Consider the following 89,436-nt stretch of genomic DNA (forward strand, 5'->3'; position numbering starts at 1 on the left):
GCCGCCCGAACCGTCGCCGTGATCTGCTCCACCGCCGCCGCCGTCTCCTCCAGGTTCGCCGCCTGCGTCTCCGTCCGACGGGACAGATCCTCGGCCGAGGACAGGATGTCGTCGCTGGCCGAACGGACCCCGTCCCCGCCGGACCGGATGGCGGAGATCGCCTCGCGCAGGTGGACGAGCCCGGAGTTGAGGCTGCGCTTGGTGGGCTGGTAGGCCGGGGGCACATCCGCCTCGACCCGCGCGGTCAGGTCGCCCGCGGCGAAGCGGGAGAGCACCGCGTCGAAGACCCCCGCCGCGGCCTCGCCATCCCGTCGGGTGCGCTCGGCAAGGTCCTCCGCGCGCGCGCGCGCATCCTCGGCGGCTTGGCGCAGCTCGTTCGAGGCCTCCGCGCTCCGCGCCAGCTCCGCGCGGCGGGCCGCGAGCTCCGCGCCGGCCGCCTCGGTCGAGCGGATGAACCAGGCGAGCACCGCGGCCTCGAACACGACGACGACGGCGTGGAGCGCCGTCCGTTCGAGGGCGACGCCCAGGCCTGCCGCCGGATAGACCAGGGCGGGGAGGAGGATCGACAGCGACAGGTGATGGACGGCCGTGACGGCGCAGGCCAGCAGGAGGGCCGGGATGCTCCCCATGGTGGCGACGATGGCCAGCATGGCGAAGAAGACCATGTGCGCGTCGATCTGCCAGGGATGGCCGGCGAGGGCGGCCGTCAGCGCGATGCAGTGGCCGATCAGGGCCATGGCCAGGAGCAGCGACCGTTCGCGGGGCTCCAGCCGGCGCGCGGCGAGCGCCAGGCCGAGAAAGAGCGCCGCCGCCGCCGCCACCCCGCCGAACGGCCCGCCCGTCAGCAGGGCCGCCGCCGGCGCGACGGGCGCGGCCCAGGTCGCGACCGCGGTCGCCATCGCTGTCCTGCCGGAGCCGTCCGCCGGCTCCCCAGGGTTCGCGGTCGTCGGTTCGTTCGTCATTGTCCACCTCCGCAGATCGCGGCGATCGCTGCCGGGTCCAGGATCATCCATGCGCCGGCGGCCTGGAGCGCCTCGGGCGTCGTGCCGGTCGCGAGCACGGCCCAGGACGTCGAGGCCGGACCGATCAGCCGTCCGCCGGCGGCTGCGACCCGCGCCGCCGCGCCGCCGCCCAGCGGGGATGCGACGACCAGCATCGGGCCGCTTGCGGTCCGGTGCGGCGCGAGTCCCAGGGGGACGAGGGCGAGGCAGGTTGCGGCGGCGATGGCGAGTCCTCCCGACAGGATTGCGATTCTCATGCCGCCAGTCTAGCCGCCGGGAGTTAAGGCCGGATGAACGCCCGCGAAGTTCCTTCATCCGTCGTCGATCGCGGGAGACCGGGGCGCCGTCGCGGAGGGCGCGCGCGAGTCGGGGCCGATGGCCGGGCGACCGGCGTCAGGCGGCGGCCGAGCCCGGCTCGGGATCGAGCCAGCGCGACACCAGCTCGTCGATGGGCAGGGGCTGGTCGAGGTGGTAACCCTGCGCCAGGTCCGAGCCCAGCTCCCGCAGGAGGTCGAGGTCGCGGGCCGATTCGATGCCCTCGCAGACCACGCGCAGGTCGAGGCCGTGCGCCATGCGGATCATGCCGTCCACGACCGCCATCCCGCCGGCCGAGCGGTGGACCCGCGCCACGAAGGAGCGGTCGATCTTGAGCGTGTCGAAGCGGAACTGCTCCAGGTAGCCGACGGAGGAGTAGCCGGTGCCGAAGTCGTCCAGCGCGATGGAGAACCCCGCCTCGCGCAGCTCCTCGACGCGCTGCGCGGCGAGGCGGGGATCGTCCACGACGACGGCCTCCGTGAGCTCGATCTCGATGCGGGCGGGCGGGATGCCGCGCGCCCGAAGCTCGTCCACGAGACTGGGGATGAAGTCCGGGGCCATCAGCTGGAGGGTCGAGACGTTCAGGCTCACCCGCAGGGCCGGGTGCGCGGCGAGATCGTCGCAGACGAGATGGAAGAGCCTGCGGCCAAGCTCCACGATCAGGCCCGCCTGCTCGGCCACGGCGATGAAGCGGCCCGGCGGCACGGAGCCGAGCCGGGGCGAGGTCCAGCGGGCCAGCGCCTCGGCGCGCTCCAGCCGGCCGGTCCGACCGACGATGGGCTGGTAGGCGATCGACAGCTCCCCCGGGTTCCGCAGCGCCTCGCGGAGGCCCTGCTCGATGGCGAGGGCGTCGCGCGCCGCCTGCCCGATGATGGCGCTGAAGGCCACGGGGGTCGCGCGGCCGCGCTGGCGCTTGGCCTCGTCCATGGCGAGGTCGGCCTGCCGCAGGAGGTCCGGGCCTTGCAGGGCGTCGTCGGCCTGCACGGCATAGCCCATCGCCACGGCGACCTGCATCCGGTGGCCCAGCACCTCGATGGCCGGCTCCAGGGCGAGGAGCGCCCTTTCGGCCAGGGCCTGCGCCTGGGCCCCCGCGTCCGGGCCGCGCAGCACGAAGGCGAACTCGTCCCCGGCGGTGCGGGCCAGGATGCGATCGGGTCCGGCGAGGTCGGCCAGCCGTTCGGCCAGGACGAGGAGGACGCGGTCGCCGGCCTCGTGGCCGATGCTGTCGTTGATGCGCTTGAAGTCGTTGACGTCGAGGAAGAGGACCGCCCGTTCGCCCGCGCGGGCCGAGGGGTCCAGCAGCTCGCCGAAGGCGGCGCGGTTGGGCAGGCCGGTCAGCGCGTCGGTCCGGGCGGCGAGCGAGGCCCGCCGTTCGGCCAGGACGAGGCCCTGCGCGTTGCGCCGGGTGAGGCGAGTTCCGATCAGGGCCAGGGCCGTCGCCGCCAGGGCGACCAGCGCCAGGAGCGGCAGCATCCGCCAGAGCAGGCGGGTGCCGGGGCGGGGCGCGCTCCAGGTCAGGTAGGCGGCCGGCGTGCCGTGGAGACCGGGCAGCGCCACGGCGGGCCGGTCCGTGGGACGGTCCGCCACGAGCGCCACCCCGGTCAGCAGGAGGCTGTGCGCGAGATCGGCCATGAGCGCCGGGCCCACGCGCAGGCCGAGCATGAGCTGGCCCGAGCGGCGGTCCGCCTCGGGGAAGAGGTGGGCGTGCTCGACCGGCTCGAAGCGGGAGGTGCCCATCGCGAACAGCTCCCCCCCGCGCCAGGCGAAGAACTCCGCCGTCTCGGCGGCGTCGCGCGCCAGCCGCCCCTCGGCCCCGGCGAGGAGGGCGGCGGGCAGGAGGCCCGGCCGCGCCGCCGTGCCGCCGCCGGTGGTCCAGCCCAGGTCCCGCGGGAGGGCGCCGCCCCAGACCACGGCGAGCTGGAACGTCCGGCCCATCATGGCGGCCGACCCGATGTAGTCGAAGATCCAGGTCCGGTCGGCGCCCCGCACGGCGGCATCGGCCTCGTCCCACTTGGTGTAGTCGATGGTCAGCAGCCGGACCCGGCCCAGGAGGTCGTCGCGCGCGACCTGGACCTGCACCTGCGACTGGTCGAGCGCCTGCCGGTTCAGCGCGCTGGCCATCCAGACGACCGACACGACGGTCGTCGCCAGGAACAGCAGCGTCGTCCCGAGGATGACGGCGGAGATGCGGTCGGGGAGCCGGTGCAGGGCGGTCATGCCGGGCCGCCCCGTCGGCGGGCGAGGGGGCGATGGACGCGCGACGAGGCCCCCGTCCCCGGGAACGGGGACCGGCGGAGCCGGGCGCGGCGATGGCAGCCCTGGATCGCGGTCGGCGGCATCCTGCGAAATCCCCTTGCGTTGCGGCGGCCGGACATCGGCCGTCGCGTCCACCATCCCGCAAAATAGCTAAGGAATGGTAAGGATGATGGCGCGAATCGGTCGATATGATGAAAGGCCTCCGCATGGGGCGGGCGGGCCCGCGGTGCCCGTCGCCGTCGGACCCGGGGCGCGCCCGCGACGGAGCGGGTTCCGGCGCGTCGCGATCCGCCCCGGCGGGCGCGAGGGGGCTCAGGCAAGGGCCGCCGCGTGGCGCAGGAGGCCGGCGGCGAGGAGGAGCATGGTCGCGCCCACCGCGAGGTCGAGCAGGCGCCACGCGAGGGGGCGGGCGAAGAGCGGGGCGAGGAGGCGCGCGCCGAAGCCCAGCGCGGCGAACCAGGCGGCGCTGGCGAGGCCCGCCCCGGCGACGAAGGACCCCTGCGCGCCGGCCGGCTGCGCCGCGCCGACCGAGCCCACGAGGAGCACGGTGTCGAGATAGACATGGGGGTTGAGGAAGGTGAAGGCCGCCACCTGCGCCAGCGCGGCCCCGAGGGGGAGCGCCGTTCCGGCGCGGTCGGCGCGGAGCGCGTCGGGGCGCAGGGCGCGGCGGAGGGCGGCGAGCCCATACCAGCCGAGGAAGGCGGCCCCGCCGACGGCGAGGAGCGGCACGAGCCCCGGCCGGCGGCCGAGCGCCGCGCCCAGGCCCGCGACCCCCGCCGCGATGAGCGCGAGGTCGGCCAAGGCGCAGAAGGCGACGATCGGGGCGACGTGCTCGCGCCGGAGGCCCTGGCGCAGGACGAAGGCGTTCTGCGAGCCGATGGCGACGATGAGCCCGGCGGACAGGGCGAAGCCGGTGAGGAAGGCGGGCGGTGGCGTCATGGGCGCTGTCCTGACGCATCCGGGCGGTGTAGGCCAGTTCAGGATGCTAATGAGGATGAAGGCGGGCTAATCCATGCTCGACTATCCGTCGCTCGCGGCGCTGGCCGCCGTGGTGCGGGAGGGCGGCTTCGACAAGGCCGCCGTCGTGCTGGGGGTGACGCCCTCGGCGGTGTCGCAGCGGGTCCGGGCGCTGGAGGAGCGGGTCGGGGCCACGCTGGTCGTGCGGAGCCAGCCGCCGGTGCCGACCGAGGCGGGCGCGCGGCTCTGCGCCCATGTGGAGCGGGTGCGGCTTCTGGAGGGGGAACTGGCGGCCGGGCTGCCGGGGCTGGAGGGCGGCGGGCCGGCGACGCTGCGGGTGGCGGTGAACGCCGATTCGCTGGGGAGCTGGTTCCTGCCCGCCGTCGCCCGGTTCGCGGAGGCGACGGGGGCCCTGCTGGACCTCGTGCTCGATGGCGAGGACCACACGGCGGAGCGGCTGCGGTCGGGCGAGGTGCTGGCGGCGGTGACGGCGGACCCCGCGCCGGTGCCGGGCTGCCGCACCCGGCCGCTGGGCGCGCTGCGCTACGTGGCGGTGGCGAGCCCGGAATTCGCGCGGCGGCATTTCGCGGCGGGGGTCGATCCGGCGGCCCTGGCGCGGGCGCCGGTGCTGCGGTTCGATCGCCGGGACGGGTTGCAGGCGCGCTGGCTGCGCGAGGCCCTTGGCGGGGCGGCGACCGGGCCGACGCATTGGGTGCCCTCGACCCAGGGGTTCCTCGACGCGAGCCTCGCGGGGCTCGGATGGGCGATGAACCCGCTGGCGCTGGCGGCGCCGCACCTCAAGGCGGGGCGGCTGGTGGAGCTTGTGCCGGGGCGGCCGCTCGACGTGGAACTGCACTGGCAGCACGCGCGGCTGGGAGCGCGGCTCCTGGATGCGCTGACGCGCGAGGTGGGGGCGGAGGCGCGGCGGCGGCTGGAGCCGTCGGGGGGATCGGGCCGGGGAGGTTGAGGATGGGCCCCGCGGTCGGGCTTGCCGGCGGTTTGGCCGACTCGTGGCCCGGACGGAGGGCCTGCCGGGAAGGGGACAGGGAAGCACCCGGGCGAGGCCCGCCCGGGCGTTGTCGTTCGCGGCCTTGCGTGGGGCGGATCAGCCCTCGCTGCCGAAGCAGACGGCGTTCAGCTTGAAGGCCGCTTCCGTCCGGTTCGAGGCGTGCAGCTTCTTCATGATGCTGCGGATGTGGACCTTGACCGTGCTCTCGCAGAGGTTGAGCTCGTAGGCGATGGTCTTGTTGGACTTGCCCCGGCGCAGCGCCTCGCAGACGGCGAGCTGACGTTCGGTGAACTGGCCGAACTGCTCGGCCTGGGGTTGCTTGGGGGCGCTGACGAAGGCGCTCCTCAGGGCGTGGAGGCTGGTCATGGGCAGGAAGACGCCGTTGGCCAGCGACAGGCGGGTGGCCTCGACGATGGTCTCCAGGCCCACGGAGGAGGGGATGTAGCCGCGGGCGCCATGGTCGAAGGCGGCGATCATCTCGCGCACGTCCTCGGAGTCGCCGACGACCATGACGGGGGTCGAGCCCGCCTCGCGGACGAGGCGCTGCAACCCGTCGGCGATGCCGGGGTCGCCGACGGCGCTCCCGCCGATGCGGTAGAGGATGATCTTGGCCGGCGGCACGTCGCCGGACTGGAGCCAGGCCTCGACGGAGCCGTAGCCGGTCGCGACCACGCCCGCGGAGGACGAGGAGATCGTCCGCACCAGGCATTCCCGGTCGAGCGTCCGGGGGTCGATGACGGCGACGGCGATGGCCTCCTCGACGGCCGCCGGGGGCGGGGCCGGCCGGGCGACAACCACGCTGGCCTTCGCGCCGTCGCTGCGGGCCAGTCCGCCGAACAACTTGGCGTTCATGTTACTCACTTCACGGTTCCTTGCGCTTGAGGAGCGAGCATTCCTGCGGCGCCCCGATGGCCTGGACGATGGGGCAGGTCCCCATGATCGAAACTTCCCCCCGACGAGCCCTGGACGACCCGGATCGCCACCGCCGCTTCCGAACCCTTGCCCCAGCAGGGTCGCGGCAATCGCCGCGCACTTCGTTCGATCTACAACAATCGAGCCACCGGTCGCACCAAGGATGAACACGGCACTTGACTTGAATGATCGGCATTCCACGTCACGCGGAATGCTCCATCGGACTTTGCGTCGAAAGGACGGCTCCTTATCCAATCCTGGTCGCCTGTTTGAAATGTGCACCTGACGCCTCCGTGAAGTCAAGCATCAAACAAATTGCTGACACAATTAGGACATCTTATCTACTTTAGGTTGTGTGGGATAGCTGGCGGACCCCCGCGCCGTGCAGCGGGAGGATGAGGGCGGGTCGCGGCGGGGCGGAGGTGCCCCATCGGCGCCATTTCCCGCGCCGGCAGGGCGGATTTCCGGGCGGGCGACGGAACCGGAAATGCAATGGACAAGGGCGCCGTGCCTGGCGAGGATCGGCGCGTCGTTCCGGTCTTCGTTCCGGGCGCCGCCGGACCCCGCGACCTCAAGGAGATGGAATTGACCAAGCCGGATCTGGTCGTGGTCGGATTCAGCGGCAATGCCCTCGACGCGCTTTCAGCGATCGAGGCGTCGTTCCGCGTCGTGGCCTTCCTCGACGACAACGCCGGACTGCACGGGCGCGACTTCGAGGGGGTGCCGGTCCTTCCGGTCGCGGCGCTCGGGCGCTTTCCCGAGGCGCGGGTCCTTTGCCTGATCGGGTCCGAGAGGTCCTACCGGCACCGCGCCGCGATCATCGGGCGGCTGGGGCTGCCGGAGGCCCGCTTCGCCACGGTCGTGCACCCAAGGGCCGAGGTGTCGCGGCTGGCGCGGATCGGGGCCGGGTCGGTCCTCCTCGCGGGGGCGCAGGTCGTGTCGAACGGCGTCGTCGGCCGGCACGTGATCGTCCTGCCGCAGAGCGTGGTCCATCACGATTCGGAAGTGGGGGATTTCACGCTGGTCGGGACCGGGGTCATCGTCGCCGGCCATGTCCGGGTCGGGCCGGGCTGCTACCTGGGCAGCGGCAGCCGCCTGAAGAACGGCGTGACGGTCGGGGAGGGGGCGCTGGTCGGCATGGGGGCGAACGTGCTGCGGGACGTGCCCCCGGGCGCGACCGTCGTCGGGAACCCGGCGCGCGTCCTGCGCTAGGTCACGCCGGTCGGCCGAGGCGGGGCAGGCCCGCCGGACGGACGCGCAGGCCCGGATGGCGCACCGCGAACAGGAGCACCGCCGTCGCGAACAGCGTCCAGGGGAAGGCCCCGGCGTCGAGGAACAGGCTCTCGGTCAGGTTCATCACCAGGAACACCCCGGCGAGGACGTTGAGCCAGAGCCACTGGTCCTGGGGCCGGGCGAGGTGGAGCCGGACGCCCTGCCGCAGCGCCACCGCCAGCAGGACGGCGAGGAGGACGAGACCGAGCAGGCCGAAGCTCAGCAGCGTCTCGCGGTAGCCGTTGTGGGAATGGGGGGCCTGCCAGCCGACCAGGGACCAGATGTTCCAGGCGGCGACGTTCCCCTCGGTCCAGAAGCCCTGGTAGCCGAAGCCGAGGAGGAGGTGGCGGCCGATCTCCTCGTCCACGAGGTCCCAGAGGGGCACCCGGCCGGTCAGCGTGGCGTCCTTGCCCAGCGCCTCGAGCATGGGGAGCAGGAAGCTGCCAAGGAAGATGAGGATCAGCCCGACGACCTGCGCGAAGAGGAGCACCACGACGAAGCGGCCGAGGCCGCGCCGCCGGGCCATGGCCTTGTAGAAGGACTCGATCCCCAGGCCGAAGGCGACGGACAGGAGCCCCGTGGCCGAGCCCGACAGCAGGAGGCACAGGAGGCTGGCCGCGAGGAGGGGGGCGCCGAGGCGGGCCACGCGCCCTTCCGCGTCGCGCATGAGGGCGATGGCGACGATGCTGCACAGGCCCGCCGCCCAGCCGAGGACGTTCTTGTGGAGGTAGATGCCCCGCAGCTCCGATTCGCCGGGCATGAAGGCCAGCCCGGGCATGGCCCCGGCGAGCAGGAGGCTGAGGACCATGGAGGAGCCCAGCACCGCCGCCGCCAGCAGCAGGAACTGGCGGGGCGAGAAGCGGAGCGCGATCAGCAAGGGCACCGCCATGCCGAGCGCCAGACCCAGGCCCGACTTGAGCGTGGCCGAGGGCGCGACCGACCAGATCACCGACACGAAGGGCAGCAGGAGGAGCCCGACGACGTGGAGGGCGCGCGACAGCGCCCGCGCGAGATCGCGCAGGTGGCGCGCGAGGAGGGCGAGGGCGAGGGCCGAGGCCGAGAGGGAGACGAGACGCAGCAGCGAGCGGGCGTGGTCGTCGATGCTGCCATCGGACGAGGAGAGCAGGAGCGGGAACAGCGCGCCGGACTGGAGGAGGAGGGCGAGGCCGGCCCCCCACCATTCCAGGCGGTCCGGCGCGGCCGAGCGGCCCGCGTCGCGCGTCCGCGCCGGACCGCCGCGCGAGGGGGCGCGGGGCAGGGGACGGCCGGCACCAAGGGTCCCGGGAAGGGAAGCGTCGCTCGGCACGATGGGCCTTCGTCTGGGGGTCCGGGGGCCGGAGTCGCGCGACCATGGCCCGGCCCGGCGCCGGGCGGAACCGCTCCGTCCGGGGCGGCCCTACGCCGTTCGGAGGAGGGAGGCCCCCCGAATGGCGGGTGGCTTCCCCCTTCGGCCCCGGCCCGGCCCCGGCCCGGCGCGAATGGGGCATTGAGCCGGGACGGGTTTTCGCGTGGATATTCCGCGACGGGTCGGGCGCGTTCCGCCGCGACCCTGGGCGACAGGGAGCGGAGCCGGCATTGCAGCGCAGTCGCGTCACGTGGCCCTGGGCCTGGATCCTGCGGAGGGGCCGCGCCGTTGCCGGTTCCCTGGCCCTGGCGGCGATGCTCCTGGCCGTCGGGACGGCCGCGCGGGCCGCCGCGACGATCCAGCCGGGCGACGTGCTGCGTGTGTCGGTCCTGGAGGACGCCCAGCTCGGGCGGGAGGCGCCGGTGGGCGTGGACGGGACCATCATGCTCCCCCGGATCGGCGAGGTCGCGGTGGCGGGCGAGGGCCTGACCGAGGTGCGCGTCAAGGTGGAGGACGCGCTGAAGGCGCAGGGGATCATCCGCGCGCCCACCGTCCTCGTGGAGTTCGCGACCTACCGGCCCCTCTATGTCGGCGGCGCGGTGGCCCGGCCGGGCGCCATCCCCTTCGAGCCGGGCCTGACCGTCCGCCATGCCATCATCCTGGCGGGCGGGCTCGACATCGGGGCGGGGGCGCTGCCGGTGACGGCGGCGGATCTCGACGACCTGCGGGCGCGGATGCGGTTCGGCTCCTACCAGTTGCTGCAGGTGGACGGCCAGATCGCCCGGCTGCGGGCGGAGCTGGGCCCGGGAACGGAGGCCGATCCCGTGGAGCCCGGCCTCGTGCCGCCTGCCGAGGCCGAGACGCTGCTGTCTCTGGACATGGACCTGCTGTCGTCTCGCCTCGCGGAGCGGGAGGCGAACCGGGCGCACCTGCGGACGGCGCTGGAGCTGGTGGCCTCGGAGATCGACATCCTGGAGCGGCAGGCCGACCTCCAGGAGGACGAGCGGCGCATCCAGCAGGAGGAGCTGGAAACCGCGCGGTCGCTGGTCGAGCGCGGGGTCATGCCGCGGTCCCAGCTCCAGGAGCTCCAGCGCGAGGCGTCCCAGCTTTCGCGCGACCTGCTGGAGAACCAGGCCTTCGCGGCGCGCGCGCGGCAGGCCCGCGCCGACACCGAGCACGAGCTCGCCGCCGCCGAGATGGAGCGGACGATCACCCTGCGCGAGGAGCTGCGCGCCGCCCTGCTGGAGCGGGCGCGGATCACCTCGGAGATCGGGGCGATGCGCGACCGGCTCCTGGTGCTGGGCGTGACGCTGGACGGGGAGGCCCGGCGCGAGCGCGCGACCCCCGAGGCCGTGATCCACCGCGTCGGGCCCGAGGGATCGGAGGAGATCCGGGCCGACATGGAGACGGCGATCCTGCCGGGCGACGTGCTCGATGTCGGCCTGACCCGAACCCCCGAAGGCTGACGCGGCCCCGCCGCCCCCGTTCGCCGCCCCCATCGCAGGAAGTGCCATGCCGTCCCCCCTCGTCAGCGTCGTCGTCAACAACTTCAACTACGCCGCCTTCGTCGGGACGGCGATCGACAGCGCGCTGGCGCAGCAAGGCGATGGATTCGGGGTGGAGGTGGTCGTCGTGGACGACGGCTCGACCGACGGATCGGGCGCGGTGCTGGACCGCTACGAGGGGCGCGCGACGGTCGTGCGGCAGCGCAACGCCGGGCAGGCGGGCGCGATCAACGCCGGGGTCCGCGCCAGCCGGGGCGAGATCCTGTGCTTCCTCGACGCCGACGACTGGTGGGCGCCGTCCAAGGTGGCGGCGGTGGTGGCGGCGTTCCGGGCCGATCCGGGCGCGGCCCTGGCCTATCACCGGCTCCAGCCCGTGGGCCCGGACGGCCGGCCCGCGCTGCGGCCGATCCCGCGCACGCTCTGCCGGGGGGACCTGCGCCGCCGGATGGAGCGGTCGGCGGGGTGGTGGCCCTTCCCGATGACCTCGGCGGTTGCGGTGCGCCGCTCGGCCTGGGAGGAGGCGGGGCCGATCCCCGAGGCGTTCCGCATCTCGGCGGATGCCTGGCTGGTGGGGATCCATCCCTTCCTGGGCCGGGTCGCGGCGCTGCCCGACAGCCTGGGCTTCTACCGGCTCCACGCGAACAACTGGTACCGGGCGGCGGACGACGCCCCCATGCTGCGCCGGCGGATGGCGCATTGGGAGGCGACCGTGGCCGCCACCAACGGGTTCCTGGCCGGCCGCGGCCTGCCGTCCCGGCTGTCGCTGGGGGACCACTTCCCCCACAAGGTCGCTCGGGCGCGGCTGGAGGGCGCGGGGATCGGCCGGCGGTTGCGGCTCGGGCTGGACGGGCTGCGCTTCGGGGGGGAGCCGTCGCTGCCGCGCCGCGTCCGCGACACCGCGCGGATCGTCGCGGAACTGGGGGCCGGGGAACCGCCCCCGGCCCGCGCCGCGCGGGAGGGCCGGCCATGAAGGTCCTGCTGCTGGTCTCGGAGCTGGAGGACTATGCCATCACCTACGCGAACGGGCTGGCGCGGCACGCCGAGGTGGTGCTCTGCGTGCCTCGGCGGCAGTATGCCCGGCTGGCGCGATGGGTCGATCCCCGGGTGGACCTGCGGCTCCTGGACTGGCCCCGGCACAGCAGCCCGGGGAACCTGCGCTTCCTGGCGTCGGTCGTCCGGCTGGTCCGGCGCGAGGGGCCGGACGTGATCCACCTCCTCAGCAACAACATCCTGTGGCTGAACCTCGCGTTGCCGTTCTGGCGGGGCATCCCGATCGTGACGACGGTGCACGACGTGGAGGTCCATCCGGGCGACCGCGACACCAAGGCCCTGCCGGCCTGGGCCACCACCCTGGCGGTGCGGCAGTCGGACGCGCTGGTGGTGCACGGCGAGGGGCTGCGCCGCAAGGCGGCGGAGCGATTCGGGCGGCCGCTGGGCGAGATCCACGTGCTGTCGCATCCGGCGATCACCCGCTACGCCGACCTCGCGCGGGCCGAGGGGCTGGCGCCGGCGCTGCGGGGCGAGGGCTTCACCCTCCTGCTGTTCGGGCGCATCTTCGCCTACAAGGGGCTGGACCTGCTGCTGCGCGCCGAGGCGGCGCTGGGCGACCGGCTTCCGGGGCTCCGCATCGTGATCGCCGGCCGGGGCGACGATCCCTGGGAGCTGCGGGGGCTGATGGGCGACCCCGGCCGCTACGACATCCGCAGCCGCTTCATCGAGGACCGCGAGGTGGCCGAGCTGTTCCTCGGGGCCGACGCCATCGCGCTGCCCTACGCCGAGGCGTCGCAGAGCGGCGTTCTGAACGTCGCGGCGGCCTTCGGGCTGCCGGCCATCGCGACCGACGTGGGCGAGCTGGGCGCGACGGTCGAGGGGCAGGGGATGGGGCTGGTGGTGCCGCCCGGCGACGCGGCGGCGATGGCGGCGACGATCCTGCGGATGGCCGGGGACGCCGGCGCCCGCGAGGAGATGGCGCGACGGGCCCGGGCCTGGGCCGAGGGGCCGAACGCGCCCGAGGCGGTGGGCGGGCGGGCGCTGGCGCTCTACCGCGACCTCCTGCGGCGGCGGCGCGCCGGCTACGCCGAAAGGATGCACCCCTCGCCGGGTGGCTGAGTTGCCGGCCCGGTCAAGCCGGGGCAGTCAGGACCTGACGCGGTGGGCACGGATGCCGGGCCCAGCGTCGCAAGAGGAAGGACAGACCGGCCATGACAGGTCCCCTGCCGCGCCAAGCCGAACCCTTTGCCGGCCCCGAGGTGCGCGGTGGCTGATCCGGCGGTCTGCCATTACGGCCCCGGCGGCCGCGAGAACGGCGGCGGCATCGGCCGCATGATCGGCTACGTGCAGGACGCGGCGGCGCGGAGGGGGGTGCGCCACGCGGTCGTGGACACGCGCGGGCCGCGCTGGAGCTGGGCGGGATCGCCGCTCCGCCTGCTCGCGGCCATGGGGTCGCTGGCCTGGGGGCGGGCGACGGCGCCGGACCGCATCCACCACATCCACATCGCCGGCCGGGGCAGCACCGGGCGCAAGCTGCTGCTGGCCGGGATGGCGCGGCGCCTGGGCTGCCGCCATGTCCTGCACCTGCACGACTACGACTACGCCGCCGACGTGCTGCGCCGGCCGGCCTGGATGCAGCGCCGGATCGCGGCGATGTTCGCGGGGGCCGATCGGGTGATCGCGCTGGGCCGCAAGGACCGGGACTTCGTGGCGGGGCGGCTGGGCGTCCCGGCCGACCGGATCGCCATCCTCCACAACAGCGTGCCCGATCCCGGCCTCCGCCCGGCCCCCCGCCCCGGCGCCGAGCCGACGATCCTGTTCCTGGGCCGGCTGAGCGAGCGCAAGGGCGTGCCGGAGCTGCTCCGGGCGCTGGCCGAGCCGGAGCTGGCCCGGCTGCCCTGGCGGGCCGTCCTCGCCGGGGACGGCCCGGTCGAGGCCTACCGGGCCGAGGCGGCGCGGCTCGGGCTGGGCGACCGCGTCCGGATGCCGGGCTGGCTGGGCGAGGCCGAGGTCCGGGCGCTGTGCCGGTCGGCCGACATCCTGGTGCTGCCATCGCACGCCGAGGGGATGGCCATGGCGGTGCTGGAAGGGCTGGCCCATGGGCTGGCCGTCGTCACGACGCGCGTGGGCGCCCACGAGGAGGTCATCGAGGACGGCCGCAGCGGCCTCTTCGTGCCGGTGGGCGACGTGCCCGCCCTGGCGGCGGCGCTGTCGGATCTGGTGCGCGACCCCGGGCTGCGGGACCGCCTGTCCCGGGGCGGGCGCGCGCTCTTCCATGACCGGTTCGGGATCGACGGCTACCTCGGCCGGCTCGACGAGCTTTATCGCGGGGCCTGCGGCCCGCAACTCCAAGCCCTGGGTGCGAGATGACCGCCAACTCCCCGTTCATGAGTCCGCGCCGCCCGATCCCCTTCAGCCCCCGACCCGAGGGCGAGTCCGAGTCCCTGCCAGACCCGCGCCCGCCGGCGGCCCCGGCCGAGGCCCTCCGTCCGGCCCGCTCCGACGAGCCTGGGTTCCGCCGCGACCCGCGCGGCGAGCGGGCGGACGAGGGGCCGCCGCGTCCGCGGGCCACGGGCGAGGAGTTCGACCTGCGGGGCTTCGCCCGGCTCCTGCGCCGCCGGGCGGGGTTCATCGCCCTGGCCTCGGGCCTGGTGATCGCGGCGCTGCTGCCGCTGATCCTGGCGATCGAGAAGACCTATTCCGCCCAGATCCGGCTGCTGATCGACCGGCCGCAGGCGGTCGCGCTCGCCACCCCGGCGGCGGGGCCGCTGCCGCCGCTCGACCTCGCCACCGAGATCGAGCGCCTCCAGGCGCAGTCCAACGTCCAGCAGGTGATCGACGACCTCGGGCTGGCGGAGCTGGAGGAGTTCAACCCGCCGCCGCCGAGCGCCAACCCGCTCAGCCTCCTGCTGCAGGCGGCCGCCCGGCTGGTCGCCGGCGAGGACGCGGTGGACCTGTCGTCGCAGGTGAAGTGGGACCCGGTGATCCGCAACTTCTACAAGGCCCTGGCGATCCATCGCAGTGGCACCACCAACGTCGTGGAGATCGCCTTCAGTTCGCGCGATCCAATCCTGGCCGCCCAGGTGCCGAACCGGCTGGTCGAGAGCTACCTCGACCAGCGCCGCGCGCAGGCCGCCGCCGAGGCGGCGCGGGCGCGCGAGTGGCTGACCGGCCGCATCGAGGCGCAGCGCGCGCGCGTGCAGGACATCGAGCTGCGCGCCAACGAGTTCCGGTCCCTCAACAGCCTCGACCTGGAGGAACCCCGGACGGAGTCCACCTCGCAGGTGGCCGCCCTGAACGCGCAATTGTCCGAGATCGCCCGGACACGGGCGCAATACGCCTCGGCCCTCGACGAGCTGCGGGCCGGCAACACCACCTCCGCCGCCATCGGCGCCATCGCCTCGCCGCTCATGTCCGAGCTGCGGCGCGACCTCCAGGTCCAGCAGCGCGAGCTGGCGCGGCTTCGCCAGACCTACGGGGAGAACCACGCCGAGGTGGCGAGCCGCCGCGCCGCCGTCGCCGAGACCGAGCGGGCCATCGCCAGCGAGGCCTCGCGGCTCGCGGATGCGCTGACGATCCGCATCGAGTCGCTGGACCGCGAGCGGGCCGAGACGGAGGCGGCCATCGACGGGGTGCGCCACGCGGCGCTCCTCACCGGCGCGAAGGAGGTCGACTACCAGGTCATGGCCGCCGAGCTGGGCCGCGAGCGGAGCACGCTGGCCGCGCTGGAGGAGCAGTTCCGGCGCGTCGATGGCGAAGCGATCCTGCCGGTGGCCGAGGCCGAGATCCTGTCGCCAGCGACGCCGCCCCGGTTCCCGGACGGGCGGGGCCGGAAGTTCTACCTCGCCGTGGCCATCCTGGGGGCTCTCTGCCTCGCCACGACGGCGGCCTGCGTCCGCGAGATGCTCGACCGCTCCGCCCGCAGCCAGCAGCAGTTCTGGGGCCTGCCCGGCGTGGTCACCGCCGGCCTGATCCCGGCGCTGGACGGCCGGGGCGCCCCGACCCTTCCCGACCGGCTCCGGCAGAGCCCTAACGGCGCGGTCGCGGACGCGATGCGCTGGCTGGCCCTGTCGATCCAGCGGGCCGGGGGGGGGCGGATGCCCGACAGCCTTCTCGTGACCTCCGCGCTGCCGGGGGAGGGGGCCTCGACGACGGCGGCGGGGCTGGCCCTCGCCCTGGCCGAGGCGGGGCATGGCGTCCTCCTCGTGGACGTCGATCCGCAGGGGGGCTCGGCCCACGAGCAGTTCGGCGGCCCGGCCTCGCCCGGCTTCGCCGAGCTCTGTGCCGGGCAGGTGGGGCTGGACCGGGTGATCCGGACCCATGCCGAGACGGGCGTCGAGTATGTCGCGGCGGGGACCGAGCGGCGGGGGTCGCTGCTCGAATCGGACGGGCTCCAGGCCCTGATGGACCACGCGCGGGCCCGGGGGCGCATCCTGATCGTGGAGGGCGCGCCGGTGCTGGCCTCGGCCGAGGCGGCCTTCCTGGCGAGCCAGGTCGAGCAGTGCCTGCTGGTCGCCCGCTGGGGCCGGACGCCGCTGAGGGTGGCCGAGCTGGCCATCGACCGACTGATCGAGCACGGGGGCGAGCCGGTCGCGGTCGCCCTGGCGCAGGTCGATCCGCAGGCCCATGCCCGCTACAGCTTCGCCGATTCGGACCTGTTCAGCCCGGCGCTGCGCCGCTACCGCGAGAGCGCGGCCTGAGCCCACCCGTCCCGGCCGGAACCCTTGGCCGATCGCGCCACCGCGCGATCGGCCGTTCCGTTTCCGGCCGGAGCCTGACCCGTCCAGAGGAGCAGGCTTCATCCCTTAGGCGTATGGGCCGCCCCCCGTCCTGACCCAATGAGGCGGTTCTCACCGAGGCGGGAGCGGACCACCCTCGGACCAAGGCTCCGGGCGGGGCCAGCAGGTCGCGTCCCCGGGGCGCGTCAACCGGAGACGGGGAGTGAGCGTGCCGATTAACGATTGTGACATCGCGGCGGGGGCCGCCATCACCCATCCGGACCTGGTCAACCTCTACGGTTGCCGGATCGGCGCCGGAACCAGGATCGGCCCCTTCGTGGAGATCCAGCGCGGCAGCGTCGTGGGCGCGCGCTGCAAGGTGTCGTCCCATTCCTTCCTCTGCGACGGCGTGACCCTGGAGGACGAGGTGTTCCTCGGCCACGGCGTGATGTTCACCAACGACCGCCTGCCCCGCAGCGCCAATCCGGATGGCTCGCCCAAGGGCGATGGCGACTGGACCTGCGAACCGACGCTGGTGCGCGCCGGCGCCTCCATCGGCTCGAACGCGACGATCGTCTGCGGCCTGACCGTGGGGCGGCACGCCCTGGTCGGCGCGGGGGCGGTCGTCACCCGCGACGTGCCCGACTTCGCCATCGTCACCGGCGTCCCGGCGCGCGTCGTGGGCGACGTCCGCGACCGAGAGGCCGCTCCCGCCGCGCCGAACCCTGTCCATCAACCCGAAGAAGCGAGGGCGACATGATCCGCATCGGAGTCGTCGGATACGGCTACTGGGGCCCCAACATCGCGCGGGCCGCCTCGGAGCTCGAGAACGCGCAGGTCGGGGCCATCGCCGACCTTTCGGCGCCGGCGCTGGACCGGGCGGGGCGGCGGCACCCGTCCGCAAGCCTCGTCCAGGACTGGCGCGACCTCGTGGCTGACACCGCCATCGACGCGGTGATCGTCGCGACGCCGGTCGAGACGCATTTCGACATCGCCATGGCGGCGCTGAAGGCCGGCAAGCACGTGCTGGTCGAGAAGCCCATGGCCGAAACCCCGGCCAAGGCCGCCGCCCTGGTGGACGAGGCCGCGCGGCGCCAGAAGATCCTGATGGTGGATCACACCTTCGTCTACACGCCCGCCATCCAGGCGATCCGGGGCATGATCGACGCGGGCGACATCGGCGACATCTATTACTACGATTCGACCCGCATCAACCTCGGGCTCTTCCAGCGCGACGTGAACGTGATCTGGGACCTCGCGGTCCACGACTTCGCGATCATGGACCACCTGCTCGACTCCAAGGCGGCGGCGATCTCGGCCACGGCGGCGGCCTTCCTGCCCAACAGCCCCGAGAACATGGCCCACCTGACCGTGTATCACGAGAACGGGGCGCTTTCTCACCTCAACGTCAACTGGATGTCGCCGGTCAAGATCCGCCAGACGCTGATCGGCGGCAGCCGCCGCATGGTCATCTACGACGACATGCAGACCAGCGAGAAGGTCAAGGTCTACGACCGCGGCGCCAGCATGGAGGACGCCTACGAGCGGCGGGTCAACTACCGCTTGGGCGACATGTGGGCGCCGGCGCTCTCCTCCAAGGAGGCGCTGCTGACCGAGATGCAGGAATTCGTCCGCTGCATCGAGACCGGGGCCCGCCCCCTCACCGACGGCGAGGGCGGGCTGCGCGTCGTCAAGCTGCTGGACGCCGCGAGCCGGTCCACCCGCCTGCGCGGCCAGCCCATCGAACTCTTCGCCCTCAGGGAAGCGTCATGATCCCCTTTCTCGACCTGCAAGCGCAATACCGAAGCCTCCAGCCCGAGATCGAGGAGGCGGTCCTCCAAGTCCTCCGCAGCGGCAGCTACGTGCTGGGTCCGGCGGTGGATCGCTTCGAGGAGGCCTTCGCGGCCTATTGCGGCACCCGGCACGCGGTGGCGCTGAACACCGGCACCTCTGCGCTGCATCTCGCGCTGCTGGCGGGCGGCGTCGGCCCCGGCGACGAGGTCATCACCGTGCCGATGACCTTCGTCGCGACCTCGGCCGCGGTCGTCTACACCGGCGCGACGCCCATCTTCGTCGATGTCGACCCAGTCACCTGGTGCATGGACCCCACGAAGGTCGAGGCGGCGATCACGCCCCGGACCAAGGCGATCCTGCCCGTCCACCTGCACGGGCGGCTCGCCGACATGGAGGCGCTGTCGGCCATCGCCGAGCGGCACGGCCTCCTCCTCATCGAGGACGCGGCGCAGGCGCATGGCGCGACGCGGGGCGGCAGGCGCGCCGGCGCCATCGGCCGGATGGGCTGCTTCAGCTTCTACCCCGGCAAGAACCTCGGCGCCTGCGGCGAGGGCGGAGCGCTGACCACCGACGACGACGATCTGGCCGCGATGGTGCGGTCGCTGCGCGACTGGGGGCAGGCGGGCCGCTACAACCACGTCCGCCACGGCTTCAACTACCGCATGGACGGGGTGCAGGGCGCGGTGCTGGACGTGAAGCTGCGTCACCTGGACGCCTGGACCGAAGGGCGGCGTCGGGTCGCCAACGCCTACCACGCGGGCCTGTCGCCCGACCTGCCGCGCGCGGCGGGTCCGTTCGGCGAGGATCACGTGGGCCATGTCTACGCCGTGCTGACGCCCGACCGCGACGCCCTGCGCGCCCGGCTGACCCAGGCCGGCGTGCCGACCAACTTGCATTATCCGGTGCCGGTGCATCTCCAGCCGGCCTATGCGGGCCTCGGTTACGGCCCCGGCGACTTCCCGGTCTCCGAGCGGATCGCCCGCGAGACGCTGTCCCTGCCCATCTACTCCGAGATGACCGACGCCGACGTGCGGACCGTCATCGAGGCCGTCAACCACGCGACCGCCGACCGCGCCGTCGTCGCCGCCTGATAGGATAAGCGCATGACCAACGTTCCCAGCATCCTGGCCGGGACCCGCGTCCTCGTGACCGGCGGGGCCGGCTTCATCGGCTCGCATATCGTGGACCTCCTCGTGGAGGAGGGCTGCCGCGAGATCGTCGTCATCGACAACATGGTCCGGGGCCGCCCGGCGAACCTGGACGGGGTCATGGGCTCGGGCCGGGTGGAGCTCGTGCAGGGCGACATCCGCGACAAGGCGCTGATGCGCGAGCTCGTGCGGGGCTGCGACACCGTCTTCCATCAGGCCGCGCTCCGCATCACCCATTGCGCCGAGGTGCCCGAGGAGGCCATGGAGGTGATGGTGGACGCCACCTTCAGCCTCCTGCGGCAATGCGTGGAGGAGGAGGTCCGCAAGGTCGTCATGGCCTCCTCGGCCTCGATCTACGGCATGGCCACGAGCTTCCCGACCGAGGAGACGCACCACCCCTACGGCAACCGCACCCTCTATGGCGCGGCCAAATCCTTCGGCGAGGGGCTGCTCCGGTCCTTCAACGACCAGTGGGGCCTGCCCTACGTGGCGCTGCGCTACTTCAACGTCTACGGGCCACGCATGGACATCCACGGCCGCTACACCGAGGTGATGGTCCGCTGGATGGAGCGCATCGCCGCCGGCGAGCCGCCGCTGGTGTTCGGCGACGGGTCGCAGACGATGGACCTGATCCATGTCCGCGACGTGGCCCGCTCCAACATCCTGGCGGCCAGCGCCCCGGCCAGCGACTCCGTGTACAACGTCGGCAGCGAGACGGAGACCTCGCTCCTGGAACTGGCCGGGATCTTCGCCGCTGCCATGGGCCGGCCGGACCTCAAGCCCGTCCACATGGCCGAGCGCAAGGTCAACCCGGTGCCGCGCCGGCTCGCCTCGACCCGCCTCGCGCGCGAGGAGCTGGGGTTCGAGGCGCAGGTCCGGCCCGAGGAGGGCATCCGCGACCTGATCGCCTGGTGGCAGACGGAGAAGGCGGCCCCCGTCCTCGCGGAGGTGGCGTCGTGATCCCGATCGCGCAACCGCTCCTCGGCCCCGAGGAGGCCGCCGCCGCCAGCCAGACCGTGTTGTCGGGATGGCTCTCGCAAGGCCCGCAGGTCGCCGACTTCGAGGCGGAGTTTGCCGCGCTGGTCGGCGTGGAGCACGCCTGCGCCGTGTCGAACTGCACCACGGCGCTGCACCTGGCGCTGCTGGCGGTCGGGGTCGGCCCCGGCTCCGAGGTCATCACCGTCAGTCATTCCTTCATCGCCTCGGCCAACGCCATCCGGCAATGCGGGGGGGTGCCGGTCTTCATCGACATCGAGGCGGACGGCTACAACATCGACCCCTCGGCCATCGCCGCGGCGATCACGCCGCGCAGCCGCGCGATCCTTTGCGTCCACCAGATCGGGATGCCCTGCGACCTCGCCGCGATCCGTGCCGTGGCGCAGGCCCATGGCCTGCCGGTGATCGAGGACGCCGCCTGCGCCATCGGCTCGGAGATCCTGATCGACGGCGGCTGGTCCAGGATCGGCCGGGCGCACGGCGACATCGTGTGCTTCTCGTTCCACCCCCGCAAGGTCATCACGACGGGCGAGGGCGGGATGCTGACCACCCGGAACCCGGAGCACGACGCCAAGTTCCGGCTCTGGCGCCAGCACGGGATGTCGGTCTCGGACGTGAAGCGGCACCAGAGCCAGTCGGTCATCTTCGAGACCTACCCGGTCCAGGGCTACAACTATCGGATGACCGACATCCAGGCCGCCGTCGGGCGCGAGCAGCTCAAGCGGCTGGGTGGCATCGTCGCCCGTCGCCGCGCGCTGGCGGACCAGTACACGGCGATGCTGGCAGGCGTGGACGGCATCGAGCCGCCGCGCGAGCCCGCCTGGGCGCGGTCGAACTGGCAGAGCTACTGCATCCGGCTCGACCCGGCGATCGGCCAGGTCGCCGTGATGCAGAAGATGCTGGAGCATGGGATCGCCACCCGGCGTGGGATCATGTGCATGCACCTCGAGGAGGCCCATGTCGACGTGCCCCGGCCGTTCCCGCTGACCCGGTCCGAGCACGCCCGCGACCATTGCATCCTCCTGCCGCTGTTCCCGCAGATGACGGGCGCCATGCAGTCGGAGGTGGTGGAGCGCCTGATCGAGGCGGTCGAGGCCGCCCGGCCCGTCCGATCCCCGCCGAAGCTCGCGGTGGTGAGCTGACCCGGGCCTGAGCGGGATTGCCGGCGGGTCCCTGTCGGACCGCCGGACCGTCGAGCGGCGGATACGCCGTCCGGTCGTCGCCTCCTCGCAGGGAGAAGGCGGCGCACCAAGCCCCTCGGCCGATCGGATGCCGCGAAGCCGGCCGAGGCTGGGACAGGTCCGGGTCGATCGGCGTTCGACCGACGCGGCCGGGACCGTACGGGCGAGATTCTTCGGGCCGAGCCGCCAGGACGGGGCTCCGGTGTCCTCGCCCGTCCCCGCCCGGGGCCCTATGGGTGGGTTCATCCTTAAGGCGTATTCGGGGGAGAACCTCCCCATTCGGATGAGGAGGAGGACCCGGCGCGAGGAAGCCTCACCTTCCGGCGGTGCCACCTCCCAAGGATGAGCCGAAGAGATAGCGCCGGCCCCGGGGGAGACCGATCTACTTTGAATCAGACCAGTGAAACTCGAGGTGCTGTCATTCCCATGCGGAACATAACCGAATCGGCGCCGGTCCCGGCCGCCGCTCCCCATGTCAGCACCGCTCCCGTCACCGGCTCCACCATCGGCGCCGGCGACCTGCCCTGGATGAACCTTCTGGGGGTGCGCCTGTCGGCGGTCAACCTGGGCAGCGCCGTCGATGCGCTGATCTCCGCCGTCCGGCACCGCCGCAAGGGCTATGTCTGCATCCGCGATGCCCACGGGCTGGTGCGGTGCCAGAGCGACCACCGCCTGCGCGAGATCCACAACCGCGCCTTCATGGTCACGCCCGACGGGATGCCGCTGGTCTGGGCGCTCAAGGCCGCCGGCCACAAGCAGGCCGACCGGGTCTACGGACCCGACCTCATGCTCGCCCTGATGAGGGACGGGCAGGGCGCCGGCCTGCGGCACTTCCTCTACGGGACGACTCCCGGCACGCTCGCCCGGCTCGAATCCCGGCTGCGCGCCCGGTTCCCCGAGGCGCGGATCGTCGGGAGCTACTCCCCGCCCTTCCGCCAGCTCACCGCCGGGGAGCGGGCCGATGTGGCCCGGCGCCTGAACGCCAGCGGCGCGGACGTGATCTGGGTGGGCCTCAGCACGCCCAAGCAGGAGGTCTGGATGGCCGAGATGCGCGGGGCGCTCGACGCCCCGCTTCTGATCGGCGTGGGCGCGGCCTTCGACTTCCATGCAGGGGTGACCCGGCAGGCGCCGCGCGCGATCCAGCGCAGCGGCCTCGAATGGGTCTTCCGCCTGGCCTGCGAGCCGCGCCGGCTCTGGAAGCGCTACGCGGTGACGGTGCCGGCCTTCCTGGGGCTGGTGCTGGCCCAGGGGACGGGCCTGCGCCGCTTCCCCCTCGGCCCGGAGGCCCCGGCGACCGGGACCGCCTCGGCGCATTCGGACGGTCGGCGTCATGACGGGAGGCGGGGATGACCTCGTTCGACAGCGAGAGCATGGAACTGACCTCCGCGACGGCGCTGGCGCTGCGCCGGAGGCCGGGCCGCCTCGGCGAGCGGCTCCGGGCGAGCCCCGCGCCCGCAGCGGCCGCGCTCGCCGCCGCCGACCTGTCGGTGTTCGCGGCGACGGTCCTGGGCCTCGCCGCCCTCGGCTGGCCCGGCCTCGACACGGTCCTGGCCCTGCGCTTCGCGCTCCTGACCGGGGCCTTCGCCATCGCCCAGTTCGTCGGCGCGGGACTCTATCCCGGCTACGGCCTCTATGAGTACGAGCAGGCGCGCCGCCGGGCGGCGGTCGTCCTGCGGACCCTGGCGGTCGCCCTCGGCATCGCCGCTGTGGCAACCCCCGAATGGCGGCCCATCGCAGCGACGGTGCCTGTCATCCTCCTCGCCTCCCTCCTGCAGGTGGCCGGGCAGGGCGCGGTGGCACGGGCGCTGCATCGCCATGGGTTCTGGGGGCAGCGGGTGGCGGTCGTCGCCCCCGAGGGCGTCGCGCCTGCCGTCGTGGCCTCGCTGCGCGCCAACTGGCGGCACGGACTCATCCCCGCGCTGCCGGCCGAGATGCGCGCCCGGCCTCCCGCGATGGCCGTCGTCGCCGGGCCGATGCCCGAGGCGCGGACGGTGCAGGCGCTCCTGCGCGCGCACGACACCGTGCTGCTCCTGGCCGACACGCCGGACTTGCGGATCTCGGGGCTCCAGCCGGCGCGGCTGGGCGGGCGCGTCGGACTCGTCCTCGGCGCCCGCGCGGAGGGGCCCGGCCTCGTCCGGCGGCTGGCCGACCTGCTGATCGCCATTCCCATGCTGGTCCTGGCCGCGCCGATCATCGCGATGGCCGCCCTCGCCATCCGCCTCATCGACCCCGGCCCGGTCCTCTATCGGCAGGAGCGCGAGGGCCACGACGGCCGGGTCGTCCGCGTCCTCAAGCTGCGGACCATGTATCGCGACGCCGAGCGACGCCTGGAGGCGCTCCTCGCCACCGACCCGGCCCGGCAGGCCGAGTGGGAGGCCCACTACAAGCTCAGGGACGACCCGCGCATCCTGCCCAAGGTCGGCCGGTTCCTTCGCTCCTCGAGCCTCGACGAGCTGCCCCAGCTCTTCAACGTCCTGGGCGGCAGCATGAGCCTCGTCGGCCCGCGGCCCTTCCCGATCTATCACCTCGCCGCCATGGACCCGGAGTTCCGGGCCAAGCGGCGGACCGTGGTGCCGGGCCTCACCGGGCTCTGGCAGGTCTCGGACCGGAGCGAGGCCGACATCGCGCGCCAGCAGCAGCTCGACGAGTTCTACATCGACAACCAGTCCTTCTGGTTCGACGGGCACATCCTGCTGCGGACGGTCCACGCCGTCTTCGGGCGCGGCGGCGCGTACTGAATATCCTGAATTCAAATCGATCTTTCACGAAGGGATGGCTGTGATGGCTGGCGGAAAGAGGATACTGGTGACGGGCGGGGCCGGGTTCCTGGGGTCCTTCCTCTGCGAGGCCCTTCTCGAACGCGGGCACGACGTGCTCTGCCTCGACAACTACTCGACCGGCTCGCCCGGCAACATCGAGCATCTGCGCGACAACCTGCGGTTTGGCGTGCTGCGCCACGACGTGACCACGCCCATGCACCACGAGGTGGACGAGATCTTCAACCTGGCCTGCCCCGCGTCGCCGGTCCACTACCAGGCCGACCCGATCCAGACGCTCCGCACAAACGTGGAGGGGGCGATGAACGTCCTGCGCCTCGCGCGGCGGGTGCGGGCCAAGGTCTTCCAGGCCTCCACGAGCGAGGTCTACGGCGACCCCCTCGTCCATCCCCAGCCCGAGGGCTACTGGGGCCACGTCAACCCCATCGGCCCCCGCTCCTGCTACGACGAGGGGAAGCGCTGCGCCGAGACGCTGTTCTTCGACTTCCATCGCCAGCACGGCGTGAACATCCGAGTCGTCCGCATCTTCAACACCTACGGTCCCCGGATGCACCCGAACGACGGCCGCGTCGTGTCGAACCTCATCGTTCAGGCGCTCCGGGGCGAGCCGCTGACCCTCTACGGCGACGGCAGCCAGACCCGCTCCTTCTGCTACGTGGACGACCTCATCGACGGCTTCCTTCGCATGATGGCGGGCCCGGACTCGCTGCCCGGCCCCGTCAACCTCGGCAACCCCGGCGAGTTCACCGTGCGCGAGCTGGCCGAGATCATCCTCGACCTGACCGGATCGCGCTCGGCGCTGGAGCATCGGCCCCTGCCCGCCGACGATCCCCGCCAGCGCAAGCCCGACATCGCGCAGGCCCGCGCCCAGCTCGGCTGGGAGCCCAAGGTCTCGCTGCGCCATGGCCTCGAAAGGACCATCGCCCACTTCGAGCGGCGCCTCGCGGCCGAGCGGCGGAGCGCCCCGGCCCGGCGCCGAACCCCGGCGCCCGCTCCCGCGCGGGAGGAGGGCTTCGCCGGTCTGGGCGGCCTCGAGGCCACGGCATGACCACGACGACGGCCAAGCCGAAGCTGGTCTTCTTCCAGTGGGACCACGCCGGCAACGCCAAGGCGTCGCGGTTCCTGGTCCTGCACATGCAGGACCACGTGGACTGCCTGCGCGAGCATTTCGACGTCGTGGTGGTCAATCAGGACTGCGACTTCGCCGAGGTCTGCGACCGCCACGAGCCCGACCTCGTCCTTTTCGAGAGCGGCTACCGCAGCCATGGCTCGCGCCGGATCGAGATCGCCAATGCCCGCGCCAACCCCGGCCTTCCACGCCTGGGGTTGCACAACGGCGATCCTTGGTGCGACCGGCGGGCAGGTTTCCTGTCCGACATGGACCGCTGGGGCGTGGAGACCTTCTTCAGCATCGGCACCCGCATGGGCGACTACACGCCCGCCATCGCCGACCGGCTCTTCGTCTGGCCCAACTTCGTCAACCCCGCCACCTTCCACGACTACGGCCTGCCCAAGACGGTGCCCGTGATGCTGACGGGACAGGCGGGCAGCCTCTACCCCTGGCGACAGGCGGTCTATCCGCAGATCACCGCCCACTTCGCCTGCCTCGTCACGCCGACCTTCCGCTACGAGAGCCGCTCGGCCCACCGGATGCTGTCGGGCGAGGGCTACGCCCGCGCGCTCAACGCCTCCATGGTCGCGCCGACCTGCGGCACGATGGGCAACGAGTTCGTCCGCAAGCACCTGGAGATCCCCGGCAGCCGCTGCTGCCTCGTCACCCAGCGGACCGCCGCTCTCGAGGCCGCCGGCTTCCTCGACGGCGAGAATTGCGTCTTCGCCGAGGCCGGGGACGTCGTGGACCGGATCGACGACCTCCTGGCCTCGCCCGATCGACTGCGGGCCATCACCGACGCCGGTCACGCGCTGGTCCACGCCCGGCACACGATCCGGCACCGCCCGCAGATCCGGCAATGGTTCGACCTGCAACAGTCGCTTCGCCTGGGCGAGAGCATCGTGCAGCGCGACCCCTTCGCCGACTTGGCGGTGACGGAAGGTCGGGGCGGTCTCGCCTGGTCCGGCGGGCCCGCCCAGGACCGCCTCCTCGTCGCCGAAGGGCGTGCGCTGCTCGCCTCGGGCCGGACGGAGGTCGCGCGCCAGCGGTTCGACGCGGCCCTGGCGCTGGTCGGCTACCTGCCCGAGGCGCGGCTCGACCTCGCCCGCTGCGACCTGACCCAGGGCGACGCGGCGGCGGCCCGCGCCCGGCTTGCCACGCTGATCGCCACCACGACCTCGGAGTATGGCGCGGCCGATCCCGACCCGGTCGAGCTCGCGTGGTTCCTGGTCGCGCTGCTCGCCTCGGGCGACGTGCCGCAGGCCGGGCGCACGCTCCTGCGCTATCCGGCCCTGTCCCATCCCTGGCTCGATCATCTGGTCCGGGCGATAGGACGGCTCGACCCGACCTTCCGCGCGTCCGCGCCGGTCCCTCATCGCCGGCCCAGCCTGCACGAGGCCCCTACCATGTCCCCGGACGAGGCCCTAGCTTGGCTGGCCGGGATGCTCACGGCCTGCGGGCAGCCGGACCTCGCCCGTCGCCTGTCGGCCCCGGCCAACGCGGCGGCCAAGGCCCCCGCGCGCGCCTCGTCGCCGGTCCGGGCGGCCGGCGCCCTGCGCGACGGGCTCTACGCCGCCATGGACGACGCGCTGCCGCGTCTGGGCCTCGGCCACCTCAAGCCCGGCGTCCCGCCGCTGCCCGAGTTCGGCTATGGCCGGCTGCTGGCGAAGCAGGTCCTTCGGGCCGTCCTGCCGACACGCGCCCGCGAGAGGCTCTCGCGGCTGCGCGCCTGGGTCAGGGACCGGGGCGATGCCACCCCGAACCTCGTGCCGGTCCGACCGACGGACAAACGATGAGCTCCCTCCGCCTCGCCATCGTCTTCTCGGTGCTCGACAAGTATCTCGGGCAGGTCCTCGCCATCGTCACCACGGCGATCATGGCCCGCCTGCTGACGCCCGCCGAGACCGGGCTGTACCTCGTCGCTCAGGCCTTCCTTCTCCTGGCCGAGAACTTCCGCGAGTTCGGGGTCTGCGCCTACATCGTGCAGGTGCCGGAGTTGAACCGCACCGTGCTGCGAACCTCCTTCACGATCACCGCCCTGACCTCCTGGGCCATCGGCGCGGTCATCTATCTGAGCGGCAACGCGGTGGCCGCCTTCTACGGCAACCCCGACCTGCCGCACCTGCTCCATATCGCGGCGCTGGGCTTCGTGGTCGCGCCCTTCGGCAGCCCCGCCGTGGCGCTCCTGCGCCGCGACCTCGACTTCCGCGCCATCGCGGCCATCAACGTGATCTCGGCCACGGCGATCGCGGTCGTGACCGTCGCTCTGGGGTTCATTGGCTATGGCGCGGCGAGCTACTTCTGGGCCTACGCGGCAGGGTCGATCCTGCTCGCCGGGCTGGCGATCCGGCGGCGGCCCGACCTGGGCATCTTCCAGCCCTCGCTCCACGGCGCGCGGACGATCCTGTCCTTTGGCCTGACCTCCTCGGTAGTGACGGTGACGAATCTCGCCTACGACATGCTGCCCAAGCTGGCGCTCGGCAAGATCCTGGGCTTCGACGCGGTGGGCCTGTTCACCCGCGCCGTGACGATCTGCCAGCTTCCCGACCGGCTTCTGCTCTCCGGCCTGACGCCGGTGATCCTGCCGGCCATGGCCGACCACCGGCGCAACGGCGGCGACCTCCGGGCCATCTACGTGCGAGGTTACAGCTTCATGTCGGCGGTGCAGTGGCCGGCGCTGCTGATGCTGGCGCTGCTGGCCGATCCGGTCGTGCAGGTGCTCCTGGGCTCGCAATGGGGCCAAGTGCCGCCGCTGGTGCGCCTCCTCGCGCTCGCGGCGATGACGCTGGCCCCAGCCTTCATGACCTATCCGCTGCTGGTCGCGACCGGGCACATCCGCTACGCGCTCTACGCGACCTTCCTCAGCCTGCCGCCGGCGGCGGCGATCCTGGTGCTGGCGGCCCATCACGGGCTGACGGCGGTGGCGGCCAGCGCCTTCGTCACCGCGCCGCTACAGATGCTGATCGCCCTCCTGTTCATCCGGCGGGCCATCGGGATGCCTTGGAAGGAACTGGGCCGCGCCTCGATGACCAGCCTCGCCATCACGGCGGCGACCGTGGCGATCCCGCTCGCGGTCGTCGGGACCTCGCCGACCGGCCTCGACCTCGACTGGGGGCGGACCGTGCTGGCCGTCCTTGGCGGCGCGCTGGGCTGGGGGATCGCGCTGCGACTGGCCCGGCACCCGCTCTTGGCCGAGGTGGTCGGGATCGGCCACCGAGCGCTGCGCCGCGTCCGGCCCGCCACGCCGGCCCCCGTGGGCGGCCTCGGCTGAGGCCGCCAGGGCGCGCGGGCGCTCAGGTCCGCGCGTAGACATCCTCGTAGCGGATGATGTCGTCCTCGCCGACATAGGCGCCGGTCTGCACCTCGATCAGGACCATCGGCACCTTGCCCGGGTTCTCCATGCGGTGGACGGCGCCGAGCGGGATGTAGACCGACTCGTTCTCGGTCACGAGCCGCACCTCGTCGCCCACCGTCACCCGCGCCGTCCCCGCCACCACGATCCAGTGCTCGGAGCGGTGGACGTGCGATTGCAGGCTCAGCGCCGCGCCGGGATGAACCAGGATGCGCTTGACCTGGAAGCGGGGGCCGACCACCAGGCTCTCGAACCAGCCCCAGGGGCGATGGTCCTTGGGGAACTGCCCGGCCTGCGGCACGCCCTTGGCCTTCAGCACCTCCACCGCCTTCCGCACGTCCTGCGCCCGGCTCATGTCGGCCACCAGAACGGCGTCGTTCATCGCCACCGCCATGATGTTCCGCAGCCCGATCCCCACGATCTCGAGCTGCTGGGAGTCCGACCGCAGCAGCGTGTCCCGGCAGTCGATCGCCGTGGCGCCCCCGGTCAGCACCACGCCGGCGTCGTCGGGCAGGCTCTCGCGCCAGACGGCGTCCCATCCGCCCAGGTCGGACCAGGCCGAGCCATAGGGCACCACCGACAGGTTCGCCGCCTTCTCCATCACCGCGTAATCGACCGAGATCTCGCGCGTCCGCGCCCAGGGCCCGGGGGCGAGCCGCAGGAACCCGAGGTCGGGCCGCGCCTCGCGCACGGCGGCCTCGACCGGCTCCAAAAGGTCGGGTGCGTGGGCGCGAAAGGCTGCCAGGATGTCCTTCGCCGCGAACAGGAAGATGCCGGCGTTCCACAGGAACGTGCCCTTGGCCAGCATCCGCGCCGCCGCCTCGGCCTCCGGCTTCTCGACGAAGCGGCGAAGGGGCAGGGGCTCCTGCGCCTCCTCCGGCAGGCCCGGCACCTCCAGGTAGCCATAGGCGGTCTCGGCGTGCGTCGGCCGGATGCCGAAGGTCACGAGCCGCCCCTCGGCCACGGCCGAAAGCCCCCGCGCGACGGCCTCGTGGAAGGCGGCGGCGTCGGGAATCACGTGGTCGGAGGGCGCGACGAGGAGGATCGCCTCGGGATCCCGCGCCGCCAGGTGCAACGCGGCGGCCAGGATCGCGGGCGCGGTGTTCCGCCCCTCGGGCTCGATCAGCACCGCGCCGGGATCGACCTCGACGGCACCCATCTGCTCGGCGACGATGAAGCGGAAATCGTTGCCCGTGACCACCACCGGCGCGTCGAAGTCCAGCGCCCACTCCGGCCCAGCCGCGCTCCCCGAAAGACGGCGGACCGAGGCCTGGAACAGCGACTCCTCGCCCAGGAGCGGGGCGAACTGCTTGGGGTAGCTCTTGCGCGACAGCGGCCAGAGCCGGGTGCCGGACCCCCCGGCAAGAAGGACGGGCGTGATGCGGGTCATGGCAGGGGACTCCTCGGTTGGGCGCTGGAAAGGGGGGCGGGACCGGCGGGCCAGGTCGCGCGTCGCGGGATCGGGGCTCGCCGGGCCATCGGGGCTCCCTTGACGGGATGGGTCGGCCGAGCCTAGGCCGGGATGGCCGGACCCGGGCATTGCCCCATGCGGCGGAGCCCGCCGCCCGGCCCTCACCTTTCGGTGGGGCCGGCCCTCGTCCCGATGCGCCTTCCGCTGCTCAGCCGCCGGCCTCGATCGCCCCAAGGTCCACCGCCTCGCCCCGGACGCGGGGGACGCCCGTCAGGTCGGTCGCGGGCAGGCCCAGGCGGGCCGTCCCGGCGTCGATGGCGGGCGAGCCCGGCCCGGGCGCGAAGTCGCCCCACTCCGGCGCGACCAGACCGGGGTTCAGGCCCAGGAGGTTGCCGTCGCCCGGATCGGGCTCGGGGTTGCCGCCGTCCGTCCGGGTCACCGCGCCCCCCGGCGCCAGCGCCAGCCCGAGGTTGTGGGACCACGTCACGTCGCGGTTCTCGTAGCCGTCGTAGGAGACGTTATCGAGAGCGGTGTTGTCCGGGTTGATCGAGGCGTCGGCCACGGCGATGTTGTTGACCCACACGTTGTCGCTCGACTGGGCGTTCGACAGCTCCCCCCGCCAGGTGCCGGGGTTGAGGTCGTCGGTGTTGTTGCGCCAGGAGGTGTTGTTCCGCACCGTCACGTGGTCGCTCCAGGTGACCTGGATGCCCTTGCCGCCGTTGCCGTGGACAAGGTTGTTCTCGACCAGCGTGGGATGGGGATAGGGCTCCACCCCCTCGGTCTGCGTGTGGCGGAAGTCGTCGATGATGATGCCGTTGCCGTCGGTGTGCGGGTCGGTGATCGCCGGGCCCTCGACGTTGTCGTGGGAATGGTTGCCCCGGATCACGTTTCGAAAGCCCTCCGACCCCTCGTCCCCCGCGACGGCCCGCGCCCAGTAGATGGAGATGCCGCTGCCCTGGAAGCCGTTCGTCGCGGTGTTGCCAAAAGACTCGTTGCCCTCGAACCAAAGGAACTCCCCCTTCCAGGCGGAGATGCCGCTGCCGCCGCTGTCGTGGACGCGGCTGTTGAGCACCTTGACGTGGTGCGCGTCCTCGATGTCGATGGCGTGCCCCTCGCCGCCCACCACGTCGAGCCCGTCGATCACGACGAAGCTGGCCCGCACCAGCAGCGTCGAATAGGCCCCAGGCGGCGGCCGCAGCAGCGCCCCATGCCGGTTCGCCGCGCGCAGGACGACATAGCCGTCCGTCGCGTCGGCGGCGCCGCCGCCCGTCTCCCAGCGGACGGCCTCCGCGTAGGTCCCGTCCGCGAGAGTCACGCAGTCGCCCGGCCGAAGCGGGGCGGCGACCGCGTGTCCGATCGTCGCCCAGGGCGCGTCGGCGCCACCCGCCGCCGCGTCCGAGCCCGTCGGCGCCACGTGGAACTCCCGCAGGCAGGCATGGGACGTGCCCGTGACCCAGGCCAGCCCGGTCGGGCCCGGCCCCGCGTCGGCCCACAAGCCGGCCACGACCCCGACCCCGACCCCGGCAACCCCCATGACCCCGCCCAGCGCCAGGACCGACACGTGCTGCCGCATGGCTTCCTCCCGTTCCGCCTCCCGCCGCGATCCCGGCGGCTCCCCTCTGCCGTTGTGCCACCGGACGATGCGCGAACCAACGGCGTTCGTGCATGACGCGAGGACGCCGCCGCGTTCGCGGAAGCCGGCCGGGCTTGCCGGAGCGGCAGCGAAGCGCGCGGGGGCTGGCAACCGTCGCGAACGCCCTAGGTCTGGACACGTCGGCGACGGGCAAAAGGTGGGAGCTGCGGAGTGCGGGCACGACGGTCCTGGAACGATGACGCGGCCCTGTCCGGCCCTTCGGCCCACCCCGCGGACCGAGGCAGGGGATCGGTCCATGGCGTCGCAGCCCCGGGGACCCGGGCATGAGCGGCTGGGAGGGCGCCTATTGCGGCCCCGCGCCGTCCCCGGCCGAGCTGCTCGGCCGCTGGAACCTCGACCCCGTCGCGCTGGGGGCGATCCTGCTCGTGGCGCTCTGGGCGGGCCGCAACCGGCCCGGTGCGGCGGCCGTCGCCGTGCTGGCGCTGGCCTTGGTCTCGCCGCTCTGCGCTCTGTCCTCGGCGCTGTTCTCGGCCCGCGTCCTCCACCACGTCCTCCTGGTCGCCGTGGCCGCGCCGCTCCTGGCGCTCGCGCGGCCGGCGCGGACCCCCACCGGCGCGGGCCTGCCCTTCCTCCTTGCCACCGCCGCGCTCTGGCTCTGGCACGCGCCGGGGCCCTACGACGCGGCGCTGGCCCACAAGGGCCTTTACGGGATCATGCAGATCAGCCTCCTCGGCACGGCCGTCCTGTTCTGGCGCGCGGCCTTTTCCAGGCCAGGGGGCTCCGGCGCCCTTTGGGTGCTCCTCGCTTACATGGCGATGGGCCTCCTCGGCGCGCTCCTCACCTTCGCGCCCGCGCCGCTCTACGCCGCCCACGCCGTCGCGCCGCTCCTTTGGGGGCTGGAGCCGCTGGCCGACCAGCAGCTCGGCGGCCTTTTGATGTGGGTGCCGGCGGGCCTGCCCTTCGCGGCCTGGGGCGCGCTCCTCGCCCGCCGCGCCTGGGCCGCCTCGACGGAGGAACCCGCATGACCTGGGCCGAGGCGGTCGTGCCGCATCTGAAGGTGCTCCATATCGGCTTCCTCTCGCTCTGGGTGGCGGGCCTCGTGGCCTTGCCCCGGATGCTCGCGCGCCACGACCCGGCCATCGGGCAGGCCGACTTCGCCCGCATCCGCCATGCCACCCATTACGGCTACGTCTGGGCCGTCACGCCGGCCGCCGTCCTCGCCATCGCCTCGGGCACCGCGCTCATCTTCCTGCGCGAGGTCTTCACCGCCTGGATGCTCGCCAAACTGGTCCTCGTGGCCGGCCTCGTCGCGCTCCACGCCTGGGTCGGGCACACCCTCGTTCAGGTGGCCGAGACCGAGGGCCGGCACGAGCCGCCGGGGCCGCTCCTGCCGCTTCTCGTCCTCCTCGCCGCCGTGCTGGGCATCCTCGTCCTGGTCCTCGCCAAGCCCGAGCTGGCCGAGGTTCCGCTGCCCCGGTGGCTGCTGGAGCCCGTCGGGGGTCAGCTCCCCTTCGACGTGCCCAGGCGATAGTCGAAGACGAGCTTCCCCCCATGCCAGCCCGTCGCAGACACCACCAGCACCGCGAAGCCCGACATCAGGAGGCCCCAGGGCAGGACCGCCGCCTCGTAGCCCGTCAGCCGCCAGCCCCAGTTGAGCCCGAGCAGCGACAGCAGCATCACCGCGATGGCGAAATGCGTCCAGGCGGCGGCGCGGATGCGGATACCCGGCACCATCAGCAGCTCCATGGTCCCGGTGGCCCCGGCCCCCAGCCCGAACAGGAACGCCGTCCCCGAGGCCCAGAGCCCGGCCCAGGCCCAGCGCTCCTGCCCCGACCACCAATAGAGCGCGTCCGCCCCGAAAGCGCAGAAGGTCAGCGCCACCGGGAAGGCCACCGTCATGGCGTGGAGCGGGTGCCCCCAGATCGCCACCCGCGACTCCGTTTCCTCGAAGCCGGGCGCGTCGTCGATCGGGTCGTCGAACTCCCGCGCTTCCTCCCGGCCTTGCACCATTTCCTGAGCCATCCGCGCCTCCGCCTGCTCCTGCCGCTCGGCTACCTAGGGCTGCTGCCCGGCTGCGTCGAACGGCTGTCGGCGCTGCACCCCGCCGGACCGGCGGCCTCGGCCATCGCGACGCTCTGGCAGGTCCTCCTCGGAGGCGCGGCGGCGATCTTCCTTCTCGTCATGGCGCTGGTCCTCGCGGCCCTCCGCCGCCGGCCCCCGGCGGGGACCGACGACACGGGGGCCGAGCGGGTCTGGCTCTGGGGCCTGGGCCTCGCCTTCCCGGCCGTCACCCTCGTCGCCCTCACCACCTACGGCCTCGTCGTGGGCGAGCGCCTCCTGCCGCGCGACGCCCCCGACCTCGTGACCGTGCGGGCCGAGGCGCGGCAATGGGCCTGGACCTTCGCCTACGCCGACGCGCCGGGCCGCACGACCGAGGGTGTGCTCCACATCCCCGCCGGCCGGCCGGTGGACGTGGAGATCACCAGCGCCGACGTGCTCCACAGCTTCTGGGTGCCCCGCCTCGCCGGCAAGCTCGACGCCATCCCCGGCCACGTCAACGTGCTGCGCCTGGAAGCCTTCGCGCCCGGCCGCTACGACGGCGTCTCGGCCGAGTTCAACGGCACGGGCTACCGCGACCACGCCTTCGCCGTCGAGGCGCACGACCCCGCCGCTTGGGCCGCCTTCCTCGCCGGAGAGACCCCATGACCCCCCCCTCCGAGACGCCGCCCGAGACGTCGCCCAAGCGCCCGACCGCGCTCCGCCTCCACCGCGCGCTGGAGCCGATCTACGCCTCGGACCCCCGCTTCCGGGGCTGGTTCACGACCAACAACAACAACGACATCGGCCTCCTCTTCCTCATCGCGGCGGCGGGGTTCTTCGTGGTGGGCGGCGTCCTCGCCATGCTGATCCGGGCGCAGCTCGCCAGCCCGCGCTCGGTCTTCATGGGGCCCGACGTCTACAACCAGGTCTTCACGATGCACGGCACCGTGATGATGTTCCTGTTCGCCATCCCCTTCTTCGAGGCGATGACCGTGCTCCTCCTGCCGGGGATGCTCGGCTCGCGCGACATGGCCTTCCCGCGCCTGAGCGCCTACGGCCTCTGGTGCTACCTGATCGGCGCGACCACGGTGGTCGCCTCGCTGATCCCGGGGCTCGCGCCCGACAGCGGCTGGTTCATGTATCCGCCGCTCACCTCCACCGAATACTCCCCCGGCATCAACACCGACATCTGGCTTCTCGGCATCACCTTCATCGAGGTGTCCGCCATCTCGGCGGCGGTCGAGGTGGTCGTGACCGTGCTGCGCTACCGCGCGGCGGGCATGTCGCTGTCCCGGATGCCGATCTTCGCGTGGTACATCTTGGTCGTCGCGGTGATGATCCTCACCGCCTTCCCGCCGATGATCCTGGGCTCCGTCCTTCTGGAAACGGAGCGCCTGCTCGACTGGCCCTTCTTCCAGGCGGATCGCGGCGGCGACGCGCTCCTTTGGCAGCACCTGTTCTGGCTGTTCGGCCACCCGGAGGTCTACATCATCTTCCTGCCCGCCGCTGGGATGATCTCCACGATCCTCCCCGTCATGGCCCGCACCACGCTCCTGGGCCACGGCTGGGTCGTCGGCGCGGCGGTGTCGCTCGCGGTCCTCAGCTTCGGGCTCTGGGTCCACCACATGTTCACGACCGGCATCCCGCACATGGGGCTCGCCTTCTTCTCGGCGGCCTCGACGCTGGTGGCGGTGCCGACGGCGGTGCAGATCTTCGCCTGGATCGGCACGCTCTGGCGCGGGCGGCCCCGTCTCGATCTGCCGATGCTCTGGCTCCTGGGCTTCTTCGCCACCTTCGTGATCGGCGGGCTGACCGGCGTGATGCTGGCGGTGGTGCCCTTCGACTGGCAGGCGCACGACACCCACTTCGTCGTCGCGCACCTCCATTACGTGCTGATCGGCGGCTACGTCTTCCCGATGATCGCCGCCGTCTACTACTTCCTGCCGATCTTCACCGGCCGCACGCGCTTCTTCAAGCTGGGCGAGGTCGCGTTCTGGCTGGTGGTCCCGGGCTTCCACGTCACCTTCCTCGCCGTCCACTGGGCGGGGCTGCTGGGCCAGCGCCGCCGGACCTGGACCTACGACGCGGGGCAGGGGTGGGAGATCATCAACCTTGTGGCCTCGGTCGGCTCCTTCGTCATGGCGATCGGCTTCGCGCTGGTGATCCTCGACGTGGCGGTGAACGCCGCCGTCTCCAGCCGGGGCCGCCGCAACCCCTGGGGGGCGGGGACGCTGGAATGGGCGACGTCGATGCCGTCCCCGTCCTACAACATCGCCTCGATCCCGGTGGTGCGCGGCCGCTACCCGCTCCGCGACGACCCCGACCTCGCCCACCGCATCGCGCGCGGCGAAGGCCTCCTCGCCTGGCCCGCCCGCAACCGGCGCGAGACGCTGGTGGTCGGCACCGCGCGGGGCGAGCCCCTCCAGGTCGCCGTCCTCCCCGGCAACACCGCGCTCCCTTTCGTCATGGCCCTGGCCACGAGCGTCGTCTTTCTCGCCCCGCTGATCGACGCCTACCGGTCGGCCGGGGTGGCGCTTCTGGCTGTCCTGGCGCTGGCGCTCCGCTGGGCCTGGACCCTCGGCTCCAAGGTGGACGAAGGCCCGCTCGACGCCGGCCACGGCCTCGCGCTCCCCTCGGCCGCCGAGGTGCCCGACCCGCCGGGATGGTGGGGCTCGGTGTTCCTGCTGCTCGCGGACGTCACGCAGTTCGGCTCGCTGCTGTTCGGCTACGCCTTCCTCTGGACGGTCGCGCCCAACTGGCCACCGCCCTCCTACCTCGCGCCCGGCCTCTGGGGACCGGCCCTCGCCCTGACCGGCGCGGCGGCACTGGCCGCCGGACCCCGCCTCGCCGCCCGCGCCATCGGCCGGACCCGCGCGCCCTGGCCCGGCCTCGTCCTCGCGCTGGGCGGCGCGGCGGCGTTGGCCGGCGGCGCGGCGACGGTCTGGGCCGCCCGCGACCCCACCGCCCACGCCTACGACGCGACGCTCTGGCTCCTCGCCGGCCACATCCTGCTCCACGCGGCGCTGGCCGCGATCATGCTCCTCTACCTCGGCGCGCGGGTGGCAAGGGGCTACGCCTCGCCCGCCCGCATCGGCGAGGCGCGCATCGTCCAGCTCTGGTCCGACTTCGCCGCGGCGACAGGCCTCGTGGCGCTGGCCGCCGCCTGGCTGCCGGGGGCCTTCGCATGAGCGACATCCTGCGCCTGTCCGTGCCGCTGGCGGCCTGGCTCGCGGGGTTCAGCGTGGTCTACGGCCTCCAGGGCCTGTCCTGCTCGCGCCACTGGCCCGAAGGGCTGGCCGCCCGCCCCGTCCTCCTCTCGGCCTGGGTCCTCGCGGTGGCCCTCCAGGCGGCGCTGCTCTGGATGCTTCTCCGCAACCCCTCGCCCTCGCCCTTCGCGCGGGCCGTCAGCCTCGCCCTGGCCCTGACCGCCCTGCTGGCGGCGCTCTGGACGCTCATGCCGGTGGCGGTCACCTCGGTCTGCCTTTGACCTCTCCACCGTCCCGGTGGCCCCTGGGCCAGCGCGGGCGCACGCGGTATCAAGCGCCCGTGCCCGCCGACGCAGGAACGACGATGACCCGAACCACGATGGCCCGCCGGTCCTGGGGCGCCACGGCCCTCCTGGCCGTCGGCCTCCTCGTCGTCGTGGCCCTGGTCGTGGAACGGGCGGCGACCCGCTTCCACCTGCGCGAAGGCCACGCCCGCGCCGAGGCGACGCTCAACCTCGCCGCGAGCGGCCTGGGCGGCTGGCTCCGGCGATTCGAGGTGGTCCCGCAGCTCCTCGCCGACGACGAGGCGCTCCAGCGGCTGGTGCTGGAGCCCGACGCCATCGACTTCCCGCACCGGCTGGCCGAGGCCAACCGCTGGCTGGAGGAGCGCAACGCGATCCTGGGCTCCTCCGAGCTCTACGTCATCGGCCTCGACGGCACGACCCTGGCCGCGAGCAACGCCCACCGTCCCGACAGCTTCGTCGGCCAGAACTTCGCCTATCGCCCCTACTTCACCGAGGCCCGCGCCGGGCGGATCGGGCGGTTCTTCGGCCTCGGCACCACCTCGGGCGTCCGGGGCTACTACTTCGCCGGGCCGATCCGCGACGCGGCGGGCCGCGTGGCCGGGGTCATCGCCGTGAAGGTCGGCCTCGACGGCCTGGAGGCGGAATGGAGCGCCGGCGTCGAGAGCGTGCTCGTCTCCGACCCCGAGGGCATCGCCTTCCTCTCCAGCGAGCCCGGCTGGCGCTACGCCACCTTCGGTCCCCTCGGCCCCGACCGGCTCGCCCGCAGCCAGGCCTCTCGCCGCTACGCCGATGTCGCCCCGCGCGAGGCGCCGGCGCGGCGCGCCCGGGTCGGCGGCATCGACCTGCTCGCCGTCGCGAGCCCCGGCGGGCGCGAGGCCGAATACGTCGAGGTCCGCCGCCCCATGCCCTCGGCCGGCTGGACGCTCCATGTCCTGCTCGACACCGCGCCGCTGCGCGACCAGGCGCGGCTCGCCGCCGCCCTGGCCGCCACGCTGCTAGGCGCGCTGGGCCTGGGCCTCCTCGCGCTGCGCCAGCGTCTCCAGCGCGGGCGCGAGAGGCTGGCCTCCAAGGAGGCGGCCAAGGCCGAGCTGGAGCGCCGCGTCGCCCGGCGCACCGCCGAGCTCCAGGCCGCCAACCGCCTCATCGCCGCCGAGGTGGCCGAGCGCCGCGCCGCCGAATCCGAGCTGCGCCGGACCCAGGCCGACCTCGTGCAGGCGGGCAAGCTTGCGGCGCTGGGGCGGATCTCGGCCGCGCTCAGCCACGAGATGAACCAGCCGCTCGCGGCGGTGCGGAACTACGCCGACAACGCCATGCTCCTTCTCGACCGGGGCGACCCCGCGCGGGTCCGCGACAACCTGGGCCAGATCCTCAAGCTGGTGGACCGCATGGCCGCCATCGCCCGTCACCTGCGCGAGGTGGCGCGCAAGCCGGAAAGCCCCCTTCAGGACGTGGACCTCCCCGAGGCCGTGGCCGAGGCGCTGGCCGTCGCCGGGCCGCGCCTCGCCGCCGTCGGAGCCGAGGTCTCGACCGACCTGCCCGCCAGCGTCGGGCCGGTCCGCGCCGGGCCCGTGCGGCTCCAGCAGGTGCTCGTCAACCTGCTCGCCAACGCCGCCGACGCGGTGGAGGGGCGGCCCCTGCGGCGCATCCGCGTCGCGGCCCGCCCCGAGGGCGGGCGGGTGCTGCTGGAGGTGTCCGACACCGGCCCCGGCGTCGCACCCGCCATCGCCGACCGCATCTTCGACCCCTTCTTCACCACCAAGGGCGTGGGGGCGGGGCTGGGCCTCGGCCTCTCCATCTCCTACAACATCGTCAAGGACTTCGGGGGCGACCTTTCGGTGCGGCCCGAGCCCGGGGGCGGCGCGACCTTCGCCGTCGCGCTGGACCCTGCGCCAGCGAGGATCGCGCCCAGAGGGATCGCGGCCGAATGACCCAGCCACCCACAGTCCTCCTCGTGGACGACGACGAGAGCATGCGCCACTCCACCGCCCAGGCGCTGGAGCTGGCCGACCTTGCCTGCCTCGCCCTGCCCTCGGCCGAGGAGGCGCTGGCCCGCGCCCGCCCGGGCCTCAACGGCGCGGTCGTCACCGACATCCGGATGCCGGGGATGGACGGCATGACGCTCCTCGCCCGCCTGCGCGAGATCGACCCCGAGCTGCCGGTGATCCTCGTCACCGGCCACGCCGAGGTGCAGCTCGCCGTCGATGCGATGCGGCGCGGCGCCTACGACTTCATCGAGAAGCCCTTCGCGACTCAGGCGCTCGTGGCCGTGCTCCGCCGCGCCCTCGACCACCGCGCGCTGGTGCTGGAGAACCGCCGCCTGCGCGCCGTCGCGGGCCAGCAGGACGACCTAGAGGTGCGCCTGCCCGGCCGCAGCGCGGCGGCGATCGACCTGCGCCGCCGCCTGCGCGCCCTCGGCCCCAGCGAGGCGGACGTCCTCGTGATCGGTCCCACCGGCGCGGGCAAGGAGGTCGCGGCCCGCGCCCTCCACGACCTGTCCCCGCGCGCCAGCCGCCCCTTCGTGGCGATCAACTGCGCCGCGCTCCCCGCCCAGATGGTCGAAAGCGAGCTCTTCGGCCACGAGGCCGGGGCCTTCCCCGGCGCGATGCGCCCCCGCTTCGGCCGCTTCGAGCACGCGCGCGGCGGCACCATCCTCCTCGACGAGGTGGGCTCCATGCCGGCCGAACTGCAACCCCGCCTCCTGCGGGTGCTCCAGGACCGCGCCGTGGTGCGGCTCGGCTCCAACGAGCCCATCCCTCTCGATGTCCGCTTCCTTGCCACGTCCAAGGTGGACCTCGCCGGCCTCGTCGCCCGGGGCGGGTTCCGCGAGGACCTTTACTGGCGGCTCGCCGTGACGCAGCTCCGCCTCCCGCCCCTGGAGGAGCGGCGCGAGGACATCCCCCTCCTGTTCCTCCAGCTGGTGCGCGAGGCCGCCGCCCGCCACGGCCGCCCGGACGCCGCGCCGCCGCCCGAGCTGCTGGCCGACCTCGCCGCCCGGCCCTGGCCCGGCAACGTCCGCGAGCTCCGCAACGCCGCCGAGCGCTGGGTGCTGGGCCTGGACTGGATGGCGGCCGAAGACAGCGGCGCGACCGCCGGGCGGCTGGCCGACCGCGTGGGCGCCTTCGAGCGCAGCATCCTCGCCGCCGCCATCGCCGCGAACGGCGGCCGCCTGAAGCCCGTCTACGAGAGCCTCGGCATCAGCCGGAAGACGCTCTACGAGAAGATGCAGAAGCACGGGCTCGACCGCCACCTCGTGGCCGACGGGGACGGCCCCGAGGACTGACGCCCCGCGATGGGTGGATTTCCACCCGTCCGCCCGGCGCCTTTGTCACCCTTTCCACCCACCCGGCGCGCGCGGGGTCAAGAAACGGCAGCCTCCGCCCTTGCCGGCCTTTGCGCGCCGCTCCGGCTTCCGCTCTTGTCGAGCGACCGCGCCGGCCTCGAGGAGGAGGCTGTCGCCGGCCCCATGCCATCCAAGGGAGGAGAACCCATGGCACCGCTTTCCCGCATCGGCAGCCTCGCGGCCGCCGCGACCCTGCTCGCCAGCACCGCGCTGGCCCAGGGCTACCCCGAACGGCAGATCACCATGGTCGTGCCCTTCGCCGCCGGCGGGCCCACCGACACCGTCGGCCGCCTCGTGGCCGAGCGGATGTCCGAGCAGCTCGGCCAGCAGATCCTCATCGAGAACGTCGGCGGCGCGGGCGGCACGCTCGGCGCGGCGCAGGTCGCCGGGGCCGAGCCCGACGGCTACACGATCCTGCTGCACCACATCGGCATGGCGACCTCCGAGACGCTCTACCGCGAGCTGCCCTACGAGACGACGACCGCCTTCGCGCCCATCGGCCTCGTGACCGAGGTGCCGATGACCATCGTGGCCCGCGCCGACTTCGAGCCCGCCGACATCGCGTCCTTCGTCGCCTACGTGAAGGAGAACGCCGACACGATCACCATGGCCAACGCCGGGATCGGATCGGCCTCGCACCTTTGCGGGATGCTGTTCATGCAGGCCACCGAATCGCCCATCGTCACCGTGCCCTACCGCGGCGCGGGCCCGGCCATGACCGAGCTGGTGGGCGGGCAGATCGACATCATGTGCGATCAGACCACCAACACGACCGAGCAGATCAAGGGCGGCACCGTCAAGGCCTACGCCGTCACCGCGCCCGAGCGGCTGGAGATCCTCCCTGACCTGCCGACCACCGCCGAATCGGGGCTGCCCGGGGTCGAGGTGACGGTCTGGCACGGCCTCTACGCCCCCGCCGGCACCCCGCCCGAGGCCGTGGAGCGCCTGTCCGCCGCGCTCCAGTCCGCGCTGGCCGACCCCGGCATCGCCGAGCAGCTCGCCGAGCTCGGCACCGCGCCCTCGCCGGCCGAGGATGCGACCCCGGCCGCGCTGGAGGCCCGGCTCACCGAGGAGCTGGCGCGCTGGAAGCCGATCATCGAGGAGGCCGGCGTCTACGCCGACTGACCACCTGCCGGATGATCCTCCCGGCCCGGAGCGAAGGCTCCGGGCCTCGGGCCATCGGTTTCGGGCAGGCCGGCCTTGCCTCGCCGTGCCCCCTCCCGTCCACCTCCAACCGTGGATTGCCCCATGCGCGACCGTTCCTTCGATCCCACCGACATCGCCGCCGGCGTCGTCTTCATCGTCCTGGGCCTCGCCTTCGGGCTGTCCTCCCTTGGGCTCGAGATCGGCACCGCCCTCCGCATGGGGCCGGGCTACGCGCCCCTCGTGCTCGCGATGGTGCTGACGCTGCTGGGCGTCCTGATCCTGCTTTCCGGGCTCAGGTCGCGGAGGGGCGAGCCCATCGGCCGCCTCGCCTGGCGGGGGATGGCGGTGATCCTGCCCGCCCCGGTCCTCTTCGGGCTGACCGTGCGGGGCCTGGGCTTCGTGCCGGCGATCTTCCTCGCCAGCCTCCTCGCCAGCATGGCCTCCCCGCGCATGAAGCCCTGGCAGGCCCTCGCCCTCGCCCTCGCGGTCACGGTCTTCTCGACCCTCGTCTTCTCCTACGCCCTGGGCCTGCCGTTCCGGCGCTTCGGCCCCTGGCTCCCGATCTGAGGCGCATCCCATGGACCTCCTTTCCAACCTGGCCCTGGGCTTCTCCGTCGCCGCGAGCCTGGAAAACCTGCTGTTCTGCCTAATCGGCGTGATCCTCGGCACGCTGATCGGCGTGCTGCCCGGCATCGGGGCCACGGCCACCATCGCCATGCTCCTGCCCATCACCTTCCAGCTCGAGCCCGTGTCCTCGCTCATCATGCTGGCGGGGATCTACTACGGCGCGCAGTATGGCGGCTCGACCACGGCCATCCTCATCAACATGCCGGGGGAATCCTCCTCGGCGGTGACCGCGCTCGACGGCTATCAGATGGCGCGGCGCGGCAAGGCCGGCACCGCGCTCGCCGTGGCCGCCCTGGGCTCGTTCTTCGCGGGCACGGTGGCCACGCTCCTCGTGGCGCTCTTCGCGCCGCCGCTGACGGCCGTCGCGCTCCAGTTCGGGGCGGCCGAATACTTCTCGCTCATGGTGCTGGGCCTCGTCTGCGCGGTGGCGCTGGCGCACGGCTCCTTCCTCAAGGCGCTGGCCATGGTCGTCCTCGGCCTGCTCCTGGGCCTCGCCGGGACCGACATCTACACCGGCGCGCCCCGCTTCACCCTGGGCCTGCCGCAGCTCGCGGACGGCTTCAACTTCGTGGCTCTCGCCGTCGGCGTCTTCGGCATCTCCGAGATCCTCCGCAACCTGGAGCACGGGCAGGGCGACCGCGAGGTGCTGGGCCAGAACCTCGGCGGGCTCTTCCCGTCCCGCGCCGACCTCCGCCGCATGGTCGCGCCGATGATCCGGGGCACGGCGCTGGGCTCGGCGCTGGGCATCCTGCCGGGCGGCGGCGCGGTGCTGGCCGCCTTCGGCTCCTACACCATCGAGAAGCGCCTCTCGAAGACCCCCGAGGAGTTCGGCAAGGGCGCGATCGAGGGCGTCGCCGGCCCCGAATCCGCCAACAACGCCGGCGCGCAGACCTCGTTCATCCCGCTCCTGACGCTCGGCATCCCGGCGAACCCGGTGATGGCGCTGATGGTCGGGGCCATGATCATCCAGGGCATCGTCCCCGGCCCCAACGTCGCGACCGAGCAGCCCGACCTCTTCTGGGGCATCATCGCCTCCATGTGGATCGGCAACCTCATGCTGATCGTGCTGAACCTGCCGCTCATCGGCATCTGGGTCCGGCTCCTCAAGGTGCCCTACCACGTCCTCTTCCCGATCATCATCGCCTTCAGCTCGATCGGGGTCTATTCGGTCAAGGGCAACGTCTTCGACCTCTACGCCGTCGCCGCCTTCGGCCTCCTCGGCTACGTCTTCCTCAAGCTCCGCTGCGAGCCCGCGCCGCTGCTCCTGGGCTTCGTCCTCGGCCCGCTGCTGGAGGAGAACCTGCGCCGCGCCATGATCCTCGGCCGGGGCGACCCGACGGTGTTCCTGACGCGCCCCATCTCGGCCGGGCTCCTGGTCCTGACGCTGGCCGTGATCGCGGTCATGCTCCTGCCGCAGGTCCGACGAAAGCGCGAGGAGGTCTTCGTCGAGGAGGACTGACGCCGCGGCCCGCCGGCGCGCGGCGTCTTGCGACCCTCCCGCCCACGACCTACGGAGCGCGGCGCGGCCCGCGCGCCGCCCCCCGATTCCAACCGAGGAACAGCATGGAAATCTTCACCTCCGAAGGGCTCTGGGCCCTTCTCCAGGTCATCATGATCGACCTGGTGCTCGCGGGCGACAACGCCATCGTCATCGGCCTCGCCGCCGCCGGCCTCCCGGCCGAGCAGAGGAACCGCGCCATCCTGGTGGGCATCGCCGCCGCCACCGTGCTCCGGATCGGCTTCGCCCTCATCACCACCCAGCTCCTCGCCGTCACCGGCCTCCTCCTCGCCGGGGGCGTGCTGCTCCTCTGGGTCTGCTGGAAGATGTGGCGCGAGCTGCGCGCCGGCCACGACGCCGAGGAGATGGCCGCCGAGGAGGCGCTGGAGGGCCGCGACCTGAACGCCGACGGCACCATCGCCGGGGGCGTCCCGCGCAAGACCTTCGCCCAGGCCGCCACCCAGATCATCATCGCCGACGTGTCCATGTCGCTCGACAACGTGCTGGCCGTGGCCGGCGCGGCGCACGGGCACCCCTCGGTGCTCATCATCGGGCTCGTGCTCTCCATCGCGCTGATGGGCCTCGCCTCCACCTTCATCGCGCGCCTGATCCACCGCTTCCGCTGGATCGCCTACGTGGGCCTCCTCGTGATCCTCTACGTGTCCCTGGAGATGATCTACGAGGGCTACCACGAGATCCGCTACGGCCGCGAGGCGACCCACGCCGAGGAGGTGCTCGACTCGACCGACACCGAGTTGCGCGAGGAGATCGGCGCGGAGGCGCCCGCCGCGGAGACCCCCGCCGGGGAGCCCGCCGGCCAGTGACCGCCAGCCAGTGACCGCCGGGACGGCGGGGCAGGGCGCCGCCCCCGCCTCGCCGTCCACCCCCCCTCTCAGCCCCGCCCGTCCAGCCAGTCCCGCACGATCGCCCGGTGCCGCGCGCCGTCGTAGCTCGGGAAATGCCCGCCGTGCACCACCCGCACCGGCAGCTCCAGCAGCCGCCGCATGGACGCGAGATAGTCCCGCGCGTCCGCGTGGTAGGTGTCCTCGATCAGCGGCCCGTCATAGACGATGTCGCCCGAGAACAGCACCCCCGTCGCCGCCTCCCAGAGCGCGATGCCGCCCGGCGAATGGCCCGGCGTGTGGATCACCTCCAGCCGCCGGTCGCCCAGGTCGATCACCTCCCCGTCGTGCAGCAGCCGCGTCGCCGGCGCCCCTTTCACCCCATATTGCGCCGAGGCGTAGGGCAGGGGCGGCAACCGCTCGAAGATATCGTCGGCCACGTAGGGGTCGGCCAGCGTCGCCGCCCGAGTCGGATCAGCCAGGATCTCCGCCTCGGCCGGATGGACGGCCCGCTCCTCGAACTCGTGGTGCCCGCCGATGTGGTCGAAATGCGTGTGGCTCGCCACCGCGAGGAGCGGCTTCTCCGTCACCAGCGGCACCCAGCGCCGCAAGGGCACCACCCCCATGCCGCTGTCCACCAGCAGGTCGCGGTCGGCCCCCCGGACGTGCCAGATGTTGCAGCGGTAGAACTCCCGGATCCAGGGCTCCGAGATCAGCGTCACCCCGTCGCCCTTCCGCTCCAGGGCATACCAGTCCTCGGGCCGGGCTCGGATCATGGCGTCTCCTCAGGAAAGACCGACAGATCGGCGGGGTCCGCCGCGAGCCGCAGCGCCGCCCCCGGCTCCCAGCCAGGCGGCAGGTGCGCCACCAATCGCAGCTCCGGCGCGCGCTCGGGCACCAGCCGGGCGCGGACATGGGCGCCCAGGAAGGTCGCCTCCTCCACCCGCGCGGGGCCAAGGTCCCAGTCCCCCGCCCCATCCTTCAGCGACTCGGGCCGCAGGCAGACCACCACCCGAGCCGCGTCCCCCGGCAGGGCCAGCGGCACCGGGCCGAGGGGCGTCTCCAGGCCCCCGGGGCCGCGGCGTCCGGGAATGCGGTTCGTCTCCCCCATGAAGCCCGCCGCGAACAGGCTCCGGGGCCGCCGATACACCCGGTCCGGCGGCCCCTCGTCCTCGATCCGGCCCGCGTTCATCACCACCACCCGGTCGGCGATGGCCATGGCCTCCTCCTGGTCGTGGGTGACGTGGACGAAGGTCGTCCCCACCCGCCGCTGGAGCGCTTTCAGCTCCTCCTGCATGGCCCGCCGCAGCTTGAGGTCGAGCGCCCCCAGCGGCTCGTCGAGCAGCAGCACGTCCGGCTCCACCGCCAGCGCGCGGGCCAGAGCCACCCGCTGCCGCTGCCCGCCCGACAGCTCGTGCGGCCGCTTGCCCCCCGCGCCCGCCAGCCCCACGAGCGCCAGCTTCTCCTCGGCCACCCGATGCCGCGCCACCCGGCCCATCCCCGCCATGCGGGGGCCGAAGCCCACGTTGTCCCGCAGCGTCATGTGCGGGAACAGCGCATAGTCCTGAAACACCGTCGCCGTGGGCCGCCGCGCCGGCGGCACGGCGGTCACGTCCCGCCCGCCGATCCGCACGCGCCCCTCCTCGGGCCGCAGGAACCCGCCCAGGATCGACAGCAGCGTGGTCTTGCCGCAGCCCGACGGCCCCAGCAGCGTCACGTAGTCCCCCGCCGCGATCTCCAGCCCGATCCCGCCCAGCGCCCGGTGCTCGCCGAACCGATGCCCCACCCCCTCCAGCGTCACCGGCGCGGTCATGCCCGCCGCCTCGCCCGCAGGACCAGCTCGGCCACGGCCACCACCGCGACCGACACGAGGAAGACGAGGCTTCCCACGGCATTGAGTCGCGGCGACAGGCCCGACCGCAGCAGGCTCCAGATCTCCACTGGCAGGGTCACGTCGAAGCGGGTCAGGAGGAAGGACATGATGAACTCGTCCCACGAAAGGGTCATGGACAGGAAGAACGCCGCCGCCAGCGCCGGGGCCAGCATCGGCAGGGTCACGAGGAGGATCACCTTCGCCTCCGTCGCGCCCAGGTCGCGCGCCGCGCGCTCGGCGCTCCGCTGCTGGTCGCCCATCGCGGCATACAGGATCGCGAAGCACAGCGGCAGGTTGACGACCACGTGCCCGATCCCGGCGGTCGCCAGCGACAGCCCCACCCCCAGCCGGTTCAGCACGATCAGCAGTCCCAGCCCCACGATCAGCGTGCTGACCGCCATCGGCATCACCAGCACCGCCCGCGCCACCGCCGCCCCCGGCAGCACGTGGCGGGCGAGCCCATAGGCCGCCAGGAACCCCAGCGCGCAGGCCAGCGCCGAGGACCCCACCGCCACCAGCGCCGAGTTCCCCAGCGCCGCCATCAGGTCGCGATCGCCCAGCACGTCCGCATACCAGCGCAAGGAGAACCCCTCGAACGGCGGCACCGGCAGCCGCCCGTCCTGGAACGAGAACAGCACCAGCGCCCCCACCGGCAGCAGCAGGAACCCGTAGGCCAACGCCAGATAGACCCAGGCGAGTCCCCGCGTCATATCCGGTCCAGCCTCAGCCAGCGCGCCGACAGCAGGTAGGCCACCGTCACCAGCCCCATCAGCGCAATCGACAGCGCCGAGGCGAGGGGGAAGTCCGCCCTTCGCCCGAGCTGCACCATGATGACCTGCGGCAGCGTCAATTCGTTGTTGCCCCCCAGCACCTGCGGAGTCACGTAGTCCCCCAGGCACAGAACGAAGGTCAGGAAGGCCCCCGTCACGATCCCCGGCAGCGTCAAGGGCAGGATCACGTGCCGGAACGTCCCCCACCCGCTCGCCCCCAGGTCCTGCGCCGCCCGCGCGTAGTTGGGCGGCAACTGCCGGAGGTTGGCGTAGATCGTCAGCGTCAGCAGCATCGTGAAGAAGTGGACGAACCCCGTCACCGTCGCGAACCTCGTGTTGGCCAGCGTCACCGGCGCGTCGGTCAGCCCCAGCCCCATCAGCGCCCGGTTGACGATCCCCTCCCGCGACAGCACCAGCAGCCACGAATAGGACCGCACGACATACGAGGTCCAGAACGGCAGCACCGCCAGCAGCAGCGCCACCCTCTGCCACCGCTCCGGCACCCGGAAGGCCAGGATCGCCGCCAGTGGATAGCCAGCAGCACCGACAGCACCGTGACGATCCCCGTGATCTCCAAGGACACCACCACGGCGCGCGCCAGATGCGGCTCGGCCAGTTGCGCGTAGTTCCCCCAGTCCAGCCCCCAGACCACCTCGCGCCCCTCCAGCCGCGCGAGGCTCATCGCCGCCATCACCGCGAAGGGCACGAGGAAGAACGCCCCCGTCCACAGCAGCGCCGGAGCGACGTAGCCCCAGCCCCGCGCCTCGCCGGTCATCGCTGGAGCATCTCCAGCCACAGGTCCTGCATCTGCGCGTCCAGCTCCGCGTCCGGCGCCGGATAAAGCTGCGCGCGCGCCAGATACTCCGGCTGCTCGTCCCAGCGCAGCGTGGCCTTCTGCTCCGCCGTCAGGTGATCCCCCGCCAGCCGGTTCGCCGGCATCCCCCAGTAGCAGGACGAGGTGGCGAGCCGCGCCTGCCCCTCGGGGCTGACGATGTATTTCACGAACTCCAGCGCCAGATCCGGGTTGGCGCTGTCGGCCAGCACGGCGATGCTCTGCGCCCAACGCACCGCGCCCTTCTCGGGGATGGTCCAGGTCAGCTCCGGCTGCTCGGCCGCCAGCCCCGCCGTCAGCCACTCGCCGCCGCCGATCACGATGTCGGCCTCGCCGGTCGCCAGCGCCGTCTGGCTCGCCACCACCTCGCCGACCGACGAGGCGTGGTCCTTCATGCGGAACAGCTCCTCGCGCAGCGCCGGAAGGTCGTCCGCCGTCAGCTCGGCCGTCCGCAGCCCCAGGTTCACCGCCGCGAGGCCCATCACCGGCAGGTAGTAGTCATAGACCGCGATCCGCCCCGCATACTTGTCCGACAGGATCGTGGACAGGTCGCTCATGTCGGCCGCATCAACGGTTTCCGAGTTGAACGACACGGTGTTGTAGCCGAACTTCTCCGTCACCGCGTAGGTCTTGCCGTCCCGCGTGGTGCTCTCGGCCATCACCACCTCGGGAAAGAAGTCCGCCGTGGGCAGCTCCCCCGCCGGCAGCTCGGCCAGCAGCCCCGCGTCCAGCACGCGCGGCACGTCGATCGCGTCGATCACCAGCACGTCCCAGTCGCCCGGTTGCGACTGCTCCAGCGTCGCCAGCGCCGCGCCCGTCCCCTCGTATTCGCGCAGGTTCACCGTGACGCCATGCGCCGCCTCGAAGGGCTCGATCAGCGCCGGGTCGGTGTGGTCGCACCACACCAGCGCGTTCAGCTCCTGCGCGAAGGCCGACCCCGGCAGGGCGGCGAGGAGGGCGGTCGAAAGGCCGGCGCGGTCGATCAGTCTCATCGTCGTGGCTCCCGGTTGACGCCCGCCTCTGCGCGCGGGCTTTGCGTTTGACACGAAGTCTGGAGTCGGCTCAGATTTCAAGTCAACGACAAACTTCCCGCCGGAGAGCCTGCCCTGACCGGACTGCGCGAGCGCCAGAAGGCCGACCGCCACCGCCGCATCCTGGCGGCGGCGCTGGCGCTGTTCCGCCGCGACGGCTTCGGCTCCGTCCGCATCGAGGACCTGGCCGAGGAGGCCGAGGTCTCGGTCGGCACCGTCTACAACTACTACGGCACCAAGGGCGACCTCCTCATGGCCACCGTCGCCCTGGAGGTCGAGGAGGTGCTGGCGGCGGGCGAATCCATCGTCGCCGCCCCGCCCGAGGGGGCCGAGCCCGCGCTCCTCCGACTCATCTGGCAATACTACGACCACTCGCTCGAATATCTCAGCAAGGCGATGTGGCGCGACGCCATGGCCATCTCCATCCAGGAGCCGCACACCCCCCACGGCCGCCGCTACGCCGCGCTCGACGCCCGGCTCGCCGATCAGGTGGCCCGCCTCGTGGCCCGGCTGCTGGACCGGGGCAGCGCGGCCCCGGACCTCGACGCGGTTGCGCTCGGCCAGCTCCTCTTCAACAACCTCAACGCGATGTTCATCGAATTCGTGAAGGACGACGCCATGACCCTCGACCACCTCAAGGCCCGCGTGGCCGCCCAGACCAAGGCCCTGGCCCGCCTGCTGGAGTCCCGCCCGTGACCCGCCTCAACCAGCCCTTGGGCGGCAACGAGATGCCCCGATTCGGCGGCCCGGCGACGATGATGCGCCTGCCGTCGCAGCCCGACGCCCGTGGTCTCGATGCCTGCTTCGTGGGCATCCCGATGGACATCGGGGCATCCAACCGACCGGGCACCCGCCTCGGCCCCCGCGCCATCCGCGATGAATCCCGGATGATTCGCCCCTTCAACATGGCGACCGGCGCCGCCCCCTTCGAGCATCTCCAGGTCGCCGACATCGGCGACGTCGCCATCAACACCTTCGACCTCAAGAAGTCATGCGACATCATCACCGAGACCTATCGGGAGATCCTCTCCCACGGCGCCGTCCCCCTGACGCTCGGCGGCGACCACACGCTGACATGGCCCGTCCTGCGCGCCATCCGCGACCGCCACGGCCCCGTGGCCCTCGTCCACGTGGACGCCCACGCCGACATCAACGACACCATGTTCGGCGAGAAGGAGGCCCATGGCACCCCCTTCCGCCGCGCCTGGGAGGACGGCTGCCTGCTGAACGACAAGGTGGTCCAGATCGGCCTGCGCGGCTCGGGCTACGCCCCCGACGACTTCGCCTGGGCGCACGCCCAGGGCTGGAGCGTCGTCACCGCCGAGGAGATCCACGGCAAGCCACTCCACGGCCTCATGGCCCAGGTCCGCGACCTGATCGGCGACGCGCCGGTGTATCTGACCTACGACATCGACAGCCTGTCCCCCGGCCTCGCCAACGGCACCGGCACGCAGGAGATCGGCGGCCTCATGGACTGGCAGGCGCTCCAGATCGTGCGCGGCATGGCGGGCCTGAACCTCGTCGGCTGCGACCTCGTGGAGGTCTCGCCGCCCTTCGACACCACCGGCACGACCGCCTTGACGGCCGCGAACCTCCTCTTCGAGATGCTCTGCGTGCTGCCCGGCGTGCCGCAGGACCCGCCGAAGCCGCTGCACCGCTTCACGCTTCCTTAAGCGCAACGCTCGTTGCTATCGGGAAGCATTAACGATTCCGGCCTATAACGGGCCTCAACGCGACACAGGCACCCCCGCCCGGACCAACGGGCGGGCCAACGACAGGGGACCAGACGAATGACGATGAAACGACGCAGCTTCCTTCTTTCCGGCGTGGCCGGCGCGGCGGCCCTCGCCGCGCCGTCGCTGCTGCGCGCGCAGGGCACGTCCCTCAAGGTCGGCACCTACGGCGGCTACTTCCAGGACAGCTTCAACCAGCACATCTTCCCCGACTTCACCGCCGAGACCGGCATCGCTGTCGAATCCATCGGCGAGCCCACGGGCGAGGCTTGGCTCGTGCAACTGGAACAGGCCGCCCGCGCCAACCAGGCCCCCGCCGACGTGTCGATGATGTCCCAGGTCGCCCGCCTCAAGGGCGAGGCGTCGAGCCTCTGGGCGCCTCTCGACGAAACCAAGCTCACGAACCTCGGCAACCTGCCCGAGCACTTCGTCCACCGCACCGCCGACAGCCGCCTCTACGGCACCGGCGCGGTGAGCTGGTATATCACGCTCGTCACCAACACCGAGGCCTACCCCGAGGCCCCGACCACCTGGGGCGCGCTCTGGGACCCTGCCAACGCCGACCGCATCGGCCTGCTGGCGCTCGCCTCCAACTCCTTCCTGCTGGAGATCACGGCGGCGACCCATTTCGGCGGCACCGACATCCTCGGCACCGAGGAGGGGGTGATGCAGGTCCTCCAGAAGCTCGCCGAGGCCAAGCCGAACGTCCGCCTCTGGTATCGCGACGAGGGCCAGTTCCAGCAGGCGCTGGAATCGGGCGAAATCCCGATGGGCCAGTACTACCACGACGTGACCGGCCTCGCCGCCGCGAACGGCCAGCCCGTCCGCTCGACCTTCCCGGCCGAAGGCGCGGTGCTCGACTCCGGCTCCTGGGTGGTGTCGCGCGCCTCGCAGATGCTCGACCAGTCGCAGGTCTTCATCGACTACATGGCCCGGCCCGAGATCCAGGCCAAGCTGTCGCGCAACGTCGGCACCGCCCCCACCGTGGGCCGCGACCTGCTCGACCTCACGGACGCGGAGTTCGCCGCCGTGGCCTCGGACGCCGCGCCGATCCTGCCGCGCTACGACCTCTACACCGACCGGGCCGACTGGGTGAACCAGATGTGGTCCGAGATGATCACCGGCTGAGCGAAGGACGGGACCCCGTGCAAGCGAACATGACCAGCAACGACCTGTCCCTGCACGGGGTCACGAAGCGTTTCGGCGCGACGGCCGCCGTGGACGACGTGACGCTCCAGATCCCCGGCGGCAGGTTCATCTGCCTCCTGGGCCCCTCCGGCTGCGGCAAGACCACGCTCCTGCGGCTCCTCGCCGGGCTGGAGGCGCCCACGGCGGGCCGCATCCTCGTGGGCGGCGCCGACCAGACCCACGTCCCCACCCATCGCCGCGACTTCGGCATGGTGTTTCAGTCGCTCGCGCTCTTTCCCCACCTCTCGGTGGGCGAGAACGTGGCCTATCCGCTCCGCATCCGGGGCGCGACCCGCGCCCAGCGCCGCGCCCGCGCCGAGGAGCTTCTCGACCTCGTCCGCCTTCCCGGCCTCACCGACCGCCGCATCCACCAGTTGTCCGGCGGCCAGCGCCAGCGCGTCGCCATCGCCCGCGGCCTCGCCATCGACCCCAAGCTGTTCCTGCTCGACGAGCCGCTCTCCGCCCTCGACGCCAACCTCCGCGAGCATATGCAGATCGAGCTGCGGCAGATCCAGTCGCGGCTGGGCGTGACCACGCTGGTCGTGACCCACGACCAGAAGGAGGCGCTGACCATGGCCGACATCGTCATCGTCATGGACAGGGGCCGCGTCCAGCAGATGGGCGCGCCGATGGAGGTCTACCGCGATCCCGCCAACGCCTTCGTCGCGGGCTTCATCGGCACCTCGAACCTGCTCCCCGCGCGCCTCCTCGACGCCGCGACGCTGGAGGTCTCGGGCCACCGCCTCGCGCTCGACCCCGCCGACCGCGTCAAGGCCCCGCCCGGCCCCGTCACCCTTTCCGTCCGCCCCGAGGACGTGCGGCTGGACCCCGAGGGCCTTCCCGCCCGGGTCACCTTCGTCCGCGACCTCGGCGAAAGCGTGCAGATCGTCCTCGACCATCAGGGGCACGAAATCATCGCCCTCTTCTCCCCGCGCGAACGTCCCCAGGTGAACCTCGGCGACGCCGTGGGCCTCGCCTTCGCCCCCGGCGGGCGCGTGGTGCTCCCGTGAGCGGCGCGGTGGCCCAGGCGCGTGACGACGCGCCGACGCCCGGCTGGCTTGGGGTCGTTCCCGGCGCGGCGCTCCTGCTGCTGTTCCTGATCCCGTTCGGGATCATGCTGGCCGTCAGCGTCGCGGGGCGCGAGCCCGGCGGCTTCTACCAATGGGGCTTCGACCTCGCAGGCTACCGCCGCGTGATGTCGGCCTTCGTGGGCGGCATCCTCCTCACCTCGGTCGCCATCGCGGCGGGGGCGGCGCTGATCGCCGTGGCGCTGGCGCTGCCCTTCACGGTCCTCCTCGCCGGCCTCTCCCGGCGGGCACAGACGGCCATCCTCGTGGCGCTGCTGTCGGTCCTGTCGCTGTCCGAGGTCATCGTCGGCTTCTCGGTCTCCACGCTCCTGTCCCGCACGGCAGGCGTGGGCAACCTCCTCGCGTGGCTCGGCCTCACCGCCGAGCCCCAATCCTACACCCCCAGCCTCTTCGCGCTGATGACCGGCCTCACCTACCTGTCCTTCCCCTACGCCGTGCTGGTGCTCTACCCGCCCGTCGCCCGTCTCGACCCCGAGCTCGGGCAGGCCTCGCGCACCATGGGCGCCTCGCCGCTCCGCACCTTCGCCGGCGTGACCGTGCCGCTCCTGCGGGCGCCGATCCTGGGGGCGCTGATCCTCGTCTTCGTCTTCGCGCTGGGCTCCTACCTGCTGCCGCAGGTCCTGGGCCGGCCCGAGCACTGGACCCTCTCGGTCCACATCACCGACCAGGCGATCTACCAGTCGAACCTGCCGCTCGCGGCGGCCATGGCGGCGGTGCTGCTGCTGGCGACGCTGGCCCTCGTCGGGCTGGCGCTGCTGGTCGCCCGCGACAAGGGAGCCCCGGCATGACCGCGCGCCTGGGCCGCCTCTACGTCGCCGTCATCCTCCTGCTCCTGGCGCTGCCGCTCCTCGTCGTCGCCGGCATCTCGCTCAACGGCGGCCAGACGCTCCGCTTCCCGCCGCAGGACCCGTCGCTGCGCTGGTATGCCGAGCTGTTCCGCGCCGCCGACTGGACGGGGCCGCTCCGCAACTCGCTGGTCATCGCCACCGTCGCCGCCCTCATCGCGGTCGCGGTGGCGCTGCCGCTCGCGCTGCACGTCTGGGGCCGGGGCGGCTGGCTCTCCCGCGCGCTCTACACGCTGGGCGTCGCGCCTTTCATGCTGCCGCCGGTCATCACCGCGCTGGGCTTCCTGGTCTTCTGGGTGGCGCTCGGGATGTATGGCCGCATGGGCGCGACGATCCTCTCGCACGGCATCTTCCTGGTGACGCTGCCCCTGGTGACGATCTCCTTGGGCCTCCGCGCCATCGACCCCGCGCTCCTTGAGGCCGCGCGGACCATGGGCGCCACGCGCGGTCAGGTGCTGCGGACAGTCGTGCTGCCGCTGGCGCTCCCTTACGTCGTCTCGGGCTACGCCTTCGCCTTCGTGCTCTCGCTCAACGAATACATCATCGCGTACATGGTGGCAGGGTTCACGGTCGAGACCCTGCCCATCAAGATCTTCAACAGCCTGCGCTACGGCTACACGCCGATCATGGGCGTGGTCGCGGTGCTCTTCGTGGCGCTGGCGGCGGCGGTCTACGGGGCCATCGGCGTCTTCGGCAACCTCCCCCGCCTCCTGGGCGCGGACCGCGTGGGGGACCGCTGATGCGCCTCGCGCTCTGGCAGGGCGAGGGTGTGGCCGGCGACCCCGCCGCGACGCTGGCCGAGATCGACCGCGCCGCCACCCTCGCCGCCCGTGACGGCGCGGATCTCCTCCTGTTCCCCGAAGGCTTCCTGACCGGCTACCACCTCCCCACCCTCCGCCCCGACGACCTCCCCTGGGTCGAGGACGCGCTGGCGCAGGTCGGCCGGATCGTCGCCCGCGCTGGCCTGAGCGTCGTCCTCGGCACCCACGTCCCCGAGGGCCGGACCCTCCGCAACGCCGCCATCGCCTTCGACGCCACCGGCACCGAGCTCGGCCGCTACGGCAAGCGCGCCCTCTTCGGCCAGTGGGAGAGGGCGACCTTCGCCCCCGGCCGCGCGCCGTTCCTCTTCGACTGCGCCGGCCTCCGCGTCGCCATCGCCATCTGCTACGACGTGGAGTTCCCCGAGCTCATCCGCCCCAGCGCCCAGGCCGGCGCCGACCTTGTGGTGGTCCCCACCGCCCTCATGGCCCCGCACGACCGCATCGCCCGGCAGGTCGTCCCCGTCCGCGCCATGGAAAGCCAGGTCTTCCTCGCCTATTGCAACCGCACCGGCCACGAGCACGGCCTCGACTACGTGGGCCTTTCCCGCATCTGCGGCCCACGCGGCGAGACGCTGGCCGAGGCCGGAGCCGGCCCCCAGCTCCTCCGCGCCGACCTGTCGCGGGAAGTCCTCCGTCGGGAGCGGGCGGAGAACAGCTATCTCGACGACCTGGCCCGGCTCTCGGCGCCGGACGGATGAGCCCGTCCCGCCCGGCTCAGGGATCGAGGCCCGGCGACGAGGCAGGCTTGGGCCGCACAGCCGTCCTTCCTCAGGCGTCGAGCCGCTCGATGCTCCTCCGAACGGTGGCAAGCGCGCCGCCGCGATGTCGAGGAACTCGATGGCGACATGACGGTCGAGGGCCGGCACCTCCCGCGTTCCGGACTCGCCGCAGCGTGCCAGCATCGCCGCTCGACCGAGGTGGACGCCGCCGTCCGCGCCCGCGCCGGCCGGATCGCGCGGGGCGAGCACGACCCCGAGGCACGGCTGGCGCGCTGGTTCGGCAAGGACCGGCCGAGGAGGCCGCGCGGTCCCAGGCGGCCAGCTGGCTGCGGCAGGCGGACCCGGCGGGCGGACCCGGCGGGCGACGCCGTGGCCTATCGCGCCTTCGCCGGGGAGGACGACCTTGACGCCGACCGATGGTGCGGATCGCCGCGCCGGTCCTGGTGCCGACGGGGGCGCAGGACCCGAACTCCACGCCCGAGATGGAGCGCGCCATGGCCGTCGCCGCGCCCCGGACGCGGCTTTGCGTGATCGAGGGGCACCGGCACATGGTCAACCCGACCGAGCCCGGCACGGTGACGGAGGCGACGGAGGGCTGGCTCGCGATGCCGGCGACGGCCGCAGAGGAGGCCCGGGTGCGATGATCGACGAGCGACGCCTGCTCCGGGACGCCTTCGGCACCTTCATGACCGGCGTGACGGTGGTGACGACGCTGGACGGCGACGGGCGGCCGCTGGGCTTCACGGCCGACTCGTTCTCGTCGGTCGCGCTCGACCCGCCGCTGCTGCTGGTGTCCATCGCCCGGACATCGAGTCACCACGACAGCTTCGCCTCCGCGCGGGCCGGGCCGGAGGGGGCGACGGCGGCGCTGCGGTCGCTCCTCGCCAAGACGGGCGTCGAGACCGAGCCGGGGCTGGTCTACGCCGTCTCCGAGGACACGGCGCGGGGATTGCAGAACCTCGCCTTCCTCTGCCCGGCGCGGCGCGGCCTTCGTCGATCTTTCGCCCGGCGGCCTGTCGGAGGTCGGCGATCCCGCGATCCGGGCCATGCTGGAGCGACTGGCCGAGGAAAGCCGCATCGGCGGCTACGGCATCTACTTCGGAAACCAGGACGCGGGTGCGGTGCGCCGCGTCGCCAAGGGATAGGAGCCATCGAATCGTCGCTGTTCACCCACATGGAGCGCGTGTCTCCCGACGAACCGCAGGAGCGGCTGTCTGACAACATGATCGAGTTCTGCGAGATGGCCGACCGGGGCGGGATGCACGCCATCTGGACGGGTGGGCATCACGGCAGGACCTTCACCATCGCACCTGAACCTCGTGGACCTCGCGCGGCGGACCAGGAACGTGCGCCTGGGCACCGGCACGGGGGTCGCGCCTTTCTGGCATCCGATCCGGCCCGCGGGCGAGGCGGCGATGACCGACATCATCACCGGCGGGCGGCTGGACCTGGGCATCGCGCGCGGCGCCTACGGCTTCGAGTACGAGCGGCTGAGCCCCGGCCTCGACGCCTGGACAGCGGGCCAGAAGATGCGTGAGCTGATCCCGGTGGCGAAGGCGCTCTGGGCGGGCGACCACGCTCATGAGGGCGAGCATTGGCAGTTCCTCGCGACGACCTCCGCGCCGCAGCCGGTCCAGCAGCCGCATTCTCCGATCTGGATGGCGGCGCGCGATCCCAACAGCCACGACTTCGCGGTGGCGAACGGCTGCAAAGTGCAGGTCACGCCGATGAATGAAGGTCATGAGGCGCTGGGTTACGACGAGTTCTCGCTCTGGATCGACATCGGCGTGAGCTTCGAGAGGAAGCGCGCCTCGGCGGGCGTTTCCTCCGCGATGTCATGCCCGCCGTCGCCTGACGCATGGAACGCTTCCAGCATTACATCAACGGACGCTGCAAGGACGGGCAGGGGGCCTTCGAGAGTCTCCACCCGGCAACAGGCGAGCCCTGGGCGCTGATGCCCGAGGCGGGGCTTGGGGACGTGGACCGCGCCGTGCGCGCCGCGCACCGGGCCTTCCACGCGCCCGTATGGTCGGGGCTGACCGCCAGCGCGCGGGGGCGGCTCCTGCTGCGGTTGGCCGACCTCGTGCAGGCGGCAGCGCCGCGACTCGCCCGGCTGGAGACGCGCGACACCGGCGAGATCCTGCGCCAACCTTCCGCGCAGTTCGACCTTCGCGGGCTTGCCCCGCCTTGTGGAGCGGCCTGTCAAGGACGCCCGGCTTGATCGCCTCCGCGCCAAGGCCGAAGTCTTCCGCATCGTCGCGCCCGACGACATGGCGACCGAGATGGGGCCGCTCTGCACCGGTCGCCAGCGCGACCGCATGGCCGAGGTGGTCGCCGCCTCGCTCGACGCGGGCGCGCGGCTCGTGACCGGCGGCCTGCCGGAGGACGGCCCCGGCTTCTTCGTGCGCCCGACGATCCTCGACTGTACCGGGGCCCCCGACGCGCCCTGCCTGTCCACCGAGATCTTCGGGCCGGTCCTGTCGGTCCAGGCCTTCGACAGCGGGGACGAGGCCCTGCGCCTTGCCATCGACTCGCCCGATGGCTTCGCCGCCGGGGTGTTCACGACCAGCCTGAGCCGCGCGCACCGGATGGTGCGGCGGTTGCGGGCGGGGGTCGTCTGGGTCAACACCTACCGCGCCGTGTCCCCCATCGCGCCCTTTGGCGGGCACGGGCTCTCGGGGCGCGGACGGGAAGGGGGCCTCGCGGCCGCGCTCGACTACACCACCGTCAAGACCGTCTGGCTTCGCACCTCGGACGATCCGATTCCGGACCCGTTCGTGATGCGCTGACCCAAGAGAACAACACGACCAACAAGGAGAGATCGCCATGATGAGATACGGACTGGCTGCCGCCGTCGCGCTCCTCGCCACCGGGGCGGGCGCGCAGCAGATGGTGTTCACGAGGCACCACCCAGGACGCGCAGGCCGCCGCCTGGGCTACCCCCTTCACCGAGGCGACCGGCGCCGCCGTGGTCCAGGACGGCCCGACCGACTAGGGCAAGCTGAAGGCCATGGTCGAGGCGGGCGGCGTCACCTGGGACGTGGTGGACGTGGAATACGACTGCGCGCTCCAGGCCTGCGGGCAGGGGCTGCTGGATCCGCTCGACTTCGCGGAAATCGACCGCGAGGCCCTTGATCCGCGCTTCGTGTCCGACTGCGCGGTGGGAAGCTTCCAGTTCTTCTTCGTGCTGGGCTACAATCCGGTGAGCTTCGCCGACGCCCAGCCCGCCACGCTGGCCGATGGCGTCGCGCCGGACCAGCTCTACCTGCTGGACCCCGACCGCGCCTTCGCCAAGCTCGACACCATCAAGGGCGACATCATCTGGTGGTCGGGCGGGGCGCAGTCGCAGCAGCTTTTGGCCTCGGGCGAGGCGCCCATCGGCTTCTACTGGAACGGCCGGCTGTCCGCCGTCGAGGCCGAGGGCCTGGACGTGGGCATCGTCTGGGACCAGAACATCACCGCCGCCGACGCGCTGGTGGTGCCGAAGGGCGCGCCCAACAAGGACGCCGCCATGCGGCTCATCGCCCAGGCGACCAGCGCCCAGGCGCAGGCCAACTTCGCGGCGGCCACCGGCTACGCGCCGATCAACACCGGCTCGGCCGCGCTGATGGATCCCGACCTGCACGCCACCTTGCCCGATAGGCGGGCGGGCCAGCAGATCAACGCCGACATGGTCTATTGGGGCGAGAACCGCGACGAGATCGCCTTGCGCTGGCACGAATGGCAGGCGAACTGACGATGGCCGCTCCGGTCCGCGCCGCGCCCACTCCGGCCGGGGACTTCCCCAAGGCACCGGGGGCGGCCCCCGCCGCCCCGGCTCCCTTGCGGCGGCCCAGGGCGACCTCGCGCTCGCCCCGCCGGTGCTGCTCCTGGCCTTCTTCGCCGTCCCGGTCGCGCTGCTCTTGGCGCGGTCGGTGACGGACCCGCGACCCGCGCTTCAGAACTACGTCGAGCTGAGGGCGGCCCTACTTACCTGCGGGTGATGCTCAACACCTTTGTCGTGGTGCGGCTGGTCACGGCCACCACCGCGCTACTGGCCTTCCCGGTCGCCTGGGCCATGGCGACCTTGCCGCCGCGCTCTGCGGCGCGACCAAGGGGCAGGCGCCCCGCCGCGTGCTGCTGCCGCTGGCATTGCCGGGGCTCGCGTCCGGAGGGCTCATCATCTTCATGATGTCACTGGGCTACTTCATCACGCCCGCGCTGTCCGGCGGCACGTCCAACATGATGCTGGCGCAGGTGATCGCCAGCAGGTCCAGAGCCTGACCAGCTGGGGCCTGGGCGGCGCGGCGGCCTTCGTCCTGCCGGTCGTCGCTCTATCGCTCTGCACCGTGCAGCTCCGGCTGCTGGGCCGGCCCGAGGGAGTGCGCTGATGATGCTGGATTGCCCAAGCTTGGGTCTTGAACTTGGGCGCTGGCAGCGATCTGCGCGCTGGTGACGCTGTTCCTGGGTCCTGCCCATCCCGTTCATCGCCACCCTGTCTTTCGGCGACTCGCGCCGGCTGATCTTCCCGCCGCCGGGTCGGACGCTGAAATGGAACCGCGACCTATTTGCCGACCCGCGCTGGCTGGAGGCCGCCTGGACCTCGGCACGGATCGGCTTCGTCGTCACCGGGCTGTCGGTGGTCCTCGGCCTCCTCGCCGCCATCGCGCTGGTGCGCGGGACCTTCCGGGAGCGAAGGCTGGTCCTCACGCCCATGATCCTGCCAGTCGTGATCCTGGCGGTGGCGCTCTACATCGTCTTTCTGCGGCTGGGCCCGAGCGGCACCTTCGTGGGTTTCGTCGTCGCCCATCGGATGATCGCGCTGCCCTTCTCGATCATCGCCATCTCGGGGGCCGAGAACGTGGCCTTCCCGCTCCGCGTCCGCCGGATGGGGCGCGAGGACGTGGAGCGGAATGTGCGACCATCCTCTACGTGACCCACGACCAGGAGGAGGCGCTGCGCCTGTCCGACCGCATCGCCGTCTTCGACACGGGGCGCATCGAGCAGGTGGGCACCGGGCCCGAACTCTACGCCAACCCCGCCACGCATTTCGTCGCGGACTTCATCGGCGACAGCAGCTTCCTCGATGGGCGCATCGTCGGGCTCGACGGAGGGCTCGCCGACCTGCGCTTCGCGGCTGGGACCTTGGTGCGCGGGGTGCCGCTGCACGCCAAAGGGCAGCCGGGTCAGCCGGCCGAGCTGATGCTGCGGCCGGAGCGGGTGGAGCTGTCGCCCGAGCCCGGCCCCGAGGGGGCGAGCCTGCCGGTCGCCGTGCAGGACGTGACCTTCCTCGGCAACACGACCGACGTGGCGGCGGTCACCGCTTGGAACACGCCGGTCGCGGTGAGGCTCGGCTTTAGGCATCCGCTGGCCGGGCGGGTGGCGCGGGGCGACCGGCTGTGGATTTATTGGACGCCCGAGGCGGCCCAGGCCTTCCCGCGCGGCTGACCATGCGGCAGGGATCGGGACGCTGACCGAAATGCCCCGATCCCTGTCGGAAATGCCCGACACTGTCGGAAACCTTCGTGGTAGGATCGAGGGACGACAGGAGGCGAGCATGAAATATTCCGCGCTGCGGGTCTTCCGCGAGGCCCTGACCGGGCACAAGGGTTGGACGCCGGCTTGGCGCGACCCGGACCCGCAGCCCTCCTACGACATCGTCGTCGTCGGCGGGGGCGGCCACGGGCTCGCTACCGCCTTCTATCTCGCCAAGGAGTTCGGGCAGGCCCGCATCGCCGTGCTGGAGAAGGGGTGGATCGGCGGCGGCAACGCCGGGCGGAACACCACGATCATCCGGTCCAACTACCTGCTCGACGGCAACCAGCCCTTCTACGAGTTCTCCATGAAGCTCTGGGAGGGGCTGGAACAGGACCTGAACTACAACGCGATGGTCAGCCAGCGCGGCATCCTGAACCTGTTCCACACCGACGCCCAGCGCGACGCCTACACCCGGCGCGGCAACGCCATGATCCTGCACGGCGCAGACGCGGAGCTGCTGGACCGAAGCCAAGTGCGGAAGATGTATCCGTTCCTGAACTTCGACCACGCGCGCTTCCCGATCAAGGGCGGGCTCCTGCAACGGCGGGCCGGGACGGCGCGGCACGACGCGGTGGCCTGGGGCTATGCGCGCGGCGCCGACCAGCGGGGCGTTGACATCATCCAGAACTGTGCGGTGACGGGCTTCCGCATCGTCAACGGGCGCGTGCTGGGGGTGGAGACGACGCGCGGCTACATCGGCGCGATCAAGGTCGGCGTGGCCGTCGCGGGCAGTTCGTCCCGAGTCATGGCCGCCGCCGGGATGCGCCTGCCGATCGAGAGCCACGTGCTCCAGGCCTTCGTGACCGAGGGGCTGAAGCCGGTGATCGACGGGGTGCTGACCTTCGGAGCGGGGCACTTCTACGTCAGCCAGTCTGACAAGGGCGGCCTCGTGTTCGGGGGCGACATCGACGGCTACAACTCCTACGCGCAGCGGGGGAACATGGCCGTCGTCGAGGACGTGGCCGAGGGCGGCATGGCGCTGATGCCGATGATCGGGCGGGCGCGGCTGTTGCGGACCTGGGGCGGGATCATGGACATGAGCATGGATGGCTCGCCGTTCATCGACCGGACTCCTGTGCAGGGCCTCTATTTCAACGGCGGCTGGTGCTACGGCGGCTTCAAGGCGACACCGGCGAGCGGGTTCTGCTTCGCGCACCTCCTGGCCCGCGACGAGCCGCACCCGACCGCGGTGGCCTATCGGCTCGACCGCTTCCGGCGCGGCGCGATGATCGACGAGAAGGGCCAAGGCGCCCAGCCGAACCTCCACTAGGACCTGTCCCATGCTGATCCTCCATCCCCTCCTGGGACTCCGCGACGCGCAGGAGTTCACCTATCTGGGCGACGCCTCGATCATCGACCGGCCCGACGGGCTGACCGAGCCCGAGGCCTTCCACGACTACCTGTATCTTCGCGACAACCCGGCCGGGGTGCACAAGGAGCTGTGGTTCCACGAGCAGGGCGACCGGTCGTGGCTGGTCGTCACGCGCAACACGGTGACGCACGAGATCCTAGGGGCCGAGCTGGCCCGAGACTACGCGCGGGGACGGGGGAGGTCGCGATGAACCAGGCGCTGCGCCAGACGGAGGGGTTCGTCGCCGACCTGCCCCAGGCGGCCCTGGGGCCGAGCCAGGTCCAGCGGGTCGGGGCGGGCCTCGTGGACCGGAGCCGGACGCTATCCTTCACCTTCGACGGAAGGGCCTACGCGGGCCATCCCGGCGACACGCTGGCCTCGGCGCTGCTCGCCAACGGCGTACGGCTGATGGGGCGGAGCTTCAAGTATCACCGCCCGCGCAGCGTGATCGCGTCGAGCTCGGAGGAGCCGAACGCGCTGGTCGAGCTGCGGTCGGGGGCGCGGGCCGAGCCCAACACGCGGGCGACGGTGGTGGAGCTCTGGGACGGGCTGGAGGCGCGGAGCCAGAACCGCTGGCCGAGCCTCGCCTTCGACGCGCTGGGGGTGAACGACTTCGTGTCGCCCTTCCTGACGGCGGGGTTCTACTACAAGACCTTCATGTGGCCGGCGGCCTTCTGGGAGAAGCTCTACGAGCCCGTCATCCGGCGGGCGGCGGGGCTCGGGCGGCTCTCGACCGAGGCCGACCCGGACGCCTACGACAAGGGCTTCCTCCACTGCGACCTGCTGGTGATCGGCGCTGGGCCGTCGGGGCTCATGGCGGCGCTGACGGCGGGGCGCGCGGGCGCGCGGGTGATCCTGTGCGACGAGGACTTCCTGCTGGGCGGGCGGCTGAATGCCGAGACCCTCGCGGTCGGCGGGCAGGCCGGCACGGACTGGGCGCGCGCGGCGGTGGCCGAGCTGGCGGCCCTGCCGAACGTGCGGATGATGCCGCGCACGACGGTCGTCGGGGCCTTCGACCATGGCGTCTTCGCCGCCGTGGAGCGGGTGGCCGATCATGTGGCCGCGCCCTTGGCGGGCAAGCCGCGCCAGATCCTGTGGCGCATCACCGCGCGGCGGTCGGTGCTGGCGGCGGGGGCCATTGAGCGGCCGATCGCCTTCCGCGACAACGACCGGCCCGGCGTGATGCTGGCCGGCGCGGTGCGGGCCTACCTCAACCGCTGGGGCGTGGCGGCGGGGCGGCGCGTGGCGCTGTTCGTCAACAACGAGGACGGGTTGCGGACGGCCCGAGACCTCGACGCGCGGGGGGTGGACGTGGTGGCGGTGATCGACGCGCGGCCCGAGGGCGAGCGGCTGCCGGGCATCCGCCACCTCAAGGGCGCGGTCGTGACCGGGACGGCGGGGCGGCTGGGCCTCACCGGGATCACGGTGCGCGACGCGCAGGGGCGCGAGGAGCGGGTCGCCTGCGACGTGCTCGGCGTCTCGGGCGGGTGGAACCCGACGGTGGCGCTGACCTCGCATCATTCGGCGCGGCCGGTGTGGGAGGAGGGCATCGCCGCCTTCGTGCCCTCGCTGGACGGGCCGAAGGGCTTGGGCGTCGCGGGCGCGGCGGCGGGGGCCCTGTCCACGCATGGGGCGCTGGCGACCGGCGCGGCGCGGGCGGCGGAGGCCTTGGAGGACCTCGGGTTCCGGGTGTCGTCAGTGGACCTGCCCGAAGCCGAGGACGCGCCGGTGCGGCTCCGCCCGCTTTGGCACGTTTCCGGGACCGGGCGGGCCTGGGTGGATTTCCAGAACGACGTGACCGTCAAGGACATCAAGCTGGCCCATCAGGAGAACTTCCGCAGCGTCGAGCACCTGAAGCGTTACACCACGCTCGGGATGGCGACGGACCAGGGCAAGACGTCGAACGTCACGGCGCTGGCCGTGATGGCCGAGCTGACGGGCAAGGGCATCCCCGAGACCGGGACCACCATGTTCCGCCCGCCCTACACGCCGGTGTCGATGGGCGTCCTCGCCGGACGGTCGCGGGACGAGGGGTTCAAGCCCACGCGCCTGACCCCTTCCCACAAATGGGCCAGGGAGCAGGGGGCCGTCTTCGTCGAGGTCGGGATGTGGCTGCGGGCGCAGTGGTTCCCGCGTCCCGGCGAGACGACGTGGCGCGAGTCGGTGGACCGGGAGGTGCTGGCGACCCGCAAGGGCGTGGGCGTCTGCGACGTGACCACGCTGGGCAAGATCGACGTGCAGGGGACGGACGCCGGGGCCTTCCTCGATCGCGTCTATGCCAACACCTTCTCGACGCTGCCCGTGGGCAAGGTCCGTTACGGGCTGATGCTGCGCGAGGATGGCCATGTCATGGACGATGGCACCACGGCGCGGCTGGGTGAGCATGAATACGTGATGACGACGACCACCGCCAACGCGGTGGCGGTGTTCCGGCATCTGGAGTTCTGCCGCCAGTGCCTCTGGCCCGATCTCGACGTGCAGCTCGTGTCCACCACCGAGGCCTGGGCGCAGGTCTCGGTCGCGGGGCCGAACGCGCGGAGGCTGCTGGAGCGGGTCGTCGATGGGGACATCTCGGACGCGGCCTTCCCCACCATGGCCTGCGGCAACGTCACCGTCTGCGGCGGGCTGCGGGCTCGGCTGTTCCGCATCAGCTTCTCGGGCGAGCTGGCCTACGAGATCGCGGTCCCGGCGCGCTATGGCGACGCGCTGATCCGCGAGTTGATGGCGCAGGGCAAGGACCTGGGCGCGACCCCCTACGGGACCGAGGCGCTGGGCGTGCTGCGGGTCGAGAAGGGACACGTCGCCGGGGGCGAGCTGAACGGGCAGTCCACGGCGCTGAACATGGGCCTGGGCAGGATGGTGTCCAGGAAGAAGGACAGCATCGGCATGGTCCTGTCGCAACGCGAGGAGCTGGTTCGCGAGGACGGGCTGCGGCTGGTCGGCGTTCGGCCGGTGGACCCGACGGCGGTGCTGAAGGGCGGGAGCCATTTCGTTGCCCTGGACAAGGAGGCGGTGGCGGCCAACGACGACGGGTGGCTCACCTCGGTGGTGCATTCGCCGCACCTGGGGCACCAGATCGCGCTCGGCTACCTCAGGAACGGCGCGGCGCGGATGGGGGAGCGGCTGCGCGTCGTGAACCTCCTCGCCAAGACCGAGGTGGAGGTCGAGATCGTGTCGCCGCACTTCATCGACCCGGAAGGGGAGCGTCTCCGTGGCTAGTCATCGTTTGAAACCCCTCTCCGCCCTGGGTCGCGAGTTCCTGGCGGTGGAGAGCATCGGCCCCGTGACCGTCGCCGAGGTCATGGACGTGGCGCTCGCCTCCTTGGCGGCGCGGCGCGGGCAAGAGGCCGTGGTCGGGGCCGCCGCGGCGCAGGCGGGCATCCCCCTGCCGCCGCCGGGCCGCGCCGAGGTCGGGGCGGTCTGTGGCGCGTTCTGGGTGAGCCCGGAGATGTGGTTCCTGGAGGCCCCCTTCGCGACGCACGAGGATGTCGTGGCGCATCTGAGGCCGGTCTTCGGCGAGGCGGCCTCGATCACCGAGCAGACGGACGCCTGGGCGCGGCTCAACGTGACGGGGCCGCTCGGGCCGTTGTTCGAGAGGCTGTGCAACCTCGACCTCGGGCGCTTCGAGCCGGGCTCGGCCACGCGGACGGTGATCGAGCACGTCGGCTGCTACGCGATCCGGCGCGCGCCGGAGCGGATGACGGTGCTAGGGCCACGGTCCATGGCCGGGTCGCTGCACCACGCGCTGACGGTGGCGGCGCGGAGCGTGGCCTAGGCCAGCGCCTCGGGCGGGACGGCCCCGGCGAGGCCGCGCAGGCCGGCGAGGCGCTTGCGCTCGTCGGCGGGGTGGACGCCGAAGGCCTCGCTGTAATGGCGGGCGAAGTCGGTGGAGGTGGAGTAGCCCACCGACCGGGCGATCTCGGTCACGGTGTCGGTCGAGTAGAGCACCCGCTGGCGTCCGCGTTCCAGCCGCATCCGGCGGTAGTAGCGCAAGGGCGGCTGGCCGGTGGCGGCGCGGAAGGCGCGCTCCAGCGTCCGCTCCGATAGGCAAAGCCGCTGGGCCACGTCGGCGATGGCGACCGGCTCCTCGATGTGGTCGGCGAAGATGCGGATGGCCTCGCGCACGGGCGGGGGAAGCATCGCCTGGGTGCCGCCCGTCCGAGCGACGGGGGTGGCCTGGGGGGCGTTCTCGTCGCGGACGAAGGGGTGCTGGAACCAGCAGGCCACCTCGGTCATCAGGGGACGGCCCAGGCGCTCCTCGATGACGCGGAGCATGAGGTCGAAGACCGCGCCCGCGCCCGAGACGGTGATGCGGCCCTTCTCGCGCTGGATGGCGGTGGGGCTGGCCTCGGACTCGGGAAACTCGGCCTGGAAGGCGGCGTCGTAGCACCAGTGGACCGAAGGGCGGTGCGCCCCCATCGCGCCCGAGCGCATCAGCGGGAACACCCCGCCCGAGAAGCCGCCGAGCGTCACCCCCGTCCGTCCGAGCCGCCGCAGGGCGGCGTGGGCGGCGCGCGGGTCGGCGAAGCGCGCGTCGGGGGGCGAGAGGCAGATCAGCGCGTCGAGGCCCGTAGCCTCCATGATCGTCTGGTCGGTGTCGAACCGGACGTTGGCCGAGGAGCGGACCGGACCCGGAGCCTCGCCCAGCAGGGTCCAGGCGAACTCGGGGCGGCCCGCGATCTCGTTGGCGGCACGCAGCGGCTCGATGGCCGAGGTGAGGCAGGCCATGGGGAAGCCGGGAAACAGCAGGAAGCCCCAGGAGGACAGGGAGGGGCCGTCGGTCGTCATCGTCTTGCGTCCGGTGCGGGAGGATGTTTCATCAGGGTGAAACGATAGGCATCCGTCCAGGGGAGCGCCATGGCCAAGGACGACCTCGACGCCGATCCGACGCTTGGGCCCGATCCAGCGCCGCCGCGCCAGAAGCCGGCGCTGAGCCAGGACCCGCACCGCGTCCGCGAGGTGGCCGAGCGCAACCTGGAATCGGCGATCGGCCGCGAGGTGCGCGCCTTCCGCCGCCAGCAGGGAATGACGGTGGCGGACCTCGCGCAGGCCACCGGCCTGTCGATCGGGATGCTGTCCAAGATCGAGAACGGCATCACCTCGCCGTCGCTGGGCACGCTCCAGGCGCTGAGCCACGCCTTCTCGTGTCCGATCACGTCGTTCTTCCGGGGCTTCGAGGAGCGGCGCGAGGTGCAGCACGTCCGCGCGGGCGAGCATCTGGAGATCGAGCGGCGGGGGACGCGGGCGGGGCACCAGTATCACCTGCTGGGCCACATCGGGTCGAACGCCTCGGGGGTGGTGGTGGAGCCCTACCTCATCACGCTGACCGAGGAGTCGGACGTGTTCCCGACCTTCCAGCACGACGGGATCGAGCTCCTGTTCATGCTGGAGGGGGAGGTCACCTACCGGCACGGGGACCAGCTGTTCCACCTGCGGCCGGGGGACAGCCTGTTCTTCGACGCCGACGCGCGGCACGGGCCCGAGGTGCTGAACGAGCTGCCTGCCCGCTACCTGTCCGTCATCTCCTACCCGCAGCCCTGACGGGGCGATCCGCTGCGGCCCCGGGCCGGCGGTCCCCGATTCGCCGCGCGGGTGGGTCGGGTCGCGGCCTGCCCGGCGCGTGGGCGGGGATTTCCGCCCATTGCCCAAGGCTCGGGCGCGTGGAGAACGCTCCGCTATATTGCCTACAGGTGAAAAATGTTTCACCTTAGTTGAGGCGAGGGGCTGGATGAGGCCGGTCGCAGCGACGCAGAGAGGTGACGGAAGATGTGCGGAATCGTGGGTCTCTTCCTCAAGGACCCTGGGCTCGAGCCGCGCCTGGGCGAGATGCTCGCCGACATGCTGGTGACGATGACCGACCGGGGGCCGGACAGCGCCGGGATCGCCGTCTATTCGCGGCCCCAGGAGGGGTGGGCCAAGATCACGGTGCAGTCCGCCGGGGGCGACTTCGGGGGGCTGGAGGCCGCGCTGGGCACGGCGCTGGGCGGGACGGTGACGGTGACGCCCAAGGACACCCATGCGGTAATCGAGCTGGACCGGGATCAGGTGGCGGCGGCGCGGGAGTGGCTGCGGGCCGAGCGGCCGGACCTCAAGGTCATGAGCGCGGGCGAAGGCATCGAGATCTACAAGGAGGTCGGCCTGCCGAAGGACGTGGCCGCGCGCTTTGGGATTGCGGAGATGGCCGGGACCCATGGCATCGGCCACACGCGGATGGCGACCGAGTCGGCGGTGACGACCATGGGGGCGCACCCGTTCTCGACCGGGCCGGACCAGTGCCTCGTGCACAACGGGTCGCTGTCGAACCACAACGCCGTGCGGCGGACCTTGAAGCGTGCCGGCAAGACCTTCGAGACCGAGAACGACACCGAGGTCGCCGCCGCCTTCCTGTCGCACAAGATGGAGGAGGGCGCGGGCCTGGGCGAGGCGATGGAGGCCACGCTGACCGACCTCGACGGCTTCTTCACCTTCGTCGTGGGCACCCGGAACGGCTTTGGCGTCGTGCGCGACCCCATCGCCTGCAAGCCCGCCGTGATGGCCGAGACCGACCAATACGTGGCCTTCGGCTCCGAATACCGCGCCATGGTCGGCCTGCCCGGCATCGAGACCGCCCGGGTCTGGGAGCCCGAGCCCGCCACCGTCTATTTCTGGGAACGCTGATGCTGCACACCGCCGAACTGACCGCCCGCGCGCCCGCCACCGAAGGCGGCGTCCGGGTCATCGACCTGTCCGCCCAGGGGCTGCGGGCGCTGAACCAGGCGCTCCATGACTTCAAAGCCAGGCCCAGCAACGAGACGCTGTGGGAGGTGGTCAACACCAAGGGCGCCCATGCCATCGCCGTGGGGGTGGACGCGCCTCTCGACATCACCGTTCGGGGGACGACGGGCTACTACTGCGCCGGCATGAACAAGCAGGCGACCATTCGCATCGACGGCTCGGCGGGTCCCGGCGTGGCCGAGAACATGATGTCGGGGACCGTGATCGTCGAAGGGGACGCCTCGCAATACGCGGGGGCCACGGGGCGCGGGGGGCTGCTGGTGATCAAGGGCAACGCAAGCTCGCGCTGCGGGATCTCCATGAAGGGGATCGATATCGTGGTGCATGGCAGCATCGGCCACATGAGCGCGTTCATGGCGCAGTCGGGAAACCTCGTGGTGCTGGGCGACGCAGGCGACGCCTTGGGTGATTCGCTCTACGAGGCGCGGCTGTTCGTGCGGGGGTCCGTGAAGAGCCTCGGGGCGGACTGCATCGAGAAGGAGATGCGGCCCGAGCACTTCGAGGCGCTGGAGGACCTGCTGCGGCGGGGCCTCGCGGAGGGCAAGGCCGATCCCTCGCAGTTCCGCCGCTACGGCTCGGCCCGGCGGCTTTACACCTTCCACGTCGACAACGCATCGTCCTACTGAGGATCGCCCATGACCGAGTTCCTGCGGACCCCGCCCCGGCAATCCTGGACCTTCTCGAACGACTCCAACGCCGAGATCCGCCGCGCGGCGGCGACCGGCATCTACGACATCCGCGGCGGCGGGTCGAAGCGGAAGCTGCCGCATTTCGACGACCTGCTGTTCCTGGGGGCGAGCATCAGCCGCTACCCGCTGGAGGGCTACCGCGAGAAGTGCTCGACCGACGTGTGGCTGGGCACGCGGCACGCGAAGACGCCCATTCACCTCGATATCCCCGTGACCATCGCCGGCATGAGCTTCGGGGCGCTGTCGGGGCCGGCCAAGGAGGCGCTGGGGCGGGGGGCGACGGAGGCCGGGACCTCCACCACCACCGGCGACGGCGGCATGACCGAGGAGGAGCGGGGGCATTCCCGGACGCTGGTGTATCAATACCTGCCGTCCCGCTACGGGATGAACCCCGACGACCTGCGCCGCGCCGACGCCATCGAGATCGTCGTGGGGCAGGGCGCGAAGCCGGGCGGTGGCGGGATGCTCCTGGGCCAGAAGATCAGCGACCGCGTGGCGGAGATGCGGAACCTGCCCAAGGGCATCGACCAGCGGTCGGCCTGCCGTCACCCGGACTGGACGGGGCCGGACGACCTCGAGATCAAGATCCTGGAGCTGCGCGAGATCACCGACTGGGAGAAGCCCATCTACGTCAAGGTCGGCGGCGCGCGGCCCTATTACGACACGGCGCTGGCGGTGAAGGCCGGGGCCGACGTGGTCGTGGTGGACGGGATGCAGGGCGGGACCGCCGCCACGCAGGACGTGTTCATCGAGAACGTCGGGATGCCGACGCTGGCCTGCATCCCGCAGGCGGTGAAGGCGCTTCAGGACCTCGGGATGCACCGCGAGGTGCAGCTCATCGTGTCGGGCGGCATCCGGTCGGGCGCGGACGTGGCCAAGGCGATGGCGCTGGGCGCGGACGCGGTGGCGATCGGGTCGGCGGCGCTGGTGGCGCTGGGCGACAACGATCCGGCGCTGGAGGAGGACTACCGCAAGCTCGGCACCACCGCCGGGGCCTACGACGACTGGCACGAGGGGCGCGACCCGGCGGGCATCACCACGCAGGACCCGGAGCTTTATGGGCGGTTCGACCCGGTGCTCGGGGGGCGGCGGCTCAAGAACTACCTCAAGGTGATGACGCTGGAGGCGCAGACCATCGCGCGGGCCTGCGGCAAGTCGCATCTCCACAACCTCGAGCCCGAGGACCTTTGCGCGCTCACCATCGAGGCCGCCGCCATGGCGGGGGTGCCGCTGGCGGGGACGAGCTGGGTTCCGGGACGCCCGGGCGGGCCCTTCTGACGCAAGATCGACGGAGGAGCCCCGGATCGAACCGGGGCCCTCGTTCCGACGACACACAGGGAGTCGCAACCGTGTTCCAAGATCTCCACAAGGGCCCCTGGGAGGCCGAGGAGGCCGTGATCGACCTGGCCGAGTTCGCCAGGGCCAACGGCGTCAGATATTTCATGATCTCCTACACCGACCTGTTCGGCGGCCAGCGCGCCAAGCTGGTGCCGGCGCAGGCCATCGCGGACATGGCGGTGGAGGGGGCGGGCTTCGCGGGCTTTGCCACCTGGCTCGACCTCACGCCGGCGCACGCGGACCTGATGGCGGTGCCGGACCCCAGCAGCGTCATCCAGTTGCCTTGGAAGCCCGAGGTCGCCTGGGTCGCCGCCACTGCGACGATGGAGGGCAAGCTGGTCGATCAGGCGCCGCGCAACGTGCTCAAGCGCCTGATCGCCGAGGCGGCCAAGGAAGGGCTGCGGATCAAGACGGGGGTGGAGCCCGAGTTCTTCCTGCTGTCGGCGGACGGCAAGGAGGTCTCGGACCCGCACGACACCGCGGTGAAGCCCTGCTACGACCAGAACGCGCTGATGCGGCGGTATGACGTGATCGCGGAGATCTGCGACTACATGCTGGCCCTGGGCTGGGAAGCCTACCAGAACGACCACGAGGACGCGACCGGCCAGTTCGAGATGAACTGGAAGTACGACGACGCCTTGCGGACGGCGGACAAGCACAGCTTCTTCAAGTTCATGGTCCGCACCATCGCCGAGAAGCACGGGCTGCGGGCGACCTTCATGCCGAAGCCCTTCAAGGGGCTGACGGGGTCGGGGTGCCACGCGCATATCTCGGTCTGGGATCTGGACGGGAAGCGCAACGCCTTCACCGACGGGGAGAAGGAGCTGGGGCTGTCGGACCGGGGGCGCTGCTTCCTGGGCGGGATCATGCGGCACGCATCGGCCCTGGCGGCGATCACCAACCCGACGGTGAACAGCTACAAGCGGATCAACGCGCCGCGCACGGTGTCGGGGGCGACCTGGGCGCCGAACACCGTCACCTGGACCGGCAACAACCGCACCCACATGGTGCGCGTGCCGGGGCCGGGGCGGTTCGAGCTGCGGCTGCCGGACGGGGCGGCGAACCCGTATCTGTTGCAGGCGGTCATCATCGCGGCGGGGCTGGACGGCTGCCGGACGGAAGCCGATCCGGGGCCGCGCCACGACATCGACATGTACCGCGAGGGGCATACCGTGCAGGGCGCCCCCCGGCTGCCGCTGAACCTCCTCGACGCGCTGCGGGACTACGACCGCGACGAGACGCTGAAGGCGATGATGGGCGAGGAGTTCTCGCGCGCCTTCGTCAAGCTGAAGACGGAGGAGTGGAACGCCTATTGCTCGCATTTCTCGGAGTGGGAGCGGGACAACACGCTGGACATCTGACGGGCGCAGGGCGCGGCCTCCCCCGCGAGGGGGCCGTGGGCTGGACGCGTATTCGACGCGTGGCGGGCGGGTCTTTGCGGCCCCGTCCCGGCGCAGTCCTGCGCGGGGAAGGGTCCTCCCGGTCGGACGCCGGCCGCACGGCGTCCTGTCAAACAGCATCTGTCGCCCCGACGGCGAGGAGAAGGTCCGACCGCGCGAGAGGTGGTCTCGTGGCGCGGGCGGTCCCGGGGCGTCGTGTGCGAGGAGAATCGCACGCAAGCGTTAACGACGCCTGACAGCAACGGGCGTTGCGTGTTGCGTGGCATTCGAGGGAATGGGGCGCGGGCCGGGACTCCGCGACGGGGGGGCCTGGCCGGTGGACGTGGCGCGGGGACGCGCGGTCAGGAGGCCCGGCGCGCGCCGGCCTCGGCGGGCGGCGGGGCGGGACGGGGGCGCAGCATCTCCTTGGAGGCGATCAGCGCGCCGGCGACGATCAGCACGCAGGCCAGCGCCACCGACCAGTGGAAGGTGGCGTAGCCCGCCAGGAGCAGCACGATCACCGAGAAGAGCGGCCCGGCGTAGGACATCGCGCCCAGGATCATGATGTCGCCGTGCTTGCAGCCGTGGTCCCAGAGGTAGAAGCCGACGCCGAGCGGGATCGTGCCGAGCGCGACGATGGCGGCCCATTGCAGGGCCGTCTCCGGCCAGACGGTCGGTTCGAGCGCGAGGTGCAGGACGAAGGCCACGGCGGCGGTGACGAGGCAGTAGCCCGCCACCACGTCGGTCGGCACCTGCCCGAAGCGGCGCGACAGCACCGAATAGCCCGACCAGATGAAGGCGCAGGCCAGCGCGATGACGTGGCCGGTGCGGAGCCCCCCGGCGAGGCCGACGCTGCCGCCCTTGGTGATGACGACCAGCGCGCCAATGAGTCCCAGCGCCACGCCCGCGACGTGGTGCGCCTTCAGCCTCTCGCCCGGCAGGAAGGCGGCGAAGACCACGATGAGGAGGGGCCAGAGATAGGCGATGAGGCTCACCTCGACCGGCGGGGCGGACTGGATCGCGAAGAAGTAGGCGCAATGGTAGATGCAGAGCCCCGCCGTGCCGAGCGCCCAGACCTGCCAGGGCTGGCGCAGCGAGGCCACCGCGCCGGGGCGGAAGGGCCAGCTTGCCGCCCCCACGAGGCCGCCGAGCAGGAAGGTCATGGCGGTGAGCTGGAAGGGCGGGACCGGCCCGGCGGCGGCCGACAGCAGCGCCAGCACCGACCAGGTGAGGATGGCCGCGAAGCCGATCAGGGTGGGGAGGGTGCGCGTCATGGGTCGTCCTGCCGGGGGCCATGGGGGTGTCGCCGAGCCATGCGACGGCGCGGGGCGCGATGCAAGCCGTCCCGGCGGCGGGCGGCTGACGTGGCGGGAGGGCGGAAGGTTCACGCTCCTGTCACACGAAGGGGCGATGAGGGCCGCGCCACCACGCTGACCGGAGGGATCATGAAGACGTCCGCCATCGCCATCGCCGCCGCGCTCCTCGGCACGGCCGTAACCGCCCAGGAGGCGGCGCCCGCCGCTGGGGTTCAAGACGCGGCTTCCGCCGCAGTCGCCCAGGCGGGCAACGCCTGGTTCGCGCGGGGGGCCGCCGCCGTGGCGGCGCGCGCCGCCGTCCCGCCCAACACCGGGACCGCCCGCAACGTCATCCTCTTCGTCGGCGACGGCATGGGGATCGGCACCAACTACGCGATCCGGCTGTTCGAGGGGCAGCAACAGGGGGGCCTTGGCGACGACCACGTGCTGTCCTACGAGGCCTTCCCCTACGCGGGCCTCGTGAAGACCTACTCGACCAACGGGCAGACGCCGGACTCGGCTCCGACCGCGACGGCGATGAACACCGGGGTCAAGACCAAGAACGACGTGATCGGCGTCGCGGACAACGTGGCCGTCGATGACTGCGCGGCGGGCATGGACCCGGCCAACCAGCTCACCACCTTCTCGGAGATCGCGACCGCGCGGGGCAAGTCGGTGGGCATCGTGTCCACCGCGCGGATCACCCACGCCACCCCGGCGGCGGTGTTCGCCCACACCGTCAACCGCGACTGGGAGAGCGACGCGGAGATCCCCGAGGACTGCGCGCAGCCCGACATCGCCGTGCAGCTGTTCGACGCGATGCGGGCGGGCGAGATCGACCTCGCGCTCGGCGGCGGGCGCGAGCACTTCCTGCCCGAAGGCGCGACCGACGACGAGGGCGAGGCGGGGGCGCGGGCCGATGGACGCGACCTCGTGGCGGAGCTGACGGCCCTGGGCGGGCAATATGCCTGGGACCAGGAGAGCTTCGACGCGCTGACGGCGGGCGGCAACGCGCCGGTGCTCGGGCTCTTCGAGGCGAGCCACATGATGTACGAGGCCGACCGCGCGGACGAGCCGTCGCTGGTCGAGATGACGGAAGCGGCGATCGGGGCGCTGGAGGGCAACGGCGAAGGCTATTACCTGATGGTCGAATCGGGCCGCATCGACCACGCCAACCACGCGGGGAACCTGTATCGCACGGTCACGGACGGCGTGGCCTTCGCGCAGGCCGTGGCGCGGGCGGTGGAGCTGACCGACCCGGCCGAGACGCTGATCATCGTGACCGCCGACCACGAGCACGCGCTGGCCTTCAACGGCTATTGCGGGCGTGGGTCGTCGATGGTCGGGCTTTGCATGGACATCGACATCGCCGGCGAGGCGCACACGGGCGAGCCGGTGACGGCGGACGACGGCCAGCCCTACACGGTGGCGGGCTACCTGAACGGGCCGGGCTCGATCCTGGTCGAGCATGAGCACGAGCACGAGGCGGCGCCGGCGGCCGAGGCGGCTCCTGGCGCGGCCCCCGTCGCGGCTCCTGGCGCGGCGCCCGTCGCGGCGCCCGCGCAGCCCACGGCGACGACCGTCGCGCCGTCGCCCGCGCCCTCCGAGGCGGCGGCGGACCTTGCCGACGCGGCGGATTCGGCGCACCCGGAGCTGGCGCGGGCGAAGATCACCGAGGCGATGGCGACCGACCCGGAGTATCTCCAGCAGGCGCTGATCCCCCTCGAGTCGGAGACGCACTCGGGCGAGGACGTGGCGGTCTGGGCGACGGGGCCCTGGGCGCACCTGCTGACCGGGACGATCGAGCAGAACGAGATCTTCCACGTGATGAGCCACGCCATCGCCCCGCGCTGAGCGCGGCGGGCCAAAGGGGCGGGGCGGCGATGCCGTCCCGGCCCTGTCGCGTTCCGTCCTGACGCAGGGTCAAGGTCATTCTTTACCGAATCGCGGAGCCGTGAGATCGTTCCTGCAACCGGGGGGCGACCCGGTCGTGGTGGCAAGGGGTGCGGCATGAATTCGCAGAAATACGCGGCCGAGCTGATCGGCACGTTCTGGTTGACCTTCGGGGGGTGCGGCTCGGCGGTGCTGGCGGCGGGGGTCCCGGAGGTGGGGATCGGGCTCCTGGGCGTGTCGCTGGCCTTCGGGCTGACGGTGCTGACCATGGCCTACGCCATCGGGCACGTGTCGGGCTGCCACCTGAACCCCGCCGTGACGGTGGGGCTGGCGGTGGGCGGGCGGTTCCCAATGGCGCAGATCCTGCCCTACGTCGTCGCGCAGGTCGCGGGCGCGATCCTGGGGGCGCTGGTGCTGTATCTCATCGCGAACGGCGCGGCGGGGTTCGACGCGGCGGCCTCGGGCTTCGCGGCGAACGGCTATGGGGCGCATAGCCCCGGGGGCTACGGCCTCGGCTCGGCCGTCCTCGCCGAGGTGGTGCTGACCATGCTGTTCCTGTTCATCATCATGGGGGCCACGCACGGGCGCGCGCCGGTGGGCTTCGCGCCCATCGCCATCGGGCTTGGGCTGACGCTGATCCACCTCATCTCCATCCCCGTGACCAACACCTCGGTCAACCCGGCGCGGAGCACGGGGCCGGCGCTGTTCGTGGGCGGCTGGGCGCTGGGGCAGCTCTGGCTGTTCTGGGTCGCGCCGCTGGTGGGCGGGGCGCTGGGCGGCGCGCTGTATCGCTGGATCAGCCTGGAGCCGGCCGAGCCGGTGGTGGGCGGGGTCCGCAGCCCCGGCTGAGGCCGGGGGCGCCCGCCCCCCGCGCGGGACCCGTCCGATCGGCCCGCGCCGATGGCCCCGGCGCGGGTCTGTCGCCGTTGGGGGACGGCGGGGCGAGGGCGGCCGGTCCGGGCCCTCGTCCGGCCGCCTACCCCTTTCGGTCAGGGTGTGGCTGGCCCTACGTCACCTGGGGCGATTGAATCCGGGGCGGCGAGGTGGACATCCTGCGGCAGATTCCCTCGGAGCCGCCATGTCCGACGACCGCCGCCTGCCCGTGACCGTGCTTTCCGGCTTCCTTGGCGCGGGCAAGACCACGCTCCTGAACCACGTCCTCAACAACCGGGACGGCCGGCGCGTCGCGGTCATCGTCAACGACATGTCCGAGGTGAACATCGACGCCGACCTCGTGCGCGAGGGCGGCGCGGCGCTGAGCCACACGGACGAGGCGCTGGTCGAGATGACCAACGGCTGCATCTGCTGCACGCTGCGCGACGACCTGCTGACCGAGGTGCGGCGGCTGGCCGAGGAAGGGCGCTTCGACGCGCTGCTGATCGAGTCCACGGGCATCTCGGAGCCGATGCCGGTGGCGGCGACCTTCGATTTCCGCGACGAGGCGGGGCGGTCGCTGGGGGACGTGGCGCGGCTCGACACGATGGTGACGGTGGTGGACGCCGTGAACCTGCTGCGCGACTTCGACAGCCGCGACTTCCTGCGCGACCGGGGCGAGACGCGGGACGCGGGCGACCAGCGGGCGCTGGTGGAGCTGCTGGTCGATCAGATCGAGTTCGCGGACGTGGTGGTGCTGAACAAGGTGGGGGCGGCGACGCCCGAGGCGCTGGCGGCGGCGCGGCGGATCATCCGGGGCCTGAACCCGAGCGCCCGCGTGGTGGAGACGGACTTCGGCCGCGTGGCGCTGGGCGAGGTGCTGGGGACGGGGCTCTTCGACTTCGAGCAGGCGCGGCGCAACCCGCGCTGGGTGCGGGAGCTTTACGGCTTTGCCGACCACGTGCCCGAGGACTTGGAATACGGCATCGACAGCTTCGTCTACCGGGAGCGCGCGCCGTTCCATCCGCAGCGCATCCACGACCTGCTGACCGGCGACCTGGGCGGCGTGATCCGGGGCAAGGGGTTCTTCTGGGTGCCGACCCTGCCCGGCGTCGCGCTGACCTTCAGCCTCGCGGGGGCGCTGACCTCGATCCAAAGGGGCGGGCGCTGGTGGGCGGCGATGCCGCGCCACCTCTGGCCCAAGGACGAGGCGGCGCTGGCCCGGCTGCGGTCGCAATGGGCCGAGCCCTTCGGCGACCGGCGGCAGGAACTGGTCTTCATCGGCACCGGGATCGACAAGCGGCGGCTGAAGGCCGCGCTCGACCGCTGCCTGATCCCCGACGCGCATCGACTGACCGCCGAGGCCGTGGCCCGGCTTCCCGACCCGTTCCGGGCCGCCGCATGAGCGCGGCGGCCGCTTCCGTGTTCCCGTCAAGGCCCGGCGCGACGCCGGCTAAGGAGCCATCATGAGCAATCGCATCGTCGCCGAGAACGCCCGCACGGACGGGGTCGCGCCCAAGAGCTACTGGGACGTGCCGCACAGCACCCAGATCGAGGGCTTCGCGCGGGACTTCAGCGTGAACGCCGGCAACCAGATCGACTTCAGCGTCAACGTGAACGGCGGCGCGGGGAGCGACTACCAAGTCGAGGTCTTCCGGCTCGGCTACTATGGCGGAGCGGGGGCGCGGGAGGTGGCGTCCTGGACCAACACAAACGCCACCGTGCAGGCCCAAGCGCTCTATGACGAATCGCGCGCCCTGGTGGACGCGGGGAACTGGTCGGTGACGGACAGCTGGGACATCCCGGCCGACGCGGTGTCGGGGGTGTATCTGGCGCGGGTGCAGCGGCTCGACGCGAGCGGCAACCCCATCGCGGGGGCGGTGAACCAGATCCCCTTCGTCGTGCGGAACGACGGGGTGGCGGCGGACATCGTGCTCCAGACCTCGGACACGACCTGGCAGGCCTACAACGGCTGGGCGGGGAACAACGGGCAGGTCGGCGCGAACCTGTATGGCGACCCGACCGACACGGTCGTCCATCCCGTCATCCCCACCGCCGGCCCGAACGCGCTCGATCGCGCCTACGCGGTCAGCTACAACCGCCCGTTCATCACGCGGGACGGCACGAGCACGGTGTCGGGGCCGCAGGACTACCTGTTCGGCGCCGACTACGCCGCGATCTCGTGGCTGGAGGAGAACGGCTACGACGTGTCCTACATCTCGGGCGTGGACACCGACCGGCTCGGGGCGGACTACCTCCAGAACTACAAGGCCTTCATCTCGGTCGGCCATGACGAATACTGGTCGGGCGGGCAGCGCGAGAACGTGGAGGCGGCGCGGGACGCGGGGGTGAACCTGCTGTTCTGGTCGGGGAACGAGGTCTACTGGAAGACCCGCTGGGAGACCTCGATCAGCGCCGACGGGACGGAATACCGGACGCTGGTCTGCTACAAGGAGACCTTCGCGAACTACGACCCCAACGCCGCGCCCGAGGACTACGCCGACCTCGACCCCACCGACATCTGGACGGGGACGTGGCGGGACACGCGGTTCCACGACTCGGTGGACGCGAACGGCAACTCGAACGCCGGCGGCGAGATCGTGGACCCGATCACCGGGCTCGTGCACACCTGCCAGTGCATCGAGCAGATGCTGACCGGCCAGCTCTTCGGGCCGGACGGCACGGGCCAGTTCGGCGGCGCGCTCGACGTGCCCGAGAGCTACGCGGGCCTGCGGATCTGGCGGGGCACCTCGGTCGCGGACACCGGGGCGGTGGACCTCGCCCCCGGGATCATCGGCTACGAATGGAACGTCTCGCCCGATGACGAGAACCGCCCGGCTGGCCTCGTGAAGCTGTCCGAGACGACGCTGGCCTGGAGCCAGATCCTGGTGGACCAGGGCAACCGGACCCAGGCGGGCACGGCGACGCACACGGTGTCGCTGTACCGGGCCGAGAGCGGGGCGCTGGTCTTCGGGGCGGGCACGGTGTTCTGGTCCTGGGCGCTGAGCAACGTGCACGACAGCTCGCCCTACGGGGCGAACATCGAGAACGTGCAGATCCAGCAGATGATGCTGAACCTGTTCGCCGACATGGGCATCCAGCCCGCCGTCACCGACGCGGTCCTGGCGTCGAGCGGGCTGGCGCGGGCCTCGGCCTCGACGGACGTCACGGCGGCGGAGGCCGACATCGTCGGGCTGCCGGCCAGCGTCGTGCAGGGCTCCACGGTGACGATCCGCGGCACGGCCACGGACATCGATGGGGTGGCGGCGACGGCGGACGGCGTGGTGGCGGTGGTCGAGGTGTCGGTGGACGGCGGCGCGACCTGGCGCGTGGCCAAGACGACGGACGGCTGGGACACCTGGAGCTATGACTGGAAGCCGGCGGCGACGGGCACCTACGCGATCCGGGCGCGGGCGATCGACGACAGCCTGAACACCTGGAACGCCACCCCCGACACGGCGACCGTCACGGTCACGCCGCCGCCCAAGCCCGCCGATGTCACGCTCTTCGACGGGGACGCGGCCACCAACGCGATCAGCTACAACGACAATTCGGCGGTCAACCTGGGGATGCGGTTCAGCGTCAGCGAGACCGGCGCCGTCGAGGCCCTGCGCTACTGGCGGGCCGCGGGCGACGCGGGCGATACCGACGTGCGCGCGGGCCATCTGTGGAACGGCAACGGCACGCTGCTGGGGACGGTGACCTTCACCTCCACGGCCGGGCAGTCCGGGTGGCAGACGGCGACGCTCTCCACGCCGGTGACGCTGGTGGCGGGGCAGACCTATGTCGTGTCCTACCAGACCGCCAACAACTACGTGTCCACGAACGGCTTCTTCGCGGCGGCGAACGAGGTGGGCTTCGACGGCCGCGACGACGGGGCGTTCGGCGACCTGTGGGGCGTCGTCCGGGCGCCCGAGGGGAACGCGGGCGTCTACTCCTACGGCGCCGCCGCGCAGATGCCGACCCAGAGCTACCAGAGCAGCAACTACTGGGTGGACGTGGTCTTCGCGCCCGCCAGCAGCAACGTCGCCAACACCGCGCCGGTCGTGCCGGCGCAGTCCTACATCTCGCCCGAGAACCGGGCCTCGGTCTGGACCGTGCAGGCCTCGGACGCGGACGGCGACGCGCTGACCTACGCCATCGCTGGCGGGGCGGACGCGGCGCGCTTCGCGATCGACGCGGCGACGGGGGCGCTGAGCTTCGTGGCCGCGCCGAACTTCGAGGCGCCGGGCGACGTGGGTGCGAACAACGTCTATGACCTGACGGTCGGCGTGACGGACGGGCGATCGGCCCCGGTGACGCGGGCCATCAGCGTCCTCCTCTCGAACGTCAACGAGTCGCCGACCGCGCTGGCGCTGGGCGCGACGGCGGTGGCCGAGAACGCGGCGGGGGGCCAGGCCGTGGGCGCGCTGGCGGGCACCGATCCCGACGCGGGCGACACGCTGACCTACAGCCTCGTGAATTCCGCGGGCGGGCGCTTCGCCATCAGCGGGAGCCAACTGGTCGTGGCGGCGGGGGCGTCGCTCGACTGCGAGGCGGCGGCGTCGCACGACGTGACCGTGCGGGTGACGGACGCGGCGGGCCTGAGCTTCGACCGGCAGTTCACGGTCGCGGTGGGCGACGTGGACGAGTTCGACGTGACCGCGCCCACGGACGCGAACGCGGCGGCGAACCAGGTGACGGAGGGCGCGGCGGCGGGGACGCTGGCCGGGATCACCGCCCGCGCGGCGGACGCGGACGCCACGGCCAGCGCCGTCACCTACAGCCTGACCGACAGCGCCGGCGGGCGCTTCGCCATCGACGCCGCGACGGGCGTGGTCAGCGTGGCGAGCGGCGCCGTCCTCGCGGCGGGAACCCAGCAGATCACCGTGCGCGCGGCCTCGGCCGACGGCTCGGTCGCCTCCACGAGCTTGCAGATCGTCGTGGCGGCGGCCACGGGGTCGCGGGTGACGGTGAACCTGACGAACGGCTCGGACGCCTACACCGCGACGGACGGGCGATCCTACAGCGTGCAGGCGCTGGCGGGGAACGACACCGTCACGCTGGGCGCGGGCAACGACCTCGTGAACGGGGGCGCGGGCAACGACGCCCTCTCGACCGGCGCGGGCAACGACATCATCGAGGTGACGGGCGCCTCGCCGGGGCTCGACTCGTTCGACGGCGGCGCGGGCGCGGACATCCTGCGCGCCACGGCGGCGGGCACCGTGATCCGGTTCACCGCGATCACCGGGATCGAGGAGATCACCGCCAACGGCTTCGCCGGCGTGCGGATGCTGGGCAACTCGACCGCCGAGGTCGTGGACCTGTCCGGCACGGTCCTGACGGGGATCGGCTCCATCGACCTCGGCTCGGGGAACGACAGCCTCGCCGGATCGGCGGGGGCGGATTCGATCCTGGGCAACTCCGGCGTGGACACGATCCGCGGCGGCGGCGGCAACGACACGATCGACGGCGGCACGAGCGAGGACATCCTCACGGGCGGCGCGGGCGACGACACCTTCCTGGTCGGCGCCTCGGGCGGCGCGGACAGCATCGACGGGGGGGTCGGGACGGATTCGGTGATCGTTTCCGCGGCCCTGTCGCTCCAATTCGCCAAGATTTCGAACGTCGAGTCGCTGACGGCCACGGCCAGCGGCGTGACCCTGCTGGGCACGGCGGGGGCCGACACGATGAGCCAGTCGGCGCTGGGCTGGTCGGGTCTGGCCCTGGTGGACGGCGGATCGGGCAACGACACGATCACCGGCGGCGCGGGGGCCGACCGCATCGCCGGGCGGGCGGGCGCGGACCTGCTGGCGGGGGGTGGCGGGGCCGACACCTTCGTCTTCCTCACGACCGCGGACAGCCGCACGACGACGCTGGACACCATCGCCGACTTCGCCCTGGCGGCCGGCGACCGGATGGACCTGTCGGCCCTCGACGCGAGTTCGCTGGTGCTGGGCAACCAGGCCTTCACGTTCGTCGGCACCTCCGCCTTCACGCTCGGGCTGGGGGGGCAACTGCGCTACGACATCGGCACGGCGGGCACGCCGACCCGGGTCACGCTGGACCTGAACGGCGACACGCGGGTCGACATGGAGATCCGGCTGACCGGCGCCCTGGCGCTGACCGCCGACGACTTCATCCTCTGAAGGCCGGGCAGGGCCGTCGCCGTCAGGCGGCGGCCAGCCGGGCGTAGAGGCCGCCGCGCGCGGCCAGCTCGGCATGGTTGCCGATCTCGGCCAGCCGCCCGCCCTCCAGCACGGCGATGCGGTCGGCGTGGCGCACGGTCGCGAGGCGGTGCGCGATGATGAGCGTGGTGCGCCCTTCGGCCAGCCGGTCGAGCGCGGCCTGGATCTCGCGCTCGGTCTCGGTGTCCAGCGCCGAGGTCGCCTCGTCGAGGATCAGGATGGGCGGGTTCCGCAGGAACACGCGGGCGATGGCGACGCGCTGCTTCTGCCCGCCCGAGAGGGTGACGCCCCGCTCTCCGACGATCGTGTCGAGGCCCAGGGGCAGGGAGTCGATCAGCGGCCCGAGGCGGGCGAGGTCGGCGCTCGCGCGGATCTCGGCCTCGGTGGCGTCGAGGCGGCCATAGGCGATGTTCTCGCGCAGGGTGCCGCCGAACAGGAACACGTCCTGGCTGACGATGCCGATCTGGCGGCGGAGCGAATCGAGCGTCAGGTCGCGCAGGTCGATGCCGTCCACGGTGATGCGCCCCGCCGCCGGCTCGTAGAAGCGGGGCAGGAGCGCCAGCGCCGTCGTCTTGCCCGCGCCCGAGGGGCCGACCAGCGCCAGCGTCTCGCCGGGGCGCACGTCGAGGGTGAGGTCGCGCAGCACCGGGCGCGCAGGGTCGTAGCCGAAGCCCACGCCCTCGAACCGCACCGCGCCCGACAGGGGCGGAGCGGGGCGCGCGTGGGGCGCGTCGGCGATGTCGGGCTCGGTGGCGAGGAGTTCGAGGTAGCGGCGGAAGCCGGCGATGCCCTTGGGATAGGTCTCGATCACGGCGGCGATCTTCTGGAGCGGCTGCACGAAGACGCCGGCCAGAAGCACGAAGCCCACGAAGCCGCCGGTGGACAGGCTGCCGTCCAGCACGAACCACGCCCCGGCGACCAGCACGACGACCTGGATTCCGCGCATCGCCACGTAGTTGAGCGAGGTGGACACCGCCATGGTGCGATAGGCGTCGAGCTTGGCGGCGCGGTAACGGGCGTTGTCGCGGGCGAAGAGCGCGCGCTCGTGGTCCTCGTTGGCGAAGGACTGCACGACGCGGATGCCGCCCACGGCCTCCTCCAGCCGCACGTTGAAGTCGCCCAAGCGCCCGAAGATCGTCCGCCAGGTGTCGGTCATGCGCCCGCCGTAGACGGTGACCAGCGCCACGGTCGCGGGCACGATGGCGAGGGTGAGGAGCGCGAGCGTCGGGTGGATCGCCGCCATCAGCGCGAAGGCCCCGGCGAAGGTCATCACGGCGATGAACAGGTCCTCGGGGCCGTGGTGGGCGACCTCGCCGATCTCCTCCAGGTCGCGCGTCACGCGGGCGACGAGGTGGCCGGTGCGCTGCTTGTCATACCAGCGCCAGGACAGGCGTTGCAGGTGGTCGAAGGCGCGGGCGCGCATGTCGGTCTCGATGCCGATGCCGAGCTTGTGGCCCCAGTAGGTGACGACCGCCATCAGCCCGGCGTTCAGCAGGTAGACGAGCAGCAGCGCGCCCCCGGCCAGCACCGTGAGCGCGAGGTCGCCGCGCGGCAGAAGGTGGTCGATGAAGCCGCGCACCGCCAGCGGGAAGGCCAGCTCCAGCAGCCCCGAGGCGACGGCGCAGCCGAAGTCGAGCCAGAAGAGGCCCCGGTAGGGGCGGTAGTAGGCGGCGAACTGGCGGAGCATGGCGGCGGTCCTTGGCGGCGGCAGGGCGGTCCTATCGCATGGGGCGGCTTGGAAACAGATGCGCCGGAGCCCGAGGGAGGCTCCGGCTTCGGGCGGCATTGGGGCCGCCCGGACTTCCGCAAGGGTCGGACTCCCCGCTCAGAAGCTCTTGCGGACGGCGAGGCTGACGTTGCGGCCCTCGCCCTGGTAGCACCAGTAGGCGGACTGGCAGGCGCTGATGTAGTCCTCGTCCGTGAGGTTCGAGATGTCGAGGCTGGCGGTCCAGCCGCCCTCGAAGTCGTAGGACACGCCGGCGTCGTAGAGCGTGTTCGACGGCACCTTGAGGGTGTTCTCGTTGTCCACCCAGGATTCGCCCAGCAGGCGCACGCCGGCCGAGACGGTCAGGCCCTCCACGGCGGCGGGTTGCCACGCGACGGACAGGGCGGCCTGCTCCTCGATCACGACATAGGGCGTGTTGCCGACGATGGCCGCGTCGATGTCGTCCACGATCTCGACGTCCAGCTTGGTCACGCTGGCCCGGTAGCTCAGGCCCTGGGCGATCTCGCCCTGCGCCTCCAGCTCCACCCCGCGCGAGCGGACCTCGCCCAGTTGGAAGTAGTCGTAGCCGGTGCCGTTCCACCGGGTCTGGCTGATGTTCTCGCGCGTGGTCTCGAAGGCGGCGAAGGTGAGGAGGGTCCGCTCGTTCGGGGACCACTTCACGCCGGCCTCGACCTGACGCCCGGTCTCGGGCTCCACCTCGTCGCCGGCGGGGTCGTTGACGACCTGCGGGTTGAAGTAGGTGCCGGCGGTGACGTAGGGCACCACGCCGCCGATCTCCTTCGCCAGGCCGACGCGCCACGAGAACTCGCCGTCCTCGCGGTCCACGCCGGCTGTGCCGGTGGCCTCGTTGGTGCCGGCCTCGGTGTGCACGACGTCGTAGCGGCCGTTCAGCGTGGCGATCCAGCCGTTGCCCCAGCGGACCTGGTCCTGCGCGTAGAGGCCGAGGCCGGTCTGCGTCAGCTCCTGGTCGATGTAGGGCGTCGTGTCGGGCTGGGCCGCGCCGTAGACGGGATCGGCGGCCGAGAGGCCGGTCGCCGCGTCCGGCCAAGCAACCGAGGCTTGCACCTGGTCGAGCTTGTAGCGCTTGGCGTCGAGCCCGAACAGGAGTTGGTGCTCCAGCGGGCCGGTGGCGAGGGTGCGTTCAAGCCGGAGGTCGTTGTTCAGGCTGGTCGCCGTGGTGTCGTGCTGGAAGTAGATGCGCGCCAGCGTGGCGGCCTCGTCCTGCGGCACGAGCGTGAAGCCGGCGTAGCCGTAGGCGTAGACCGAGCTTTCCTCGACATGGGCGCGGGCGAGGCGGGTGGTGTTGGTCAGCCGCCACGCGCCGATGTCCTGCCGGTAGATGCCGGTCAGCAGCCATTGGTTGCGGACGTAGGAGTCATAGCCCGGCTCGCCGGTGTTGAAGTATTCGTCGAAGGTGCCGAAGGTCGTGGGCTCGACGGTGCCGGTGTAGGGCAGCCACGCGCCGCCGACGTGATCCTCGTCCATGCCGGTATAGCTGGCGGTCAGCGTCAGGGTGCCGCCGTTGGCGAAGGTCTTGGCGACGCCGCCGGTGACGACGCCCTCCAGCCCGTCCTCGAAGGCGCCGTGGCCGTCCACCCGCTGGAGCTTGGCCCCGAAGCGGTAGGCGAGCCCGCCGGACGTGGTGCCGCCCTGGTCGTAGCTGCCCCAGATGCGGCCCTGCGTGTCGGACCCCAGCTCGGCCAGCGCGCCCGGCTCGCCGCCCGGCAGGCGGCTGACGTAGTTCACCACGCCGCCGGGGTTGGACGCGCCGTAGAGCATGGAGGAGGGGCCGCGGAGCACCTCGATCCGTTCGAGGAGGAACGGGTCGATGTAGAAGCCGCCGAAGGCGTAGGAATAAAGCTGGAGCCCGTCGAGGAAGACCCCGGTCGCGGTGGCGTCGAACCCGCGCGAGAAGATCCAGTTGGTGTCGCTGTCGTAGGCGTAGGGCGCGGCCTGCACGCCGGCGGTGTAGGCCAGCGCCTCGTCCACCTTGGCGGCGTTGGTGGCGGCGACCTGCTCGGCGCTGACGACGCTGACGGACTGGGGCACCTCGGTGATCGGCGTCGGGGTCTTGACGCCGGTCAGGGTGAAGGGGTTCGCCCGGTCGCCCACCGGGTCCGCGCCCAGCACCGAGAAGGTGATCGCGCCCAGGTCCACCGTCCCGGCCGGGGGCGTGGCTTCCTGCGCCGCCGCGAGGGCGGGGAGGAGCGCAACGAGCGCGGTGCGGCCCAGGAGCTGCGCGAGGCGGGGTCTGCGTGTCATCGGGGTGGTCCTTCCATCGGGGAACGGCCGCGCGGACCGGGAGCCCCGGCGCGGCCTGCTGTTTTCCGAGCGTTTATGTCGGATTTCTACCCTGGTCTTGAACGATCCTGTCGTGTCTTGCAGGAGCCTGCTGGAAACGTCAGTCGAGCGCGGCCCGGCGCCAGGCCGCCGGGGTGGTGCCGGTGGCCTCGCGGAAGGCGCGGGTCAGGTGCGCCTGGTCCGCGAATCCCGTCGCCGCCGCGATCTCGCCGATGGGGGTGGCAGCGGTCCGCAGCATCGCCTGCGCCGCCTCGATCCGCAGCCGGGTCAGGTGGCGGGCCGGGGAGGCGCCCACGCTGCGCCGGAAGGCATGGGCGAACCAGCTTTCCGACAGGCCGGCGGCGGCGGCCAGCTCGGCCACGCTCAGGCGGCGGTGCATCCCGGCGCGCATCAGGTCGGTCACCCGGCGGATCTGCGCGGGCGAGAGGCCGCCCGCCGGCCGGGGCCGCGTGGGCGCGGGGCGCAGGATCAGGCCCAGCATCGCGGTGGCGAGACCCTCGGCCACGAGGTCGTCGCCCCCAGGCCCCGCCACCTCCCGCGCCAGCAGCGCGGCCAGCCGTTCCACCCCCGGATGCGCGTCGAGCAGCACCGGCCGGTCGAGCGCCGCGCGCCCTTCCAGCCGCTCGCGCAGCGGCGCGTTGGCGAGGTGAAGGTCGAGATGGCGGAAGGGGCGATCGGCGGCCACGCGGCTCCAGATCGGCTGGCCGGCGGGGATGAAGGCGACCTTGCCGGCCGCCGGCCCCCCGGGGCGGTCGGACAGGCCGACGGGCGACGGGCCCTCGCCCAGGAACACGACCAGCCGGGGATCGGGCGAGACGTAGTGGCCGCCGCCGCCGGGCTCGCCGGCGGCCTCCCAAAGGTCGGCGACCGCGCCGCTCCACGCCCGCCAGCGCAGCGCGGCGACCGGGCGGATGCCGTCGAGGACGGCGGTCATGTTGGGTCGGAACGCCATGAAGCCTCCGGGCCGGACGGATTGCGCCGCAAGGGGAGGGGGTGGCCCGGGTCGCGCGGCCGGCCGCCTGCGGGTCGCCGCGATCCCCGTCCGATCGTCGGGCGGGGATACTTGACGATTTCTGTCGGGTAGCATAGCCCGGCAGCGACGTCGAGTCCGGTCCCCCTCGGGGCCGGGCCTCGGCCCCTCCGCCGGCCCCGGGCCGGTGGCGGGTTCCCCAGGATCCGGCCAGCCCGACGCCAGCCATGCCCGGATCGTGACCCTTCTGCCCGAGCGAGGCCCGCGACCCATGCCCGACCCGTCCCGACCCGACCCGTCCAGACCCGACCCGTCCCGACCCATCCCGACCCATTCCATCCCGACCCGTCCCGCCCTGGCCCTGTCGGCCGCCCTGCTGATCCCCGTCGCGGCCGTGGCGCAGGACGCCGCGCCGCCCGCCGCCGCGCCCACGCCCGCGCTGTCGCTGGAGCTGAACGACGCCGCCGCCTCGGACGGGGGCTGCCGCCTGACCTTCCTGGTCGAGAACGGCCTGGGCACCGATCTCGCGGCGCTGTCGCTGGAGACGGCGGTGCTGGGGGCGGACGGACGGGTGCGGCAGGTGACGCTGTTCGACTTCGGCGACCTGCCCCAGGGCCGCCCGCGCGTCCGGCAGTTCGACCTCGCGGGGACCTCGTGCGAGGGGATCGGGCAGGTGCTCGTCAACGGGGTGGCCTCCTGCGAGGGGACCGGGGTCGAGGCCAGGGCCTGCCAGTCGGGGCTCGCGCTGACGAGCCGCACCGCCATCGAGCTGATCGGCTGAGGAGCGACCCATGGAACCAGCGACCGACTATGGCATGTGGGGGTTGTTCGCGCATGCGACCTGGGGGGTGAAGCTCATCATGCTGGGGCTGGTGGGGGCTTCGGTGTGGTGCTGGGCGGTGATCGTGGACAAGCTGGTGCAGCTGCGGGCGGCGCGGGCGGAGGCTCGGGTGTTCGACCGGGCCTTCTGGTCGGGCGAGCCGTTGGACGGGTTGTACGAGCAGATCGGGCCTGCGCCGCGGGGGCGCAGCCAGCGGGTGTTCGCGGCCGGCATGGGCGAGTGGCGGCGCTCCCACGACGCGGGGGGCGGGCTGATCGCGGGGGCGCAGGCGCGCATCGAGCGGGTGATGGACGTGGCGATCGCCAAGGAGGGCGAGGCGCTGACGCGGGGCTTGGGGGTGCTGGCGACCGTGGGGGCGACGGCGCCCTTCGTGGGGCTGTTCGGGACCGTGTGGGGGATCATGAACAGCTTCATCGGCATCGCCGAGAGCCAGAACACCAACCTCGCCGTGGTGGCGCCGGGCATCGCCGAGGCGCTGCTGGCGACGGGGCTGGGGCTGCTGGCGGCGATCCCGGCGGTGGTGTTCTACAACAAGCTGAGCACGGACGCCGAGCGGGTGGTGGGGGGCTACGAGGCCTTCGCCGACGAGTTCGCCACCATCCTGTCGCGCCAGACGGCCGCCCAGATGGCCACCCAGGCGGGCACCCAGGCGGGCACCCAGGCGGGGGCGGCGGGGGCCGCCACGCCCGGCGCGGCGGCCTGAGGGGGCGGGGGCGATGGGCGCGAGCATCGGGGGCGCGGGCGGCGGGGCCGGGCGGCGCGGGCGGCGGGGCC

General features: G+C 72.5%; 76 protein-coding genes and 4 pseudogenes. 61 read left to right on the plus strand and 19 right to left on the minus strand.

The window, feature by feature from the left end; all coding sequences use genetic code 11:
• The 4 genes and pseudogenes from J2Z33_RS13090 to J2Z33_RS13105 form a co-directional block, all read right to left on the minus strand.
• A pseudogene (locus J2Z33_RS13090) lies at window positions 1-899 on the minus strand (hypothetical protein); the annotation flags it as partial.
• 59 nt (window positions 900-958) lie between these two features.
• The gene (locus tag J2Z33_RS13095) at window positions 959-1,258 is read right to left on the minus strand and encodes a hypothetical protein (RefSeq protein WP_209841767.1); all 300 of its coding nucleotides are present in this window, start codon (window positions 1,256-1,258) and stop codon (window positions 959-961) included.
• A 136-nt stretch (window positions 1,259-1,394) separates the two neighbouring features.
• Window positions 1,395-3,533: a putative bifunctional diguanylate cyclase/phosphodiesterase gene (locus tag J2Z33_RS13100; RefSeq protein ID WP_209841769.1), complete on the minus strand. Its 2,139-nt coding sequence runs from the start codon at window positions 3,531-3,533 to the stop codon at window positions 1,395-1,397.
• A gap of 351 nt (window positions 3,534-3,884) precedes the next feature.
• A complete protein-coding gene (locus J2Z33_RS13105) occupies window positions 3,885-4,511 on the minus strand; it encodes a LysE/ArgO family amino acid transporter (protein WP_209841772.1) in 627 nt (208 codons plus the stop codon).
• A 73-nt stretch (window positions 4,512-4,584) separates the two neighbouring features.
• Between J2Z33_RS13105 and J2Z33_RS13110 the strand changes: the two genes are divergently transcribed.
• Window positions 4,585-5,496 (plus strand): LysR family transcriptional regulator ArgP, encoded by a 912-nt coding sequence (locus tag J2Z33_RS13110; protein ID WP_209841774.1) that lies wholly within the window; start codon window positions 4,585-4,587, stop codon window positions 5,494-5,496.
• 138 nt (window positions 5,497-5,634) lie between these two features.
• On the opposite strand, the gene J2Z33_RS13115 is transcribed toward J2Z33_RS13110, so the two are convergent.
• The gene (locus J2Z33_RS13115; RefSeq protein WP_209841776.1) at window positions 5,635-6,390 is read right to left on the minus strand and encodes a LuxR C-terminal-related transcriptional regulator; all 756 of its coding nucleotides are present in this window, start codon (window positions 6,388-6,390) and stop codon (window positions 5,635-5,637) included.
• Between the two features lie 645 nt (window positions 6,391-7,035).
• Here J2Z33_RS13115 and J2Z33_RS13120 point away from each other — a divergent pair.
• A complete protein-coding gene (locus J2Z33_RS13120) occupies window positions 7,036-7,662 on the plus strand; it encodes a NeuD/PglB/VioB family sugar acetyltransferase (protein WP_245218837.1) in 627 nt (208 codons plus the stop codon).
• Between the two features lies 1 nt (window position 7,663).
• On the opposite strand, the gene J2Z33_RS18830 is transcribed toward J2Z33_RS13120, so the two are convergent.
• Window positions 7,664-9,028: an O-antigen ligase family protein gene (locus J2Z33_RS18830; protein WP_209841778.1), complete on the minus strand. Its 1,365-nt coding sequence runs from the start codon at window positions 9,026-9,028 to the stop codon at window positions 7,664-7,666.
• A 353-nt stretch (window positions 9,029-9,381) separates the two neighbouring features.
• On the opposite strand from J2Z33_RS18830, the gene J2Z33_RS13130 reads away from it, so the two are divergent.
• The 15 genes from J2Z33_RS13130 (at window position 9,382) to J2Z33_RS13200 (ending at window position 28,558) form a co-directional block, all read left to right on the plus strand.
• Window positions 9,382-10,533, plus strand: a complete 1,152-nt coding sequence (locus tag J2Z33_RS13130) for a polysaccharide biosynthesis/export family protein (protein ID WP_209841779.1) — start codon at window positions 9,382-9,384, stop codon at window positions 10,531-10,533.
• A 46-nt stretch (window positions 10,534-10,579) separates the two neighbouring features.
• The gene (locus J2Z33_RS13135) at window positions 10,580-11,542 is read left to right on the plus strand and encodes a glycosyltransferase (RefSeq protein ID WP_209841782.1); all 963 of its coding nucleotides are present in this window, start codon (window positions 10,580-10,582) and stop codon (window positions 11,540-11,542) included.
• Complete coding sequence (locus J2Z33_RS13140) at window positions 11,539-12,681, plus strand: glycosyltransferase family 4 protein (protein WP_209841784.1); 1,143 nt, start codon at window positions 11,539-11,541, stop codon at window positions 12,679-12,681. The genes J2Z33_RS13135 and J2Z33_RS13140 overlap by 4 nt, the downstream gene beginning before the upstream one ends.
• A 147-nt stretch (window positions 12,682-12,828) precedes the next feature.
• Window positions 12,829-13,932, plus strand: coding sequence for a glycosyltransferase family 4 protein (locus J2Z33_RS13145; RefSeq protein WP_342454183.1), 1,104 nt, complete (start codon window positions 12,829-12,831; stop codon window positions 13,930-13,932).
• Window positions 13,929-16,262, plus strand: coding sequence for a GumC family protein (locus tag J2Z33_RS13150; protein WP_209841786.1), 2,334 nt, complete (start codon window positions 13,929-13,931; stop codon window positions 16,260-16,262). Before J2Z33_RS13145 ends, J2Z33_RS13150 begins: the two co-directional genes overlap by 4 nt.
• 241 nt (window positions 16,263-16,503) lie before the next feature.
• Window positions 16,504-17,040 carry an acyltransferase gene (locus J2Z33_RS13155; protein WP_342454184.1) on the plus strand — a complete coding sequence of 179 codons (537 nt, stop codon included), beginning with the start codon at window positions 16,504-16,506 and terminating at the stop codon, window positions 17,038-17,040.
• Entirely contained in the window at window positions 17,037-18,053 is a 1,017-nt protein-coding gene (locus tag J2Z33_RS13160; RefSeq protein WP_209841788.1) for a Gfo/Idh/MocA family protein, read from the plus strand. The genes J2Z33_RS13155 and J2Z33_RS13160 overlap by 4 nt, the downstream gene beginning before the upstream one ends.
• The gene (locus tag J2Z33_RS13165) at window positions 18,050-19,165 is read left to right on the plus strand and encodes a DegT/DnrJ/EryC1/StrS family aminotransferase (protein ID WP_209841790.1); all 1,116 of its coding nucleotides are present in this window, start codon (window positions 18,050-18,052) and stop codon (window positions 19,163-19,165) included. Before J2Z33_RS13160 ends, J2Z33_RS13165 begins: the two co-directional genes overlap by 4 nt.
• 12 nt (window positions 19,166-19,177) lie before the next feature.
• Window positions 19,178-20,182, plus strand: a complete 1,005-nt coding sequence (locus J2Z33_RS13170) for an SDR family NAD(P)-dependent oxidoreductase (protein WP_209841792.1) — start codon at window positions 19,178-19,180, stop codon at window positions 20,180-20,182.
• Window positions 20,179-21,360 carry a DegT/DnrJ/EryC1/StrS family aminotransferase gene (locus tag J2Z33_RS13175; protein ID WP_209841794.1) on the plus strand — a complete coding sequence of 394 codons (1,182 nt, stop codon included), beginning with the start codon at window positions 20,179-20,181 and terminating at the stop codon, window positions 21,358-21,360. The genes J2Z33_RS13170 and J2Z33_RS13175 overlap by 4 nt, the downstream gene beginning before the upstream one ends.
• A gap of 465 nt (window positions 21,361-21,825) precedes the next feature.
• On the plus strand, window positions 21,826-22,749 hold the full coding sequence (locus J2Z33_RS13180; RefSeq protein WP_209841796.1) for a WecB/TagA/CpsF family glycosyltransferase: 924 nt from the start codon (window positions 21,826-21,828) through the stop codon (window positions 22,747-22,749).
• Window positions 22,746-24,137, plus strand: a complete 1,392-nt coding sequence (locus tag J2Z33_RS13185) for a sugar transferase (protein WP_209841798.1) — start codon at window positions 22,746-22,748, stop codon at window positions 24,135-24,137. Before J2Z33_RS13180 ends, J2Z33_RS13185 begins: the two co-directional genes overlap by 4 nt.
• A gap of 43 nt (window positions 24,138-24,180) precedes the next feature.
• Window positions 24,181-25,224, plus strand: coding sequence for a UDP-glucuronic acid decarboxylase family protein (locus tag J2Z33_RS13190; RefSeq protein WP_209841800.1), 1,044 nt, complete (start codon window positions 24,181-24,183; stop codon window positions 25,222-25,224).
• Window positions 25,221-27,083: a glycosyltransferase family protein gene (locus J2Z33_RS13195; protein ID WP_209841802.1), complete on the plus strand. Its 1,863-nt coding sequence runs from the start codon at window positions 25,221-25,223 to the stop codon at window positions 27,081-27,083. The genes J2Z33_RS13190 and J2Z33_RS13195 overlap by 4 nt, the downstream gene beginning before the upstream one ends.
• Window positions 27,080-28,558 carry an oligosaccharide flippase family protein gene (locus J2Z33_RS13200; protein WP_209841804.1) on the plus strand — a complete coding sequence of 493 codons (1,479 nt, stop codon included), beginning with the start codon at window positions 27,080-27,082 and terminating at the stop codon, window positions 28,556-28,558. Before J2Z33_RS13195 ends, J2Z33_RS13200 begins: the two co-directional genes overlap by 4 nt.
• A gap of 22 nt (window positions 28,559-28,580) precedes the next feature.
• Here the strand turns inward: J2Z33_RS13200 and J2Z33_RS13205 are convergent, their stop codons facing one another.
• Both J2Z33_RS13205 and J2Z33_RS13210 read right to left on the minus strand, forming a co-directional pair.
• Complete coding sequence (locus J2Z33_RS13205; RefSeq protein ID WP_209841806.1) at window positions 28,581-30,029, minus strand: mannose-1-phosphate guanylyltransferase/mannose-6-phosphate isomerase; 1,449 nt, start codon at window positions 30,027-30,029, stop codon at window positions 28,581-28,583.
• Window positions 30,030-30,258: 229 nt separating this feature from the next.
• Window positions 30,259-31,623, minus strand: coding sequence for a choice-of-anchor Q domain-containing protein (locus tag J2Z33_RS13210; protein ID WP_209841808.1), 1,365 nt, complete (start codon window positions 31,621-31,623; stop codon window positions 30,259-30,261).
• 344 nt (window positions 31,624-31,967) lie between these two features.
• On the opposite strand from J2Z33_RS13210, the gene J2Z33_RS13215 reads away from it, so the two are divergent.
• Both J2Z33_RS13215 and J2Z33_RS13220 read left to right on the plus strand, forming a co-directional pair.
• Window positions 31,968-32,669, plus strand: coding sequence for a cytochrome c oxidase assembly protein (locus J2Z33_RS13215; protein WP_209841810.1), 702 nt, complete (start codon window positions 31,968-31,970; stop codon window positions 32,667-32,669).
• Window positions 32,666-33,175: a CopD family protein gene (locus J2Z33_RS13220; protein ID WP_209841812.1), complete on the plus strand. Its 510-nt coding sequence runs from the start codon at window positions 32,666-32,668 to the stop codon at window positions 33,173-33,175. The genes J2Z33_RS13215 and J2Z33_RS13220 overlap by 4 nt, the downstream gene beginning before the upstream one ends.
• Here the strand turns inward: J2Z33_RS13220 and J2Z33_RS13225 are convergent.
• Window positions 33,145-33,666: a DUF2231 domain-containing protein gene (locus tag J2Z33_RS13225; RefSeq protein WP_209841814.1), complete on the minus strand. Its 522-nt coding sequence runs from the start codon at window positions 33,664-33,666 to the stop codon at window positions 33,145-33,147. The genes J2Z33_RS13220 and J2Z33_RS13225 overlap by 31 nt on opposite strands.
• Here J2Z33_RS13225 and J2Z33_RS13230 point away from each other — a divergent pair.
• The 9 genes from J2Z33_RS13230 to J2Z33_RS13270 all read left to right on the plus strand — a co-directional run bounded on the left by J2Z33_RS13230 (window position 33,646) and on the right by J2Z33_RS13270 (window position 44,630).
• On the plus strand, window positions 33,646-34,350 hold the full coding sequence (locus J2Z33_RS13230; protein WP_245218838.1) for a cytochrome c oxidase subunit II: 705 nt from the start codon (window positions 33,646-33,648) through the stop codon (window positions 34,348-34,350). The genes J2Z33_RS13225 and J2Z33_RS13230 overlap by 21 nt on opposite strands.
• Window positions 34,347-36,872 (plus strand): cytochrome c oxidase subunit I, encoded by a 2,526-nt coding sequence (ctaD, locus tag J2Z33_RS13235; RefSeq protein WP_209841816.1) that lies wholly within the window; start codon window positions 34,347-34,349, stop codon window positions 36,870-36,872. The genes J2Z33_RS13230 and ctaD overlap by 4 nt, the downstream gene beginning before the upstream one ends.
• Window positions 36,869-37,171 (plus strand): hypothetical protein, encoded by a 303-nt coding sequence (locus J2Z33_RS13240; protein ID WP_209841818.1) that lies wholly within the window; start codon window positions 36,869-36,871, stop codon window positions 37,169-37,171. The genes ctaD and J2Z33_RS13240 overlap by 4 nt, the downstream gene beginning before the upstream one ends.
• Window positions 37,172-37,254: 83 nt before the next feature.
• Complete coding sequence (locus J2Z33_RS13245) at window positions 37,255-39,123, plus strand: sensor histidine kinase (protein WP_209841820.1); 1,869 nt, start codon at window positions 37,255-37,257, stop codon at window positions 39,121-39,123.
• Window positions 39,120-40,475 carry a sigma-54-dependent transcriptional regulator gene (locus J2Z33_RS13250; protein WP_209841822.1) on the plus strand — a complete coding sequence of 452 codons (1,356 nt, stop codon included), beginning with the start codon at window positions 39,120-39,122 and terminating at the stop codon, window positions 40,473-40,475. Before J2Z33_RS13245 ends, J2Z33_RS13250 begins: the two co-directional genes overlap by 4 nt.
• 207 nt (window positions 40,476-40,682) lie before the next feature.
• The gene (locus J2Z33_RS13255; RefSeq protein ID WP_209841824.1) at window positions 40,683-41,660 is read left to right on the plus strand and encodes a tripartite tricarboxylate transporter substrate-binding protein; all 978 of its coding nucleotides are present in this window, start codon (window positions 40,683-40,685) and stop codon (window positions 41,658-41,660) included.
• A 123-nt stretch (window positions 41,661-41,783) separates the two neighbouring features.
• Complete coding sequence (locus J2Z33_RS13260) at window positions 41,784-42,248, plus strand: tripartite tricarboxylate transporter TctB family protein (RefSeq protein ID WP_209841826.1); 465 nt, start codon at window positions 41,784-41,786, stop codon at window positions 42,246-42,248.
• Window positions 42,249-42,258: 10 nt separating this feature from the next.
• Window positions 42,259-43,767, plus strand: a complete 1,509-nt coding sequence (locus J2Z33_RS13265; RefSeq protein ID WP_209841828.1) for a tripartite tricarboxylate transporter permease — start codon at window positions 42,259-42,261, stop codon at window positions 43,765-43,767.
• A 104-nt stretch (window positions 43,768-43,871) separates the two neighbouring features.
• Entirely contained in the window at window positions 43,872-44,630 is a 759-nt protein-coding gene (locus tag J2Z33_RS13270; protein WP_209841844.1) for a TerC family protein, read from the plus strand.
• Window positions 44,631-44,698: 68 nt separating this feature from the next.
• On the opposite strand, the gene J2Z33_RS13275 is transcribed toward J2Z33_RS13270, so the two are convergent.
• The 5 genes from J2Z33_RS13275 to J2Z33_RS13295 form a co-directional block, all read right to left on the minus strand.
• Entirely contained in the window at window positions 44,699-45,424 is a 726-nt protein-coding gene (locus J2Z33_RS13275) for an MBL fold metallo-hydrolase (RefSeq protein ID WP_209841845.1), read from the minus strand.
• Window positions 45,421-46,461, minus strand: a complete 1,041-nt coding sequence (locus J2Z33_RS13280; protein ID WP_209841847.1) for an ABC transporter ATP-binding protein — start codon at window positions 46,459-46,461, stop codon at window positions 45,421-45,423. The genes J2Z33_RS13275 and J2Z33_RS13280 overlap by 4 nt, the downstream gene beginning before the upstream one ends.
• Window positions 46,458-47,231 carry an ABC transporter permease gene (locus J2Z33_RS13285; RefSeq protein WP_209841849.1) on the minus strand — a complete coding sequence of 258 codons (774 nt, stop codon included), beginning with the start codon at window positions 47,229-47,231 and terminating at the stop codon, window positions 46,458-46,460. The genes J2Z33_RS13280 and J2Z33_RS13285 overlap by 4 nt, the downstream gene beginning before the upstream one ends.
• Window positions 47,228-47,773, minus strand: coding sequence for an ABC transporter permease (locus tag J2Z33_RS18425; RefSeq protein ID WP_342454185.1), 546 nt, complete (start codon window positions 47,771-47,773; stop codon window positions 47,228-47,230). Before J2Z33_RS18425 ends, J2Z33_RS13285 begins: the two co-directional genes overlap by 4 nt.
• A gap of 289 nt (window positions 47,774-48,062) precedes the next feature.
• Window positions 48,063-49,115 carry an extracellular solute-binding protein gene (locus tag J2Z33_RS13295; protein WP_209841851.1) on the minus strand — a complete coding sequence of 351 codons (1,053 nt, stop codon included), beginning with the start codon at window positions 49,113-49,115 and terminating at the stop codon, window positions 48,063-48,065.
• Between the two features lie 162 nt (window positions 49,116-49,277).
• Here J2Z33_RS13295 and J2Z33_RS18725 point away from each other — a divergent pair.
• The 22 genes and pseudogenes from J2Z33_RS18725 to J2Z33_RS13385 form a co-directional block, all read left to right on the plus strand.
• Window positions 49,278-49,400 (plus strand): annotated as a pseudogene (locus J2Z33_RS18725) (TetR/AcrR family transcriptional regulator); the annotation flags it as partial.
• A gap of 6 nt (window positions 49,401-49,406) precedes the next feature.
• Entirely contained in the window at window positions 49,407-49,850 is a 444-nt protein-coding gene (locus J2Z33_RS13300) for a hypothetical protein (RefSeq protein WP_245218839.1), read from the plus strand.
• On the plus strand, window positions 49,847-50,827 hold the full coding sequence (speB, locus tag J2Z33_RS13305; protein ID WP_342454186.1) for an agmatinase: 981 nt from the start codon (window positions 49,847-49,849) through the stop codon (window positions 50,825-50,827). The genes J2Z33_RS13300 and speB overlap by 4 nt, the downstream gene beginning before the upstream one ends.
• Before the next feature lie 117 nt (window positions 50,828-50,944).
• The gene (locus J2Z33_RS13310) at window positions 50,945-52,015 is read left to right on the plus strand and encodes an ABC transporter substrate-binding protein (protein ID WP_209841853.1); all 1,071 of its coding nucleotides are present in this window, start codon (window positions 50,945-50,947) and stop codon (window positions 52,013-52,015) included.
• 17 nt (window positions 52,016-52,032) lie between these two features.
• Window positions 52,033-53,085, plus strand: coding sequence for an ABC transporter ATP-binding protein (locus tag J2Z33_RS13315; protein WP_342454187.1), 1,053 nt, complete (start codon window positions 52,033-52,035; stop codon window positions 53,083-53,085).
• Window positions 53,086-53,093: 8 nt separating this feature from the next.
• Window positions 53,094-53,951 (plus strand): ABC transporter permease, encoded by an 858-nt coding sequence (locus J2Z33_RS18730; RefSeq protein ID WP_342454188.1) that lies wholly within the window; start codon window positions 53,094-53,096, stop codon window positions 53,949-53,951.
• Complete coding sequence (locus tag J2Z33_RS13325; protein WP_209841855.1) at window positions 53,948-54,748, plus strand: ABC transporter permease; 801 nt, start codon at window positions 53,948-53,950, stop codon at window positions 54,746-54,748. Before J2Z33_RS18730 ends, J2Z33_RS13325 begins: the two co-directional genes overlap by 4 nt.
• Window positions 54,748-55,527, plus strand: a complete 780-nt coding sequence (locus J2Z33_RS13330) for a carbon-nitrogen hydrolase family protein (RefSeq protein ID WP_209841857.1) — start codon at window positions 54,748-54,750, stop codon at window positions 55,525-55,527. The genes J2Z33_RS13325 and J2Z33_RS13330 overlap by 1 nt, the downstream gene beginning before the upstream one ends.
• 437 nt (window positions 55,528-55,964) lie before the next feature.
• Window positions 55,965-56,192, plus strand: coding sequence for an alpha/beta fold hydrolase (locus J2Z33_RS13335; protein WP_209841862.1), 228 nt, complete (start codon window positions 55,965-55,967; stop codon window positions 56,190-56,192).
• A gap of 41 nt (window positions 56,193-56,233) precedes the next feature.
• Window positions 56,234-56,323 (plus strand): annotated as a pseudogene (locus tag J2Z33_RS18735) (flavin reductase family protein); the annotation flags it as partial.
• A 375-nt stretch (window positions 56,324-56,698) separates the two neighbouring features.
• Window positions 56,699-57,287 (plus strand): annotated as a pseudogene (locus J2Z33_RS18970) (LLM class flavin-dependent oxidoreductase); the annotation flags it as partial.
• A 215-nt stretch (window positions 57,288-57,502) separates the two neighbouring features.
• Entirely contained in the window at window positions 57,503-57,769 is a 267-nt protein-coding gene (locus J2Z33_RS18835; RefSeq protein ID WP_342454190.1) for an aldehyde dehydrogenase family protein, read from the plus strand.
• A complete protein-coding gene (locus tag J2Z33_RS18840; RefSeq protein ID WP_342454191.1) occupies window positions 57,738-58,337 on the plus strand; it encodes an aldehyde dehydrogenase family protein in 600 nt (199 codons plus the stop codon). The genes J2Z33_RS18835 and J2Z33_RS18840 overlap by 32 nt, the downstream gene beginning before the upstream one ends.
• 221 nt (window positions 58,338-58,558) lie before the next feature.
• The gene (locus J2Z33_RS13350) at window positions 58,559-59,284 is read left to right on the plus strand and encodes an extracellular solute-binding protein (RefSeq protein ID WP_209841866.1); all 726 of its coding nucleotides are present in this window, start codon (window positions 58,559-58,561) and stop codon (window positions 59,282-59,284) included.
• A gap of 124 nt (window positions 59,285-59,408) precedes the next feature.
• Window positions 59,409-59,531 (plus strand): hypothetical protein, encoded by a 123-nt coding sequence (locus J2Z33_RS18740; protein WP_280922911.1) that lies wholly within the window; start codon window positions 59,409-59,411, stop codon window positions 59,529-59,531.
• 130 nt (window positions 59,532-59,661) lie between these two features.
• Window positions 59,662-59,811, plus strand: a complete 150-nt coding sequence (locus J2Z33_RS13355; protein ID WP_209841868.1) for a hypothetical protein — start codon at window positions 59,662-59,664, stop codon at window positions 59,809-59,811.
• Window positions 59,812-60,166: 355 nt separating this feature from the next.
• Window positions 60,167-60,463 carry an ABC transporter permease subunit gene (locus J2Z33_RS13360; RefSeq protein ID WP_209841870.1) on the plus strand — a complete coding sequence of 99 codons (297 nt, stop codon included), beginning with the start codon at window positions 60,167-60,169 and terminating at the stop codon, window positions 60,461-60,463.
• Window positions 60,460-60,975 carry a TOBE domain-containing protein gene (locus tag J2Z33_RS18845; RefSeq protein ID WP_209841872.1) on the plus strand — a complete coding sequence of 172 codons (516 nt, stop codon included), beginning with the start codon at window positions 60,460-60,462 and terminating at the stop codon, window positions 60,973-60,975. Before J2Z33_RS13360 ends, J2Z33_RS18845 begins: the two co-directional genes overlap by 4 nt.
• A gap of 109 nt (window positions 60,976-61,084) precedes the next feature.
• The gene (locus J2Z33_RS13370; RefSeq protein WP_209841874.1) at window positions 61,085-62,335 is read left to right on the plus strand and encodes a sarcosine oxidase subunit beta family protein; all 1,251 of its coding nucleotides are present in this window, start codon (window positions 61,085-61,087) and stop codon (window positions 62,333-62,335) included.
• Between the two features lie 10 nt (window positions 62,336-62,345).
• The gene (locus J2Z33_RS13375; protein ID WP_209841876.1) at window positions 62,346-62,627 is read left to right on the plus strand and encodes a sarcosine oxidase subunit delta; all 282 of its coding nucleotides are present in this window, start codon (window positions 62,346-62,348) and stop codon (window positions 62,625-62,627) included.
• Window positions 62,624-65,635 carry a sarcosine oxidase subunit alpha family protein gene (locus tag J2Z33_RS13380; RefSeq protein ID WP_209841878.1) on the plus strand — a complete coding sequence of 1,004 codons (3,012 nt, stop codon included), beginning with the start codon at window positions 62,624-62,626 and terminating at the stop codon, window positions 65,633-65,635. Before J2Z33_RS13375 ends, J2Z33_RS13380 begins: the two co-directional genes overlap by 4 nt.
• Window positions 65,628-66,191: a sarcosine oxidase subunit gamma gene (locus J2Z33_RS13385; protein WP_342454192.1), complete on the plus strand. Its 564-nt coding sequence runs from the start codon at window positions 65,628-65,630 to the stop codon at window positions 66,189-66,191. The genes J2Z33_RS13380 and J2Z33_RS13385 overlap by 8 nt, the downstream gene beginning before the upstream one ends.
• Here J2Z33_RS13385 and J2Z33_RS13390 read toward each other — a convergent pair.
• Window positions 66,188-67,204 (minus strand): GlxA family transcriptional regulator, encoded by a 1,017-nt coding sequence (locus J2Z33_RS13390; RefSeq protein WP_209841880.1) that lies wholly within the window; start codon window positions 67,202-67,204, stop codon window positions 66,188-66,190. The two genes, J2Z33_RS13385 and J2Z33_RS13390, sit on opposite strands and share 4 nt — an antisense overlap.
• A gap of 69 nt (window positions 67,205-67,273) precedes the next feature.
• Between J2Z33_RS13390 and J2Z33_RS13395 the strand changes: the two genes are divergently transcribed.
• From J2Z33_RS13395 to glnT, 5 genes are all read left to right on the plus strand, one after another.
• Window positions 67,274-67,957, plus strand: a complete 684-nt coding sequence (locus J2Z33_RS13395) for a helix-turn-helix domain-containing protein (protein WP_209841882.1) — start codon at window positions 67,274-67,276, stop codon at window positions 67,955-67,957.
• 225 nt (window positions 67,958-68,182) lie between these two features.
• Window positions 68,183-69,073, plus strand: coding sequence for a class II glutamine amidotransferase (locus tag J2Z33_RS13400; protein ID WP_209841884.1), 891 nt, complete (start codon window positions 68,183-68,185; stop codon window positions 69,071-69,073).
• Complete coding sequence (locus J2Z33_RS13405) at window positions 69,073-69,816, plus strand: GltB/FmdC/FwdC-like GXGXG domain-containing protein (protein WP_209841885.1); 744 nt, start codon at window positions 69,073-69,075, stop codon at window positions 69,814-69,816. Before J2Z33_RS13400 ends, J2Z33_RS13405 begins: the two co-directional genes overlap by 1 nt.
• Window positions 69,817-69,825: 9 nt before the next feature.
• A complete protein-coding gene (locus tag J2Z33_RS13410; protein WP_209841886.1) occupies window positions 69,826-71,157 on the plus strand; it encodes an FMN-binding glutamate synthase family protein in 1,332 nt (443 codons plus the stop codon).
• A gap of 116 nt (window positions 71,158-71,273) precedes the next feature.
• Complete coding sequence (glnT, locus tag J2Z33_RS13415) at window positions 71,274-72,578, plus strand: type III glutamate--ammonia ligase (protein ID WP_209841922.1); 1,305 nt, start codon at window positions 71,274-71,276, stop codon at window positions 72,576-72,578.
• 380 nt (window positions 72,579-72,958) lie between these two features.
• Here the strand turns inward: glnT and yddG are convergent, their stop codons facing one another.
• Window positions 72,959-73,870, minus strand: coding sequence for an aromatic amino acid exporter YddG (gene yddG, locus J2Z33_RS13420; protein WP_209841887.1), 912 nt, complete (start codon window positions 73,868-73,870; stop codon window positions 72,959-72,961).
• 171 nt (window positions 73,871-74,041) lie between these two features.
• Between yddG and J2Z33_RS13425 the strand changes: the two genes are divergently transcribed.
• The 4 genes from J2Z33_RS13425 to J2Z33_RS13440 all read left to right on the plus strand — a co-directional run bounded on the left by J2Z33_RS13425 (window position 74,042) and on the right by J2Z33_RS13440 (window position 82,785).
• Window positions 74,042-75,745, plus strand: coding sequence for an alkaline phosphatase (locus J2Z33_RS13425; RefSeq protein ID WP_209841888.1), 1,704 nt, complete (start codon window positions 74,042-74,044; stop codon window positions 75,743-75,745).
• A 156-nt stretch (window positions 75,746-75,901) separates the two neighbouring features.
• Window positions 75,902-76,633, plus strand: a complete 732-nt coding sequence (aqpZ, locus tag J2Z33_RS13430; RefSeq protein ID WP_209841889.1) for an aquaporin Z — start codon at window positions 75,902-75,904, stop codon at window positions 76,631-76,633.
• A gap of 229 nt (window positions 76,634-76,862) precedes the next feature.
• Complete coding sequence (locus J2Z33_RS13435; RefSeq protein ID WP_209841891.1) at window positions 76,863-78,062, plus strand: GTP-binding protein; 1,200 nt, start codon at window positions 76,863-76,865, stop codon at window positions 78,060-78,062.
• 61 nt (window positions 78,063-78,123) lie between these two features.
• On the plus strand, window positions 78,124-82,785 hold the full coding sequence (locus tag J2Z33_RS13440) for a N,N-dimethylformamidase beta subunit family domain-containing protein (RefSeq protein ID WP_209841893.1): 4,662 nt from the start codon (window positions 78,124-78,126) through the stop codon (window positions 82,783-82,785).
• 22 nt (window positions 82,786-82,807) lie between these two features.
• Here J2Z33_RS13440 and J2Z33_RS13445 read toward each other — a convergent pair whose 3' ends face one another.
• The 3 genes from J2Z33_RS13445 to J2Z33_RS18745 all read right to left on the minus strand — a co-directional run bounded on the left by J2Z33_RS13445 (window position 82,808) and on the right by J2Z33_RS18745 (window position 87,803).
• Complete coding sequence (locus J2Z33_RS13445) at window positions 82,808-84,511, minus strand: ABC transporter ATP-binding protein (protein WP_209841895.1); 1,704 nt, start codon at window positions 84,509-84,511, stop codon at window positions 82,808-82,810.
• Between the two features lie 138 nt (window positions 84,512-84,649).
• A complete protein-coding gene (locus J2Z33_RS13450; RefSeq protein WP_209841897.1) occupies window positions 84,650-86,812 on the minus strand; it encodes a TonB-dependent siderophore receptor in 2,163 nt (720 codons plus the stop codon).
• A gap of 139 nt (window positions 86,813-86,951) precedes the next feature.
• Window positions 86,952-87,803: a helix-turn-helix domain-containing protein gene (locus J2Z33_RS18745; protein WP_209841899.1), complete on the minus strand. Its 852-nt coding sequence runs from the start codon at window positions 87,801-87,803 to the stop codon at window positions 86,952-86,954.
• Window positions 87,804-88,092: 289 nt separating this feature from the next.
• Here J2Z33_RS18745 and J2Z33_RS13460 point away from each other — a divergent pair, with 289 nt between their 5' ends.
• Both J2Z33_RS13460 and tolQ read left to right on the plus strand, forming a co-directional pair.
• On the plus strand, window positions 88,093-88,602 hold the full coding sequence (locus J2Z33_RS13460; RefSeq protein ID WP_209841901.1) for a hypothetical protein: 510 nt from the start codon (window positions 88,093-88,095) through the stop codon (window positions 88,600-88,602).
• A gap of 10 nt (window positions 88,603-88,612) precedes the next feature.
• Complete coding sequence (tolQ, locus tag J2Z33_RS13465; RefSeq protein ID WP_209841903.1) at window positions 88,613-89,365, plus strand: protein TolQ; 753 nt, start codon at window positions 88,613-88,615, stop codon at window positions 89,363-89,365.
• The last annotated feature ends 71 nt before the right edge of the window (window positions 89,366-89,436 follow it).

Source organism: Rubellimicrobium aerolatum, assembly GCF_017872975.1.
GTDB classification, from domain to species: Bacteria; Pseudomonadota; Alphaproteobacteria; order Rhodobacterales; family Rhodobacteraceae; genus Rubellimicrobium; species Rubellimicrobium aerolatum.

What these genes read in the sequence shown, in the direction of transcription:
- J2Z33_RS13095 (WP_209841767.1), bottom strand. Translation starts at nt 1,258, where the DNA reads ATGAGAATCGCAATCCTGTCGGGAGGACTCGCCATCGCCGCCGCAACC.
- J2Z33_RS13100 (WP_209841769.1), bottom strand. Translation starts at nt 3,533, where the DNA reads ATGACCGCCCTGCACCGGCTCCCCGACCGCATCTCCGCCGTCATCCTC.
- J2Z33_RS13105 (WP_209841772.1), bottom strand. Translation starts at nt 4,511, where the DNA reads ATGACGCCACCGCCCGCCTTCCTCACCGGCTTCGCCCTGTCCGCCGGG.
- J2Z33_RS13110 (WP_209841774.1), top strand. Translation starts at nt 4,585, where the DNA reads ATGCTCGACTATCCGTCGCTCGCGGCGCTGGCCGCCGTGGTGCGGGAG.
- J2Z33_RS13115 (WP_209841776.1), bottom strand. Translation starts at nt 6,390, where the DNA reads ATGAACGCCAAGTTGTTCGGCGGACTGGCCCGCAGCGACGGCGCGAAG.
- J2Z33_RS13130 (WP_209841779.1), top strand. Translation starts at nt 9,382, where the DNA reads ATGCTCCTGGCCGTCGGGACGGCCGCGCGGGCCGCCGCGACGATCCAG.
- J2Z33_RS13135 (WP_209841782.1), top strand. Translation starts at nt 10,580, where the DNA reads ATGCCGTCCCCCCTCGTCAGCGTCGTCGTCAACAACTTCAACTACGCC.
- J2Z33_RS13140 (WP_209841784.1), top strand. Translation starts at nt 11,539, where the DNA reads ATGAAGGTCCTGCTGCTGGTCTCGGAGCTGGAGGACTATGCCATCACC.
- J2Z33_RS13150 (WP_209841786.1), top strand. Translation starts at nt 13,929, where the DNA reads ATGACCGCCAACTCCCCGTTCATGAGTCCGCGCCGCCCGATCCCCTTC.
- J2Z33_RS13160 (WP_209841788.1), top strand. Translation starts at nt 17,037, where the DNA reads ATGATCCGCATCGGAGTCGTCGGATACGGCTACTGGGGCCCCAACATC.
- J2Z33_RS13165 (WP_209841790.1), top strand. Translation starts at nt 18,050, where the DNA reads ATGATCCCCTTTCTCGACCTGCAAGCGCAATACCGAAGCCTCCAGCCC.
- J2Z33_RS13170 (WP_209841792.1), top strand. Translation starts at nt 19,178, where the DNA reads ATGACCAACGTTCCCAGCATCCTGGCCGGGACCCGCGTCCTCGTGACC.
- J2Z33_RS13180 (WP_209841796.1), top strand. Translation starts at nt 21,826, where the DNA reads ATGCGGAACATAACCGAATCGGCGCCGGTCCCGGCCGCCGCTCCCCAT.
- J2Z33_RS13185 (WP_209841798.1), top strand. Translation starts at nt 22,746, where the DNA reads ATGACCTCGTTCGACAGCGAGAGCATGGAACTGACCTCCGCGACGGCG.
- J2Z33_RS13190 (WP_209841800.1), top strand. Translation starts at nt 24,181, where the DNA reads ATGGCTGGCGGAAAGAGGATACTGGTGACGGGCGGGGCCGGGTTCCTG.
- J2Z33_RS13195 (WP_209841802.1), top strand. Translation starts at nt 25,221, where the DNA reads ATGACCACGACGACGGCCAAGCCGAAGCTGGTCTTCTTCCAGTGGGAC.
- J2Z33_RS13200 (WP_209841804.1), top strand. Translation starts at nt 27,080, where the DNA reads ATGAGCTCCCTCCGCCTCGCCATCGTCTTCTCGGTGCTCGACAAGTAT.
- J2Z33_RS13205 (WP_209841806.1), bottom strand. Translation starts at nt 30,029, where the DNA reads ATGACCCGCATCACGCCCGTCCTTCTTGCCGGGGGGTCCGGCACCCGG.
- J2Z33_RS13210 (WP_209841808.1), bottom strand. Translation starts at nt 31,623, where the DNA reads ATGCGGCAGCACGTGTCGGTCCTGGCGCTGGGCGGGGTCATGGGGGTT.
- J2Z33_RS13215 (WP_209841810.1), top strand. Translation starts at nt 31,968, where the DNA reads ATGAGCGGCTGGGAGGGCGCCTATTGCGGCCCCGCGCCGTCCCCGGCC.
- J2Z33_RS13220 (WP_209841812.1), top strand. Translation starts at nt 32,666, where the DNA reads ATGACCTGGGCCGAGGCGGTCGTGCCGCATCTGAAGGTGCTCCATATC.
- J2Z33_RS13225 (WP_209841814.1), bottom strand. Translation starts at nt 33,666, where the DNA reads ATGGCTCAGGAAATGGTGCAAGGCCGGGAGGAAGCGCGGGAGTTCGAC.
- ctaD (WP_209841816.1), top strand. Translation starts at nt 34,347, where the DNA reads ATGACCCCCCCCTCCGAGACGCCGCCCGAGACGTCGCCCAAGCGCCCG.
- J2Z33_RS13240 (WP_209841818.1), top strand. Translation starts at nt 36,869, where the DNA reads ATGAGCGACATCCTGCGCCTGTCCGTGCCGCTGGCGGCCTGGCTCGCG.
- J2Z33_RS13245 (WP_209841820.1), top strand. Translation starts at nt 37,255, where the DNA reads ATGACCCGAACCACGATGGCCCGCCGGTCCTGGGGCGCCACGGCCCTC.
- J2Z33_RS13250 (WP_209841822.1), top strand. Translation starts at nt 39,120, where the DNA reads ATGACCCAGCCACCCACAGTCCTCCTCGTGGACGACGACGAGAGCATG.
- J2Z33_RS13255 (WP_209841824.1), top strand. Translation starts at nt 40,683, where the DNA reads ATGGCACCGCTTTCCCGCATCGGCAGCCTCGCGGCCGCCGCGACCCTG.
- J2Z33_RS13260 (WP_209841826.1), top strand. Translation starts at nt 41,784, where the DNA reads ATGCGCGACCGTTCCTTCGATCCCACCGACATCGCCGCCGGCGTCGTC.
- J2Z33_RS13265 (WP_209841828.1), top strand. Translation starts at nt 42,259, where the DNA reads ATGGACCTCCTTTCCAACCTGGCCCTGGGCTTCTCCGTCGCCGCGAGC.
- J2Z33_RS13270 (WP_209841844.1), top strand. Translation starts at nt 43,872, where the DNA reads ATGGAAATCTTCACCTCCGAAGGGCTCTGGGCCCTTCTCCAGGTCATC.
- J2Z33_RS13275 (WP_209841845.1), bottom strand. Translation starts at nt 45,424, where the DNA reads ATGATCCGAGCCCGGCCCGAGGACTGGTATGCCCTGGAGCGGAAGGGC.
- J2Z33_RS13280 (WP_209841847.1), bottom strand. Translation starts at nt 46,461, where the DNA reads ATGACCGCGCCGGTGACGCTGGAGGGGGTGGGGCATCGGTTCGGCGAG.
- J2Z33_RS13285 (WP_209841849.1), bottom strand. Translation starts at nt 47,231, where the DNA reads ATGACGCGGGGACTCGCCTGGGTCTATCTGGCGTTGGCCTACGGGTTC.
- J2Z33_RS13295 (WP_209841851.1), bottom strand. Translation starts at nt 49,115, where the DNA reads ATGAGACTGATCGACCGCGCCGGCCTTTCGACCGCCCTCCTCGCCGCC.
- J2Z33_RS13300 (WP_245218839.1), top strand. Translation starts at nt 49,407, where the DNA reads ATGGCCACCGTCGCCCTGGAGGTCGAGGAGGTGCTGGCGGCGGGCGAA.
- J2Z33_RS13310 (WP_209841853.1), top strand. Translation starts at nt 50,945, where the DNA reads ATGACGATGAAACGACGCAGCTTCCTTCTTTCCGGCGTGGCCGGCGCG.
- J2Z33_RS13325 (WP_209841855.1), top strand. Translation starts at nt 53,948, where the DNA reads ATGACCGCGCGCCTGGGCCGCCTCTACGTCGCCGTCATCCTCCTGCTC.
- J2Z33_RS13330 (WP_209841857.1), top strand. Translation starts at nt 54,748, where the DNA reads ATGCGCCTCGCGCTCTGGCAGGGCGAGGGTGTGGCCGGCGACCCCGCC.
- J2Z33_RS13335 (WP_209841862.1), top strand. Translation starts at nt 55,965, where the DNA reads ATGGTGCGGATCGCCGCGCCGGTCCTGGTGCCGACGGGGGCGCAGGAC.
- J2Z33_RS18835 (WP_342454190.1), top strand. Translation starts at nt 57,503, where the DNA reads ATGCCCGAGGCGGGGCTTGGGGACGTGGACCGCGCCGTGCGCGCCGCG.
- J2Z33_RS13350 (WP_209841866.1), top strand. Translation starts at nt 58,559, where the DNA reads ATGGTCGAGGCGGGCGGCGTCACCTGGGACGTGGTGGACGTGGAATAC.
- J2Z33_RS13370 (WP_209841874.1), top strand. Translation starts at nt 61,085, where the DNA reads ATGAAATATTCCGCGCTGCGGGTCTTCCGCGAGGCCCTGACCGGGCAC.
- J2Z33_RS13375 (WP_209841876.1), top strand. Translation starts at nt 62,346, where the DNA reads ATGCTGATCCTCCATCCCCTCCTGGGACTCCGCGACGCGCAGGAGTTC.
- J2Z33_RS13380 (WP_209841878.1), top strand. Translation starts at nt 62,624, where the DNA reads ATGAACCAGGCGCTGCGCCAGACGGAGGGGTTCGTCGCCGACCTGCCC.
- J2Z33_RS13390 (WP_209841880.1), bottom strand. Translation starts at nt 67,204, where the DNA reads ATGACGACCGACGGCCCCTCCCTGTCCTCCTGGGGCTTCCTGCTGTTT.
- J2Z33_RS13395 (WP_209841882.1), top strand. Translation starts at nt 67,274, where the DNA reads ATGGCCAAGGACGACCTCGACGCCGATCCGACGCTTGGGCCCGATCCA.
- J2Z33_RS13400 (WP_209841884.1), top strand. Translation starts at nt 68,183, where the DNA reads ATGTGCGGAATCGTGGGTCTCTTCCTCAAGGACCCTGGGCTCGAGCCG.
- J2Z33_RS13405 (WP_209841885.1), top strand. Translation starts at nt 69,073, where the DNA reads ATGCTGCACACCGCCGAACTGACCGCCCGCGCGCCCGCCACCGAAGGC.
- J2Z33_RS13410 (WP_209841886.1), top strand. Translation starts at nt 69,826, where the DNA reads ATGACCGAGTTCCTGCGGACCCCGCCCCGGCAATCCTGGACCTTCTCG.
- yddG (WP_209841887.1), bottom strand. Translation starts at nt 73,870, where the DNA reads ATGACGCGCACCCTCCCCACCCTGATCGGCTTCGCGGCCATCCTCACC.
- J2Z33_RS13425 (WP_209841888.1), top strand. Translation starts at nt 74,042, where the DNA reads ATGAAGACGTCCGCCATCGCCATCGCCGCCGCGCTCCTCGGCACGGCC.
- aqpZ (WP_209841889.1), top strand. Translation starts at nt 75,902, where the DNA reads ATGAATTCGCAGAAATACGCGGCCGAGCTGATCGGCACGTTCTGGTTG.
- J2Z33_RS13435 (WP_209841891.1), top strand. Translation starts at nt 76,863, where the DNA reads ATGTCCGACGACCGCCGCCTGCCCGTGACCGTGCTTTCCGGCTTCCTT.
- J2Z33_RS13440 (WP_209841893.1), top strand. Translation starts at nt 78,124, where the DNA reads ATGAGCAATCGCATCGTCGCCGAGAACGCCCGCACGGACGGGGTCGCG.
- J2Z33_RS13445 (WP_209841895.1), bottom strand. Translation starts at nt 84,511, where the DNA reads ATGCTCCGCCAGTTCGCCGCCTACTACCGCCCCTACCGGGGCCTCTTC.
- J2Z33_RS13450 (WP_209841897.1), bottom strand. Translation starts at nt 86,812, where the DNA reads ATGACACGCAGACCCCGCCTCGCGCAGCTCCTGGGCCGCACCGCGCTC.
- J2Z33_RS18745 (WP_209841899.1), bottom strand. Translation starts at nt 87,803, where the DNA reads ATGGCGTTCCGACCCAACATGACCGCCGTCCTCGACGGCATCCGCCCG.
- J2Z33_RS13460 (WP_209841901.1), top strand. Translation starts at nt 88,093, where the DNA reads ATGCCCGACCCGTCCCGACCCGACCCGTCCAGACCCGACCCGTCCCGA.
- tolQ (WP_209841903.1), top strand. Translation starts at nt 88,613, where the DNA reads ATGGAACCAGCGACCGACTATGGCATGTGGGGGTTGTTCGCGCATGCG.